Below are 95,827 nucleotides of genomic sequence, written 5' to 3'. Positions count from 1 at the left end.
GTCGATTATCTGATCGATTTGAAAGAAAAAGGTCTGTTTAACCTTACGATGACCAACTATTAGGTCAGCAAAACTCCGAGAAGAAGGACGTTGTTCATACTATAAAGCTACAAAAATATGATGAAATGAACAAATCTTGAACAATGAGTTTTGCAGAGGTCTCGAAAAAGAAGAATCTTTTTCCATTTGGATAAACAAGAAAAGTTTCGGACAAAGAGCAAAGGTTCAACCCTGCACTCTTGTCCTTGCCGAAGCGTGAGCTTACGCTTGTACAAGTGAAGCCTCACGCTTGTACAAGTAAAGGGCTACGTTTGTACAAGTAAAAAGCTACGCTTGTACAAGTGAGAGCCAACGCTTGTACAAGCGTAAATCGCTTATAATCAGCAACTGTTTTTAATTGAAGAGAAGAAGACTTTCAGTCATCCCCGTTGGCAACTTCCCCCTCTCCTGTTTTTACTTTCCTTCAGGTGTGGGATTACCTCTTCTAAGGTGCGGGATTACGTCTCGTAAAGTGTGGGGGCAGCCTCTCTAAAGCGTGGGGGTACGTCTCGTAAAGTGTGGGATTGTCCCCTCTAAAGTGTGGGCTTAGACTTACTCAGGTGTGGGCTTGCGCCTGCATACGTGTAAAAAGCCAAACCTCTTTGCATTACAAATAAGAAAGGATTTATCCGCCGGCTTTTCCGGATTGTTCCCTTTCAACGTAGAGAAAGAACGGAAAAACAGGAAGCGCATCATGGAATTTGCGTATAAAAAACACGGGAAACGGTTTTCAACACCCGCTTCCCGTGGAATATAGTTTATCAGACACTTCTCAATCAAAGAGCGCCTACTTCCTTCAAAGCCTCGTTTGTTTTGTGAACAGCGGCTGCGCTGGCAGCGAATTTTGCTTTCTCATCGGCAGTCAGTTCCAGCTCCACAATCTTCTCGATACCGTTCTTACCCAAGATAACGGGAACACCGATGCAGATGTCTGATTCGCCGTATTCTCCTTCCAGATATACAGAGCATGGAATCATCTTCTTTTGGTTGTGAATGATAGACTCAACCACGTAAGCGCCGGCCGCACCCGGAGCATACCATGCAGAGGTACCCAGCAATTTGGTCAGCGTTGCACCGCCCACCATAGTGGCGGCAACCACTTCGTTCAGTTTCTCTTCGCTCAGCAAAGTACTTACAGGCTGACCTTTGTAAGTAGCCAGACGAGCCAACGGAATCATGGTCGTGTCACCGTGACCGCCGATAACCATGCCTTCTACTTCGTTGGCATTGCAGCCCAAAGCCTGAGACAAGAAATACTTGAAACGAGAGCTGTCCAAAGCACCACCCATACCGATGATACGGTTCTTCGGCAAGCCCAGAGATTTCAATGACAAATAAGTCATCGTGTCCATCGGATTGGAAATAACCACAAATATAGCGTTCGGAGAATATTTCAGGATGCTTTGTGCAACCGACTTAACGATACCGGCATTTACTCCGATCAATTCTTCACGGGTCATACCCGGTTTACGAGGAATACCGGAAGTAATAACCACTACATCGGAACCGGCAGTCTTCTCATAATCGTTGGTACAGCCTACAACAGTGGTGTCGAAGCCCAGCAGTTGAGCAGTCTGCATCATATCCATTGCCTTACCCTCTGAAACGCCTTCTTTCACGTCCAGCATTACCACTTCGTCGACCACTTCATTAAAGGCCAACACATTAGCGCATGTAGCACCTACGTTACCTGCACCCACTACGGTTACTTTTGACATAATTTCTAAAGTTTTTGTTTATAAGTATGCTTTAATTTTAAAGATACCACAAAAGTACAACGACATTCCTGATTAAAGAAATTTTTCCGCAATAATTTTAGTTAAAAGCAATCTTATACGCACACCTTGCGCATGCACAATAAACATCAGAGTTATATTTTTCTTCTATGCCGCCCGGCATTGGATATCAAAACACAGAGCCTGCTGCAAAAGCGGCCGTAACCTCCCGCAACAAAAAAAGAGTCCGGTGCAATACTGAACTCTTTCTGAAATCAATTAATAAATTTATTGCCCAACCTTTTGAAGGAGTGAACAAAGGGCACATCCCCCATATATAATGGTTGAATTATTCAGCCTTAGCCTCTTCAGCCGCAGGAGTTTCGGCAACCGGTGCTGCCGCTTCTACTGCAGGCGCTGCTTCAGCAGCAGCTTTCTTTGAACGGCGGGTACGGGTAGCTTTCTTCGTTACCTTTTCCTTAGCCATATTCTCGTTATAGTCTACAAGCTCAATGAAGCACATTTCCGCATTGTCACCCAAACGGTTGCCAGTCTTGATTATACGCGTATAGCCACCCGGACGATCAGCAATCTTCACGGAAATCTCTTTGAACAATTCTGTTACAGCATACTTATCTTGCAAGTTGCTAAATACCACACGACGGGAGTTTGTCGTATCGTCTTTAGCTTTCGTAATCAAAGGCTCAACAAACTTCTTCAACGCCTTAGCCTTTGCAACAGTCGTAGTGATTCTTTTGTGCTTAATCAAAGAACACGCCATATTAGCCAACATCGCGTTTCTATGAGAGGCAGTACGACCCAAATGATTGAATTTCTTATTATGTCTCATTTTTTATTCTTTATCTAATTTATATTTAGAAATATCAGTTCCAAACGACAGATTCAGACTTTCCAGCAAATCATCAAGCTCGGTAAGCGATTTCTTTCCGAAATTTCTGAATTTCAGCAAATCGGTCTTGTTGAATTGCACCAAATCGCCCAAAGTCTCTACGTCGGCAGCCTTCAAACAATTGAGGGCACGAACGGAAAGATCCATATCGACAAGTTTGGTTTTCAACAACTGACGCATATGCAGAACCTCTTCATCAAATTCTTCGTTGCCATCGGCATCGTTGCTCTCCAATGTAATCTTCTCGTCAGAGAAAAGCATGAAATGATAAATCAAGATCTTTGCTGCCTCCTTCAAAGCATCTTTCGGATGAATGGAACCGTCGGTAGTAATCTCAAGTACCAGTTTCTCGTAGTCAGTCTTCTGCTCTACACGGAAGTTTTCCACCTGATACTTCACATTACGTATCGGAGTATAAATAGAATCGATAGGAATTACGTTCACATCGGTGCAATATTCGCGATTCTCGTCAGCAGGGACATAACCGCGACCTTTGTTTATCGTAATATCTATCTGCATAGTTGCTTTTGAATCTAAATGACAAATAACTAACTCAGGATTTAACACTTCAAATCCAGTCAAATACTTACCTATGTCACCTGCTTTAAATTCACTTGAATTCTCGATTGTAATACTTACCTTCTCGCTCTCGAATTCTTCAACTACTTGCTTGAATCTCACTTGTTTCAGATTCAAGATAATGTTAGTAACATCCTCTTTAACTCCCGGAACATTGGAGAACTCATGCTCCACACCTTCTATCTTGATAGTGGTGATAGCATAACCTTCCAATGAAGAAAGCAGGATGCGGCGCAGTGCATTACCAACGGTAATACCGAAACCCGGCTCCAAAGGACGGAACTCGAATTTTCCGAATTTGGAGTCCGCTTCTAACATTAATACTTTATCAGGTTTTTGAAATGCTAATATCGCCATGAAATTAATTATTATTTAGAATACAATTCTACGATCAAATGCTCTTTAATGTTTTCAGGAATGTCCGCTCTTTCAGGCACATGCAGTAACTTACCCACCTTAGAGTTATCATCCCATTCCAACCAAGGATATTTGCTGTGGTTAAAACCTGCCAAAGAATTTGCAATCACTTCCAAAGACTTGGATCTTTCGCGAACTCCAATTACCTGACCCGGTTTTACCGCATACGAAGGAATATTTACGACCTCACCGTCCACAGTAATATGTTTGTGGCCCACCAACTGACGAGCTGCTGCACGAGTAGGAGCAATACCCAAACGGAATACAATATTGTCAAGACGTCCCTCCAACAATTGAAGAAGGATCTCACCGGTAATACCCTTAGCAGTTTCTGCCTTCTCAAACAAGTTACGGAATTGTTTCTCCAAAACGCCGTAGGTGTATTTGGCCTTCTGTTTCTCACGAAGTTGTACACCGTATTCAGAAGTCTTTCTCTTTCTTGAATTTCCATGCTGTCCGGGAGGATAGTTCTTCTTTGACAATACCTTATCTGCTCCAAAGATACCTTCACCGAATTTACGGGCAATTCTTGATTTTGGTCCAGTATATCTAGCCATTTCTTTTAAATATTTAATTGTTTATTCATGAACTCAATTTGTTGCAGCCGCGATTGTAGAGAGAAAGTTTACAATCCAAAAACAAAATCAAGTGTCATACTTATTAAAGGTAAATCTTAAACTCTACGTCTTTTCGGAGGACGACAACCATTATGCGGCAACGGAGTTACGTCAATAATCTCTGTAACCTCAATACCAGCACCGTGAATAGTTCTAATAGCAGATTCACGCCCATTACCCGGACCTTTCACATATGCTTTTACCTTTCTCAAACCAAGATCGTATGCAATCTTAGCGCAATCTTGAGCAGCCATCTGTGCTGCATAAGGAGTGTTCTTCTTAGAACCTCTGAAACCCATTTTTCCGGCAGAAGACCAAGAAATGATTTGCCCTTCGCTATTTGCCAGAGACACAATAATGTTGTTAAAAGATGAATGAACGTGCAATTGTCCATTAGCATCTACCTTTACATTTCTCTTTTTTGCTGCAACTGTTTTTTTTGCCATATCAACAATTATTATTTAGTAGCTTTTTTCTTATTAGCAACGGTTTTCTTTCTACCTTTGCGAGTACGAGCATTGTTTTTCGTGCTCTGGCCTCTTACAGGAAGACCGATGCGGTGGCGAATACCACGATAACAACCGATATCCATTAAACGCTTAATGTTCAATTGAACTTCAGAACGAAGGTCTCCTTCTACTTTATACTCTGCTCCAATGATCTCACGAATCTTGGCAGCCTGATCATCCGTCCAGTCTTTTACTTTCAGGTCTCTGTCAACACCTGCTTTGTCCAGAATCTTTGCTGAACTACTACGACCTATACCATACACATAGGTCAACGCAATTTCACCCCTCTTGTTTTGAGGCAAATCGACACCAACTATTCTTATAGCCATATACTAAATTATTTTTCTTGCAAAAATAATAATATTATCCTTGACGTTGTTTATACTTAGGATTTTTCTTGTTAATAACATACAAACGGCCATTACGTCTAACAATCTTACACTCTGGCGTACGTTTCTTTAAGGATGCTCTTACTTTCATATCTTAATTTATTTATATCTAAATACAATTCTTCCTTTCGATAAATCGTAAGGAGACATTTCGACTCTTACTTTATCACCCGGCAAAATCTTGATGTAATGCATCCGCATCTTACCGGAAATATGTGCAGTAATCTCATGTCCGTTTTCTAATTCAACGCGAAACATAGCATTAGACAATGCTTCAACTATAACTCCATCTTGTTCTATTGCAGATTGCTTTGCCATATTAAATTCTTAAATTGCTTTATCTCCTAATACTTCTTCGATGAACTTGAATGATGACAAAATATCAGCTTCACCCGCCCCTACAGCTACTGTATGTTCAAAGTGAGCCGCACATTTACGATCTTTAGTTCTCACCGTCCAACCATCACCCTCCATCAAGATTTGTCGGCTACCCAAAGTAATCATGGGCTCTATAGCTATGCATAAACCTTTTTTCAACATTGTTCCATAGCCACGCTTTCCATAATTAGGAACTTGAGGATCTTCATGCATTTCTTTTCCAATCCCATGTCCTACAAATTCACGCACTACTCCATAAGAATTAGATTCACAATACTGCTGTATCGCATATCCGATATCACCTAAGCGCTTGCCTTGAACAGCATTCTGTATCCCTATGTATAATGCTTCTTTAGTAACCTTCAGTAACTTGCGTATTTCCTCATCAACTTCACCAACACAAAACGTATAGGCTGAATCACCACAGAATCCGTTCATGTAAGTACCGCAATCAATAGATACAATATCACCATCTTTCAGTACTACATCTCTCGGAACACCATGTACCACCTGCTCATTCACAGAGGTACAAATTGAAGCAGGAAAAGGATCACCATATTGGTTAGGAAAACCCTTAAAAGTAGGCACAGCACCATTATCTCTAATGAACTCTTCTGCTACTTTATCCAACTCCTTAGTTGTTATTCCCGGTCTTATAATCTTAGCTATCTCAGCCAACGTTTTTCCAACAAGCAGATTACTCTTGCGGAGTAACTCTATTTCATCTTCTGTCTTAAGAAATATCATTTCTCAAAAAGATTAATATGCAGCTACATTACCACTGCGCCCTTTAATACGCCCGGACTTCAACAAACCATCATAGTGTCTCATCAACAAATGGCTTTCAACTTGCTGAAGAGTATCAAGTACCACACCAACAAGGATTAACAAAGACGTACCGCCAAAGAATTGAGCGAACTCGGCCTTCACACCGAACACACCGGCAAACGCAGGCATAATAGCAACCAAAGCTAAGAAGAAAGAACCAGGCAGAGTGATACGAGACATAATAACGTCAATATACTCTGCTGTTTGCTTTCCAGGCTTGATACCCGGAATAAAACCGTTGTTTCTCTTCATGTCCTCAGCCATTTGAGTCGGATTAATTGTGATCGCAGTATAGAAATACGTAAATAGTATAATCAATACAGCAAAAATCAAATTATACCAAAAGCTTGTATGATCAGTCAATGCACGTACAAAACCACTCACATCATTAACATTTGAGAAGCCCACGAGTGTAATAGGAATAAACATGATAGCCTGAGCAAAGATAATAGGCATCACGTTAGCAGCATTCACTTTCAAAGGGATGTATTGTCTGGCACCACCATACTGTTTATTACCTACTATCTTCTTCGCATATTGAACAGGAATTTTTCTTGTTCCCTGCACTAAAAGAATAGCAAATGCAATAACGAACAGCAGAACGACAAGCTCAATCAGAAACATTACCAGACCACCTGTTTTATCTGTCATTCGAGAAACCAATTCCTGAAACAAAGACTGCGGCAAACGGGCAATGATACCGATCATAATAATGAGCGAAATACCATTACCGATTCCTTTATCAGTAATTCTCTCACCAAGCCACAAAATAAACATACTCCCTGCCGCCAAAATGATGGTAGAAGTAAACATAAACAGAGTCCAATCTAATGAAGCATTTAAGGAAGGACCAGCCTGCATTTTAAGATTGAGCAAATAAGAAGGAGCCTGAACCAAAAGGATAAGAATCGTCAAATAACGAGTGTATTGATTCATTTTTCTCCTACCACTCTCGCCCTCACGCTGCAGCTTTTGGAAATACGGAACCGCAATACCCAACAACTGAATAACAATAGAGGCAGAGATATATGGCATGATACCCAATGCAAAAATAGAGGCATTGGAGAATGCTCCACCAGAAAACATATTTAACAAGGCTAAAAGACCTTCACTTGTTTGTTGATGCAACTGTGCCAACATTGACGGATTAATACCCGGCAAAACGACATACGAACCAAAACGGTAAATTGCCACAAACAATATGGTAATGAGGATCCGTTGTCTCAGATCCTCAATTTTCCATATATTCTTTAATGTTTCAATAGCTTTTCTCATTGAATTAGAGTTTTACGACTTGTCCACCAGCAGCTTCGATGGCAGCAACAGCTGTTTTAGAAAACGCATGTGCTTGTACATCCAACTTAGCAGTCAAAGTTCCGTTACCTAATACTTTTACCAACTGGCTTGCAGAAATAAAACCAGCAGCGATGAAATCATTAACACCAACCGTCTGTAAGTTCTTTGCTTCAGCCAATTTCTGAACAGTATCCAAATTGATAGCTTTATATTCTACACGATTGATGTTCTTAAAGCCGAACTTTGGAACACGACGTTGAAGAGGCATCTGTCCACCTTCAAAACCGATTTTCTTAGAGTAGCCAGATCTTGATTTAGCCCCTTTATGACCTCTAGTAGAAGTCCCCCCCAAACCAGAACCGGGACCGCGCCCAATTCTTTTTCTTGTCTTAGTAGATCCTACTGCAGGTTTTAAATTACTTAAGTTCATATTGTAATCGTTTAATATTCAACAAATAATTACTTAACAATGGCAACCAAGTGTTTAACCTTATCTACCATTCCAAGGATCGAAGGAGTGCATTCGTGCTCAACCACACGATTTAACTTACGAAGTCCCAGCGCATCCAACGTTCTCTTTTGGTCAGCAGGAGCACCAATTCTACTTTTTACTTGTTTAATCTTTACAGTCGACATATTTTTCCTCCTTTATCCTCTAAATACTTTTTCCACACTAATTCCTCTGTTCTGAGCCACCATACGAGCATCACGCATTTCGCTTAAAGCCAAGATAGTAGCTTTCACCAAGTTATGCGGGTTTGAAGAACCTTTTGACTTAGCCAAAACATCTGTTACGCCTGCACTTTCCAATACTGCACGCATAGCGCCACCAGCAACCACACCTGTTCCGTGAGAAGCAGGTTTGATAAATACCTCAGCCCCGCCAAACTTTGCAGACTGTTCATGAGGAACTGTACCTTTCAGCACGGGTACTCTTGTCAAGTTCTTCTTCGCAGATTCAACACCTTTAGCAATAGCAGCAGTTACTTCACCCGCTTTACCAAGTCCCCAACCGATAATTCCTTCTTCATTTCCTACTACCACAATAGCAGAAAAACTAAAAGTTCTACCACCCTTGGTTACTTTGGTCACACGATTAATAGCAACCAATCTGTCTTTCAGTTCTATATCGTTTGTAATCTTAACTCTATTATTAAGTCCTGCCATAATGATTAAAATTTAAGTCCACCGTTACGGGCAGCATCAGCCACCTCTTTTACTCTCCCATGATACAAATATCCATTACGGTCGAAAACAACAGTACTAATACCTGCTTCTTGAGCTTTTTTAGCAATTAGTTCACCAACTTTAGCAGCTTGCTCTTTTTTCGGCATCTTTTCAGTCATGCCTAATGAAGAAGCGGCAGCCAAAGTCTTACCGGACAAATCGTCGATAATTTGGACATAAATCTGCTTATTGCTTCTAAACACACTCATACGCGGACATTCAGTAGTACCTGAAATTCTATTGCGTACTCTATATTTGATCTTAATTCGTCTTTCTATTTTTGTTGTCATAATGATATCTATCAAATTAAATGATTATTTAGCACCGGCTGATTTACCAGACTTTCTACGAATTTCTTCGCCAACAAACTTAATACCCTTACCCTTATATGGTTCAGGCTTACGGAAAGAACGTATCTTAGAACAAACTTGACCGAGCAACTGTTTATCGCAAGATTCCAATATGATAAGAGGATTCTTATTTCTTTCAGACTTAGTCTCAACTTTAATCTCAGGAGGTAACTGTATAAAAATACTGTGAGTATATCCTAAAGCCAGTTCTATAATATTACCTTGGTTGGAAACACGATAACCTACACCGACAAGTTCCAATTCTTTCTTATATCCTTCTGACACCCCAACAACCATGTTGTGTACCAATGAACGATATAGACCATGGAATGCATGCTTTTGCTTCGGATCATCCTGCATTGCGTTTTCATTCTCAGCCAAAACAACATTTCCTTCTTCAATGCTAACAGTTATAGCAGGATTTACATATTGGCTCATTTCACCTTTGGGACCTTTCACGGTAACCACATCATCTTTTAAGGTTACTGTTACTCCAGCGGGAATACTAATGGGTAATTTTCCTATTCTTGACATTGCTATTTCCTCCTATTAATATACATAACACAAAACTTCACCACCGATTTTCAGGTCAGCGGCTTCTTTGTTGGTCATTACACCTTTGGAAGTAGATATTATAGCAATACCCAAACCATTAATAACACGCGGCATATCTTTGTAACCGGTATAACGACGCAGACCCGGAGAAGAAATTCTTTCCAGCTTCTTGATTGCGTTAACCTTATTTACCGGATCATACTTCAAGGCTACTTTAATTGTACCTTGAGGACCATCTTCTACAAACTTATAATTAAGAATGTAGCCTTTTTCAAAAAGAATCTTCGTGATTTCTTTTTTCAAATTTGAAGCCGGAACTTCCACAACTCTGTGTTTCGCTTGAATAGCGTTCCGCAACCTCGTCAAATAATCTGCTATTGGATCAGTCATATAAAATAAATTAAATTAATCAGGACTACCCTGACAATATTTAAAAAAATTACCAGCTTGCTTTCTTTACACCAGGAATAAGACCGTTGGAAGCCATCTCGCGGAACTGAATTCTGGAGATACCAAATTGACGGATATATCCTTTAGGACGACCAGTCAACTTACAACGGTTATGCATACGAATCGGATTAGAATTCTTAGGCAAATCCTGCAATTTCTGTGCGGCCTCAAAAGCCTCTGCAGGGTCACCTGTTCTAATAATTTGCTTTAACGCAGCTCTCTTCTCGGCATATCTGGCTACTAATTTAGCACGTTTAACTTCGCGTGCTTTCATTGATTCCTTTGCCATATTATCAATCTTTTTTAGCGTTTTTAAACGGTAAACCGAATTCTTTCAACAAGGCATACCCTTCTTCATCTGTTTGCGCAGAGGTTACAAAGGTAATATTCATTCCGAGAATTCTGGTAATGCTATCGATATTTATTTCAGGAAAGATAATTTGTTCCTGAATACCAAGGGTATAGTTACCTTTACCATCGAACTTGCTTTCAATACCTTTGAAGTCACGTATACGAGGAAGAGCTACACGAACCAGCTTTTCAAGGAATTCGTACATTCTCTCGCGACGCAGAGTTACCATAACACCAATAGGCATTTTCTTACGCAACTTAAAGTTTGCAATATCCTTACGAGAAATGGTCGCTACGGCTTTTTGGCCAGTGATAGTAGTCATTTCGTTTATTGCTACTTCTATAATCTTCTTATCTGCGACAGCCATACCTAAACCTTGATTGATAACAATCTTCTTAAGTACGGGTATCTGCATTGAAGAAGAATACTGGAACTGTGATTTCAATGCAGGCACAATACGCTCTGCATATTCTTTCTTAAGGCTAGCAGTATTACTCATTACTTAATCTCCTCTCCTGATTTTTTAGAATAACGCACTAAAGTGCCATCAGCACTCACTTTTCTACCAACACGCGTTGCTTTACCTGTCTTGGAATCAACGGGGTTCAGGTTTGACAAATGGATAGAAGCTTCCTGCTTCACGATACCACCTTGCGGGTTCTTTGCATTCGGTTTTGTGCTTTTAGACACCATGTTGACACCTTCGACGATTGCACGGTTTTTATCAACAAGAACCTTCAATACACGACCAGTCTTACCCTTGTCTTCGCCGGAGTTTACATAAACTGTATCGCCTTTTTTAATATGTAATTTACTCATTACTCAAATCTTTTACAATATTAAAGTACTTCAGGAGCGAGTGACACAACTTTCATGTTAGTAGCACGAAGTTCACGAGCTACCGGACCGAAAATACGACTTCCTCTTATTTCACCTGCATTGTTCAACAACACGCAAGCATTATCATCAAAACGTATATAAGAACCGTCAGCACGACGGATTTCTTTCTTTGTACGTACGATCAAAGCTTTAGACACTGCACCTTTCTTAATATCACTTGAAGGGATAACGCTCTTTACAGAAACAACAATTACGTCCCCTACTGAGGCATAACGACGTCCTGTCCCCCCCAAAACGCGAATACAAAGAGCCTCTTTTGCCCCACTATTATCACATACTGTAAGTCTGGATTCTACTTGTATCATAATTACTTAGCTCTTTCAATTATTTCTACCAATCTCCATCTCTTAGTCTTGCTCAAAGGACGAGTTTCCATGATGTGTACAGTATCGCCGATATTGCACTCATTCTTTTCATCATGAGCATGGTACTTCTTCGTTTTACTAACGAACTTACCATATATAGGGTGTTTTTCCTTAAATTTTGCTGCCACAGTAATGGTTTTATCCATCTTGTTGCTCAGCACAACCCCTGTTCTTTCTTTTCTTAAATTTCTTGCTTCCATCAAGCTCATCATTTATTGTTAAGTTCTCTTTGGCGTAATTCGGTCTTCATACGCGCAATAGTCCTGCGTAATTGTTTGATTTGAGCAGGATTATCCAAAGGAGAAATAGAATGATTTAAAACCATCTGGTTATAATTAGCTACTTCTGCCTCTATTCTTTCTACCAAATCATTGGTAGACATCTCTTTAATTTCTGCAATTTTCATACTTCTTACGCATTTTGATTTTGAATATCATAATCACGTCTCACAACAAACTTAGTTGTGATAGGAAGCTTTTGTGCTGCTAAGCGCAAAGCTTCTTTTGCGATTTCATAAGATACTCCTTCAGCTTCAATAATAATTCTACCCGGTGTAACAGGTGCCACGAATCCCTCGGGGCTACCCTTTCCTTTACCCATACGCACATCAGCAGGCTTTCTTGTGATGGGTTTATCGGGGAATATACGAATCCAAATTTGTCCTTGACGTTGCATATATCTTGTCACTGCAATACGCGCAGCTTCAATTTGACGGCCTGTAATCCATTTTGTTTCCAAGGCCTTAATACCAAAAGATCCGAAAGCCAACTGGTTTCCTCTTTGGGCATTACCCTTTTGACGGCCTTTTTGTTGTCTTCTGAATTTTGTTTTTTTCGGTTGTAACATAATTCCTAAAAATCAAATTCGTTAGCGATTATTTTTCTTTCTTTTGAAGTTCTTTCCGCCATTGCTTCCGCTATTGCTTCCACGACCACTTTCTTTGCTTTGTGTAAAGTTTGGAGCCAATTCCTTCTTTCCATAAACTTCTCCTCTACAAATCCAAACTTTGATGCCGAGAAGGCCTACTTTAGTCAATGCTTCTGCATGACAATAGTCTATATCGGCTCTGAAAGTGTGCAACGGAGTTCTTCCTTCCTTATACATTTCAGAACGAGCCATTTCAGCCCCATTCAAACGTCCTGAAATCTGAATTTTAATCCCTTCCGCACCCATACGCATTGTATTAGCGATGGCCATTTTGATGGCGCGACGGTAGGCAATTTTACCTTCAACTTGGCGAGCAATGTTGTTAGCCACGATAACAGCGTCCAACTCAGGTCTTTTTACTTCGAAGATATTAATCTGGATATCCTTATCGGTGACCTTCTTCAACTCCTCTTTTAATTTATCAACTTCTTGGCCACCTTTGCCGATAATGATACCCGGACGTGCAGTACAAACGGTAATAGTCACGAGTTTCAGTGTACGTTCAATTACAATTCTTGACACGCTTGCCTTTGCAAGACGGGCGTTCAAGTATTTGCGAATCTTGCTATCTTCCAGCAGAGAATCGCCGTAATTCTTTCCACCATACCAATTGGAATCCCATCCTCTGATAATTCCTAAACGGTTGCTTATTGGATTAACTTTTTGTCCCATTTACCTTAATTTTGATCTTCGTTATTACTTTTAGAACCAACGAACAATGTTACATGATTTGAACGTTTACGAATTCTATAACCTCTTCCCTGCGGAGCCGGTCTCATTCTTTTGAGCGTAGCACCACCATCAACAAAAATTTTGGTTACGAACAATTCCCCACTTTCTGCCTTACGTTCGTTTTTCTGCTCCCAATTAGCAATTGCAGAGCGCAGCAATTTTTCCACTCTGGCAGAAGCTTCTTTAGAAGAGAACTTCAAAACGCCGAGCGCTCTGTTCACTTCCATCCCGCGAATCATGTCAGCCACGAGACGCATTTTACGGGGGGAAGTAGGAACATTTTGCAATTTCGCAAAATACATGGTCTTAAGGGCTTCTTTTCTTTTTTCAGCCGATATTTTTTTTCTTGCTCCCATTATATTATTACTTTATTATTTCAGATAAAAACCTGTTTTTACTTTTTCTTATTACCGGCATGTCCTCTGAAAGTACGAGTTGGAGCAAATTCTCCCAACTTGTGTCCTACCATATTCTCGGTAACATAAACAGGAATAAATTTATTTCCATTGTGAACTGCAACAGTATGCCCTACAAAATCAGGCGAAATCATTGAAGCTCTGGCCCAAGTCTTAACTACCACTTTCTTGCCCGATTCATTCATAGCAAGCACTTTCTTCTCAAGCTTAACGTTAATATACGGACCTTTTTTTAAAGAACGACTCATAATTTACTCTATTAATCAGATTACTTCTTTCTTCTCTCAATAATATACTTAGACGATTGTTTCTTCGGAGCTCTTGTCTTAAGACCCTTAGCATACAATCCCTTACGAGATCTCGGGTGTCCTCCTGAAGCACGTCCTTCACCACCACCCATCGGGTGATCAACCGGGTTCATTACGACACCACGGTTACGCGGACGACGTCCCAACCAGCGAGAACGTCCAGCTTTACCGGAGCTTTCCAACCCATGATCTGAGTTACCTACACTACCGATAGTAGCCTTACAAGTATTGAGGATCTGGCGAACCTCACCTGAAGGCAACTTGATAACGCAGTATTTACCTTCTCTTGAAGTCAATTGAGCAAAATTACCAGCCGAACGAACCAAGGCAGCGCCTTGACCCGGACGTAACTCGATATTGTGAATTACGGTACCAACCGGAATATTCTGAAGCGGAAGTGCATTCCCGATTTCCGGGGCTGCAGTTTCACCTGACATCAAAGTCGCACCAACTTGCAATCCATTGGGAGCAATAATATATCTTTTTTCTCCATCTGCATAAAACAAAAGAGCAATACGAGCCGAACGATTCGGATCGTATTCTATTGTTTTAACCACTGCAGGCACACCGTCTTTATTTCTCTTGAAATCTACGATACGAATAATCTTCTTACTACCGCCACCAAGATAGCGCATGGTCATTTTGCCTTGGTTGTTACGACCACCTGAAGATTTCTTACCAAATACAAGAGACTTTTCTGGTACTCGTGCAGTAATTTCTTCGAAAGTACCAATAATTTTATGTCTTTGCCCCGGTGTTGTGGGCTTAAATTTACGTACTGCCATTTCTATTAAATATTGCTATAAAAATCAATAGTATCTCCTTCTTTCAACGTAACGATGGCCTTCTTGAAGGCATTCGTACGTCCGTTGATAATACCTGCTCTTGTATACCTGCTTTTGTTTTTACCAGCATACTTCATTGTATTTACATCAACTACCGTAACGTTGTAAAGGGCTTCAACTTCGCTCTTAATTTCCAATTTATTAGCTTCAGGACGCACGATAAAGCCGAAACGGTTGTTCGCCTTATCAGTAATAGCAGTCATTTTCTCTGTCACTAACGGTTTAATAATAAATCCCATTATTTAAGCCTCCTTTTTACATTAAGATATTGTCAATAGCCGAGAGTGCGCTTTCAGCAAACACAACAACCCCAGCGTCCAATACTCTGTAAGTATTTAACCCTGAGATGGTCTGCACATTCGCTCCTTTCACGTTACGAGCCGACAAATATACGTTTTTATTTGCTTCCGGTAAAATCATAAGCAGCTTTTTATCGGAAACTTTAAGTTTTTTTGTCATTGCGATAAAATCTTTTGTCTTCGGAACCTCAAAAGAGAAGTCCTCTACAACAACAACCGCATTGTTTTGTGCCTTATATGCCAAAGCTGACTTACGAGCCAAATTTTTTACCTTTTTATTTAATTTGAAATAGTAATCTCTGGGTTTGGGACCAAAAACGCGTCCACCACCAACAAGCAGGGGGGAATTCATGTCACCACGACGTGCACCGCCGCCGCCTTTCTGACGACCGATTTTGCGAGTAGAGCCACTAACTTCGCTTCTCTCTTTTGACTTGTGTGTACCCTGACGCTGGTTAGCCATAAACTGTTTTACATCTAAGTAGATAGCGTGGTCGTTGGGCTCAATTCCGAAGATAGATTCATTTAACGTAATCTTTCTCCCAGTGTCTTCACCTTTAATGTTATATACGTTAACTTCCATTATTTCTCAATTATTACGATTGAACCTTTGCAACCAGGAACAGAACCTTTGACCAAAAGGAGGTTATGCTCCGCGATTACTTTTAATACTTGCAGATTTTGAACAGTCACTCTGTCGCCACCAAGTTGCCCCCCCATGCGCATGCCTTTGAATACTTTTGCAGGGTATGAACAGGCACCGATAGCTCCCGGCTTACGAGCGCGGTTATGCTGACCGTGAGTAGACTGGCCTACACCACCAAAGCCGTGGCGTTTTACTACACCCTGAAAACCTTTACCCTTAGAAGTGCCTACAACATCAACAAATATTGCGTCGTTGAACAATTCTACGGTAACTGTGTCACCCAGATTCAATTCTGTCTCAAACTCTTTGAACTCAGCCAAGTGTTTCTTGGGAGTTACTCCAGCTTTCTTGAAGTGCCCCATCAGAGGCTTTGTAGTGTGCTTCTCTTTCTTGTCTTGGAAGCCCAGCTGAACAGCTTCATAGCCATCCTTTTCTACTGTTTTCACCTGAGTAACAACACAAGGACCTGCTTCGATAACAGTGCATGGTACATTTTTACCCTCGGCACTGAAAACGGATGTCATTCCGATTTTTTTTCCTAATAATCCTGGCATTTCACTTAATTTTTAATACTTACACTTTGATTTCTACTTCCACACCGCTGGGCAATTCCAGCTTCATCAGAGCATCTACTGTTTTAGCTGTTGAGCTATAGATGTCGATCAATCTCTTATAAGAAGAGAGTTCGAATTGTTCACGTGACTTCTTGTTAACGAAAGTCGAACGGTTCACGGTAAAGATACGCTTGTGCGTAGGGAGAGGAATCGGACCGCTAACGATGGCACCTGTTGTCTTCACCGTTCTTACAATCTTTTCAGCAGACTTATCAACCAAGTTGTGGTCGTAAGATTTCAGTTTGATTCTAATTTTTTGACTCATTACTGTTTTTGTTATTAATAGTTTTATATAAAATAAGGTTCCGTAGACTAAGAGTCATTCGCTAGCCTACGGATTTCCTGTTATTTCAGACTAAATCAACACGTCCTTTTACTTCTTCCAATACTGCCTTGGCAATAGAGTTGGAAACTTGAGCGTGGTGAGCATATACCATTGAAGAAGTGGCACGACCCGAAGTGATGGTGCGCAAAGCTGTTACGTAACCGAACATTTCGGCCAGCGGAACCAATGCCTTCACAATGCGAGCACCAGAACGACTGGATTCCATTCCTTCTACCTGACCGCGACGCTTGTTCAAGTCACCGATGACGTCACCCATATTTTCTTCCGGAGTTACTACCTCCAGCTTCATGATGGGCTCCATCAATACCGGGCCTGCCTTAGCGCAAGCGTTCTTGTAGGCTTGGATGGCACAGATTTCGAAAGACAACTGGTCAGAGTCTACCGGGTGGAAGGAACCGTCGACCAAAGTCACCTTCAGTGAATCCAGAGGATAGCCTGCCAATACACCATTTTTCATGGCTGTAGTGAAGCCCTTCTGCACAGAGGGGATGAATTCCTTAGGTATGTTACCACCCTTCACTTCATCAACGAACTGCAAGCCACCTTCTTTGAAGTCTTCATCAACGGGGCCGATGTTCACGATGATATCGGCGAACTTACCGCGTCCGCCTGACTGCTTCTTGTAAACTTCGCGCAGGTTCACCATCTTGGTAATGGCTTCTTTGTAGTTAACCTGAGGTTTACCCTGATTACATTCAACCTTGAACTCACGCTTCAAACGGTCGATGATGATATCCAGGTGTAACTCACCCATACCAGAGATAACCGTCTGACCACTTTGTTCGTCGGTTCTAACTGTAAATGTCGGGTCTTCTTCTGCCAATTTAGCCAAACCGTTGGACAATTTATCCATATCTTTCTGCGTTTTAGGCTCAACGGCAATACCGATTACAGGTTCGGGGAAGTCCATAGATTCCAGAACGATCGGAGCTGTTTCGTCACACAGAGTATCACCTGTGCGAATATCCTTGAAACCTACACCAGCACCGATATCTCCAGCACCGATAAGTTCCACAGGATTCTGCTTGTTTGAGTGCATCTGGAACAGACGAGATACACGTTCTTTCTTTCCTGAACGAGAGTTGTAGATATAAGAACCAGCTTCTACCTTACCTGAGTACACACGGAAGAAAGTCAGACGCCCCACATACGGGTCGGTAGCGATCTTAAATGCCAAAGCGGCTGTTTTTTCATCATCATCCGGTCTGCGGTCTTCTTCCTGGCCGCTATCAGGATTTGTCCCCACGATATTCGGAGTATCCAGCGGAGAAGGCAGAAAGGCGCAAACGTAATTCAGCAGAGTCTGTACGCCCTTGTTCTTGAATGAAGAGCCACACAGCATGGGCACGATTGCCATCTGCACGGTAGCGTTGCGAAGAGCTCTCAGGATTTCTTCTTCGGTGATGGTAGAAGGATCATCGAAATACTTTTCCATCAAAGCGTCATCGAACTCTGCAACTTTCTCAAGCATCTTATCTCTCCACTCGTTGGCTTCGTCAACCAAGTTTGCGGGGATTTCTTCTACAGCGTAATCGGCGCCCATCGTTTCGTCATGCCACAAGATGGCTTTCATCTTAACGAGGTCTACTACACCCTTGAAGGTTTCTTCAGCGCCGATAGGCACAACGACCGGGCAAGGATTAGCACCCAGAACGTCCTTCATCTGGCGAACAACCTCGAAAAAGTCTGCGCCCGAACGGTCCATCTTGTTCACATAACCGATACGCGGAACGTTGTATTTGTCTGCCTGACGCCAAACGGTTTCAGACTGCGGCTCAACGCCACCTACCGCACAATACGCAGCTACGGCACCATCCAGCACGCGCAAAGAACGCTCTACTTCGGCCGTAAAGTCAACGTGTCCCGGAGTGTCAATCAAGTTAATCTTATATGTATTACCGTCATATTTCCAACGGGTAGTTGTAGCGGCCGAGGTAATTGTGATACCACGCTCCTGTTCCTGTTCCATCCAGTCCATCGTAGCTGCACCATCGTGCACCTCACCGATTTTGTGAGTCAGACCCGTATAGAAAAGAATACGTTCAGAGGTTGTCGTTTTACCGGCATCGATGTGAGCCATGATACCGATGTTACGAGTCAAATGTAAATCATGTTTTGCCATTCTTAAATTCTTTTACTTTAAGTTTTAAATTCTGATTGGTATCTCTTACAGTATTAGAATCTGAAATGTGCAAACGCACGGTTAGCTTCTGCCATTCTGTGCATATCTTCCTTACGCTTGTAGGCACCGCCTTGTTCGTTGAAAGCATCCATGATTTCGGCAGCCAATTTGTCGGCCATAGACTTACCGCCACGCTTGCGCGCGAAGATGATCAGGTTCTTCATGGAAATCGATTCCTTACGGTCGGGACGGATTTCGGTGGGAACTTGGAAAGTGGCACCACCCACACGGCGAGACTTCACTTCCACTTGCGGAGTTACATTATCCAGAGCTTTTTTCCAGATTTCAAGAGCTGATTTCTCTTCGTTCTGCATCTTGTTCTTCACGGTTTCCAGAGCTTCATAGAAGATTTCATAAGAGGTATTCTTCTTGCCATCATACATCAGGTGATTCACGAACTTGGAAACTTTCACATCATTAAACACGGGATCCGGCAGGATAACGCGTTTTTTGGGTTTTGCTTTTCTCATTGTCTGAAAGAATAATGTTTTTCGTTCTTGGTTGTTTACTTCTGTCTTCTTCAACTCTCCCTCCGGAGAATTTACTCAACCTTTAGCATATCCAATAAACTAAAACGTAAATAATTACTTTTGTTTTTTACTTTTCTGTTTTCAGTGCTCGGCCGCCAGATTATTTCTTCTTAGCGGGAGCTGCTTGACCCGGTTTCGGACGTTTTGCGCCATACTTGGAGCGTCTTTGCGTACGACCTGCCACACCGGCTGTATCTAAAGTTCCACGCACGATGTGATAACGTACACCCGGAAGGTCTTTCACACGACCGCCACGCACCAATACGATAGAGTGTTCTTGCAAGTTGTGCCCTTCACCCGGAATATAAGAGTTCACCTCTTTACCGTTAGTCAAACGTACACGAGCGACTTTACGCATAGCTGAATTCGGTTTTTTCGGAGTGGTAGTATACACTCTCACGCAAACGCCACGTCTTTGAGGACATGAATCCAAGGCTGGAGATTTACTTTTCTCCACCAGCACTTCGCGTCCTTTTCTTACTAATTGCTGAATTGTAGGCATTGTAATTGTTTTTAATTATATATTATTTTTGTTTATATTAATTCAAAACTATATACTTTTGGGCTGCAAAGATACGAATAAGTTTTGAATAATCAATGCACTACAAGTTTTTTTTGCTTTCAGGCCTCTCCCTTTATATTGGGAAGCGGAGGGTACGGTTGCTCATCAGGCATGCGAATCTGCCCAAAAGAGCGTTCGTATTTCCCTATATTCTCTTCCAGTGCACGCAGCAGGCGTTTGGCGTGTTCGGGGGCTAAAACGATGCGCGATTTCACTCCGGCTTTAGGCATTCCGGGCATCACACGTATAAAATCGAGGATAAATTCCGAGCTGGAGTGGGTAATAATAGCAAGATTGGCATAAGTACCTTGCGCTACTTCTTCGTTCAATTCTATTTGCAACTGACTGTTGTTGTCTTGATTTTCCATATTCAATATTTCTTTTTTTTAGAGATACACAAAGATAATTCTTTCTGCTCAACACACAAAAGACTTTGTTTGAAAAGACATTCCTTATAAGGATTAGTTGGCTTTGGCCGTTATCTTTAGAAACTTTACCTGAGTTCGGAATAAGAAGCAGGTCGATAACCTCACCCGGAGGCTTGTGTTTTAAAGTCAAATTCCATTGGATATCAGGTGTTTGTCGCCGTCTTGTCAGAGGCTTGTGTCTGACGGCTCAAACACTTATGTCTGTCACGTCAAACACAAGTGTCTGTCGGCTTGAACACTTGCCTCTGTCACGGCAAAGGCTTGCAGCTGTCAAAACAGGAGGAGGGCGGTCGGTCTGAAAGGCTCTCTTCTGCCTAATCCCGCTGTAAATCGGTGCATTCAAGAAACATCTTTCCGACAGGATGCAGCCCCTCATCTTTAGCAAAAGCAACCGCCTATACCGGAGGACTCAGACAAACTTTGTTCGAAGCCCTTGGATATCTATTCGCACACTGCGAATGCATATCCGCAACTCGTGTTTATATGTCCGCACTGCGCGAACAGAGTTGTTTCCGTGAAGAGAACAAGTTAACAGGCTGTATCCAACAGGCTCTATTCATTTATCTCACCGTTTTTCTACCAACAACAAAACTTATAGAGTGATAAACTTATCCACAACCAATACCATTGGGCGAAAAAAGAAAAAAGGAGAGATAACCCTTTCTTGAGTCACCTCTCCTTAATTAATAAACAGTTATTAATAACGTTAATTTTCTACAGCTTCATCTACAGCATAGTCAAGTACCGTTTTCTTGTTAGCAAGCATACGATCATACTCTTCTTTGGAGCCTACTATAATCTTTTCGAACTCACGCTGTCCTGTACCGGCAGGAATCAAATGGCCGCAGATCACATTTTCTTTCATACCTTCCAAGCGGTCTACCTTGCCATTGATAGCTGCTTCATTAAGCACTTTGGTCGTTTCTTGGAAAGAAGCAGCCGACATAAAGCTTGAAGTCTGCAAAGCGGCACGAGTAATACCCTGAAGAATCTGAGTGGAAGTTGCAGGCACGGCATCGCGCACTTCAACAGCTTTTAAGTCACGACGTTTCAGCATAGAGTTCTCATCACGCAGTTTACGGGCTGTAACAATCTGACCCGCTTGCAGATTCTGAGAATCTCCGGCATCTACTACCACTTTCTTGCCCCAGATACGATCGTTTTCTTCCATGAACTCCAGCTTATCAACTACTTGTTGTTCCAAGAAGCGAGTATCGCCCGGTTCATCGATTTCTACTTTACGCATCATCTGGCGAACAATGATTTCGAAATGCTTATCATTAATCTTCACACCCTGCAAACGATATACATCCTGAACCTCGTTCACAATGTATTCTTGTACAGCCGTGGGACCCTTAATTCCAAGAATATCAGCAGGAGTAATGGCGCCATCGGACAATGGAGTACCGGCACGTACATAGTCGTTCTCCTGTACCAGAATTTGCTTGGAGAGAGGGACAAGGTATTTCTTAACCTCACCGGACTTGGAAGTAATGACGATTTCGCGATTACCGCGCTTCACCTTACCCATCGCAACCTCACCGTCGATTTCTGAAACCACAGCTGGGTTGGACGGGTTACGTGCTTCAAACAACTCTGTAACACGAGGAAGACCACCCGTGATGTCACCCGCTTTACCTACAGCACGCGGTATTTTCACAATCACTTCACCGGCTTTCACCTTCTGTCCGTTTTCTACAACCACGTGTCCACCTACAGGCAAGTTGTAAGTGCGAATCAACTCACCATCCTCGGTCATAATGTGGGCAGTAGGAACTTTCGTTTTATCTTTAGATTCGATGATGATGATTTCGCGCAAACCTGTAGACTCATCAGATTCTATCTTATAGGTCACGTTTTCAACAACACCTTCAAACTCTATCTTACCGGTAGCTTCGGTAATAATGACCGCATTAAACGGATCCCAACGGGCAATAAGTTTACCTTTCTCTACGATTTCACCATCAGTGGCATACAATGTAGAGCCATAAGGCACATTGTGCGTAGAAAGTACGATACCCGTATTGACATCCACAAAACGGACTTCAGCCAAACGGCCCACTACCACCTTGGCAGGTTCGCCTGCTTCATCTATAATATCTACCGTACGAAGTTCTTCAAATTCCAGACGTGCGGGATTCTTAGCGACAATGCTGGCGTTTGCAGCAATATTGGCTGCCGTACCACCGGCGTGGAAAGTACGCAACGTCAACTGTGTACCCGGTTCACCGATAGACTGTGCGGCAATAACTCCGACAGCTTCTCCCTTTTGAACCATACGACTGGAAGCCAAATTCCGTCCGTAGCACTTGGCACAAACGCCCTTCTTGGATTCGCAAGTCAGTACCGAACGGATTTCAACGCTCTCAATCGGAGAATCCTCAATCTTCTGCGCAATGTCTTCAGTAATTTCCTCGCCACCGGCCACGATCAATTCTCCCGTAGTAGGATGGATGATATCATGTACAGACACACGACCAAGGATACGTTCAGAAAGGGTAGCAATCGTTTCATCGTTGTTTTTCAAAGCAGTACAAACCAATCCGCGAAGTGTGCCACAATCCTCTTCATTAATAATCACATCATGCGAAACATCGACCAAACGACGAGTCAAATATCCGGCATCGGCAGTCTTCAAGGCGGTATCGGCCAAACCCTTACGCGCACCGTGAGTAGATATAAAGTACTCCAACACCGACAATCCTTCTTTAAAGTTAGAAAGAATCGGGTTCTCAATAATCTGTCCACCCTCGGCACCTGCTTTCTGAGGTTTAGCCATCAAACCACGCATACCGGACAACTGGCGAATCTGTTCTTTAGAACCACGGGCACCGGAATCCAACATCATGTATACCGAGTTAAATCCTTGGTCATCGCTCGAAATGGTTTTCATCAGAATATTAGAAAGTTCGGAGTTCACATGAGTCCAAATATCAATTACCTGATTGTAGCGCTCGTTATTGGTAATGAAACCCATGTTATAGTTGTTTATCACCTGCTCCACTTCATCATAACCCTTCTGTACCAATGCTTCTTTCTCTTCAGGAATAATAATATCTCCCAAGTTGAACGACAGTCCTCCCTTGAAAGCCATGTAGTAACCGAGGTTCTTTATTCCGTCAAGGAAATCAGCCGCTTTGGCCACACCACACACTTTAATAACGTGACTAATGATGTCGCGAAGTGATTTCTTGGATATAATCGTATTGATATATCCGGCTTCCGCAGGTACAATCTCGTTGACAATCACACGTCCCACAGAGGTATCATGCATCATCTTATCCACGATGTTACCATTCTCGTCAACATCTTTTACAACGACACTGACCGGAGCATGGATATCACATTTCCCTTCATTATAAGCAACAAGTGCTTCCTCAGGACCATAGAAAGTCAAACCCTCACCTTTAGCCCCTTTACGCAACTTGGTGATGTAATACAAGCCTAACACCATATCCTGCGCAGGCACAGTAATAGGAGCACCATTGGCAGGATTCAATATATTATGCGATTGGAGCATCAGCATCTGCGCTTCCAATATAGCTTCATTACTCAAAGGCAAGTGAACAGCCATCTGGTCACCATCGAAGTCGGCGTTGAAGGCCGTACAAGCCAATGGGTGCAACTGAATAGCCTTGCCTTCGATCATCTTAGGTTGGAAAGCTTGAATACCTAAACGGTGCAGTGTCGGAGCACGGTTCAACAACACCGGATGCCCTTTCATCACATGTTCCAGAATATCCCAAATCACAGGCTCCTTACGATCCACGATTTTTTTGGCACTCTTCACAGTCTTCACGATGCCGCGTTCAATCAACTTGCGGATGACAAACGGTTTATAGAGTTCCGCAGCCATCAATTTAGGAATACCACATTCGCCCATCTTCAGCTCCGGACCTACGACAATTACCGAACGTGCGGAATAGTCGACACGTTTACCAAGCAAGTTCTGACGGAAACGTCCCTGCTTTCCTTTCAAACTGTCGGAAAGAGATTTCAACGGACGATTGGCATCGGTCTTCACCGCACTTGACTTGCGCGAGTTATCAAATAATGAATCAACCGCCTCCTGCAACATGCGCTTTTCATTACGCAAAATCACTTCAGGCGCTTTGATTTCAATCAATCTTTTCAAACGATTATTACGGATGATGACACGACGATAGAGGTCATTCAAGTCAGAAGTAGCAAAACGACCGCCATCCAACGGAACCAACGGACGCAGTTCGGGCGGGATAACCGGAACAATGCGTACAATCATCCATTCGGGCTTATTGCGTCCACGTGAAACACGGAAAGACTCAACCACCTGCAAACGCTTTAACGCTTCGGTCTTGCGCTGTTGCGAAGCATCACTTCCTGCACGATTACGCAATTCATAAGACAAAGAATCAAGATCAATGCGAGACAGCAAATCATAGATCGCTTCCGCACCCATCTTGGCTATGAACTTATTGGGGTCTGAATCTTCAAGGAACTGATTGTCTTTCGGCAACTTTTCCAGCAAATCCAGGTATTCACCTTCTTCGAGCAAATCATATTGAGCTACTTCGCCCGACAACACACCCGGCTGTACAACAACATAACGCTCATAGTAAATAATAGCATCCAATTTCTTAGTGGGTAAACCCAGCAAATAACCGATTTTATTGGGAAGTGAACGGAAGTACCAAATGTGAGCCACCGGAACAACAAGCTGAATGTGCCCCATGCGTTCACGACGAACTTTCTTTTCAGTCACTTCCACACCACAACGGTCGCAGACAATACCTTTATAACGAATACGCTTGTATTTACCGCAATGGCATTCATAATCCTTGATAGGACCAAAAATACGCTCGCAAAACAGACCGTCGCGTTCAGGCTTATACGTGCGATAGTTGATGGTTTCAGGCTTTAATACTTCACCACTCGAATTCTCAAGGATTTCCTCGGGAGAAGCCAAACCGATAGAGATTTTCGAGAAATTACTCTTTATCTTGTTATCTTTTCTAAAAGCCATACTTTTATATATAATTGATAATTGACTATTGATAATTAGAAATGAGTTCATAATTGGGAATGAAAAGCAATTTTCATCCCCAATTATCAATTATTCCAGATTGATGCTCAAGCCCAAACCTCTCAGCTCATGCAGCAACACATTCAGTGATTCCGGAATGCCCGGAGTAGGCATAGGCTCACCTTTCACAATCGCTTCATAAGCTTTAGAACGTCCAACGACGTCATCAGACTTAATTGTCAGGATTTCCTGCAGAATATGTGCGGCACCGAAAGCTTCGAGTGCCCAAACCTCCATTTCTCCGAAACGCTGACCACCGAACTGTGCCTTACCACCCAACGGTTGCTGTGTAATAAGAGAATACGGACCGATAGAACGTGCATGCATCTTATCTTCAACCATGTGACCAAGCTTCAACATATAAGTCACACCTACCGTAGCCTGCTGTTCAAAAGCTTCACCTGTACCACCATCGTACAATGTGGTCTTGCCATAACGAGGCAAACCGGCCTTGTCCGTCCATTCGTTCAAGTCATCCAAAGAAGCGCCATCGAAAATAGGAGTAGCAAATTTCACACCCAGATTCTTTCCTGCACGGCCAAGAACAGCCTCAAAGATCTGACCGATATTCATACGCGAAGGCACACCCAACGGATTCAATACGATATCTACCGGAGTACCATCTGCCAAGAACGGCATATCTTCCTGACGAACTACACGAGAAACAATACCCTTATTACCGTGACGTCCCGCCATCTTATCACCAACACCGATTTTGCGTTTCTTGGCAATATAGACCTTGGCCATTTGGATGATACCGGCAGGTAATTCATCACCGATAGTGATAGCAAACTTCTTACGTTTCAATTCAGCATCAAGTTCTTTGTATTTCTTGATGAAGTTCATCACCAAAGCACGGATCAGATCGTTGGTATGTTCATCTTTCGTCCAATTACTTAACTGGATAGCAGTAAAGTCCAAATCGCTGAAATCTGAAACGGTGAATCTGGCTCCTTTAGAGATAACATCAGCGCCCATATAATCTTTCACTCCCTCTGAAGTGAGATTATCCGTAAGCTTCAACAACTTGTTTATCAATATTTTCTTCAAGTCGCCAATCTTAGCTTCGAATTCATCATCAATCTTCGGCAGTAAGGCCTTATCTGCCAGCTTGGAACTACGGGTCTTGACCACGCGAGAGAACAAACGCTTGTCTATAACAACTCCCTTCAAAGAAGGAGAAGCCTTTAGAGAAGCATCTTTCACATCACCGGCTTTGTCACCAAAGATGGCACGAAGCAATTTTTCTTCAGGAGAAGGATCAGATTCTCCTTTAGGAGTAATCTTACCGATCAAGATATCACCCGGTTCAATACGAGCACCGATACGAACAATACCATTTTCATCAAGATCTTTGGTCGCTTCTTCACTTACATTAGGAATATCAGAAGTCAATTCTTCCATTCCACGTTTCGTTTCACGAACCTCCAAAGAGTACTCTTCCACGTGCACAGAAGTCAAAAGGTCTTCACGAACCACACGTTCGTTCAATACGATGGCATCCTCATAATTATAACCCTTCCACGGCATGTAAGCCACCAACAGGTTCTTACCCAAAGCCAATTCCCCATCTTCAGTAGAATAGCCTTCTGTCAGAATCTGTCCCGCTGCCACACGTTGTCCCTTCTCACAAATAGGACGAAGGTCAATCGTCATGTTTTGGTTGGTGCGACGCCATTTAGGAATGATATATTCTTTCAATGCAGGTTCAAAGCTTACAAACTCCTCTTCATCTGTACGATCATACAAAATACGAATTGTTGTAGCATCCACAAAGTCAACTACGCCATCGCCTTCGGCAGTGATCTGAGTACGAGAATCGCGGGCCAATTGACGCTCAATACCTGTACCTACAATCGGAGCTTCACTCTTCAACAAAGGAACAGCCTGACGCATCATGTTCGATCCCATCAAAGCACGGTTGGCATCATCATGTTCCAAGAAAGGAATCAGAGAGGCAGCGATAGAAGCAATCTGCTGAGGAGACACATCCATCAGTTCCACTTCCGAAGGAGGAACAACCGGATAATCGGCATCCTGACGCGACTTAACCCTATCACGGATAAACGTTCCATCATCATTCAAAGGCGCATTCCCTTGGGCGATAATCTTTGACTCTTCTTCTTCGGCTGTCAAATAAACCAAACCTTCGTCAGAAAGATCAACCTTACTATTTTCCACTTTACGGTAAGGCGTTTCAATGAACCCCAATTCGTTAATCTTAGCGAACACACACAGTGAAGAAATCAAACCGATATTCGGCCCCTCAGGAGTCTCGATAGGACAAAGGCGACCATAGTGCGTATAGTGCACGTCACGCACTTCAAAACCGGCACGTTCACGTGACAAACCTCCAGGGCCAAGGGCAGACATACGGCGTTTGTGAGTGATTTCAGCCAACGGGTTAGTCTGATCCATGAATTGCGACAAGGCATTCGTTCCGAAGAATGAATTAATTACGGAAGAAATCGTCTTAGCATTAATCAGGTCTATCGGAGTGAAAACCTCGTTGTCACGAACATTCATTCGTTCACGGATAGTACGCGACATACGTGCCAAACCAATGGCAAACTGATTGGACAATTGTTCGCCTACCGTACGTACACGACGATTGCTCAAGTGGTCAATATCATCCACATCAGCTTTCGAGTTAATCAACTCGATCAGATATTTGATGATTTCTATAATATCCTCCTTGGTCAATACGCGCACGTCCATATCAGTCGTAAGATCCAACTTCCTGTTGATACGATAACGACCTACATCACCCAAATCATATCTCTTTTCCGAGAAGAAAAGATTGTTAATTACTTCACGGGCACTTGCATCATCGGCAGGATCGGCATTACGCAGCTGACGATAGATGTATAACACCGCTTCTTTCTCCGAGTTACTCGGGTCTTTCTGCAGCGTATTATATATGATAGAGAAGTCTGACTGATTCGGTTCTTCCTTATGTACAAGAATGTTCTGAACGCCCGATTCCAATATAATATCGACATGTTCCGGTTCGATCACCGTTTCGCGGTCAATAACGACCTCGTTACGTTCAATAGAAACAACCTCACCGGTATCTTCGTCTACAAAATCCTCAATCCATGTTTTCAAAACACGAGCAGCCAACTTACGCCCCACAATTTTCTTGAGGTTTGTTTTGTTCACCTTTACATCCTCAGCCAAATTAAAGATCTCAAGAATATCCTTGTCATTCTCAAAGCCGATAGCTCTCAACAAAGTAGTGACTGGCAACTTCTTTTTACGATCAATGTATGCATACATGACGTTATTGATGTCGGTAGCAAACTCAATCCACGACCCTTTGAATGGGATAATACGTGCTGAATATAATTTGGTACCGTTGGCATGTACACTTTGCCCGAAGAACACACCGGGCGAACGGTGAAGCTGAGATACTACTACACGTTCCGCACCATTGATGACGAATGTCGCTTTATCCGTCATGTAAGGGATTGGACCTAAAAACACATCCTGAATAACCGTGTCAAAGTCCTCATGGTCGGGGTCGGTACAATATAACTTCAATTTCGCTTTCAAGGGTACACTATAAGTAAGCCCTCGCTCTATACATTCATCAATGGTATAACGCGGCGGATCAATATAGTAGTCCAAAAACTCAAGAACAAAATTGTTTCTTGTATCGGCAATAGGGAAGTTTTCAGCAAATACTTTATACAGTCCCTCGTTCTTACGTTTCTCAGGTGGGGTGTCTAGTTGTAGAAAGTCTTTGAATGACTTCAATTGTACTTCCAGGAAATCCGGATACTCAAGCGGATTCTTAGTCGAAGCAAAATTAACTCTTTGATTTACAGTAGTTGAAGACATCTGTTAATGGATTTGTAGAACTTAATTTTAAATATATACACAAAAAGGTTAAGAACCCTTTTCATGAAGGGTTCCTAACCGAAATACCTGATTTACAGGTCAATGTTATTTAAGTTCAACTTCAGCTCCAGCTTCTTCCAATGTTTTCTTCAATGATTCTGCTTCGTCTTTAGCCAAACCTTCTTTTACTACGCTGGGAGCGCCGTCTACCATATCTTTAGCTTCCTTCAAACCAAGACCGCAAGCTTCCTTAACGGCCTTAACTACCTGAAGTTTAGCTGCACCAGCGCTCTTCAATACTACATCGAAAGAAGTCTTTTCTTCTGCTGCGGCAGCACCACCGGCTGCAGGAGCAGCGGCAACAGCAACAGCTGCAGCAGCAGGTTCAATACCATATTCTTCTTTCAGGATTGTTGCAAGTTCATTAACTTCTTTTACTGTCAAGTTAACCAATTGTTCTGCAAAAGCTTTCAAATCTGCCATTTTTGTATGATTTTAATTGTTTAAATACTAAATAAATTGATATTAAATTGTTTCCGAATTTTACGCTTCGGGACGTTCTCCAAGAGTTTTGAGAACTCCGTGGAGGGTGTTTCCACCTGATTGCAGAGCAGAAATAACATTCTTGGCCGGTGATTGCAACAAAGCAACGATATCGGCAATAACCTCATTCTTACTCTTGATACTTACGAGAGCATCCAGCTGGTCAGCGCCAACATAGAAGCTTTCTTCCGCATATGCGGCTTTCAGTCCGGGAATACCATTCTTTGAGTTATCTTTCAGCAACTTAGCCGGAGCGTTAGCAACGTTGCAAAACATCACAGCTGTTGTACCTTTTAGAGAACCAAAAATCGGAGAATAGTCTTCTTCCAGGCTTTCCAATGCTTTGTGGAGCAATGTATTCTTAACCACCATCAATTTGATGTCAGCTTTGAAACACGCTCTTCTTAAAGCACTGGTTGCACCAGCATTCATCGCAGTGGTATCTACCAGGTAGAAGTGACCGTATTCTTTCACCGTAGCAGCAATCTGCTCAATAATCGTACTTTTATCTTCCTTTCTCATTATTACTCCGTTTTATTAGATTTCTTCTACTGTTTTCGGGTCAATCTTGATACCCGCACTCATCGTGCTAGAAAGATAAATACTCTTAATATATGTACCCTTGGCTGCAGTCGGTTTCAATTTATTCAACGTAGAGATGAATTCTTTCGCGTTATCACGAATTTGATCAGCACTAAATGAAACTTTACCAATAGAAGTATGAACGATACCGGTTTTATCAACTTTAAAGTCGATCTTTCCTTGTTTTACTTCTCTAACAGCTTTAGCAACATCCATAGTCACAGTGCCACTCTTGGGGTTAGGCATCAATCCACGAGGACCGAGCACACGACCAAGTGCACCAATCTTACCCATAATAGACGGCATAGTGATGATCACATCAATATCAGTCCATCCACCTTTGATCTTTTCAATATATTCATCAAGACCAACATAGTCAGCTCCGGCTTCTTTTGCAGCAGCTTCAGCATCCGGTGTACAAAGCACCAGAACGCGTACAACCTTACCTGTACCGTGAGGAAGTGAAACGACACCTCTCACCATTTGGTTGGCTTTACGCGGGTCAACGCCCAAACGTACGTCGATATCCAGAGAAGCGTCGAATTTAGTAAAGGAAATTTCCTTTACCAATGCAGCGGCTTCTTTGAGAGAGTATGCTTTCCCTGCTTCAATTTTTTCTGCAGCCAACTTTTGATTTTTTGTCAGTTTACCCATTCTAATTGAAGTTTATTAGTTATTAACCGGGAACTCCCCTTTTACAGCGATACCCATACTTCTAGCTGTACCGGCAACCATTTTCATGGCAGCCTCTACAGTGAAACAGTTTAAGTCAACCATTTTGTCCTGAGCAATCGTACGAACCTGTTCCCAAGTAATCTCGGCAACTTTCTTACGGTTAGGCTCAGCAGAACCACTCTTTTGCTTCGTCACTTCCAATAACTGGATAGCCACGGGAGGAGTCTTGATCACAAAATCAAAAGACTTATCTGCGTAGTAAGTGATAATCACAGGAAGAACTTTTCCTGCTTTGTCTTGGGTTCTGGCGTTGAATTGCTTGCAAAACTCCATGATATTGATACCCTTAGAACCCAAAGCAGGCCCTACGGGAGGTGATGGATTTGCCGCGCCTCCTTTAATCTGTAATTTGATTAGTCCAGCAACTTCTTTAGCCATTTTTTAATTGATTTATATATAAACATTAATGAAGAATACTACAGCGTAACACCTGCACTATTCTTTTTCAACTTGCATAAAGCCTAATTCGAGCGGGGTTTTCCGTCCGAATATCTTCACCATGACCTTCAGCTTCTTCTTCTCGGTGTTCACTTCTTCAATGATTCCACTGAATCCGCTAAACGGACCGTAATTCACTTTCACAGTCTCGCCGACTACATACGGGATATTCAGTTCTTCACCGGATTCCTGCAATTCATCGACCGTACCAAGTATACGATTCACTTCTGACTGTCTCAGAGGAACGGGCTTATTCGATCCACCTAAGAACCCTATTACATTAGGAGTATTTCTCAAGTGGTGAGCTACCTCACCCACCAGAGCAGCCTCCACCAAAACGTAACCAGGGAGATAGCTTCTCTCTTTCACAATTTTTTTGCCATTGCGAACCTGATATACTTTTTCGGTAGGAATCAATACCTGAGATACGTAATCACCAAGGTTGCTGTTTTTAATATCAGCTTCAAGGTATTCCTTTACCTTAGCTTCTTTTCCACTAATAGCACGCAAGACGTACCATTTCTTTTCAATCTCAGACATTTCTCCTTAACTTTAATGTGGATAAACAAATTCCATCAGATGTTGGAAACAGAAGTCCATCGCAAATACTACCACTGCAATTAGTAGGGAAGCATATAAAACAACTACTGCACTGCTAGTAAGTTCAGAATACGTAGGCCACGACACTTTATGAACAAGTTCGTCGTAAGTTTCTTTAAAATAAGCTACTATCTTCTTCATTTCAAAAATATTAGCACGGGAGGAGAGGCTCGAACTCCCGACACCCGGTTTTGGAGACCGGTGCTCTACCAACTGAGCTACTCCCGTTTGAACAGAATCAGTTCCCGACATACACCGGGAACTGATTAAGATATTTATTAGTCAAGAATTTCTGTAATCTGACCAGAACCTACCGTACGGCCACCTTCACGGATAGCGAAACGCAAACCTACGTTCAATGCTACCGGATAGATCAACTCTACGATAATTTCTACGTTATCACCAGGCATTACCATTTCAGTTCCTTCCGGAAGAGTAATTTCACCTGTACAGTCCATAGTACGCAGATAGAACTGAGGACGGTATTTGTTGTGGAACGGAGTGTGGCGACCACCTTCTTCTTTCTTCAAAACATAGATAGAAGCTTTGAATTTAGAGTGGGGTTTAATCTGGCCCGGCTTACAAAGAACCATACCACGTTTGATTTCGTTCTTGTCAATACCGCGGAGCAACAAACCTACGTTGTCACCGGCTTCACCTTGATCCAGCAATTTGCGGAACATTTCAACGCCTGTTACAACAGACTTCTTGTCCTCACCCAAACCGAGGATTTCAACTTCGTCACCTACATGGATAACACCGGCTTCGATACGACCGGTTGCCACAGTACCACGACCAGTGATTGAGAATACGTCTTCAACCGGCATCAAGAACGGTTTATCAACATCACGCGGAGGCAGAGGAATCCAAGTATCGCAAGCATCCATCAGCTCCATGATTTTTTCTTCCCACTTCTCAACACCATTCAATGCGCCAAGAGCAGAACCTTGGATAAACGGAGTATTGTCACCATCGAATTCGTAAGCAGAAAGCAGTTCGCGCATTTCCATTTCAACAAGTTCCAACATTTCGGCGTCATCCACCATGTCACACTTGTTCATGAACACTACCAGCCTAGGTACGTTTACCTGACGAGCCAACAGAATGTGTTCGCGAGTCTGAGGCATCGGACCGTCAGTAGCAGCAACCACGATGATAGCACCGTCCATCTGAGCAGCACCGGTTACCATGTTCTTCACGTAGTCGGCGTGACCCGGACAGTCCACGTGAGCATAGTGACGGTTAGCTGTTTGATACTCTACGTGAGAAGTATTGATAGTAATACCTCTTTCCTTCTCTTCAGGAGCGTTGTCGATAGAATCGAAAGAACGCAATTCTGAAAGACCTTTCTTTGCCAACACAGTAGTGATAGCGGCAGTCAACGTGGTTTTACCGTGGTCAACGTGACCAATAGTACCAATGTTTACGTGCGGTTTGGTACGTTCGAATTTCTCTTTAGCCATAGCTTTACTTGTTTATTTATTTGATTAATAATCAGCCTTTACATTTTTATGAGCTGTTACCGGGATTTGAACCCGGGACCTCTTCCTTACCAAGGAAGTGCTCTACCACTGAGCTATAACAGCGAGATATAGAGTTGTGGGCAAAGATGGATTCGAACCACCGAAGGCGTAAGCCAGCAGATTTACAGTCTGCCCCATTTGGCCACTCTGGTATTTGCCCCTCTGTTTTATTGTCAAAAAACTCTTTTCTTCTTCAAACTGTCCAACGAAAGCACTCGGATACTTGAGCCTCTTGTCGGATTCGAACCAACGACCCCGAGATTACAAATCACGTGCTCTGGCCAACTGAGCTAAAGAGGCAAACTTAAAAATGCAACCGTTGCGTATCATAGCGAGCGAAACGGCTGCAAATTTAGGCATTTATTTTTTACCCGCAAAATTTTAGCGGAAAATTATTTGGTTCGCTGTTTTTCCTTATACTTCACCAACTGTTTTTCCAAAGCCTCCAAGGAGAGATCCACCGCTTCTTCAAACGTATCACAAACCTTATTGGCATATAACTCCCCATTGGGAACCAACACCTTTACTCCGGCTTCTTTATTTTCAGCTGTTTCCGGTTTTACAACCTTTAATGACACCTCTACTTTCTTTATATCGTCGTAAAACTTCTCCAACTTGACAACCTTTTTTTGGATAAAGGCTTGCAGCTGCTCTGACGCATCAAAGTGAATCGATTGAATTCTTACTTCCATACTTACCTCCTTTTTACTTAGGCTCGGGGATGAGCCTGGTTATACACTTTTTTAAGTTCTTCAAAAGTGGTATGCGTATAAACTTCCGTTGTCGCCAAGCTTTCGTGCCCGAGAAGCTCCTTTATCGAATTTAAATCAGCACCATGATTCAACATGGCCGTCGCAAAGGTGTGCCTCAACACATGAGGACTTCTTTTCTTTACAGTCACCACTTTTGATAGATTCCGTTTTACTAATGCTGCCACGAAACCCGGATAAAGCCGTTGTCCGCCTTTTCTGACAAAAAAGGCGTCCGAACGTAGCGGAAATTTTTCATTTCTTTTGTTGACATATTCGCGCATAGAGGATTCCAATTCCTTAGCAAAAGGTATTAGGCGCTGTTTGTTTCTCTTTCCCGTCACTTTTATCAAAGCCGTAGAAAAATCCACATCGGCATCGTTCAACCCCACTAATTCCGAAAGACGCATACCGGTAGCATAAAACATTTCGATAATCATACGATCCCGGCACCCCTCAAAACTTTCCCCGAAATCAATATCATCCAACAAACGGTTGATCTCGTTTTCCTTCAGAAAGACCGGAAGCGGCTTCTTTTTTTTAGGCCCTACCACTTTCTGTAATGGGTCTACCGCCACCAATCCCTTCCGCAGGAGAAATCGATAATACGTTCTTATGGAGCTAAGTTTACGGTTAATAGTAGAAGCACACCGTTGTTCGTCCATCAGGAATGCAATCCAATCACGAACAAGTTCCGCATCTACTTTCTCAGGCGTTATGCTTCCAAGCTGTTCTTCACCAAATTTTTGCAATTCCAGAACATCCGCCTTATAGCGCTCTACCGTGCTTTCGGCATAGTTTCGCTCATGCAAAAGATAGTCAAGAAAAGAATCTGTCAACAACATTTCGCTACATATCTAAATCATGCAACGAATGTATAAAAAAGAATTCAATAATTCAAAGGAATTTACGAATTATTAATCTTCTACTTGCTGAAGTTTCTGAACGTAAACGGCACGCTCTTTATTAAGTCTCTTAGTCACAGAAGGTTTGTCAAACTGCTGTCTGCGTCTCAATTCCTTAACGATACCGGTCTTTTCGAATTTTCTTTTGAACTTCTTCAGCGATTTTTCAATGTTTTCGCCTTCTTTTACAGGTACTACAATCATTTTCTTTTGATTAAATGTTAATGGTTTAATATTTTACGATTAAATCGAGCGGCAAAATTACACATACTTTCTTTATTCACAAAACTTTCTGGAGAAAAACTATCAATCAGCCCCGAAGGAGTTCCCAAAGAGTGAGCAAAAAGCCGCATTACCAGAAGCAGAACAACCATAGACGAAGCGTGGTCGGACTATACACCAACCTCAAGCCAGCTATGAGCCAGCTCCGAGGTGCCAAGTAGTCCCAAAAGCCTCTAAAACAGGCATATAAATCTAATTATCAACATCTTACATCAAATATTTTTCTCGCGCGCGCGAGAGAAGAAAAGAAAAAGAGAAGAAAAAGAAGAAGATAAGAGAAGAACAGAATAAGAATAAGCCTCCAACATCCCCCATAGATTTTCTTTAAAGGAGGAGGAATCTCTCATCCAATTTAAATATCCCCTTTGTGTTTTCCCAATAGCAGACTTCCGTCAAAGCCACACTGCAACCGGACAAATGCCACACTCCGGCATCCCTCAGCCCACACGATATGCCCCGCAAAGTGTGGCAAAGGAAGCAACAAAGTGCGGCAAAGGGAACAACAAAGTGTGGTGTTAGGGGCAGCGACATAGAATGATAGAATTTGAAGAATAAAACTTCAGAAATATCAACACATTCATTTCCAAATAAAAACATAAAGGAGGATAAGGCAAAACCAAGAAGTCTTAAACAGAGAAAATAAAGCAGATATAGCTTTTTTTTCAAAGAAAGTAAGTAACTTTGGAGAAAGAATATAAAATCTAAAGAAAAATGAATCAAACAGTCAGTGAGAAAATAAATGCCCTGCGCGCCATGTTTCATCAAAAAAACATAGCGGCTTTCATCGTACCCAGCACCGACCCGCATCTCAGCGAATACGTAGCGCCACATTGGAAATCAAGGGAATGGATTTCCGGATTCACCGGATCGGCAGGTACCGTAGTCGTCACGCACGAAAAAGCAGGCCTATGGACGGACTCGCGTTATTTCTTGCAAGCCGACCGGCAATTGAAAAACAGCGGAATAGAACTATACAAGGAAATGCTACCTGAAACGCCTACTATCCCTGCCTTCCTGAGCGCAAACCTCAATCATGGAGATACCGTGGGAATTGACGGCGAGGTGTTCTCTGTGGAGGAAGTCAGACAACTTGAAAAGCTGTTGCTGAAAAACAATATTTTCGTAAAAAACATTTCCGACCCCATGAACAGTATATGGGCAGACCGTCCTGCCATGCCGGAAGAGCCGGGATTTGTATACCCCACCCAACATGCAGGAAAAACACCCCGAGAAAAACTGACCGCCATCCGGAAAGAGATGGAAAAGAATGGCGCCGACGCTCTGCTCGTTTCTTCGCTGGATGAAATAGCATGGACACTGAACATCCGTGGCAACGATGTGCACTGTAACCCGGTCGTGGTGAGCTACCTGATCATAGAAGCGCATAATGCCCACCTCTTTATACGGCCGCAGAAAGTGACGGAAGCTCTTTCCGCCCACCTCGAAGAAGCCGGAATATCTATCCACAACTATAACGAAATAATACCTTTCCTCAACCGTATCACTGCCGGAAGCGTGATGCTGAATCCCGCAAAGACAAACTATGCCGTTTACTCCGCCATACGCCCCCAATGCCACATCATCGAGGGAACATCGCCGATAACTCTTTTGAAAGCTATCCGCAACGAGCAGGAAATGGCCGGTATTCGGGCAGCCATGCAACGCGACGGAGTGGCTTTGGTGAAATTCCTGAAATGGCTGGAAGAAGCAGTACCCACCGAGCAAGAGACGGAAATCAGCATAGACAAGAAGTTGCATGAGTTTCGCGCCGCCCAACCGCTTTACATGGGAGAGAGTTTCGACACTATTGCCGGATACAGGCCACACGGAGCCATCGTACACTATGGAGCCACATCCGAGACCGATGTTCCACTAAAGCCGAAAGGCTTCTTGTTATTGGACTCCGGCGCGCAGTATCTGGACGGAACCACGGACATCACCCGCACCATCGCTTTGGGAGAGTTGACAGAAGAAGAAAAAACAGACTACACCTTGGTTCTGAAAGGACATATAAATTTAGCTATGGCCATTTTCCCCGAAGGCACACGTGGAGCACAATTAGATGTACTGGCCCGCATGCCGATGTGGCAACACCGCATGAATTTCCTTCATGGAACGGGACACGGAGTAGGGCATTTTCTCAATGTACACGAAGGCCCGCAAAGTATTCGCATGAACGAGAACCCGGTCAGTCTGCAAGCCGGAATGGTAACATCAAACGAACCGGGAATTTATAAAACCGGAAGTCACGGAGTGCGCATAGAGAACCTGACCCTTACCGTAGAGGCCGGTGAAGGCATGTATGGAAAATACTTGAAGTTCGAGACAATCACCCTCTGCCCCATCTGCAAGAAAAGCATCCGCAAAGAAATGCTGACAACAGAAGAAACCGAGTGGCTGAACGATTATCATCGGAAAGTGTACGACCGACTTTCGCCGGACCTGAACGAGGAAGAACAAGAATGGCTGAAAGAAGCCTGTGCCCCACTCACCGCTAATCATTAATCTACTAACGAACTAAAAAAATGGCAATCATAAAATCAGTAAGGGGCTTCACCCCCGAAATAGGAGAAAATTGCTTCTTGGCGGACAATGCAGCCATCATCGGCGATGTAAAAATGGGACGCGATTGCAGCATCTGGTTCAGCACCGTGTTGCGAGGAGATGTAAATTCCATTCGCATCGGTAATGGAGTAAATATTCAGGACGGAAGCGTACTTCACACATTGTACCAAAAGTCAACCATCGAAATAGGCGACCATGTGTCTGTGGGTCATAATGTCACCATACACGGAGCCACTATCAAGGATTATGCCTTGGTAGGGATGGGCTCTACCATACTCGACCATGCCATTGTCGGTGAAGGAGCCATTGTGGCAGCCGGCTCTCTGGTATTGAGCAACACCATTATTGAACCGGGCAGTATCTGGGGAGGAGTTCCCGCCAAATTTATCAAGAAAGTAGACCCTGCTCAAGCTAAGGAACTGAACGAGAAAATCGCCCATAACTACCTGATGTATTCCAATTGGTACAAAGAACAATAATGCATGCCCGCCGAGAAGGGCTTCCGGCTGACATATGCCCCTCACACCTCATTCAGGGTCTATTGAAGCCTCATGCGACATAAGACAAATCAGGCGAGAATTCCGTGGAATAAACACAGTATCCAATGATACATTCCGTAAATTCCGCACAATTCGCGCCTAAAGGAAGAACTTAAATTTATTTTAATGCATCCTCCGGAAAACCGTCAGAAGTTTTCTTCTAACCCAAAAGCAACTTAAAAGTTAATCATACTCATAATCTTATTCGTTGCCCCGGCATTATCTGTCACATATTTACCGGCGTTCGTCCCTGTCTCATGCAGAAACTTCTCGTCTGACAGCATACGGTCGAGCAGTCTCTTCAGCTCATCGTAATCCTTCACCGAAAAAGCCCCTCCCGACTCAATCAAATGGATGGCTTCCTGGAACTTCTGGTATTTAGGCCCGAAAATCACCGGGATGCCATAAACCGCAGCTTCCAACGTGTTGTGTATCCCCACGCCGAACCCTCCTCCGATATAGCTGATTTCGCCATAGCGGTAAATGGAGGAAAGCAGCCCGAAGCAATCTATAATCAAACAGTCGGCTTTACATACATTTTTCTCGTCCGCACGAGTATATCGCACGTAGGGACGTTTCAACTTACGGATAATCTCCACCAGATGATTCTCGTCGATGACATGCGGAGCAATAATCAGCTTCACCTCCGGATGTTCATTGAAGTATTCTATAAACAGGTCTTCGTCCGGCTGCCAGGAACTTCCTGCCACAAAAGTCATCGTGTTGTTCTTGAAAAGTTCCACCAAAGGTAATTCCTTGGCTTCCTCACGTATTTGCAGCACACGGTCGAACCTCGTATCGCCCACCACCGTAGCACGATTGATGCCGATCTTTGCCAAATAGCGTTTAGAGCGCTCGTTCTGTACAAACAAATGGTCGAAGTTGCGCAACACATGCCTGTACGTTCCACCATACCATTTGAAGAATATCTGCCCACGACGAAAGATGGAGGAAATGCTATATACCGGAATACGACGTTTATGCAATTCATCCAAATAGTTCTTCCAGAATTCATACTTGATAAAGAAAGCCATGCAAGGATTCACAATATCAAGAAACTTCTTTACATTTCGAGGTTTATCGAAAGGCAGATAGCAAACGACGTCGGCACCTCTGTAATTTTTACGGACTTCATAACCCGAGGGAGAGAAAAAGGTAAGCAGAATGCCATAATCCGGATATTTGGCACGAATCTGTTCAATCAGCGGTCGTCCTTGCTCAAATTCCCCCAAAGAAGCGGCATGAAACCAAATATAGCGTTTCTCCTTCTCCAATTGCTGGCGAAGCAGTTCATAAACCACCCAATGTCCTTTCATCATCTTCCGGGGCTTCCGGCTGAACGGAGCAACCAAATGCACCAAAAGATCGTAAACGACTATGGCAAAATTGTATAGCATACTACAATTCTTTCATTATTCATTTCAGAACACCGATGGCGCGCTGTATGCGCTCCAGCGTTTCTTCCTTTCCTATCAATTCGGTAATGTCGAACATGTGCGGACCTTTACACTCTCCCACCACTGCCAGACGAAAAGCATTCATCACATTGCCCAGGTGATAGCCACGTTCTGTAATCCAACCAATGACAATATCCTCCGAAGGCTTGGACGAGAAATCGGCAATACCCCTCAACACATCCATCAGCTCTGCCATGATGCGCGGCGTTTCTTCGGACCAGCGCTTCTTCACATCCTTTTCAGCATACTCCGTCGGGGCAATGAAGAAGAAGCGGGTTTGCTCCCATAATTCCTTTACAAAATTCACACGGCCTTTCACAAGAGAAACCACTTTGGCCAGAAACTCATCGCTATATTTGTCCGCATCAATGCCATTAGCCGTGAGCACCGGTTTAAACAAGCAGGCAATCTCTCCATCGGGTTTCATCATGATGTATTCATGGTTAAACCAGATACCTTTCTTATAATCAAACTTTGCACCCGACTTGCTGCAATGGCTCAAATCGAAGAGTTTCACCAATTCGTCCATCGTCATCAGTTCTTGGTCGTTGCCCGGGTTCCATCCCAGCAGAGCCAGGAAGTTGATAACCGCCTCAGGCAAATATCCCGATTCGCGATAACCCGAAGAGACATCCCCCGACTTGGGATCATGCCACTCCAACGGGAAAACCGGAAAGCCCAGACGATCACCGTCGCGTTTGCTTAATTTTCCATTACCTTCAGGTTTCAGCAACAAAGGCAAGTGAGCAAAGGCAGGCATGGTATCTTCCCAACCGAAAGCGCGGTAAAGCAACACATGCAGGGGAGCCGACGGCAGCCATTCTTCACCGCGAATCACATGAGACACCTCCATCAGATGGTCGTCCACGATATTCGCCAAATGGTACGTGGGCAATTCGTCGGCCGATTTATAGAGCACTTTATCGTCGAGGATAGATGAGTTAATCACCACTTCGCCGCGAATCAGGTCGTCGACATGTATATCCTCGTTCGGTTCAATCTTGAAACGTACCACATATTGTTCGCCGGCAACGATCAAGGCATCCGTTTCCTTTTTGGAAAGAGTCAGTGAGTTGCGCATCTGCATACGGGTAGAGGCATCATACTGAAAGTTGGCAATTTCGGCACGTTTGGCTTCCAACTCCTGTGGAGTATCAAAAGCGACATATGCCTTTCCTGCTTCCAATAAGACCTGCACATACTTCTTGTATATTTCCCGACGTTCCGACTGACGATACGGCCCATAATTCCCGCCGAAGCTCACTCCCTCGTCGAACGGAATGCCCAGCCACTTGAAAGACTCCAAGATATACTCTTCAGCCCCCGGTACAAAGCGGTTGGAGTCCGTATCCTCAATACGGAAAATCAAGTCACCGCCATGCTGGCGGGCAAAGAGATAATTATACAAAGCTGTACGCACACCACCAATATGCAACGCTCCCGTAGGACTCGGAGCAAAACGGACTCTGACCTTTCTTTCTGCCATAATCTACCTTAACTTATAAAGATTAACCTCTTATTTATCGGTTTCTTCGTATTTAAAAATGCTTTTTAGATGGCAAAATTAAGCCTTTTTTTTCACACTAATGTTTTTTTTCGTACTTTTCGCAAAAAATTCAGTTGTTATGAGTTATTTCAATCCCAAAAAGGAGTTTTCTTTAAAAGATTTGCTATATAAGGTGCTGATCTTCATCGGCACAGTAGGGGTTATTGTCTATTTCCTGCCGCGAGACGGTAAATTCAACTATCAATTTGACATCGACAAACCCTGGAAGTACGGACAACTCATGGCCACATTCGACTTTCCGATATACAAGGCCGACGAAGTGGTGAAGCGCGAACAAGACAGCATCTTATCTTCTTTTCAACCCTATTTCCAATCGGACAAAGAGGTTGAGAAGAAAGTCCTCGCCAAACTGAAAACAGACTACCAAAGCCACCTGCGCGAGTTGCTTCCTTCCACAGACTATGTCCGTTTTCTGGAAAGGACACTGTCCGAGATATACCGTGCCGGCATCGTCTCCACCGAAGAGTTGGACAAGCTGCATAAGGACAGCATTTCTTCCATCATGGTAATCAACGACAAGATGGCATCCCATCAACCCACCGAGAAAGTCTATTCGGTCAAAGACGCCTACCACTACATCCTCACCGCCGACAGTAGCCGATACCGCCCGGAGGTTCTGCGCCAATGTTCTCTGAACGAATACTTGTTCCCTAATCTGACTTACGACGAACAACGGACGGAAACCGCCCGGGAAGAGATACTCAATGACTATTCATGGGCCAACGGCATCGTATTGAGCGGCCAGAAAATCATCGACCGTGGAGAAATCGTCAACCAAGAGACATACAGCATTCTTGAAAGTCTCCGGAAAGAGTCCATCAAGCGCAGCGAGTCCATCGGGCAGAAACGCCTGATGCTGGTGGGACAGATTCTGTTCACCGGCATCTTCATGCTGTGTTTCATGCTCTATCTCGAATTATTCCGCAAAGACTATTACAAGCGCAAAGGCAGCCTTTCCCTGCTCTTTGCCTCAATCACGTTCTACTGCGTACTGACAGCCATCATGGTGTCCAACAACATCTTCAACGTCTACATCATCCCGTATGCCATGCTGCCTGTCATCATCCGTATCTTCCTCGATTCGCGCACGGCATTCACAGCCCAAGCCATCACCATACTGATATGCTCCATCTGCCTGCGCTATCCCCACGAGTTCATTCTCCTGCAACTCTCGGCCGGGCTGGTCGCCATCCTCAGCCTGAGGGAGCTTTCGCAACGCTCGCAACTGTTCCGCACCGCCATCCTCGTGATACTGACCTACGTTGCGGTGTATTTTGCTTTCGAGTTGATTACAGAGAATGATTTGTCTAAATTCAATGGAAGCATGTACACATATTTCATCATCAACGGAATTCTGCTGCTGTTTGCCTATCCCCTGCTTTTCCTTGTGGAGAAGACATTCGGTTTCACGTCCAATGTGACGTTGGTGGAACTCTCTAATATCAACAACAGCTTGTTGCGCCGCATGTCCGAAACCGTCCCCGGCACCTTCCAACACTCCATGCAAATGGCCAACCTGGCAGCCGAAGCGGCTAACCGCATCGGAGCCAAAAGCCAATTGGTGCGTACCGGGGCGTTGTATCACGACATCGGAAAGATGGAGAATCCGGTATTCTTCACCGAGAATCAGTCGGGCAACGTCAATCCGCACAAGAACCTCAGCTATGAGCAGAGCGCACAGACCATCATCAGCCACGTCACCGACGGACTGAAATTAGCGGAAAAGCACAACCTGCCCAAAGCCGTCAAAGACTTTATCACTACCCACCATGGCCGCGGGAAAACAAAATATTTCTACATCTCATGGAAGAACGAGCATCCGGGCGAAGAACCCGACGAGGAAGTGTTCACCTACCCCGGTCCTAACCCGTTCACCAAAGAGCAGGCCATACTTATGATGGCCGATTCTGTGGAAGCCGCCTCACGCAGCCTGCCCGAATATACAGAAGAGAGCATCGGCAATCTGGTAGAAAAAATCATAGACTCGCAGGTGGCAGAGGGCTTCTTCAAACAATGTCCCATCACCTTCAAGGACATCGACGTAGTGAAAACCGTGTTCAAGGAGAAGCTGAAAACGATATACCATACGCGCATCAGTTATCCCGAACTAAAAAAATAAGTACCATGGAAGTGAATAACAAAGAACAGAAAAGAGCCGGACAATTGCTGCAAAGCCTGCAAGTGAACCTGCATCAAATCAAGAGTTTCAGTTTCATGAAACGCAAGCAACAGAAGTTGTCGTCAAGCGGTGCACCGGCCAAAGGCCAATACGGGCCGGGCATACTGACGCTGCACCTGCAGGATGGAAAAGAAAAAACCGTCTGCCTGCCGCCTTTCCGCCACCCGTCGTCGGTGGTGCGCTTCCTTGTAGCCAACGGCATTGCATTCGACAACTACACGCCACGCCAACGCACGATAGGCGAGATTCCCACAACGACCTACCAGCGCACATCACTCTATATGTTCTGGTTCTTCGTTTTATTCCTGACGTTCCTCATACTGGGCTACTACTCCATCGGCCTCCATGCCTGGTGGGGCTTCCTCACCGCCTTTGCCTCCTTTGCCTTGAGCCTTTTCTTCATCTGCATGCTGATGACCCGCTTCTGCTACCTGACGCTGACCAATGAAGCACTCGTCATACACAGCATAGGCAGAACGATACGCTACCCGTACCGAAGCCTGCGAAAGGTGAACTTCGATTTTGCCCGCGAGCAGAATTTCACACACGTCATGGAATTGTTAGACAATCACTACCGCTACCGGCTGTTCTACATCGGAAGGGTGTCCAGAAAGAAGCTGAACGAGATTGCCGAACTGCTGCAACAGGCAGGAGTGGACGCCACTTGCAGCCTGAACGACCAAAAGAGATACTATCAGGATAAATATATCGCCCATTAGGCTACGAATCCATCTCTGCCAAAAGGCCGGCACAGGCATCTTCCAGAATATCGAGCACATACTCGAAGCCTTCGGCTCCGCCATAATAGGGGTCGGGCACGTGGTCGGCATGCGCAAACTTCGTGCAATACTCCGTCATGCGATGCAGTTTTTTCCACTCGGCAGTGGAGGGAGCACGTTCTTTCAAGTCATCCATATTGCGGTCGTCCATTCCTATGATCAGGTCAAAGTTATAGAAATCGTCCGTACACACAGGACGCGAGCGGTGAGCCAGGTTGTAACCCCGCCGTGCTGCATGGGCGCGCATCCTGCTGTCGGGCAATTCACCCCGGTGATAGGATGATATTCCTGCCGAATCGACCACGAACCGCTCTGCCCGATCTGCCTCTTCCAGCATCTTCCGCATCACTCCTTCGGCAGAAGGAGAACGGCAGATATTGCCTAAACAAACAAAAAGTATCTTCTTTTTATCTTCCATACATAAAACATCTACATACATAATGATTAGCAACGAAAAAGCTACCCAAACGTTTTTGTGTCATCGACGATTTCCGCCAATAGTTTGATTAAGGGCATACTCATGGGGGACTTTTTTTCTTCTTATAAAATCGTTACATGGGATCTACATCATAATAGACAATCAGCGACTTGAAACGGTCTTCGGCTACCATCTCCTTCTGCACCTGCACAAGCAGCTCGCGCACGCGTGCCATCGGAGCCGTTGCTTCGAGTTTCAGAACAATCTTACGGATAAACAGCATCTGCACACGTGCCACCGCCGGTTTGTCCGGACCCAGTACCCGACTGCCGAAAACGGTACGCAACTTGGCGGCCATTGTCTGCGCCATCAGGTCGAGCAACGTCTCATTCCGGTTTTTCAGATAGACATACACCAACCGATAGTAAGGCGGATAACGGAACATCTGACGCTCGGCCAGTTGTCCGCCCGCCATCGCCTCGTAATCATTGGCAATGACTTGCGGAATAATGGGATGATCCACACTTTTGGTCTGCAATATCACCTTCCCCCGTCCGCTTTTCCGTCCGGCACGTCCCGCCACCTGCGCCATCAGCTGGAACGCACGTTCGTAGGCACGGAAATCGGGATAATTCAGCATGGTGTCGGCATTAAGAATCCCAACCACACTGACACGGTCGAAATCAAGTCCCTTGGATACCATCTGCGTACCTATCAGGATATCCGTTTTTCCTTGCTCAAAATCGGAAATAATACGTTCGTATGCCGTACGCGTACGAGTAGTATCCAAATCCATCCGGGCTATCCGAGCTTCGGGGAAAAGTTCTTTGATGTCGTCTTCAATCTTTTCCGTGCCGAAACCTCGATTGCGCAAGTCAGTGCCTTCGCACGCCGGGCAGGCATGCGGAAGCTGGTAGGTATAGCCGCAATAATGACAAGTCAGGCGGTTCATCCCTTTGTGATAGGTCAGGCTCACATCGCAATTCTTGCATTTGGGCACCCATCCGCACGTATTACACTCTATCATGGGGGCAAAGCCACGGCGGTTCTGGAACAAGATGACCTGCTCTTTCCGTTCCAAAGCCTCACGTACGTATTGCAGCAGCAACGGCGAGAAAGGACCGTTCATCCTCTTCTTGCGATGGAGTTCTTTAATGTCCACAGGAATAATTTCAGGCAACTGTACCTCTTTATGCCTCTCTTTCAGTTCCACCAAACCATACTTGCCCGACAGGGCATTGTGCCAGGTCTCCACCGAAGGAGTAGCTGTGCCCAACAACGTTTTGGCTCCACACATGGATGCCAGCATGATGGCCGCATTACGGGCATGGTATCGGGGAGCAGGGTCTTGTTGCTTGTAGGTGTTTTCATGCTCCTCATCCACAATGACCAACCCCAAGTTGCGAAAAGGAAGGAATATGGAGGAGCGGACTCCCAGAATGATGTCGTAATCCTCTTCCGTCAATTGTTTTTGCCAGATTTCCACCCTCTCCGCATCCGGGAACTTGGAGTGATAGATACCCAGACGAGAGCCGAAGAAACGTTGCAAACGTTCCGTTATCTGAGTGGTAAGAGCTATCTCTGGCAAAAGGTACAGCACCTGCTTCCCCCGACGGATGGTTTCTTCTATCAGATGGATATAAATCTCGGTCTTGCCGCTTGCCGTCACTCCATACAACAGGCAGACATTCTTTGTCCGGAAATTCTCTTGTATATCATGAAGTGCCTGCTGCTGATGTCTGTTCAGCTCATTGACGGGAACAAGCGGCTTGGTTAGTGCCGTGTTCAGTCTGCCCACTTCTCGAGAATAAACTTCAAAAACGCCACGCTCCACCAGCGCTTTGAATACGCCCGGAGTGGCAGATGCACGTTGCAACAAATCTGTTTTGGAGACTTCTTTCACCTCACGCCCTCCCAAGCAACCGGACAGCTCGATGTATTTCATCAGCAGGTCAAGCTGTTTGGATGCCCGACGCTGCAACTCATCGAAAAAGAAATGCAGTCGACGCTCATTGCTTGCGGCAGCGGTGAGACGTACACAAAGCTCCGTCTTAGGTTTATAGGTACGGCGCAACTCTTCTTTCACAAAGATGGCTTCTTTCTCGAGCAACGCCTTCACTACAGAAAGGATATTTCTGATACCACCCTCCTTCTCCAATTTGGTGACGCTCTGTTCCGGTTCGGCCGAGAGCATATCCAGAATCTTCTGCTCCTTCTCCGGAAGGGGGGCTTCGGATTCGAAATCCGGATTATATTCTACAATCGTTTCGCTTTCCAGCTTCAGGCCGGAAGGCAAAGCCGCCTTATACACATCCCCCGGCGTACAAAGATAGTAATCGGCAATCCATTCCCAAAACGCAAATTGATCAGGAAGCAGTATCGGGTCGGCATCCAACAACGCCGACACTTCTTTTACTTCATAATCGGTAGGCGCACACCGGTGCACATTACGCACTATGCCCGTATAGTACTTCTTCCGGCCGAAAGGCACTACCACCCGGCATCCCGTCCGCACGTCATCCGCCCACTCTTCCGGCAAGGAATAAGTGAAGCAACCATGCAAAGGCAAGGGCAATATGACATCTACATATTTCTTCATTGCGAGGACAAAGATACGACAAAGCCAGAGAGAACAAAAAAAAAGACCGCCTCCTTTTTATTTAAAGGAGACAGCCTTGTTCTGTCGGCAAAATATTGGTCCGTTTACTGATACTTCACCTCTACCCCCATGGTTTCATGCCTCATTTCGCGTTCGCTGCGATAGAGTTTTCCTTTTCTCAGGTAATAGAATTCCTGATTACCGGCAAACTCGATGTTGGCATACTCCAAATTGTCATCTGATTTGCAGGCTTTCCACGTACTTTCATACGTCACCGAGTCAGAGAATGTGATGAGGGTTGTAGAGTCTTCGTGCAATTCAAAGCGTATTCCGGTCTCCGTATAAAATGTTCCGGCAAAAGGATGAGAATTATCCGTTGATTTAGAACCGGAGCCCATGTTGCCGCATGAATATAGTGCAGACAAACAAACAATCATCAATACTGTCCAAAAAGTAGCTTTCATATTCTTCATTCGTTTATTAAAAGAGAGAGAGTGCCCTCCACAGAGAACACCCTCTTTCCTTTTATTGATTGATTATCTTGATGATAGGCAAGATTTATTCACCCGGAGTTCCGGCATTCTTCTTAACTACTACTTCAAATGTCTTAGTGAAAGTCTTCCACTTGTAACCGAACTTAACAGGGATGTAAAGTTTGTAGTCCCAGTTAACCGGAGTACCACTGTAGTTGAAGTAAGTCAATTCTTCTTTCACCGGATCATAAGTAACTTTCGTATTAGAAGGCAGAGGACCATTTGTTACACCTTCTGTCGGAATCAAGTTACCGCCTACGAGCTTCAAGTTAGATTTAACTTCAGTAGTCATCCATTGACCTTCAACTGCCTCATAGAAGTTCCACAAAGCAACCTCCAACGGAGTACCAACTTTCTTCACGGTATAGAAATTACCGCTGGCGTCAGCATTCCAAGAGATATAAGTGAAGGCGTTCTTCACACTGATTGTACTACCTGTGATAGTAGCATCAGTAAAGTTATCCGTCTTACCTTCTTTCACCTTCAGCGGCTCGATAATAAACGCATCGTATGCCTTAATCAGAACAGTATGTGCTGCAGCATGCAGAGGACTGTCATAGCAAAGGTCGGCAACCATCTTGATAGGTACTAACTTACCTACGATAGCTTTGGCTGCTTCAGTCGGTTTGTCATTCACCAAGTCTGCGAACGGATCGTGAGCCGGATTCTTTTCTTCCAACTTGATATTGTAAGTCAATTCAGCCGGATTCAAGTTATTCGGTTTCGTATTGACAATGGTTGCAGCAAGTTCACTATTGATAAACAATTGTGTACCGTCAGCACTTACAGTAGCGTTCATTGCAACATACTTCGTTCCATTGAAATAGTCATACTTATAAGCAGCCGTAGCCAATTTTTCGGCATCGAAGATGAAGCGTACGCCATTCTTTTCGTAAGTGGGTGCACCTGCTACTCCTAAATGTCCGGGAGCAGTAGTCGGATAATCTACCGAATAGTAGAACTTCTTGCCGGCCACGTTCTTATTTGCATACCAGATAGCACCATCAGCACCGGTAGTCGGCTTCTTGCCAAGGTCATCCAAGTAACCGTTCAACAAGTCGGTATAGATGTTACAAGTCGGGTTGTTCGTTGTATTGGCACCCCAAGCCGGGTTAGACTCGGTAGTATTGTAAACAATCGGGTTCACGTTGAATACAGACCAATCAGTACCCTGCTTCCAGTAACGGCCATCATAACCCCACAAGTTGAATACCGGCTTATAGATAGTACGTGTCAAAGTAATAACCAAAGTAGGATATGCGCCTATCGGATCTTTCCAGTAGATAATCTTAGAGAAGTCCATCTTTTCCTGCTTGTTCCAGTTAGGATACTTCTTCACGATATCGGCATGAGTCAATGTCCAGATGATGTTATAAGAATCTACACCACTTTCAGAGTTAATCTTGATTACAGCAGTTCCTTCACCCTTACCGCTTGTTCCGTCGAAGCCGGGATCCGTGTAAACGGCGTGGAATTCTTGCTTCGTCATACCGCCATCCTTAGCCTGTGCATAAATCTTCTCGTTCATGTACTGAGTACCGATAACGCCGTCATAATTAGCGCACTTATAGATTTCATCGTTAAGAGCAATAGAGATAGGACGTACGCCTGTTTCTTTCACCCACTTAATCTTGAAGTAACGGATAGCAACCAATTTGTTGTTTACAGAGTCAACCAATTCGGCACGGATAATCGGTTCGCGGCCTACAGAAGTAGCATTAGGATCAGTGATGGTATAAACTCCTGAAGTCAGGATACCGTTTGCCGGAGAATCGATTTTAGCAAACTTCTGCTGGTCGGTTTCATTGGTATTTCCTTCAGGACCACCCAATGTGATATACGGTGCAGCAGCTTTGTAGAAACGATAAGTCAAACCATAAGCCTTGTAGTTCTTCAATTCTGCGTGGCCAGCGTGGTTCTTCAAAGTATCAACCACACATACAGTCACCAATTTCTTCAGGTCAAGAGGCTTGTTGTATTGCCATTTGTAATCCACTCTTGCGTTAGCCAAAGATTTGTATACGTCTACAGAGTCGCTGTAGTGAACGTAGAACGGATTCGGCTGTTCTGTAAGGTCAGTCTGTTCTTCATCGGCAAACATGTTAACGGTTACGGGCTTGCTGAAGTCGGTTCTGCTATTGGCGATATAAGGAACTTTGATTGCTTCGTGCAGACGAACGTATTCAGAGTTCACATATACTTTTTTGCCTGCTGCTTTTTCTTCCGCAGTCAAGTTAGCTTCCGCAATAGGAGTCTTCAAAGAAACCATGTGGAATGTTTCCTTGTTTCCAGTGCCAAACGGAGTGGCAGCGATAGAACCTACAACTGTTTTCTTAAACTTCACAGTCATCACGTTCTTGTCGATAGAATACTCTACGGGCTTAACCGGATTGTTTTCAGTAACAGCCGTAGCCTTGGTCACGATGTTTTCAGATTTGATGCAATCGAAAGAAGGCAACTCAACATCTTGCGTACGAACACCAACGTTGGGGCTTACATGGAAATAAGCTTCGTTGCGGTCAGTAGAAATGTAGAGAGGAGTTGCTCCACCTACGGCTACGTGGTCCAGTACGGGACGGACTCCGTGAGGAAGAGTGTGATCCGGAAGAGCCTGATATCTCTGCGGAGTGTACTGCAACGTAGTCAGCGTGATAGCGGCAATACCGTTGATGTGTGAAGTAGGAATTACAGCCAACGTAGACAGACGATGTCCGAGCACACTCATCAATTTAGCAGTAAGGGCATCTACTTTAGCAGCCAAATCAGCCGTCTTAACATACTTGCCCTCCATTTCGGTCTTCAAAGCGGCAATCTCTTGAGAAAGTTTTTCCAAAGTAGCCAACTTGTCGATTTGTTCCTGCAAAGCTTTGTCCGCTTTTTCGTAAGCGCCTTTCAAAGCAGCCAATTCTGCGGCCGTAACTCCACCTGTACTTGCCGTAGCAGCCTCCAAAGCCTTTTTAGCATCGGCTTTAGCAGCCTCGGCAGCAGTTTTGGCGGCTGTAGCTTCACTCTTTGCTTCAGTTAGTGAAGCCGTTAAAGTAGCCACCTGTGCTTTTAATTGTTCTAGCGAAGCTTTTTTGTCCATCTGTTCCTGCAAGTTCTTGATGTCATCGTCATAGTCTTTGCAAGATGTGAACACACCTGTAGAAGCCGTCATTAAGGCTCCAAACAAGATTACACTTAGATACTTCTTGTTCATAATAGAATAAATTTAATTTATAAAAAAAACAAAAACAGTCAACAAAATCACTATCGGGGTTCGCTAACCCTCATTTTCTTAATATACAATCAAACACCGCCACTTCGCAGATAACGGAATAAATTATGCCGCAAACATAAGTGTTTTTCCATAAACAAACAAATAAAAAAGCTGTTTTTTTATAACTAAATTAAAAGATTGCATCAAAAAGTATATTTTTATAAATAAAAGGGCGTGCAATTGGCTATAGGAAAGCGTTTGCAGCCATTTTCCCATAGCGCAAAAAGAACTCTTTGAGAAGCAAAAGGTTAGTAGAGGAGTCAACGAGGCTTATAGCTTTACTGAAACCGAAAGCAGGCCTTTCAGAAGAGGTTGACGGAGCAATATTTTTTTCAAGTTCAAATTAATGAAGAATTTGCCATTAAATACCTAACCTAATATGATGCAGGTTTGAGAAGATTATAAAAAAGACGAGGGCATGCCTGCCACACCCTCGTCCAACCGGACATCCCTTTGACAGCCGCTTTAAAAGATATAAGCGGCGGATATCTGCCACGTCTTTGTTTTGGCGTTCTTGCCCAAAACTTTTTCCCATATCGCGCCTGCGGCATCGCCGACAGAGAAGGTATTGCCCATCGGAATCTGATAGTTGACGCCTACCTGCAAATGTTTCAGGATTTTGACGCCCACCCCCACATTCAGGCCTACCTGCGTCTTTTTGGTGTCGACCGCCCCGTCGGTATTCACACCACTTCCTAAAGCCTTCAGGTCTATGTCCTTAAAATTGAAGAAGAAATCGGGACCGGCCGCAATATATATGCCCAGCAAACTGCCCAAACCGATTGTGTACTTCAGGTTGACGGGAATCTCGATGCCCTGCTGCCTTTCATCAATCGAGCCGGAAAAGGTGCCCGCCGAAACATCGTACTTATTTCCTCTTTGCGAATACATCAAAGCTCCATCAATGCCTAATCCTATAATAGGAATGGTGAGCTCTGCCATCGGCCCGATAAAGAAACCGGTGGAATGTTCCTTATTTCCGGCATATCCGCCTTTCCAATCAATCTCCGAAAGATTTACACCACCTTTGACGCCCCACTTCAATTGGGCATGAGCAGGCATGGACACAAGCATGCAACATACAACTATCAAGAAGAAACAAAGACTTTTTTTCATAATCAATCTAATTTAATTTACGAGACAAATATATACAAAAAACTTTCAAACAGAGAAAAAAGACACGTTTTTTTTATTTATACTGTCCTTCCATAAACCTCGGAAACAGAGAAGAAGTATGGCTCAAATGACATCGGTCTTTCATATAATCGGCTTTATGGGGAATAAGCCGGAAAACATGCCCTACATGCAAAAAAAGCGAAGCGAAAAGAACAACGAATCGTAAAATACATTACATTTGCATCGCAATGCAAGGAAAGATGCCAGAGTGATCGAATGGACCGGACTCGAAATCCGGCGAACGGCTTATGCTGTTCCGTGGGTTTGAATCCCACTCTTTCCGCTCCTTTCTAAAGAAATGCGTCAGCCGGTCCCTATGATAGAAGTCAGAAGAACAAAGGTCACAGAAGCAGAAGTCCTGATGGACATCTTCGAGCAAGCCAAACGCATCATGCGGAATAGCGGAAACATGCGGCAATGGACAGGCAACTATCCTTCCAAAGAGATAGTCTTAGCTGACATTGAAAAGGGAAACAGCTACGTGTGCATCGACGAAGCCGGAGAGATTATCGGAACTTTTGCCTTTATCCAAGGCAACGACCCCACTTATACACATATTTACGAAGGCCAATGGGCGGATGACATTTCGCCTTATGGAGTGATTCATCGACTGGCAAGCACAGAAACCGGCAAAGGCGTGGCACACGCCTGCCTGCAGTGGTGCTACAAGCAAATCCCCAACCTGCGCGCCGACACTCATCGGGACAATCATATCTTGCAGCACATCCTGAAGAAACATGGTTTCCAATATTGCGGCATCATCTTTCTGGCCAATGGAGACGAAAGATTGGCCTTTCAAAAAACAGCAAACCGCCTTTTCAACTCTTCCACCCCCATTCCCGTGAAATAATCTTCCACGAAGTTCCAACGTTGTTCGTCCGTCAGTCCGTTTGTCCCGAAGAAGAAGGTGAACAATTCAATCTGCTCCTGAAAAATCTGTTCGTTGGCATCCAAGATGAAATTGCGATATTCCTCGCCGGATGCAAGCCGGTTCAATCTGTCGGAATCATTAAAACGTATAAAGACACAAGGAGTACCGCCACCTTCGACACTGAACGAGAGACAGTCGAGCATGGAAAGCAGATTGAGAAGCATATTCAAGTCAGAGAATGGAGTGCAATAGAACAGCAGACGGTCGCCCTTATTGCCCACTATGCGCTGAGCACATAGTTTCTGATAACGGGATAAAAGCAGATCGAATCCCCTTGTCACAGTAAAAGAAAGTTCATTGGAATCTTTCTTCTTCGCACTGCTGATATAGCTCACACTGCGTCCCTCTTCCGTGCGGCTCTCCAATAGCGAACCGATGAAACGCTTGGCGGAACGCACATCCATATCATGTCCGGCAAAGACAGCACGCAACTCTTCTTCATCAAACTTGCCTTTCGACTTAATCAGAGCCATCTTCATCATGGATGTCAAATCCCTGAACAAAGCTTCCATACGCCGACCGATGACAACCGCATCTTCCTTCAACAGCACTTCATGCTTGCCCACCGACACAGCACGTGCGCCCTCCAACAAGGTTCCGTTGTTGAGTTTCTGCTTGAATTCCTTATATCCCAACTCGGGAAAACGTGCTTCCCAAATCTCCTCCAAGCGTGCTTTATAAACTCCTTCTCCGCCTTCGACAGCAGTCATATAAGCACCGAACTCACGAACAAAGGCATCGCCTGTTTTGTCCTGCACATAGCCCTCGGTCAAGAGGTTCTTGGGCGAGACTTCCAAAAGGGGGGTACCATAACGCAGCTCCATATCTTCTTCCAACCACAACAAAGCCGTCTTAATGAGTTGCCCTAACTCTGCCTCATACTCCAGCTTGTTTTTCATACGCGGCAATTTCACCACAAACTCGAAGTCCGAAAGAGACACCAGCATCTCGCGCTTTTCTCCCTTCATCCGATGCACCTCCATCAGTTTCCGCAAGATGAGCGCCAACTGTTCGTGAGCGATGCTATCGGTCTGATGCAGACGCTTCATGTAATAGAAATCGCGCTCGTGATAATCTGTGGCAGAGACACCTTGAATATTCGCATCGCGTGCCGCGCGGCCTATTTCCTGAATATAATCGACAAACGTACCGGATGGAGCCACATGATAGATGCGGTCGATGTCGCTGATATCCACCCCCATGCCGAATGCTTTGGTGGCAACAATCAGCTTCTTGCTCCCTTCTTTGAACTCCTGCACGATGGCGGCTTTCTGTTCCTTATCCTTTTTGCCGTAATAAGAAGCCACAAGATGCCGGTCGGCAGGTTTCACCCACGTTTTCAGGCGCATGTCTATCCCACCGGCAAAAGGATAATAGAGCAAGGTCTTATGGGTATCCAGAAAGCTGTCTATACGGGCAGAAACCACACGTTGCTTGGCTTTATCGTACGTCTCGCCCTCTTCTATCTGCATCTGCCGGATATCAAAACCGATGTTTTTCCGCCTCACCGTACCGACATGCAGCACACATGGTTCCATTTGCAAAGAGCGGATGGTATCGAACACCATGTCATTGCCTCCTTTCGGATTCCACACGGCCGTAGCCGTAAGTGCAAACAATGGGAAGTCATACCCCAAACTCTGCTTCAAGGTTTTCAGATAACGACCCAAGAACCAATAATCCACCCGGAATTCTTTTCCCCACGTAGTTACCGTATGCGCTTCATCAATTACCACCAGACCGATGCGACGTTCACCGACAAAGTGCCTGATATCGTAAGAAAGGAGCAATTCCGGTGAAAGATAGAACAAATCAATCTCTCCTTCGCGTACCCGACGGTAGACTTCGGCTTTCTGTTCAGGAGAAAGGTCGGAAGAGGCATACGCCACACGGGTATAGCCCAAATCCACCAGATTCTCTGTCTGGTCTACAATCAAAGCTTTCAAGGGAGATATTACAATAGTCAGCAGCTTATACTTTCTTCCCAGATAAATGGCAGGAAGTTGAAATAACAACGATTTACCCGAACCGGTAGGAGCCGTCAGCAAGATATTGTCTACTTGCGGTTCTGCCCGTTGAGCCTTTTCTGCTTCAAGGACAACACTCTCGATCAACTGCCCTTGAGAGATGCAGAATTTGCCTTTTCCCTTGAATAAATCATTATAGATTTCAAGTTCGCGAAATTGCTTGTAACCGTAGATTTCTGTCATCAGTTCACCAATTTCCGCTCTATATGTTTCGGGCAGACACCTCTCTTTCAATTCCGGTAACCGGCGTATTGTTCCTTCCGGGATATTTATCATAATGAATGAATGGGGATTAAATAAAAAAAGCAGTTCTTTAACCATAACATAACAGTCGTAGAACTACCTTTCCTTTGTTTTTTTCAGAACTTCACCGCCTGCAGGCAGTAAGCCTGTCATTTCAAGGCTTATCAATATTCTTCCTCGTTGAAAAAGAAGTCTTCTTTACTTGGATAATCAGGCCAAATATCTTCTATACTTTCATAGATTTCGCCCTCATCCTCCATTTCCTGCAAATTCTCAATTACTTCAAGCGGAGCACCTGAACGCATGGCATAGTCTATCAATTCGTCCTTGGTTGCCGGCCAAGGAGCATCTTCCAATTTGGATGCTAATTCCAATGTCCAATACATGGTTTCTAAGTCTTAAGCGGTGAATATAAATCCTACTTCTAATTTTCGGCAAAAGTATAATAAAATCTTTCACTTGCAACGATTATTCCAAAATATTTCTTCTTTTTTCTCATCTTGATTCATCTTGCGAGACAAAACGAACAAATAATCAGACAAACGATTTACATAAGCCATTAGTTCCGAAGAGATTTCAACCTGTTCGGCCAAAGCCAGAATCCGGCGTTCGGCACGACGGCACACAGTACGACAAACATGGCACACCGCACTCCCCCGGCTTCCTCCGGGAAGGATAAAAGCCGACAAAGATGGAAGCAGATTGTCCAAACGGTCAATCTCACGTTCCATAACCTCCACATCTTCCCAATGAACGACACTGGCCGTTTTAAGTTCGGTTTGCTCACGATCGGTAGCCAAATGAGAGCCTACGGCAAAAAGCTTGTCCTGCACTTGCAGCATGAACATCCTATCTTGCTTATCCGAGAGGAATGTAGCAAGAACTCCCAGATTGGAATTCAATTCATCCACCGTTCCATACGCTTCGAGCCGGATATGCGTTTTAGGCACGCGAGTTCCGCCTACAAGGGAAGTAGTCCCTTTATCTCCGGTTTTGGTATAAATAAAACTCTTTTTCATAAAAAATAGATTTTTAGCAAGAAGCGTAAGCCACACGGACGATAAGTCATGGAGAAGTCTGTGCAACCTGCCTCTGATAATAATTAAAAATTGACAATATAGTCTTGCTTTATCTTTGTCTTGTCAAAGAAAACGATGCCCAAATCATAAAGGTCGAAAGTGACGCCCACCCGTTCATCTTCTTGGATCTGCTTCCAGAGGACACGCATCTGCGGGGTGTATCGAATGCCTTCAATCACAAAAAGAGATTTCTCCGTTGCACAGGAGGCGCAAATGCCGAATGCTTCTTCCATGAGTTCTGCACGACGATAATCGTGTAAATAAAGAAAATCGACAGCAACGCCGGCCTCCAGAAAAAGCTCGGACAGCGAGGAAGCGGAGAGATAGTCCGCACCTTCTTTTCCGGCCTTCAGATAGAGCGAAGAGGCAGAAAGCGTTCCAAAGTCTACAAGCGTGTCGGGCCGGGCGTAATTCACCAACCGGAACAGCAGCCGTTTCACCTTTCTCGACTCATATTCCCAACATACGCCTTTCTCCGGCGCCAGTTTTTCTTCTTCCTCCGCTAAATCCTTATACTTATAATAAGGTGCCTTCTCATAAATGACCTGCGTGATCAGATCAAAAGCAAAAGGAGAATGCACCCCGTAGCCGCAACGATGACGAAACCGCCGCAACCAGATGAAAGGACGCTTCAAGGCAAGTGTGACCGACCCCATGACCCGTGGATTAGAAGAATGTGACTTTAAGGGATTCTCCTGCTCTCAAATCCAATGCAAAGGAGTCGTCCTTGAAATCAAGTTCCGCTCCATTCTTCGACACCTTTGCAAGACTTACTCCCGCAGGCATCTTCACGATGAACCTGCCCGGAGCAAGAGCCGTAATGGCGGCTTTCGTTGCACGGCCATCCTTCCAGTCGAGGTCGACGGCAGCACCACCGCGCACTCGCATGCCACGGAAGCTCCCGGCATCCCAGCCATCGGGCAAAGCGGGCAATAGATTGATGAAACCCTCATGGCTCTGCAAAAGCATCTCACCGATTCCGGCAGCACCACCAAAGTTCCCATCTATTTGGAAAGGCTGGTGCGAGCAGAAGAGATTGGGGAAAGTGCCACTGCCATGCCGTCCTGTCTTGGCGTTTACTGCCGGTTGCAACAGGCTCTTGAAAAGCTTCCACGCACGGTTGCCATCGCCCAGACGAGCCCAGAAGTTAATCTTCCACGCACGGCTCCATCCCGTACCTCCATCGCCACGGCGATTCAATGTGACACGGCATGCATCGGCCAGCTTGGGTGACCTGGCCGGAGAGATGAGGTTTCCGGGATGCAGACCGTATAGATGGGAAACGTGTCGATGATGTACCTCAGCTTCCCTATAATCTTCCAGCCACTCTTGCAGGTATCCGTCCTTGCTGATAATCATAGGCGGAAACTCTTTCAGGTCGGCTTCCAGCTTCTTCACGTAGTCCGCATCACGGTTCAGCGTAAGGGCAGCAACAATAACGTTATAGTAGAGCTCTGTCAGCAGTTGCACGTCCATTGTAGGCCCCATGCAGATGCTGACGGGCGTCAGACTGTCTCCGGGCATGTAGAAGCTATTCTCGGGCGAAGAGGTGGGAGCGGTGACCAGCCATCCGTTCCCCGGCTCACGCACCATCGTGGAACGGAAGAAGTCGGCAGCGCCTTTCTGAATCGGATAAATGCGTTGCAAGTATTCCTTATCCTGCGTATAAAGATAGTGTTCCCACAGATGGGCGCAAAGCCATGCCCCTCCGGTGTTGGTTGCCCCCCAAGACGGATGCTCGCCGGGAGCTGTATAGTTCCAGACGTTTGTCATCATGTGGAGTACCCAGCCTTCGGCCTTGTCTCCGTAGAAAGTGACGGCTGTCTTTTTACCCGAAGGCAAGAGACGCTCCACCAAAGTGGTGAGCGGGCCATAGAGTTCGGAAAGACCTGCCTGCTCCAACGGCCAGTGATTCATCTGGATATTGATGTTGGTATGATAGTCGCCGTTCCATGGAGTCTGCAACGTGTTTGCCCAAAGCCCTTGCAAGTTGGGGGGCAGGCTGCCGGGACGGGTACTGCCGATGAGCAGATAGCGTCCGTAGTTATAATACAAAGCGGCCAGTCCGGGAGATTCTTTCTGCTCAAAACGGAGGATACGCTCATTGGTGGGAAGCGCATCGTCTTCCGTGGCGGGCAAGGTAAGCGAAACACGGTCGTAAAGCGAGCGATGAGCCGTTTCTTTTTTCATCGTCCGTTCCAGTTTCGCGTTCAGTTTGGAGAATGAAGAGCCGGAAGGCGCTACTCCATCCAGCAGCCTGTCGCAGACCGAGGCATAGCGTTCTCCGGGAAAGTCGGTACCTGCCGCTTCATAAGAGGTGGTTGCCGAAATCACCAGCCAAGCCTCCTGCCCGTTCTTCAAAGCTATTCCCCGTTCGGGGTCGATTGCCTGTTCGCCTCCTTTCGAGACAAGCCGCATGGCAACACGGAATTTCATTCCATCCTTGCCGGGCAGACCGCTGTCGAGCATCCCATTCATCAGGAGCGTATTCCCTTCGATGGTGACAGCGGCACGTTCCGGACGACTCAAACGGGCGGAGAAATTCAAAGCCTCTTTACGTCCAGCCGTCAGGTGTATCAGCATGACATCCTTGTCGCGAGAAATAAAATATTCGCGCCGATAAGCTACATCGTTCAGCGTAAAAGCTGTATAAGCCAAGGCATCACGCAGATTCAGCCCCCGGCGATAGTCCACCGGACGGACATCGGATTGTGCCGTAACGGCAACTTTCCCTTCCGCCTTGGCGTTCAGCAAAGGGTAATCGAACTCCAAGTCGAGGTTAGCCAATATCTGGTAAGTTCCATATCTTTTGTCCGCCTCTCCTTTCTTGGGAACAAAGCTGCTGTACATCAGTTCCTGCGCCTCGCGATTTTTCCCCTCGAACAACAACCGGCGAATGGCAGGCAGGCTCTTTGCCGCATCGGGGTTGCCGTAGTCGGCCTCCGAACCGTTCCAAAGGGAAATCTCGTTCAACACAATACGCTCGCGCCGCACCCCGCCGTCCGGCATCATGCCGAGCCTGCCGTTGCCCAGCGGAAGCGTTTCTTCCCAAATGGAAGCGGGAGCCGTGTAGTAGAGCATATGGTTGTAACTATCGGTCGGAACCGATGAGAACACATACAAAGGATACGAACAGCAGAAAGCCACTGTAACCAATGAGGAGAGAAGAAGTTTTTTCATAACAGATTCTTTTTACTACATATTTTTAAAGGATATACAAACGTACTGTTTTTTTCTGATACCGCCGCACATCTGCTTTACAAATCACAGATAGTCACTTCCACACTTCACCGCCTGTAAGCTCACACTTCATCGTCCGTAAGCCCACACTTTACCGCTCATAAGCCCACACCTTAGCCTCGCTCCGCCCTCATGTTACGGCGCATAAGGTGTGCTGCTTTTCCGTCTCCTCCATCTCCATGAAGTGCACCCCAAAAGTATTATGTCCAACTTTTGGGGTGCATTTCAGAATGAGCCCGGTACAATACCGAGCTCACTACTATAGAGATTTAAATAATTAGCGTTTATTTAACGTCCAACTTTCCGGGGGACACTTCAGTCTTCTTACTTTTTAGCCCACCATAGCGGAGTGAACACATCGTCAAGTCCTCCAAGCAATTGCACGGCCTGTTTGTAACCTTCGGGACTGCTGTTTTCCAAACCCGACGGGAATTTCAAGCGTTGCGGGAAGAACTTCGTCGTCTGCTTCATGTAGTTGGAGGCATTGAGACTGGGCATCGTACGAATGGCCTGTTCTACAGCCGGAGTCTCAAAGAAAGGCAAACCCAATCTGCGCTGATCGTTCCATGCTTCCAAGGGTAACCATGGCATTTGTGCAATGTATTTCTGCGTGATAATCTTTGTCAGATGGTCGTTCAATGCCTTGCCATACAGCGTTTCCGAAGCCACAGGATAGGTAAAGGTATAGGTCGATTCTGCTTTGGTATATCCATTCACCATCTTCATGGTTTTGGTCGCTGCCGGTTCGGCCACGTGTTCCCATTTTACGGAAGTTCCTACATTATTATAGTCCTCCGATGCCAAATAAGCGTCGGCAAAGCCACCCACACCATGATATGCGAAGCTCTCGCGTACACCCTGCTCATAAGCAGCCTTGGCGCCCATAGGAACGCTCCAGCCTTTCAGAGCCGCTTCGGCCAGCAGGAAGTAAGACTCCCAAGAGGCAAAGAAGATACGGGAATTTTCACTCTTACGATATTTCAAGACCAAATGCGGGATAGCCCAAGGCCAATAATACATCTTGTTCAATGAGCCTTTATCGCCCCACTCACCGCAAGCGGCAGTATTCCACGTAAACGTGGCATCCAATTCCACCAATCCGTCAGCATCGTCTTTATCCTTCAGCAGTTTACGTTTCACTACTTTGTGGTTCGAGTTCCATGAAGGATACTTACAATAGTTGGCATCATCAAAATTGCCGGGAATAGAGAAGAGTTTATAAGCACGCGGATCAATTACCTTATGCAAGCCATCGAACCAAAATCCCTTAGCCGGATCGTTCGTTGTCAAAGCATAATGGTTGGTGTACTGCACACCCATGTAATCGGCCGGCTTGATACGAGCCAGCAAATCATTCTTACCGGCAAGCTGTTCGTCTGATGTGATACCTCCCAGACCGACGAGCAGGTTATTCATCGTGGCCGAAAGTGGGAAGTAGTCCCATTCGCGCGTCATGACACCTGTCAGATCATCCCATCCCGGTTGTTCCTTAACCGTGAAGTTATCACCACTCTCGGAGATGTAAGCACCTTTAGCCGCATCCTCAAATTCAGCTTTGGCTTTGGCGGCATCTACTTCGGAAAGGCGCATTGCCAAGCGCATACGCATGGAGTTGGCATACTTCACCCACTTGCCGAAGTCGAATTTATAAGCGCGGTCGCACTCTTTTTCCTTGTCATCGGCTTTTACATCAGTCTTAATCTTACTTGCAGCATCTTTCAGTTCATCCAGCATAAAGTAATAGACTTCTTTGCAAGAATTAAACTTCGGGTTTTTTCCTGCGAAAGCCTCAATGGGCATGGCTCCGAAGCTGTCGGTAAACTCGCTCATCAGATATACCCGCCAGATACGGGCCACTTCTTTCATATTGGGTATCACTTGGGCTTCGTGTGAATTCAGTTCACCTTTCATCTTTTCTTCGGCCAAGTTGATAGCAAGTACAATAGGCGACATCCAACTTGCATAGTGTGAATAATAATTGCTAATCCAGTCGTCGTTGTATTCGCCAACCGGAAGACCTCCGTTTGTATTCGGGTCGACTTGGCGTGCCGCCGTCTGCCAGTTCAGCACAAAGCAACGCTCCGCCACTTCTGGATTCTGCTGAGTTCCGGTAATAGACTTATTGATGGCATACTCAATACGAACCTGTTCGATATTAGCTGCTGTTGGGTTGGTGTTTACTTCTTCAAAGTCGGAACATGAGGCCAACGCAAACAGTCCGACGGGAAGCGCATATAATGGATATTTATAGTTTTTCATATTCGCAAATGTATTTAGTTTAGAATCCGAAAGTAACATTAAACAGATAAGTGCGTGAAGTAGGCGAGCTACCATACTCAAATCCTGTGGCATTGGTGCTTGTAGCATAGATAGATTCGGGGTCTATACCGTTCATGTGGCTCTTCAACATCCATACGTTGTTGCAAGAAACGCCCAATTTTAATTGTGTGAAAGGAGTTCTCTTTAATTGTTGCTTGCTGAAAGTATAAGACAATCCTAAATTACGCAAACGGATATTGGTAGCGCTATAAATATTGATTTCGCCCACACCGAGGTTTCCTCCTGCCACAGCATTCCAATATTGTTGTGTAGAGATTTCAGTGGTGTTTTTCTCATATTCTCCCTTTTCGTTTACGAATACACCATCCACCACCATTTGGGGACGCTCGCCGTTGACCACGGTCTTGTTGGACGTACCTGCCGCCTGCATCGTTTGGTGAGTACCCGAGAAGATATCGCCACCGAAACGAGAATCGATCAGGAAGTTCAACGACCATCCCTTATAATTAAAGGTGGAACTGATACCTAATAAAGCGTCCGGTTGCTGATCTCCAATTTTTTGTTTCTCGGTGGTTGCCGTAGGCAATCCGTTTTGAGTGATCAGCTTACCGTAGTAAGGCGATTTCTCATCAGTGACACGCTTCAGCACGGTTCCCCAGATTTCTCCGTAGTTGCCTCCGGCAGTGGCATATACCTGCAAGTTGTCGTAACCACCCAAGGGATAAAGAGTGACTTCCTCATCGGCTGTCTTATAGAGTTCGATGATACGGTTTTTATTGGCAGAGAAGTTCACCATCAAATCCCAGCTGAAACCGTTCTTCAACTCTATCGGACGAGCGTTTACCATCAACTCAAAGCCCTTGTTCTCGATATTTCCGGCATTCACCTTACGTTTTTCATAACCGGAAAGGTTATCCATCGGCAAATTAATCAACTGGCGGGTAGCATTCGATTTATACCATGAGAAATCGAATCCCAAACGATTGTTGAAGAAACGTATCTCTGCTCCGAATTCCCACGACTTGATTAACTCCGAGCGTACATTGCTGTTATACAAAACCTTATCCTGAGATACAGTCGTTGTATTATCTGGTGCCTGACCGATGGAGTAAGTATTGTAAAGCTGATAAGGTTCAAGAGAGTTACCCACTTCTGCATACGAACCTCTCAGTTTTGCATAGGTAAACCATTCGGGCAACGGCTTGTCCATTTTCTCAAGCATTTCCGAGATTACCCATGATGCGGATATTGAAGGATAGAAGAACGAACGATTCTCTTTCGACAAGGTAGAAGACCAATCGTTACGGAATGTTCCGTCTATAAACAAGAAACCATTGTAGTTGATTTGAGCTGTACCATAAAGAGAGTTGATTTTCTTACGGCTGAATTCTTCGCCTACACTAACCGACTTCGTTGCATTATTTACTGTGAACAAATCGGGCACTTTCAGTTCACCCGGGCTTGTTGAAATGGCGCGATGGTGGCGCATCATCAAGTTACCTCCGAACGTAGCGCTTCCACCCCACTTCCCGAACAGATTATCCTTGCGGGCACTAAGCAGGAAACTGTAATTGTTCTCATAGAAACGTTCCTGTTTGATAGAGTAAGTGTTTTTCAATGAACTTCCTGAATATGTCTTGTTCTCATACTCTGTGAAGTACATGTCCGAACCGGCTCTCAACTCGGCGTCCAGCCATGAGGTGAAGCGATATTTCAACGAGCCGCTCAACAAGAAACGATCGCGTACATCACGGTTCAGCTTGTGCGTTTCCATCCAATAAGGATTGATTTGCTGGCTACTGCCGTACCACAACATTTTGTTGTCCGAACGCGTGCCTGCCGAGAAATCGCGAATATCCATCGAGCGAGGTAACAAATACATGGCCAAGAAGTTATTGGAATTGTTCTTACCGCTGATGGGACGATTTTGAGCCTCGGCATTGATGTACTGTATCTTGGTATCAAACGTCCAGCGATCATCTTTTCCGAAAGTAGATGTGGCACGTGCCGTCAAGCCGGTACGTTTCAGTTTGGAACTCGGAATCTTGCTACTGTCATCCATACGGGTGAGCGACGTATAGATTGACGTCTTGTTATATTGCTGTGTAAACGAGAACGTCTCCGTCAGATTGATACCGGTATTAAAATAGTTGCCCACGTTGTCGAACGAACTCATACGCACCTTCTGATCGTTCCAGTTTGTGTACTCCTGTCCTTCGATTTTCGGTCCCCAACTGGAGCCGGCGTCTTTGTCGAACGTACCGTTAGAACCTTGCCCGAATGAATTCTGCATCTTGGGCGACATGAAAATGGTTTCGGCCGATACGGTTCCCGAAATCGTGACACCCAATCCTTCGGTCTTGCGTCCGGACTTGGTAGTGATAAGGATAACGCCGTTACCCGCACGCGAACCATAAAGAGCGGCAGCCGAAGCACCTTTCAGCACCGACATGGAAGCAATGTCATCGGAACTGATGTCCGAAATACCGTTACCCATATCCGCCGAAGGATTCCAAAAGTCATTATTCGCCGCTCCGGTGAAGTTCTCCATCGGAATACCGTCTACCACGATAAGTGGCTGGTTAAGGCCTGTCAATGAATTGTTTCCGCGCAATTGGATTTTAGAAGAACTGCCGGGGCCATTTCCCGAACGTATGATCTGCAAACCGGATACTTTTCCCGAAAGGGCGTTGGCCACATTGGTTTCGCGGGCCTGCAAAATATCAGTACCTTTCACCTCCTGCATGGAGTAGCCCAACGCTTTCTTTTCACGCTTGATGCCCAAAGCAGTCACCACCACTTCACCCAGTTGTTGCGAATCTTCTTTCAGTTGCAAACTCAAGCGTTGTTCGCCATTGTATTTCACGCTAAGAGTGGCATAACCGATGTATGACACTTCGATGACATCGCCCACCTTAACACCCGAAAGCGTAAATTCTCCGTTCACATTGGTGATGACTCCGTTCTGCGTACCTTTTACAATAACCGTTGCACCGGCGACCGGACCGAGCTCATCACTCACAAGTCCTTTCACCGTACGTGTTTGCTGAACAACCAGCGCTTCATTCGCATCAGCATAACTGATTGAAGGACAAAGAATTACCCCCCCCATTAAGCAAAACAAGGAAATGGAGAGCACTTTAGATAATCTCTCTTTAACCATAGTAAAATTAGATTAGTTTAACATAAAATCACGGATGCAAACATACGACAATCTTCGGAGTTAACAAATATCCGATACGTTTCATGTTGTATCTGTAACAAACATTCGCAATCGTAAAGGAGTCTTTTTCTTCCTATATATACGCGGAAACGAACAACAAGTTGCAGAGAGGCAGACTCTTTCAGATAGTGTTTCTATGCAGGAGGAAATAAGAACAAATCCCGATACTTGCCCGGAGCCACTTTCATGATTTCACAAAACACGCGGGTAAAATGGAAACGGTTGGAGAAGCCCGTCTTGGCGGCTATCTCCTCGATACTCATTCCGGTATGAGTGATGAGCATACAAGCATAATCTATCCTTTTCTTCTTGACAAACTTCTGTAAAGTGACTCCCGTCTCATTCTTGAACAGACGAGAAAAGGAGTTAGTGGCCATGCAAGCCCTACTCGCCAGTAGTTCGTTGGACAGATTCTCTTCGCAATGGTCTTCAATATAACTGATGGCTTGCGCAATGCGGACATCGCCGGTGTTTGGCTTCCATTGGCTTCCCTCAACGCCCAAAAGTATCTCACAGATAAGTGCCTGAACGTTCAAAAAAGCCCCTATACCGAACGTGGATATTTGCCCACTGCTCAGGAGATAGCGTTGCATATGGTCGATTTTCGCTTCCAGACTTTCCGTCAGGTCGATAGGAAAGACACCCGTCAGCGCATTATCATACGGAAATCCTAACGAGAAATGAACGAACAAATGCCCGATGGCCCCATTTGCCAGCAACTGTTCCCGCTCACTTTCCGCCAAGGCGCCGAGGTTTCCTCCACATAGGCAATTCCCCCGACGGGGAATGCTATTCCCTTCTATGCGCGAGCTGTAATCCGTATTTGGAGCGATGAGATAGACTTTATTCGTTTCCATGCGATAGGTCGTGCCCCGATATTCGATGACACCGCCAACTCCGGTATTGCGGTAAATCCGCCAGAAAGGAAACGAAAGCGTACTGTATTCCCAATTCTTCAACCACCAATACCTGCAACAATGTATCTTGATGGAAACACGGGGAAAATACTGCACCGTAGTAGACGGATCACCGGTAAATAATGTCTGCATAGGCCATAGCTATTAAAGTAACCATCTGCAAACATAGTAAAAAAGATTAAACCTGCAAGAAAAGGCCACATGAAAAATACACCACACACTTCCAATTCCCGAAGTCTTGCAGGAGGAAGAAAAATATTTACTTCAAAGAGAAGTAACCGTCCTGTCACAACCGGTTATATAGATGGCCCCGGCTGGAAGTATAGATGCAGCACGGTGGAGATATATTTCCAGCACGATAGAGATATATCTCTACCTAAGCCTGCCTACAGGTATCTCTTGCAGGGGATACCTCCGGACAAGCATACGGTATTAATTCTCAACAAGGAAAAGATAATGAAACAAACCACCGAAACAAATACTTTTCTCCGACCGAAGTACGTTAGTTTACTTTCACAACCGCCGCTCCTTGTTTCAGTCCATCGGCCGCAGCCGTCAGTCGTATGCTTCCGGACTGTCCGATTAAAAGCAACAATAGTTTCTTCATCACGAATAGACGTTATTAGAGTTTCACACGCTGTGCTTTTCCGTTGTATTTCACCACTGCACCTTTCGCCTTCAAATCAAAGGCTTGCACTTTATCTTTGCCCACTTTCACCACATTGAAGATACGTTCTTCCAACATACCGGAATATTCGCCCGTGCGATCGCCGATGGTCAAAGTTCCCTCTGCATCGTTGTAAACAAACGGGATGGCAGCATATTTTCCTTTCTCATAGTTATAATTCACCCCTTCGTCTTCGTAGAGGGTAAATGCCCCGTCTTGCCCTGCATAAACAAAGAGCGTGATTTCCTCTGCCTGCTTCTCGTCGCTATATTGCATGTCGGGACCAAAGGGGATGATGGCTCCTGCACGTACATAGAGCGGTATGCGCTCATAAGGGGCAGCCACTGTCAGCTTCCGGCCACCTTCCACGTAGGTTCCGGTGTAGAAGTCATACCATCCGCAACCGGCGGGGAAATACATCTCACGCATGCGTGCACCGTATTCATAAACCGGAGCAACCATCAGTGCCGGTCCGAACATGAACTGGTCGCCTACATCGTTGACGCTTGCATCTGCCGTGAAGTCCATCACCAACGGGCGCATGATGGTATAATCGTTGAAATGGGTCATGCCTGCCAATGAATAGATATACGGCATCATGTTATAGCGCAGTTTGGTATAATAAACGATGGAATTATAGCATGGATGCCCTTCGGGAGCAATGTTCCATACTTCGCGAAACGGGTACTGCCCATGCGCACGGAACAAAGGACAGAAAGCACCGAACTGATACCAACGGGCATTCAATTCTCTCCACTCTTTATAGTCCGCATTCTCGCGTCCCGTCCGGTTGAGTTCCTGCTGGCCTGCCACGTAACGATTCTCTACGCAGAATCCACCGATATCCATCGTCCAGTAAGGAATTCCACTGACGGCAAAGTTCAGTCCGGCAGATATTTGCGCCTTCATGTCTTCCCAACGGGTGGCAATGTCACCGCTCCAAGTGGCGGTGGAGTAGCGTTGCAGCCCGGCAAAGCCCGAACGAGTCAGCAGAAAGACACGCTTGTCCGGCTCGATGCCGCGTTGGCCGTCATAGATAGCTTCGGCATTCATCAAGGCATACGTGTTGAAGAACTTGGCCGAAGGACCCAGAGCCGTAGGGCCGGAAAGGTCTTTACGATACTGAATATCCGTGCAGTCGCGCACATTCGGTTCGCTGGCATCCATCCACCATGCATCGATTCCGAGAGGATAGTAATGGTCTTGTATCTGTTTCCAGAAGAGCTTACGCGCATCGGCATCGTAAGCATCGTAGAAAGAACCCAGATAACCCGGACCTACCCAGTCTCTGATACTGTCTTTTACGGCCTGCCGATACATCCAACCTTTCTCGTCGAATTCCTTATAATGCTCGGTCGTCACATAGAACTTGGGCCACACGGAAATCATTACACGGCCGTTCATGGAATGGATAGAGTGCACCATCCCCTTGGGGTCGGGAAAACGTTCAGGGTCGAATTCATGGCTTCCCCACGCATCCTGCTTCCAGTGCAACCAGTCGATGACGATGTTGTCGATGGGAATCCGACGTTTGCGGAATTCCTTCAAGGTAGAGAGCACCTCCTCCTTCGTGTTGTACTTTTCACGACTCTGCCAATAACCCATTGCCCACTTCGGCATAATCGGGCTCTTGCCGGTCAGTGTACGATAGCCGCTGACCACCTCGTCCATATTGTCGCCATATACGAAGTAATAGTTTATCTCGTTCTGCATTTCGCCCCACCAGGAGAGTTTGTTCTGCTCTTCATCGGCCACCGGGCTGAGCACTCTCAATCCGCAGTAAGAGACTTGCCCGTCGGGTTTCCACTCAATCTTTAAAGGAACACGCTTGCCTGCTTCCAGATTCACCGCAAACTTATAGCTGTTGGGATTCCAGGCCGTGCGCCAACGTTCGGGCACTGCCAACTCATTATTGATATATACTTTGGTATAGCCGGCATAATAGAGGATGAAGCGGAACAAGCCGGTTTCCGATGGTTCTATCTCGCCTTCATACGTCACGCCCGCTCCCATAAACGGGAATCCGTCCGGCAGGTTTATCACTTTCTTCAAACGGGCGGCACGATCCAGATGCTCGAAATAGAGAGAATCCTCACGGCGTACGATGGTCTCCACGCGCCTATCGGCCGGAACGTATGTACCCGTCAAGGCACCTTCCTTGCCATCCTTGTCATACAGCTTGAATACACCGCCCAACTGCGAGTATTCGCGCGGGTCGCCGAAACGACAAAGGGAATAACTATCCCAAAGCACACCGTAATTCTTATTGGAAACAATAAACGGAACGGAAACTTTGGTGTTGTATTGAAACAGCTCCTCATTTTTCCCCTTGTAGTTGAACTCATCCGCCTGATGCTGCCCCAGGCCATAGTAGGCCTCATCGTTGCCCGCCGATCGGAACACTTGCCGAACGGTATATCCTTTGGTACCTTCCACTTCGATCGGGGCAAAGGTTCTTCCGTTGCTGTCTTCCGCCAGAATCAGGTTTCCGGCAGCATCGGTAAAACGCACTTCGCCGGTTTTCTTTGAAACGATGGCACATAATTCGGAGGTCTTCACACAGACTTCATCCGCCTGCTCCTCCACCTTAAACGCTGTTTTATGCTGCCGGGGAATCAGTATGAGACTTGGTTCCTTCGAGAACTCTTTCTCCGGAGTGGCCGATACGCGGATGAGCTTCTCGCCCATCACCTCCAACCTTACCTTACGCACATCCGCAGGCCGTTGTCGGCTTACTTCTATAATCACGCCGTTTTCCGTCTTTTGAAGTCCGCTTCCGGCACATGCGGCAAGCATCCATGCGGCAAGCAAATAAACTGAAGTGTTTTTCAAATTCATACGTTACTGTTCTTTAAAGTGATTTTTCTTCCGGTGCAAAGATAAGAAGCCTCTTCCGGAACACACCTCCCGGATGTTGAGACAAAAGGTATCTTTTGATGCCTTTAAAGATAAAATGTTTCCGGAATGGGTATCTGTTGTTATTTGACCCGATATTAAGAAAAGAAGTGAACGAGATGCCGTCCGAAAGATGATGAGACCTGCCTGAAAACATTCGCCGCCAACGGGAGAAAACTCTATCTTAGCGCTTGCGATGTATATCTTGCGCCTTGCGATATATATCTTAGCGCCTGCGATATACATCGCAAGCGCTAAGATAGAACTCCCCTCCTAATCTCTTCCTGTTTCAGACAAGGCAAAGAGAGGTTTTATCCGCTGATGAAAACTCTTTCTTGTACGGATGAAACCCATATCCGGAACCTTATATCGAATTCCGGTTATTTACCCTCTCTCTCCTGATAGACAGAGGGCAAAACGCCGAACTCGTCCCTGAAGTACTTGCTGAAATATTTAGGATTATTAAAGCCGAGCTGATAGGCAATCTCCGATACATTCCGCTGACTTTCACGAAGCAGTTGCGCTGCTCTCTTCAGACGGATGATGCGAATGAACTCGATAGGTGTCTTGCCCGTGATCTGCGAAAGCTTTTTATAAAGATGCACCCTGCTCATCCCCAGTTCACGGCTCAACTCTTCGACAGACAAGTCGCTGCGGCCGATGTTGGCTTCCACATACTTGATGGCATCCGCCACCAACTGTTCGTCCAACGAGGTGATAACTATCCGGCTCGGTTCAGGTTCAATCCGTAAACGCTGTCTGCGCTTACCGTACAAGTCAATCAGTTTACGCATGCGCAGTATCAGTACCTCCACATTGAAAGGTTTCGTCACATAATCGTCCGCCCCGATAGTCAGGCTTTCCACTTTATCTTCTACCGCTTGCTTGGCAGTGAGCAATATGACCGGAATATTCTCGGTGCGCTTGTCGGTTTTCACCCAACGGCACAGTTCGTTGCCATCCATTTCGGGCATCATCACGTCACTTACAATGATATCCGGCTGCAAATCCGGTATCAGCTGCCATGCCTCCCTTCCGTTCGAAGCGGTCTGTATGCGGAAATAGAGGCTCAGACTATCCTTCATGAAGGCCACCAAGTCATCGCTGTCATCCACAACCAGCACCAATGGCTGTTCTTTGTCTCCGCCATCGGTCGTATCGTCCATATCATCGGACAATACTTCGTTTTCTTCGTCCAAGACTTGCTCTATTTCCGACTCAACAAAGACTTTCTCCGCCTCTTTCTTTCTGCCGGATTTAGAAACAGCCCCTTCCCGACCGACCTGCTTGATAGGAATGGTCACAAGAAATACGCTTCCGGCACCCACATTATCCAATACCTGCACCGTACCTTCATGCAGTGTCACAAAATCGTGCACCAGGCTCAAGCCTATACCACTGCCCGTAGACTGAAGATTCGGATTAGGATGATCGACCTGATAGAAGCGCTCGAAGATGTGCTCTTTATCTTCATCCTTTATTCCGGTTCCCGTATCCGATACTTTCAACAGTAATTTATCCGGTTCACCCTTCAACACTTCCATCGAAACATCCACCCGGCCTCCTTCGGGCGTGAACTTGAAGGCATTGGAAAGCAGGTTCATCACCACCTTGCCCATTTTATCTTCATCAAACAACATGTTCAAAGACTCCACAGCCGAATAAAAGGTCAGATGTATATTCTTCTTCTCAGAAAGCATCAGGAAAGATGCGCAAATATGCCTTACGAAAGCCACTATATCCCCTTCGGCAGAAGTGAGATGCAGCCCCGCCACTTCACTCTTGCGAAAATCGAGCAATTGGTTCACGAGATTCAACAGCCGAAGCGCATTGCGATGCATCAACGTCAAGCGTCCCAATTGTTTGTCGTCCGACACCTCTTTCATCATGCTTTCCAGCGGAGATATTATCAGTGTAAGCGGTGTGCGCAATTCATGACTGACGTTCGTAAAGAAACGAAACTTCATCTGGTTCACCTCTTCCATCTTCCGGGCATCCTGTTCCATCTGTCTGATTTTAAACTTGTTCCGTTCCTTGCGTTCTACGGCACGGATAGAAAGATAGATAATTCCCGCCAACAGCAACACATAGAATATATATGCCCACGTGGTCTGCCAGAAGGGGGGAAGAATCACAATCTTCAGCACGGCCTCTTCCGTCCCTGCAAAACCATCGCTGTTGACAGCCTTTACCCTCAGCACGTAAGCACCGGGAGCCAGATTGGTATAGGTGGCCCGCCGCATGTCCGAAGCAGAGGTCATCCAGTCGTTATCAAAGCCTTCCAGCTTATAAATGTAGCGGGTCTTCTCGGGCAACACATAATTGTCTGATGCAAATACAACCGTAAAGACATTCTGCCGGTAATCGAGCGTCAACTCGCCTATATGATTGAGAGATTTATCCAGCACAACACGTCCACCATACTCTCGCCCCACTTCCACCTCTTCATTGAACAGACGGAAATCAGTAAATATCACTTTGGGCTGTGTGCGATTGTATTTTATGACATCAGGATTAAAAATATTGATGCCATACAGTCCTCCCATCACAATCTCACCCGAATCCGAACGTTCGATGGAACGCAGGTTGAACTCACTGCCTTGCAAACCATCCTTATCGTTATACACATGAAAGTGAAAAGCATATTCTTGCGAACGTTTGTCCTGCAATACGACCATGTTGACCACTCCGTCGGCAGTAGTGACCCACATGTTACGGTGCTTGTCTTCCACAATACCGGAGATGAAACGACCGGAAATCTCTTGTGGAAGAGAGATAACCTGCAAACCGTCATTGACGGGATCGTAAAGATTCAACCCGTCGCGCGTGGCAATCCAAATCAGTCCGCGACTGTCCTCATACACCTGATTGACACTCTGATTGGAGAAGCGTGCATTTCCCGACTTCGTCCCCACATAATTAGTTGCCCGTCCGGTATTCAAGTCGAGGATGGAAATGCCCGAAGAAGCCGTTCCTATGATCAGGCGATTGTTACGCCCCATGCAGATGGAAGCAATGTAGTCCGAAATAAGACCGCAAGTTGCCACATTATAATTAGTAAAGACTCCGGTTTTAGGATTCAGTCGCTGTACTCCCCCACTTAGTGTACCTATCCAGATATTTCCTTCCTCGTCCTCGGCCAAAGACCATACATTGTTGTTCGATAAAGAATTGGGATTGCCCGGTTGATGGCGATAGTGAACGAAGCGATGACCGTCATAACAATCCAATCCTCCCCAGAAAGTACCAATCCACAACCTGCCGTCTTTTGCCTTCAACAGACTGACTACCACGTTTGCGGTAAGCGAGTTCTCTCCCCGGCGAAGAAACGTATTCTTCTCTCCGCTCTGCGGATTCCAATGCACCAACCCTCCATCGTTCGTTCCAAGCCACAAAGTGCCATCTCTGCCGTCTTCTATGGCATTGACGTCGCCCAACGGACTTAAAGCAAATTTATAGATACTTTCGTCATAGTAGGCCACACCTTTTTTATAGGTACCCACCCACATGATGCCGGCGGCATCTTCATATAGTTCCATAATCGTATTGTGGGGCAGCCCACGTTCATTATCCGGATGGCTTATCAGCGATGTGATTTTCCCCGTTTTCTTGTCCAGAACGTCTATCCCCTCCTGATCTTTTCCCAGCCAGATATGCCCTTTACGGTCTTGAGTAATGCTCCTTATCATGTTGTGCGAAAGGTTGCTTATCCGGTCGCTACGGTTCTTTTTCCATTCCTTGCTTTTCAGATTATAGACCCATAGGCCCGGAGCACCATATATCCAAAGGTCTTCATCTCTGTCCACGAATAAAGAGAACGTCTCTACATATTCCTCTCCCACCATCTCAGTGATGTCGGTCAGCGTCCACTTCAGCGCCATGCGCCGGCTATCTATACAAACAATGCGTCCGTTACTATAAGCCAGCAAGATACCCTCTTTGCTATCTATCATGCCGGTGATGTTACCTTGCGGTAATCCTCTGGTTGTAAAAAGAAGCCCTTCGGCTTTTTTTTCACCGGCACGATAACGGTAGCATCCCACTCCGGGCACATAGAACCAAAGAGTTTTCTCCTTGTCCACCATTACCTCCTGCGGGACTCCGTTTATACCGATATTCCACATATAGCCACGCATATCGTTCTCAAAGGTCTCCGCCACAGGGTCAAAAAAGGTATAATTCGTTTCGCCTATCCGCATCCAAAGCCTGCCTTCACTGTCTTCCACGATGTTTTCCACAAAATTGTCGGGAATGGAAGTTGTCCGGCTATCGTCATGGCGGAACGTCCGGAATCGATAACCGTCATAGCGCGCCAACCCGGAAGCCGTACCGAACCACAGAAAGCCTTGCGAGTCTTTGCAAATGGAGTTGATCTGATTATTGGGGAGACCGTCTTTCACTTCCAGGCATTTGAACATGTAGTTTTGCGCCGCGGCAGAGAGACAAACCATGCAGATGCCCCAAAGGAACAAATATAATCGTTTCATTTCACAATAATTATAGAAAGATTGCTTGCAAATGAAACAAAAAGATAGGAGAAAACAAAGGATAGTGAACGAAATGTGCCTAAATTGAGACAGCCGACTGCCACGTGTCTTCTCACCGCGAGGAGATACCCGTTTTAAGCCGGTTTAAAGGGAGCCATTGGCTTTCGACAAAACTTACCGATTATCACTTTAGTATCTGCATTCAGCAGCCTTAATCACGATTTTATTTTATTGAGAATCAATACCAAGTACTTATCAAGAAATACCTCTTATAAGAGATACCAGTAGGCTGGTTTTGGTGGAGACATATCTCCACCGTGCTGCACCTATACTTCCAGCCGGGGACATCCATATAGCGAGTAAGGTTGAGGAGAAGAGCACTCTAAGAAGTAAATGTTTTTCTTTTCCTGAAAGGTTTCGAGATTGGAAGTGCGTGGTGTACCTTTCATATAATCGGCTTTAGGAGGAATAAATCAGACGGAGAGAAGTTTTAGCAGACACGAATAAAAGGAAAAACTTTTTTTTCAATTTCTTAATTGGTTTTTTAGCTATCTTTGCCGCAAAAATCAGGCAGTCATTCCGCACCATTGCAAATGACACATACTCAGAAACAAAAATTAAACAAAACATCAATGACAAAGAACAAATCCCTGATTATTGTTGGAACTATATTAGTGCTGCTGTTGATCGGTGTCACCGTATTGCTGATTTCCGAGAAGAAAACCAACTATGAGTTGACGCAGGAGTTTCAATTGGAAAAAGAAGACTTGGAGAACCAATACACCGACTTCGCCAAGCAGTATGACGAACTGAAGCTGAGTGTTTCCAACGACTCCCTTTCTGTTCTTTTGGAGCAGGAGCAGCTCAAGACCCAACGCCTCCTGGAAGAGTTGCGCACGGTAAAAAGCAGCAACGCCTCCGAAATCAGACGCCTGAAAAAAGAATTGGCTTCCCTACGCAAAGTCATGATTGGCTACATCAACCAGATAGACTCCTTGAATCGGCTTACAGCCCAACAAAAAGAGATCATAGCCGATGTTACCCAGAAATACAATGCGGCTTCGCGACAGATCAGCAACTTGTCAGAAGAGAAAAAGAATCTCACCAAGACCGTGACCCTTGCCGCCCAACTGGATGCCACCAACATATCCGTACAAGCCACCAATAAACGCGGTAAGGTGGCCAAGAAAGTTAAAGATGTCGTGAAACTAAAAATAAACTTCAGCATCGTAAAGAACATTACCGCCGAAACCGGAGAACGCACCCTCTACATCCGCATCACCAAACCGGACAACGACGTGCTGACCAAAAGTGCATCCAATACCTTCCCATACGAGAATCGCAACTTGACCTATTCTATCAAAAAGTACATAGAATACAACGGAGAAGAACAGGCCGTCACCGTTTATTGGGATGTGGAAGAGTATCTCTATGCCGGCACCTATCGGGTAGATATTTTCGCAGACGGCACCCTCATCGGTTCACAATCATTCGCATTGGAGTAATTCGGGACTTACTCCGTATCAGGCTCGTATCAAGTCCGTATTTACTTCGTCTTTATAGGTACTTAAGGGCGGGACAAGCGGTTCCTTTTGCTAAACATCCTGTCAGGCGGATATTTCCTGAATGCACCGGTTTACAGCGGTCAGGCAGAAGAGAACCTTTTACGCCGCCCCGCCCTCCTCCCCCTGTTTTGACAGCTGCAAGCCTTTGTCGTGACAGAGGCAAGTGTTCAAGCCGACAGACACTTGTGTTTGACGTGACAGACACAAGTGTTTGAGCCGTCAGACACAAGCGTCTGACAAGATGGCGACAAACACCTGATAACCAACACACTTCGACTTTAAAGCACAAGCCGCTGGGTGAAGTCATCGACCTGCTTCTTATCCCCGAGCTCAAGTATAGATATGGAGCAAATACGGACCTGATACGGTTTTGATATGCAACGAATATATGCCTGACATGAGAAGCATACTGCCGCACATGTAGCCGACAAATGATAAAACTGGTTAATTTATTTTGCAGTATCATTAAAAGCCAATATTTTTGCACCGTTGTTTATGCAATTATTGTTTCCTGAAGAAATAGAATTTTATCATCATCGCAATGTATAATCCCAATGAAAAAGTCATTATGTTTCATCTGGTTAATATGCCTGACCATTCCAGCATTCTCACAGAGAACTCTCAGCTTGGATAGTTGCCGTGCTTTAGCCATTTCCAATAACAAAGAATTACAGATAAGCCGCGAGAAAGTCAAGGCAGCCCACTATCAAAAAAAGGCCGCATTCACCAACTATCTTCCCGAAATCTCGGCAACAGGCAGCTACATACGCAGCCAAAAAGAACTGTCCATACTAAATGACACACAAAAAGGCGCATTGTCCGGCATAGGCACTACCTTGAGCGGACCACTGGGACAAGCCATACAAGCCATAGCGCAAGCCAACCCCCAATTGGGCGGTTTGTTAGGACAGCTCGGCCAGGGCATGGAGGGCACACTCAACCATGTTGGCAGCTCAATCGTAGAAGCTTTTCGTACAGACACCCGCAACATGTATGCAGGCGCACTCACCCTCACCCAACCACTCTATATGGGAGGAAAGATACGTGCATATAATAAAATCACCCGATATGCCGAGGAGCTGGCGCAACAGCAACATAACACCGGCATGCAAGAAGTGATCCTAAGCACCGATCAGGCTTACTGGCAAGTCGTGTCGCTTGCCCACAAAAAGAAACTGGCCGAAGGATACCTGGAATTATTGCAGAAGCTGGATAGCGATGTCGATAAGATGATCGCCCAAGGAGTTGCCACCAAAGCAGACGGACTTTCGGTAAAAGTCAAGGTGAACGAGGCAGAAATGACACTGACTAAAGTGACCGACGGCTTGAGCCTTTCTAAAATGCTACTGTGTCAGTTGTGCGGTCTCGACCTCAACACCCCCGTCATATTGGAAGACGAACAGAAGGAAGACCTGGCCCCCGGTTTCGTGCCCGCCAAGGTTATTGATATCGACAACGTATATGCCAACCGTCCCGAAGTGCGCAGTCTGGAACTTGCCACTCGAATTTATCAGCAAAAAGTAAATGTGACCCGTGCCGAACATCTGCCATCCATGGCTTTGATGGGAGGATACATGGTATCTAATCCCTCTTTCTTCAACGGTTTTGAAAAGAAATTCAAAGGCATGTGGAATGTAGGCGTGATGGTTTCCGTCCCCATCTGGCATTGGGGGGAGGGCCTGTACAAAGTAAAAGCAGCCAAATCCGAAGCACGGATTGCCCGATACCGATTGGACGAAGCCAAAGAGAAAATAGAGTTGCAAGTCAACCAATCTGCTTTCAAGGTAGATGAAGCAGCCAAAAAGCTGGCTATGGCCGAGAAAAACCTTGAGAAAGCCAACGAAAACCTGCGGTATGCCAACCTCGGCTTCGAAGAAGGTGTGATTCCTGCAAGCAACGTACTTGAGGCTCATACAGCCTGGCTGTCGGCCCAATCGGATAAGATAGACGCGCAAATAGACGTGAAGCTTACGGAAGTCTACCTGAAGAAGGCTATGGGACAACTTGCCGTATTGCACCCCTGAAAAAACGGGATTACAGGATGTGCCATAGGCCAAACAAAAACGGCAACAGAGCTTCGGATTGCTTTTTCCGGAGAATTGAAAAGGAATTAAATGCTAAAATAAAAAGATGGATACAAAATCGCAAAACAGTAACATGCTGCTGGCTTTCCTCACGCTGATAGGAATTATAGCCGTAGTAGCTCTCGTTGGTTTCTTTATGCTACGCAAAGGGCCGGAAATCGTACAAGGACAAGCAGAAGTAACGGAGTATCGCGTATCGAGCAAGGTTCCGGGACGTATCTTGGAATTCCGCGTCAAAGAAGGACAAAGCGTACAAGCCGGCGACACGCTGGCTATCCTGGAAGCTCCGGACGTACAAGCCAAATTGGAGCAAGCACGTGCCGCCGAAGCTGCCGCGCAAGCTCAGAACGAAAAAGCTTTGAAAGGTGCCCGGCAGGAACAGATACAAGCCGCCTACGAGATATGGCAAAAAGCCCGTGCCGGACTTGCCATTGCCGAGAAATCGCACAAACGGGTGAAAAACCTGCACGAACAAGGTGTGATGACAGCCCAGAAGCTGGATGAAGCGACAGCCCAACTCGACGCCGCCAAAGCCACCGAAAAAGCCGCCAAGGCACAATACGACATGGCCAAGAACGGTGCGGAACGCGAAGACAAAGCTGCCGCCGCCGCCTTGGTGGAGCGTGCCAAAGGAGCCGTGGCCGAAGTAGAGTCGTATATCAGAGAGACTTATTTGATAGCACAGACAGCCGGCGAGGTTTCAGAAATCTTCCCAAAAGTAGGCGAACTCGTAGGTACAGGTGCTCCCATCATGAATATTGCCGTGATGAACAACATGTGGGTAACATTCAATGTACGCGAAGATTTGTTGGCGGGCTTGAATATGGATGCGGAATTCGAGGCCTTTATTCCCGCCCTCGACAAAAACATCCGTCTGAAAGTATATTATATGAAAGACCTCGGCACCTATGCTGCCTGGAAAGCCACCAAGACCACCGGACAGTTCGACCTGAAAACGTTCGAAGTGAAGGCCTCTCCGATGGAGAAGATAGAAGGACTGCGCCCGGGAATGTCTGTAATATGGAAGAAATGAGTTTCTTCTCCTATATAACCCGTATGGTCAAATTGTAACGGCACGATGGTAAACAGTAAATCCAAATATATTTCCCTCCTCGACGTGATGAAGCGCGAATGCCGCCGCCTCGTTTCCCGTCCGCTATATCTGTTCTGCATGGTGATAGCGCCGCTGTTCTGCTACCTGTTTTTTACCACGTTGCTGGACTCCGGATTACCCACGAACATGCCTGTGGGTGTGGTAGACCAAGACATGAGCAGCACTTCCCGCCGACTGACACGCAACCTCGACGCTTTCGGACAAACTGCCGTCGTGGCTCATTACCCCGGTATCAGAGAAGCCCGTACCGCCATGCAACGGGGAGAGATTTACGGTTTCTACTACATCCCCCAAGGAACTTCTTCCGAGGTGCAGGCACAGCGACAGCCTAAGCTATCTTTCTACACCAACAACACCTTGCTCGTGGCGGGCTCGCTGCTGTTCAAGGACATGAAGATGATGAGCGAACTGGCATCGGGAGCCGCAGCCCGCAGCACACTGTATGCCAAAGGAGCCACCGAAGACCAAGCCATGGGCTTCCTGCAACCCATTGTCATCGATACACATCCACTCAACAACCCGTGGCTGAACTACTCCGTATACCTGTGCAACACCTTTGCACCGGGCGTATTGATGCTGCTTATATTTATGGTGACCGTCTATTCCATCGGAATAGAAATAAAAGACCGTACTGCCCGCGAATGGCTGTCTATGGGCAATGATTCCATCTGGATATCCCTTGCCGGGAAATTGCTTCCGCATACAGCCGTATTCTTCCTGATGGGTATGCTATACAATGCCTACCTGTATGGTTTCCTGCACTTTCCCTGTAACAGCGGCATTTTCCCCATGCTTTTGGCCACCCTCTGCCTGATACTGGCATCGCAAAGCATGGGAATATTGATGATAGGCACCTTGCCTACCTTGCGTTTAGGCCTCAGCTTCGCCTCTTTGTGGGGAGTGCTTTCTTTCTCCATGTGCGGACTGTCATTCCCTGCCATGGGCATGCACCCCACGCTGCAGGCATTGGCCAATCTCTTCCCCTTACGCCATTACTTCCTGATTTATGTGGATCAGGCCCTGAACGGCTATCCCATGATTTATTCGTGGACCAACTATGTGGCATTGCTGATTTTCATGACACTTCCGTTCCTCATCTCGCGCAGGTTGAAAGATGCGCTGGTTTACTATAAATACATTCCCTGATGAAAGAGCTGACATTCAAACAAAAAGTGACACAAGGCATCCATGATTTGTTCTATATATGGAGGCAAGAATTCCGCACGACCTTCCGCGACCAGGGCGTGCTCATCTTTTTTGTGCTTGTCCCGTTGGTCTATCCGCTGATATATGCTTTCATCTATACCAACGAGACTGTTCGGGAAGTGCCTGCCGTGGTGGTAGACAATTCACGCTCTTCGTTGAGCCGAGAATATCTGCGGAAAGTGGATGCCTCTCCCGAAGTGAGCATCGTGGCTTATTGTGCCGACATGGAAGAGGCCAAGCTGATGCTGAAAGAACGAAAAGCATATGGCATCATCCACATGCCTTCCACCTTCAGCGATGACATCGTAAGCGGCAAGCAGACGCAAGTCGGCCTTTTCTGCGACATGAGCGGACTGCTTTACTACAAATCGTTACTGATGGCCAACACCAACGTGTCATTGGCTATGAATGCCGATATTAAAATAGAGCGTACAAGTAATACCACCAACCGTCAGGATGAAATTACCACTTACCCGATGGAATACGAAGACGTGGCTCTTTACAACCCGACCAACGGCTTTGCCGCTTTTCTGATTCCGGCCGTATTGATATTAATCATACAACAAACGCTACTACTGGGTATAGGCCTTTCTGTGGGCACGGCACGGGAGAAGAACCGCTTTAAGGATCTGGTGCCCATCAACCGACACTACAACGGTACACTGCGCATCGTCATGGGAAAAGGGCTGAGCTACTTCATGGTTTATTCTTTGGTGGCCGTGTATGTACTATGTGTGGTTCCACATCTATTCAGCCTCAACCAGATTGCCCTTCCCGGTGTGCTGATTCTGTTTACCTTGCCCTATCTGGCCGCCTGCATTTTCTTTTCTATGACGGCTTCCATAGCCATCCGCAATCGCGAAACCTGTATGCTGCTGTTTGTATTCACTTCCGTACCCCTGCTGTTTCTTTCAGGCATATCGTGGCCGGGAACTGCTATGCCTGCTTTTTGGAGATATTTCTCATATATCTTTCCTTCCACATTCGGCATCAATGGATATGTACGCATCAACAGCATGGGGGCCACGCTCAACGAAGTGGCATTCGAGTATCAGGCACTGTGGCTGCAAACGGGCTTCTATTTCATCACCACCTGCGCGGTGTATCGCCGGCAGATACTGAAAAGCAGGAAGCACATGATCGAGGAATACAAACGGCATAAACTACAAAAAGCGGCAAAGCCGTCGGCAGACATTGACCGTTAGAATCCGCTTATCTTGAACCCGGCTCAGTGAGAAGAGCACTTCCTTCAACACCGTTCAACAAAGCATTGCAGATGGGATAAAGCACCTCCGCATAGCGCATAAAACCCAAATCGGTGAAGTGAATGCCATCTACCGTTGCTTCTCCGTCGTGTCCGATGATGTCACGCGAAGAGAGGAAATAGATATGTCGCTCACCACGCTGTTTCAGGGAGCGGAAGAAAGCGCCCAATGCCTCATTCTTCGCTTTTATCTCGTTTGCTATTTTCGTGTCGAGGGCAGAATGGGTGAAAATCGGGTCTTCCACAAAAAGTATCGGCGTATCGGGATGCCTGCTGCGAATGATGGAATAAAATCTGTCTGCACGTTCCTGTATCTGAATCACAGAGGCATTGGGCACAAAGTCGAGAACGAACAGCGAAGCGTCTACACCCGTCAATACGTCGGCTATCTCCCAATCGAGCAAGGCATTGCCGCTGAAACCCAGATTGATGCACTCGCGGTTGAGCCGACGCTCCAGAATATTGGTATGCGCCATGCCGGGACGCGAGGCGCAACCTCCCTGCAAGATGCTGGTGCCATAAAATGCTATCGGCTTTTCGCGCTTGGGCAAGTCGACCGCCGGACAGCCTATCATCGACAGCGAATCTACGCCGATGGCAAGCGAGGTAATGCCGTCGTACAAAGGCAGAAACAGAAGGTATTCGCGCTCTTCGGGCGTCATATTCCCGACAATGACCGCCTCGGTGAACTTGCCCGCAGGACGTCCGCTGCCGGCAAACATCCACCGCCCGTCTTGCAGGCAATAGAGGTCGAGTCCGCAGATGCCGGTAGGCGTCATGTGGTTCATCCGGAAATTGTTCCGCGTCTCCCAACGGGCGGCAATGCAAGTGGAGTTGGAACGAAAACGCACGGCAAGTCCCGCACTGTTGCGGCCCAACTCCCACAGCGGTTTGCGGGAAACGGACTGCAAAGAATCGGGCAAGCGCTCGTAGCGCGTAAGGGTAGACTCCGTGGCTTTGCCCAGCAGCGGAAAGGCAGAAGCATCATGATAGACAATCTGGGCATTGGCGGCGACAGTCAGCAACAAGCCCAACAAAAAAACTTTAGTTCTCATACTATTATATATTAAGAATTCGTCCTGAAATTCAGCAATCCCCCCCTCGGGAAAGCATCTTATACTTCGACCGTTGCCGTACTGTAAGTTCGACTGAGGTCTTACTGTAAGTTCGACTGAGGCCGTACTGTAAGTTCGACTGTTGTCGTACTGTAACTTCGGCTGAAGTCGTACTGTAACTTCGACTGAGGTCGTACTGTAACTTCGACCAAAGTCGTACTGCAAGTTCGACCGAAGCCGTACTTACACCCCTTCCGAAGAGCCGGCAAAAGCCGGGATGAACTCCATGTTCAGCCTCGACTCTCAGACCGGTAAGTATCACGAAGACAAAGATACGCAGTTCCTTCGAGAAATAAAAGCAAGCAGGCCTTTCACATCAATTAACCCCCTCACGTTTGCACTCTTACGATACATCCGTACCTTTGGAGAAAATATCATTATAATCATTATGAAACATCTACATTTAATCTTGGCAGGTCTGCTGATAGGTATCAGTTGCAGCCTGCACGCCCGAAACCGGGTAATCGAACGGCCGCCGTTCCTTGTCAGAAACACCACTTCCATCGAAGTAAGCAAAGTCATTGTCAGCGACACGGCCACCGTGCTACACATCTATGCCAAGTATCGTCCTAAAAACTGGATACAGATTGCCCCGGAGAGTTATTTGCAAGACAATAACGGAGAGAGGTATCCGCTGCGCTCGGGCATCGGCATCACACCCGGCAAGAATTTCTGGATGCCCGAATCGGGCGAAGCGGAATTCCAACTCGTATTTCCTCCTCTGCCCGACAACGCCACCTCCGTCGACTTCACCGAAGGCGAGAAAGTGGAAAACGGCTTCAGCATCTGGGGCATTCAGCTGAAAGGCAACAAACTGCCGAAACAGGTTCTTCCTCCAGACGCAACGGTGCACAAGGCCGACGCAAAAGCCGAGTTGCCCCAACCGACCCTTCAGTACGGAAAAGCCACGTTGACAGGAAAATGGCTCGACTTCCGTCCCGGCATGAAGAGCTCTTTCAAAGTAGTAGTGTGGGAAAATTGGAAAGGAGATATATCGGCAATAACGCTGGATATCAACCCCGACGGAAGTTTCAGTAAAGAAGTGACGCTGCTCGGAACAACTCCTTGCAGCATCTATACAGACCAGGGAAGCGAAATCTACTTCTTCATGGAACCGGGCAAGACGACGGAGGTGTACCTCAACCTGCGCGAGTTGACCCGCCGCAGCTCCAAATTTCACAACCAAGAGAAGCCTTACGGAGAGCCGGCATACATCAACGGCCCGTTGCAACTCGTGGCACAGGAACTGAACCGTTATCAGTCCGGTGAAAGCATGATGACGAGATTATATCAAAGCAGTGCCGTCTTCGCAGACAAAGACATTGATGCTGCAAAGGAATATATCCTCAAAGTGTCCGACGAAGCACAGTCTGACATCGACAAGTTGCCTTGCAGCGCCTCCACCCGCCAACTGCTCTCCATCAACAATCGATTGGAGACATACAGCATGCTTGTTTCCGTGCCCAACCTGCTGACATCATCCGCCCTGCACGCCAACCGCATCAAAGAGAAAGACGCCCAAGACTTTTATCAGCAACTGCAACAAAAAATTCCCGCCGAGTATATACCTTATTCCGACCTCGCGCTGCTGAATGTATCCCAATCCGTTCTTTCAAGCCAATACCATAATGCGGCAATCAGATACATCCATAAACGTAACGAACTGGCCAAAGCGTGGGGGACAGACAAGGGCATCTTCTTCGACATAGCCCGCAACGTCTCTTTCTATTGGAATATCAAAGATTTCACTCCGCTCACCGATGCGCAAAAAGACACCCTTGCCACGATGCCCGACGCCTACCGCGAAATGCTGACTGCCGCCAATGACGAACTGCTTGCCCAAATAGAAGCCAACAAAGAAAAGACGGGCTATGTCATCAACCAAGTGGATGAGAACGTCGGCAATGAAGACTTGTTTGCCTCCATCATCGGCAGATATAAAGGAAAAGTGCTGCTGGTGGACTTCTGGGCCACTTGGTGCGGACCGTGCCGTATGGCCAACAAAGCCATAGCCCCCATGAAAGAGGAACTGAAAGCCGAAGACATCGTATATCTGTATGTCACCGGCGAAACCTCTCCGCTGAATACTTGGAAAAACATGATTCCGGACATACACGGCGAACACTTCCGCGTAACCGAAGACCAATGGAAATTCCTGCGGGAACAACATGAAGTGAAAGGAGTGCCGACTTACCTCATCATAGACCGTGAAGGAAGCGTCAAGTTCAGATCCACAGGCTTCCCCGGAGTGGAAAAAATGAAGGAAGAGTTGCTGAAAGCAGTAAAGCAAGAGGAAGGGAAAAAGGGGTAAGACGATGAACTCCGCCAACCGCTGCACTATGGAAAACTGACTTCCAACTCAGCGTAAATAGCTATCGTTATGTACAAAAATAAGTGGGACGGTTGCAACCGACAGATGGAGAAGGTTGCACAACCGTCCCACTTATTTCCGTAGACAGAGCGACTTGTTTTCGCAGACTTCGGAGATAGTTCTGTGAAGACTCGAAATTGAACACGAAGACAGACAGATGCCAACAATACTGTTTTTTTTGATATTTTGAATAATTAACCATCTGTCTATTGTTTTATTACGAACTATTCGTAGATTTGCATTGAATTCATTAAAACATTTATCCATGGAAAAATTAACGATACAAGAAGAAGAAGTGATGCTGTACATCTGGGAGCTGGACAGTTGCTTCGTAAAAGACATTGTTGCCCAATATCCGCAACCGGCACCTCCCTACACCACCGTGGCCTCCATCGTGAAGAATCTGGAACGGAAGCAGTACGTCCGCCCCACCCGTGTAGGAAACACCTACCGATACACGCCCCTGATTCGCGAAAGCGAGTACAAACGTACGTTCATGAGCAGCTTCGTGCGCAACTATTTTGAAAACTCTTATAAAGAAATGGTATCTTTCTTTGCCAAAGAGCAGAAGATTTCGGCCAACGACCTGAAAGATATCATCACTATGATAGAAAAAGGGAAAGAATAACCGTAACACAACGATATACATGTTAGCCTATTTTCTGAAAGTAAACGTAGCGATAGCAATCTTCTATGCTTTCTATCGGCTGTTCTTCTACAAAGATACGTTCTTCGGTTGGCGTAGGGCGACACTGCTCTGTTTCTTCGTCATCTCCGCCGCCGTACCTTTGTTGAACATACAAGCGTGGATAACCGCGCAAGAGCCGATGGCAGCAATGGCAGACCTCTATGCCAACGTCATTCTGCCGGAATTTACAATAGGCGCCCAACCCGTTGCAACAGGCCGAAGCATCCATGCCACCGATTACGTCGGCATCCTATACGGAGGAATAGCGACGCTGCTGGCGATGCGCATCGTCATACAGATAATAGGCATCAGCCGCTTGGCCTGCCAATGCCACAGAGCAAGAATAGGCAACGCGAACGTCTTCGTGCTACGCAAGGCAGGAAGCCCATTCTCTTTCTTCCACTGGATTTTCATCCACCCCTCTTCGCATACCGAAGAAGAACTCAACGAGATACTGACCCACGAACAGACGCACGCACGGCAATGGCACTCCATCGACGTCGTCATCGGCGAACTGGCATGCGCACTTTGCTGGTTCAACCCCTTTGTCTGGCTTATGAAACGTGAAGTGCGCACCAATCTGGAATACATGGCCGATGCCCGGGTACTGGAGAACGGCTATGACTCCAAGGCTTATCAGTATCACTTGTTAGGTTTGTCTCATCAAAAGGCTGCAGCAACCATCTATAATAATTTCAATGTTTTACCCCTAAAGAAACGTATCAAGATGATGAACAAGAAAAGAACGAAAGAAATCGGAAGGACCAAATACCTGATGTTCCTTCCCTTGACAGCCTTACTTATGATTGTGAGCAATATCGAAACCGTGGCACGCACCACCGGACGGATTACCGCAGAAATCATGGAGGCCGTAGACATACGAACGGAGCAACCCGCAACGGATATTCGGATGCAGGAAAACTCCTCCGTGCTGAAAGTTGAACAGGAAGACCCCGACAACCGGGTTTTTGAAGTCGTAGACCACATGCCGGAATATCCCGGCGGCGGTATGTCCGGACTGATGAGCTATCTGAGCAAGAATCTCAAATATCCGGTAAAAGCACAGGAAGCCAATATTCAAGGCAGGGTTGTCGTGGGATTTATCGTAGAAAAGGACGGCAGTATCGCCCATACCAGAATTATCCGCGGTGTCGCCCCCTCTTTGGATGCGGAGGCACTGCGTGTAATCGGCGGCATGCCTAAGTGGAAGCCCGGCAGGCAGGGGACAAAAGTCGTACGGGTGAAGTACACCGTCCCGGTTACATTCTCATTAGGTTACGGCAAGAATACGAAAGAATACGCACCGGTCAACGGATCTGTGGAAGAAGTTGCAGTAACGGGATATGCTCCCGTAAAAGGAACGGCGAAAGCAGAAGGAACTGTTTTCGAAGTGGTAGAACAGATGCCGGAATTTCCCGGCGGCCTGCCTGCACTGATGCGGTTCTTAAGCGAGAACATCAAATATCCCGTATTGGCACAGAAAGCCGGAACTCAAGGAAAAGTCACCATAAGATTTATCGTAGACACAGAAGGGAATATCACCAATCCGGAGGTGGTGCAGGGAGTAGACCCGCTGTTAGATGCCGAAGCAATCCGGGTAATCTCCGGCATGCCCAAGTGGAAACCCGGCAAGCAAAGAGGGGAAGTTGTGAATGTGCGATACGCACTGCCCGTCACATTCCGCCTGCAAAAACCGGAGAAGGATACTCCTGATAAATAAGATTTGAACACAAAGACACGGAGGCACAGAGATTATCGCCTGTTTTCGCTATCTCTGCACCTCCGTGTCCCGGTATCCAATCCTACGTCATTTATGCACCTCTACAATCTGCGTCGGTGCCATCTCCACGTTCCGTTTGTCCACCTGACGGACAACAGCCGCGGCCAGTTGCAGGAAAGCACGCCCGGTTACTGAATTTTCATCCAAAGCCACCGGAGTACCTTTATCGCCGTTTTCGCAAATGCTCTGTACAATAGGAATCTGACCCAGCAAGGGTACATCAAGCTCTTCCGCCAGTTGCTTGCAGCCCTCTTTGCCGAAGATATAATACTTATTCTCCGGCAACTCGGCAGGCGTAAACCATGCCATATTTTCCACCAAACCCAAAATAGGAACATTCACCTTGTCGTTGGTGTACATATCCACTCCCTTACGGGCATCGGCAAGAGCCACCTGCTGCGGTGTGCTCACGATGACAGTTCCTGTAATGGCAAGCGTCTGGAGCAGGGTCAGATGAATATCGCTGGTGCCCGGAGGAGTGTCGAGGATGAAATAATCCAATTCACCCCAAGCGGCATCGCCCACCAACTGCTTCAAGGCATTGCTCGCCATGCCGCCACGCCACAAGGTAGCTTGGTCGGGCCTTACAAAGAAACCGATGGAAAGCAATTTCAAACCATACTTTTCAACCGGAACAATCAAATCGCGCCCGCCGATGTTTTCGGAATAAGGCTTGGCATCTTCCACCTGAAACATCTTAGGAATGGAAGGACCGAAAATATCGGCATCCAGCAAGCCCACTTTATAACCCATCTTCGCCAAAGCAACGGCAAGATTGGCTGCCACCGTGGATTTCCCGACACCTCCTTTACCGGAGGACACGGCTATCACGTTCTTCACCTCTGGAAGCAACTTGCCCACCTCCGGACGTGCCGCCTGACGACTTTCCGTTGTAATGGTAACTTCCACTTCGGGAGATACATACGTATGTATGGCCGTCTCGGCAGCCTTTACCATCGACTTCATGAACGGGTCTGTGGGCTTCTCGAACGTCAATGAGAAGCTGACCGTCATTCCGTCGATACGCAAATTATCGGCCACCATGTCCGCCTCGACCAGATTCTTTCCGGTGCCGGGATAACGCACCGTTGCCAATGCGTCCAATATAAGTTTAGGATATAGTTTCATCATTAATAAGTTTTTATTTAGAGGTTTGCAGTCCGCTACGCTTACTGCGGTTGTAACTGCGGTATTCATCCAATTCAATCTCCACTTCGGGTTCCTTCAACTCGCCTGTTTGCGGCAAACGGAACTTGATATACTTGATAGTTAAACCACGATCGAGCCATTGTTGTTCATAATAGGTTCTGATACTTAGTATCTCGTCGGCCATACCCGCATGATACAAGTCATCGGTCATCACATCGACGGGCAGGCCGTTGCGTTCTATCATGTACTTGGTATAGGTAAACATAAAGTTACTGTCCGTCTTGAGATGCACCAGCCCGTCGTCTTTCAGGAACTTGCGGTAACGCTCCATAAAAAACGTAGAGGTCAGCCTCTTGGTGGCTTTCTTCATCTGCGGATCGGAAAAAGTAAGCCAGATTTCACTGACTTCGCCCGGTGCAAAGAAACGGTCGATAATCTCAATGTTCGTTCGCAGGAAAGCAACATTCTTCATGCCTGCCTGCAATGCTTCCGTAGCTCCCGACCACATGCGCGCACCTTTTATGTCGACCCCGATGAAATTCTTCTCCGGAAACAGCTTTCCCAACCCCACGGTGTACTCGCCACGTCCGCATCCCAATTCCAAAACAATGGGACGGTCATTCCCGAAGAATGACTCGCCCCACTTACCTTTTAAATCAAACGGGATATCGGAAACTGCCGAATACGGATATTCAAACACATGCGGATAATTTGCCATATCGGCAAACTTCGCCAATTTACCTTTCCCCATGCTCTTATTCCACAATAGTCACCCAGCCGTGTGTATCGGGTTCGTCGCCATACTGAATGGCACGCAGTTTATTATACAATTTCGTACACACAGGTCCCGGCTTTCCGTCTTTGGAAATGACGTACGACTTGCCGTTTTCCACATCGTCAATACGTTCGATAGGACTGATGACGGCAGCCGTGCCGCAAGCACCCGCCTCCTCAAACGTCAGCAGCTCTTCTTCCGGAATGGGGCGGCGTTCTACCTTCATGCCCAAATCTTCGGCCAATTGCATCAAGCTCTTGTTCGTGATGGACGGAAGGATGGACGTTGATTTCGGAGTGATGTATGTATTGTTTTTGATGCCGAAGAAATTGGCTGCGCCGCACTCGTCGATGTACTTCTTTTCTTTGGCATCCAGATAGAACTCGCAGGCATAGCCCAAATCGTGCGCTTTTTTGTTGGCACGCAGACTGGCCGCATAGTTGCCTCCCACTTTATATGTACCGGTTCCAAGAGGTGCGGCACGGTCGAACTCACGGATAATGACATACGGATTGGTTGAGAATCCACCTTTAAAGTAAGGGCCTACCGGCGTTACGAATATCACAAACAGATATTCATTGGCAGGGCGCACGCCCACCTGTGCACCGGTGCCAATCAGCAACGGACGGATATATAAAGAAGCACCCGATTCATAAGGCGGAATAAAACGCTCGTTCAGTCTTACCACCTTCAAGACAGCTTCCTTGAAACGCTCCGTAGGAAGCTCCGGCATAAGAATCCCCCGACAAGTAGACTGCAACCGGGCCGCATTCTCTTCCAGACGGAAGATACGCACTTTGCCGTCTTTACCCCTGAAAGCCTTCAAGCCTTCGAAAGCTTCCTGACCGTAATGCAGGCAAGTAGCTGCCATGTGCATGGGAATGGTTTCTTCACTGCAAGTTTCCAGTTCGCCCCACTGTTCGTTACGATAATAAATTCTCACATTGTAATCTGTCTTCATATATCCGAACGGCAGATTAGCCCAATCCAGTTCTTTCATATCTCAAAGTATTAGTTACGTCAATACGTATATTTTGCAACAAATGTAGTTTTTATTCTTCAGAATCCCGCTTCTCCGACAGTAATTTTTCAATTTCCCGGTCGGCTTTCGTCAGTTTATCACTGCAAAATGCGATGATCTCATTGGCCTCTTTTATCTTTTCGGCCAGTTCGTCAATTTCCAGCTCGTTATTGTCTATACGGCTGACAATGTCCTCCAAGCGTGCCAAGGCTTGGGCATAGGTCTCTTTTTTCTTTGTAGCCATCGTATTATTGTTTTTTATATTCACACAGTATTTCTTATTTTCTTGGACGCCTTTATAACAGACAGCAATTCGCCCTGATAGATGCGAGTCACAACTTCATCTCCTTCTTGCACTTGCTTGAAGTCTTTCACCACCTTTCCATCTTTTAGCGTAATGCTGTAACCACGCGCCAACAAACGTTCCGGCGAAGCATCCTTTAAACGTTGTTGCAACAGCTCCAGACGATGACGTTCGCCCGACAAACGTCCTCGAAGCGACGACATGAGGTCTTTGCGCAAAGTAAGCAGAGAGAGACGTCCGAACGAAAGGGTACGGTAAACGGCAGTAGGAATCCGATTTTTGCAAGCGATTATTTTACGCCGTTCCTGCCCCAGCAGGCTTCTAACTCCTTCCTGCAAGCGAACGGCGAGCATCTCCAATTCATCGGCGGCATCGTTCATACAGTCTATCAAAAATTCGGCGGCGGCAGTGGGAGTCTTCACACGGGTGTGGGCCACGGAATCGATTACCGTATCATCCCGTTCATGCCCTATGCCGGTAATGATGGGCAGAGGAAACTGCGCACAAGCTGCGGCAAGCAGGTAGGTATCAAAACCGGAAAGGTCGGACGTTGCACCTCCGCCACGGATAATGACAACCACATCGAACTCTGCCAAACGCGCATTTATTTTATCAAGAGCCGACAATACGGAATCTTCCACACGGTCGCCCTGCATCAAGGCCGGAAACAGTTCGGTATAAAAGAAAAAGTTTCGAGGATTATGCTCCAGTTGATGGCAGAAGTCGCCGTAACCTGCTGCCGTAGACGAAGATATGACGGCAATACGCTGCGGAAGTCGCGGCATCTCCAATTCCTTATTCAGGGTCAGCACGCCTTCTTCTTCCAGTTGATTCAAGATTTCTCTACGGCGACGCTCCATATCTCCCAATGTATAGGCAGGATCGATGTCCTGCACGGTAAGAGTATATCCATACAATTCATGAAAACTGACCGTAACCAGTACCAGTACCTTGATGCCGGAAACGAACTCCTGCCCCGTAGTCTCCTCGAAATAGGGCTTCAGCAAACGAAAGACATTCGACCAGATTGTTCCCCTCGCTTTGGCTATCAGATTATTGCCACGAGGGTCTTTTTGTATAAACTCCAGATAGCAATGCCCCGTACTGTTGGTGCGTACATCGCTCAACTCTGCCTGCACCCAATATTCATCGGGCAGGCATTGTTCTATGCTGCTACGTACCAGCGCATTCAGGTCGAAGAGAGAGACGAAGCCTCTCCCTCCTGTCCCCTTCTCCGTAGGGAGGGGAGGATAGTTACTCAGGTTCATCTTTTCGGTTTTAATAAAGGCATACTCACTCTTTATACTAAAAATCAGGAAGAAAATCTATTTTCCACCCTTTCTACGAGATAGGGGCTCAGGAAGAGAAGCTGCCTCCCACATATCCGGCACTCCATATCCATAAATATTATCAGGAAAATCGGCACGATCGCCAACGCTGCGCACCAATTCAATCACCTCTTTTGCCGTCAGTTCCGGACGAGCCTGCCATAAGCAGGCAACCATGCCACACATAATCGGTGAGGAGAAAGATGTTCCGTTGGCCTTTCCCTGATTGCCGTCCGTACGTATCACCTCAGCCCCAAGCCCAAGAGCCACGACATCCGGCTTCACACGGTTGTCGGCCGTATTGCCGACAGAAGAGAACGGAGCTAAAACAGCCCCTCTGTCTACCGCACCTACCGTCAACACATTCTCGGCATCGCCGGGAGGAGTAATCTTTTTCCAAGAGCCCATACCGGAATTTCCGGCACTGCACACCAATATCATTCCTTTATCGGCAATGCGCGATGCCTGACGGGACATCAGAGTAGAACATCCGTCCAAATCACGATACGTATAATCCTTGGATTTATCGTCAAAAGAATAGTAGCCCAGCGAGGTATTAACCATATCCACACCCACGCTGTCGGCAAACTCGATAGCGGCTGCCCAATAATCCTGTTCCACCAGATGTTCGGAATATTCGTCTTCGCTGCGCAACAGCCAGAAAGAGGCTTCCGGAGCTGTGCCGGTCATTATATCAGGGCGGTTCATGCCGATGCACGAAAGCACCATCAGACCGTGGCCGCTCTCCGCAAAGATATCAGCCTCAGGATTTACAAAATCTTTCGTACCCAAGATACGGATATTCTGCATGGTGGCAATCTTGTCGGCATTATGAAAACCGGCGTCAATGACGGCAATCGTCATCCCTTGCCCTTTGAAGCCCGCTTCGTGCAGTTTATCACCATTGCTCAACCGTATCTGCTGAATGGCGAGTCCATAAATACTGTCAGGGTGTAGCGTCGGACAGTTTAACAAAGAATCGCGCTTCGTGCCCATAAACGGGCCATCTCCTTCGGGCGCCGTCCATACCTTCTCTGTCCGGCTGACAAAAGGCAATGCGGCGACACGTTCCATCAACGCCGAATCGTTGCAGGACACAGTGACAAAGTTATCCCACTTACCGGTCACAACGATATTCACCCCCTGACGACGAATCTCATCTATATACTTGCGACACACGGGCAAGTCCGTAGAATCTATCGGCAAGTTCTGCTTCCGGCGACGCGCAATCGCCTTTTCAGAAAGAAAAGCCTCCGGACGTTTCAATGAATACGCCGTGGCGGCCTTGTCTTTCAGACTGACGCGATATTTCAACGTATCTTGTTGAGCCGATGCTCCCGTAACGACCAGAATGAAGGTCAAAAGAAAAAAAAGTTTCCTCATATATTTTATGTTTCATTATTATGTTTAGCAATATACATCCCGATACCCCGTTGGGAGGCAATAAACGAACCGCCGACTACCCGATTGCCGATATAAAATACGGCGGACTGCCCCGGAGCGATGGCAGAGGCTTCCGATAAGAAATGAACCAGCAAACGCCCGTCTTCCAGACGCTTCACCGTACAAGGAATAGGTTTGCTGCGGTAGCGGATGCGCACGGTGAGTTCCTTAGTGCCAAAGAATTCGTTTTCATCCGTCAGGTTATCCTGCTCGGTAAGCATGTATTCTGTCTTTAATTGTTCGGCATCTCCCAGCATGACCGTATTTTTCTGCGGATTTATCTTCAGGACATAAGCCGGCTTGCCCAAGGCTATTTCCAACCCTTTACGCTGCCCGATGGTGTAATATGGGAAGCCTTTATGCTCTCCCAGCTTCACTCCTTCCGAGTCGACGAACCACCCCGGCCCTACCTCACGGTCTATCTCCGGAGAATGTTCGCGCAGGAAATCCCGATAGTCTCCCTTGACGAAACATACTTCCATGCTTTCACCCTCTTCTGCCTTGAGCGTATATCCCCTGTCGCGAAGATATTCGCGCACCTGCACTTTGGTATAAGTGCCCAACGGAAAGATGCATCGCTTCAAGACATCCTGCCCCAACCGCCAAAGGAAATAAGACTGGTCTTTCTTATCGTCGTCTCCTACAAGTATATAGACCTTCCCGTTACGTTCTTCCAAACGGGTATAATGCCCGGTGGAGACGTATGCGCATCCCAGCCTGTCCGCCCACTCCGTCAGGATGCGGAATTTAAACAACGGGTTGCACATTACGCAAGGATTGGGAGTACGCCCCCTACGATATTCGTCGATAAAATTCTGCACGATTACGCCGCGAAAAGCCTCACGTTCGTCTGCCACATGGTGTTCGATACCCATGCTGCGGGCAAGCCTGCGGGCTTCGACCGGTTCGTCTCCCCATACCCACATGGTAAGGCCCACAATCTCGCAGCCTTGCTCTTTCAACATCAGGCAGGTGGCAGTACTATCTATGCCCCCACTCATGCCAACCAATACTCTTTTGCCGGATTTGCCCATCACTTCGAATATAGCCAAATTATCGTAATCATTATTTCTCTGCCTTATTCTGCTTTTATTAAAAAGATACTTGTATTAGCCTTCCATTGCCACTGTTTACGCCGAATACACTTCAGAGCATGGCAACAGAACCGGTGTCCAAGTTCGGCATTGAACATTTTCTATCTGCAAAAGTACGTGATTTTAAGCAGAAAAACAGAAAAGATAAACCTTTTTAGCATGCCTTTGCCATAGAAATCACAATGCACCCGACGACTTTGTTTGAATCAGAGGAATCAAACGACAAAGTAAGCACAGGAAGCTACATGGTTCCGATAGGATGTTTGAAACAATAAATAACCGAGAGAGCACGATTTATAATTAACATTTACCGCACCACATCCATTTTTCGCAGAAAATCCGGAGGCTGGCCGCCCCCCTGCCAGAACACCTTCCGGCGAGGGGGTATCTAAGTATACGACTTAGATACCCTCGATATAAGACAGAACTCGGCACTCCATCTGAGGCACGAATTGCAAAGCAAACGAGAGTTCTCGCTGAACATTGCGATGAA

Annotated in this window: 85 protein-coding genes and 5 tRNA genes; 14 read left to right on the top strand and 76 right to left on the bottom strand. The window is 46.0% G+C overall.

Annotated features, from left to right (window positions below; all coding sequences use genetic code 11):
• Positions 1–815: 815 nt before the first annotated feature.
• The 51 genes from mdh to rpsU all read right to left on the bottom strand — a co-directional run bounded on the left by mdh (position 816) and on the right by rpsU (position 35,895).
• Entirely contained in the window at positions 816–1,757 is a 942-nt protein-coding gene (gene mdh, locus EV202_RS05135; RefSeq protein WP_131925861.1) for a malate dehydrogenase, read from the bottom strand.
• 346 nt (positions 1,758–2,103) lie between these two features.
• The gene (gene rplQ, locus EV202_RS05130; RefSeq protein WP_125238066.1) at positions 2,104–2,604 is read right to left on the bottom strand and encodes a 50S ribosomal protein L17; all 501 of its coding nucleotides are present in this window, start codon (positions 2,602–2,604) and stop codon (positions 2,104–2,106) included.
• 3 nt (positions 2,605–2,607) lie between these two features.
• The gene (locus tag EV202_RS05125; protein ID WP_106069068.1) at positions 2,608–3,600 is read right to left on the bottom strand and encodes a DNA-directed RNA polymerase subunit alpha; all 993 of its coding nucleotides are present in this window, start codon (positions 3,598–3,600) and stop codon (positions 2,608–2,610) included.
• Positions 3,601–3,611: 11 nt separating this feature from the next.
• On the bottom strand, positions 3,612–4,217 hold the full coding sequence (gene rpsD, locus EV202_RS05120) for a 30S ribosomal protein S4 (RefSeq protein WP_106069069.1): 606 nt from the start codon (positions 4,215–4,217) through the stop codon (positions 3,612–3,614).
• A gap of 116 nt (positions 4,218–4,333) precedes the next feature.
• Positions 4,334–4,723 carry a 30S ribosomal protein S11 gene (gene rpsK, locus EV202_RS05115; protein ID WP_002558049.1) on the bottom strand — a complete coding sequence of 130 codons (390 nt, stop codon included), beginning with the start codon at positions 4,721–4,723 and terminating at the stop codon, positions 4,334–4,336.
• Positions 4,724–4,734: 11 nt separating this feature from the next.
• The gene (gene rpsM / locus EV202_RS05110; protein ID WP_106069071.1) at positions 4,735–5,115 is read right to left on the bottom strand and encodes a 30S ribosomal protein S13; all 381 of its coding nucleotides are present in this window, start codon (positions 5,113–5,115) and stop codon (positions 4,735–4,737) included.
• Between the two features lie 34 nt (positions 5,116–5,149).
• Positions 5,150–5,266 carry a type B 50S ribosomal protein L36 gene (ykgO, locus tag EV202_RS05105; protein WP_002558051.1) on the bottom strand — a complete coding sequence of 39 codons (117 nt, stop codon included), beginning with the start codon at positions 5,264–5,266 and terminating at the stop codon, positions 5,150–5,152.
• A gap of 8 nt (positions 5,267–5,274) precedes the next feature.
• A complete protein-coding gene (infA, locus tag EV202_RS05100) occupies positions 5,275–5,493 on the bottom strand; it encodes a translation initiation factor IF-1 (RefSeq protein WP_002558052.1) in 219 nt (72 codons plus the stop codon).
• Between the two features lie 9 nt (positions 5,494–5,502).
• On the bottom strand, positions 5,503–6,300 hold the full coding sequence (map, locus tag EV202_RS05095; protein WP_131925859.1) for a type I methionyl aminopeptidase: 798 nt from the start codon (positions 6,298–6,300) through the stop codon (positions 5,503–5,505).
• A 12-nt stretch (positions 6,301–6,312) separates the two neighbouring features.
• Positions 6,313–7,656, bottom strand: coding sequence for a preprotein translocase subunit SecY (secY, locus tag EV202_RS05090; protein ID WP_106069073.1), 1,344 nt, complete (start codon positions 7,654–7,656; stop codon positions 6,313–6,315).
• 4 nt (positions 7,657–7,660) lie between these two features.
• Positions 7,661–8,107 carry a 50S ribosomal protein L15 gene (rplO, locus tag EV202_RS05085; RefSeq protein WP_106069074.1) on the bottom strand — a complete coding sequence of 149 codons (447 nt, stop codon included), beginning with the start codon at positions 8,105–8,107 and terminating at the stop codon, positions 7,661–7,663.
• A 29-nt stretch (positions 8,108–8,136) separates the two neighbouring features.
• The gene (rpmD, locus tag EV202_RS05080; protein ID WP_106069075.1) at positions 8,137–8,313 is read right to left on the bottom strand and encodes a 50S ribosomal protein L30; all 177 of its coding nucleotides are present in this window, start codon (positions 8,311–8,313) and stop codon (positions 8,137–8,139) included.
• A 12-nt stretch (positions 8,314–8,325) separates the two neighbouring features.
• On the bottom strand, positions 8,326–8,844 hold the full coding sequence (rpsE, locus tag EV202_RS05075; RefSeq protein ID WP_125238069.1) for a 30S ribosomal protein S5: 519 nt from the start codon (positions 8,842–8,844) through the stop codon (positions 8,326–8,328).
• Between the two features lie 5 nt (positions 8,845–8,849).
• On the bottom strand, positions 8,850–9,194 hold the full coding sequence (gene rplR, locus EV202_RS05070; protein WP_131925857.1) for a 50S ribosomal protein L18: 345 nt from the start codon (positions 9,192–9,194) through the stop codon (positions 8,850–8,852).
• 24 nt (positions 9,195–9,218) lie between these two features.
• The gene (gene rplF, locus EV202_RS05065) at positions 9,219–9,788 is read right to left on the bottom strand and encodes a 50S ribosomal protein L6 (RefSeq protein WP_106069078.1); all 570 of its coding nucleotides are present in this window, start codon (positions 9,786–9,788) and stop codon (positions 9,219–9,221) included.
• A 15-nt stretch (positions 9,789–9,803) separates the two neighbouring features.
• Positions 9,804–10,199, bottom strand: a complete 396-nt coding sequence (gene rpsH / locus EV202_RS05060; RefSeq protein WP_106040850.1) for a 30S ribosomal protein S8 — start codon at positions 10,197–10,199, stop codon at positions 9,804–9,806.
• Positions 10,200–10,248: 49 nt separating this feature from the next.
• Positions 10,249–10,548, bottom strand: coding sequence for a 30S ribosomal protein S14 (rpsN, locus tag EV202_RS05055; RefSeq protein WP_106069079.1), 300 nt, complete (start codon positions 10,546–10,548; stop codon positions 10,249–10,251).
• Between the two features lie 4 nt (positions 10,549–10,552).
• Positions 10,553–11,110 (bottom strand): 50S ribosomal protein L5, encoded by a 558-nt coding sequence (rplE, locus tag EV202_RS05050; protein WP_106069080.1) that lies wholly within the window; start codon positions 11,108–11,110, stop codon positions 10,553–10,555.
• A complete protein-coding gene (gene rplX, locus EV202_RS05045) occupies positions 11,110–11,430 on the bottom strand; it encodes a 50S ribosomal protein L24 (protein ID WP_131925855.1) in 321 nt (106 codons plus the stop codon). Before rplX ends, rplE begins: the two co-directional genes overlap by 1 nt.
• Positions 11,431–11,450: 20 nt before the next feature.
• Positions 11,451–11,816: a 50S ribosomal protein L14 gene (gene rplN, locus EV202_RS05040; RefSeq protein ID WP_005825700.1), complete on the bottom strand. Its 366-nt coding sequence runs from the start codon at positions 11,814–11,816 to the stop codon at positions 11,451–11,453.
• 2 nt (positions 11,817–11,818) lie between these two features.
• Positions 11,819–12,088, bottom strand: a complete 270-nt coding sequence (rpsQ, locus tag EV202_RS05035) for a 30S ribosomal protein S17 (protein WP_005825701.1) — start codon at positions 12,086–12,088, stop codon at positions 11,819–11,821.
• Positions 12,085–12,282, bottom strand: coding sequence for a 50S ribosomal protein L29 (rpmC, locus tag EV202_RS05030; RefSeq protein WP_106069082.1), 198 nt, complete (start codon positions 12,280–12,282; stop codon positions 12,085–12,087). The genes rpsQ and rpmC overlap by 4 nt, the downstream gene beginning before the upstream one ends.
• Before the next feature lie 5 nt (positions 12,283–12,287).
• Positions 12,288–12,722 carry a 50S ribosomal protein L16 gene (gene rplP / locus EV202_RS05025; RefSeq protein WP_005656538.1) on the bottom strand — a complete coding sequence of 145 codons (435 nt, stop codon included), beginning with the start codon at positions 12,720–12,722 and terminating at the stop codon, positions 12,288–12,290.
• Between the two features lie 21 nt (positions 12,723–12,743).
• Positions 12,744–13,475: a 30S ribosomal protein S3 gene (rpsC, locus tag EV202_RS05020; RefSeq protein ID WP_106040856.1), complete on the bottom strand. Its 732-nt coding sequence runs from the start codon at positions 13,473–13,475 to the stop codon at positions 12,744–12,746.
• 5 nt (positions 13,476–13,480) lie between these two features.
• Positions 13,481–13,891, bottom strand: coding sequence for a 50S ribosomal protein L22 (gene rplV / locus EV202_RS05015; protein ID WP_106069084.1), 411 nt, complete (start codon positions 13,889–13,891; stop codon positions 13,481–13,483).
• A gap of 38 nt (positions 13,892–13,929) precedes the next feature.
• Complete coding sequence (gene rpsS / locus EV202_RS05010; RefSeq protein WP_002558070.1) at positions 13,930–14,199, bottom strand: 30S ribosomal protein S19; 270 nt, start codon at positions 14,197–14,199, stop codon at positions 13,930–13,932.
• A gap of 20 nt (positions 14,200–14,219) precedes the next feature.
• Positions 14,220–15,044 (bottom strand): 50S ribosomal protein L2, encoded by an 825-nt coding sequence (gene rplB, locus EV202_RS05005; protein ID WP_131925853.1) that lies wholly within the window; start codon positions 15,042–15,044, stop codon positions 14,220–14,222.
• Positions 15,045–15,049: 5 nt separating this feature from the next.
• A complete protein-coding gene (gene rplW / locus EV202_RS05000) occupies positions 15,050–15,343 on the bottom strand; it encodes a 50S ribosomal protein L23 (protein ID WP_125238072.1) in 294 nt (97 codons plus the stop codon).
• Between the two features lie 16 nt (positions 15,344–15,359).
• Positions 15,360–15,986 carry a 50S ribosomal protein L4 gene (gene rplD, locus EV202_RS04995; RefSeq protein WP_131925851.1) on the bottom strand — a complete coding sequence of 209 codons (627 nt, stop codon included), beginning with the start codon at positions 15,984–15,986 and terminating at the stop codon, positions 15,360–15,362.
• The gene (rplC, locus tag EV202_RS04990; RefSeq protein WP_106069088.1) at positions 15,986–16,603 is read right to left on the bottom strand and encodes a 50S ribosomal protein L3; all 618 of its coding nucleotides are present in this window, start codon (positions 16,601–16,603) and stop codon (positions 15,986–15,988) included. Before rplC ends, rplD begins: the two co-directional genes overlap by 1 nt.
• A gap of 19 nt (positions 16,604–16,622) precedes the next feature.
• Positions 16,623–16,928, bottom strand: coding sequence for a 30S ribosomal protein S10 (gene rpsJ / locus EV202_RS04985; RefSeq protein ID WP_004291244.1), 306 nt, complete (start codon positions 16,926–16,928; stop codon positions 16,623–16,625).
• 85 nt (positions 16,929–17,013) lie between these two features.
• A complete protein-coding gene (fusA, locus tag EV202_RS04980) occupies positions 17,014–19,131 on the bottom strand; it encodes an elongation factor G (protein ID WP_106069089.1) in 2,118 nt (705 codons plus the stop codon).
• Positions 19,132–19,184: 53 nt separating this feature from the next.
• Positions 19,185–19,661 (bottom strand): 30S ribosomal protein S7, encoded by a 477-nt coding sequence (gene rpsG, locus EV202_RS04975; RefSeq protein WP_106070487.1) that lies wholly within the window; start codon positions 19,659–19,661, stop codon positions 19,185–19,187.
• Between the two features lie 160 nt (positions 19,662–19,821).
• Positions 19,822–20,223 (bottom strand): 30S ribosomal protein S12, encoded by a 402-nt coding sequence (gene rpsL / locus EV202_RS04970; protein WP_005825712.1) that lies wholly within the window; start codon positions 20,221–20,223, stop codon positions 19,822–19,824.
• A gap of 119 nt (positions 20,224–20,342) precedes the next feature.
• A complete protein-coding gene (locus tag EV202_RS04965) occupies positions 20,343–20,651 on the bottom strand; it encodes a DUF3467 domain-containing protein (RefSeq protein ID WP_106069090.1) in 309 nt (102 codons plus the stop codon).
• Between the two features lie 766 nt (positions 20,652–21,417).
• Complete coding sequence (rpoC, locus tag EV202_RS04960) at positions 21,418–25,713, bottom strand: DNA-directed RNA polymerase subunit beta' (protein WP_131925849.1); 4,296 nt, start codon at positions 25,711–25,713, stop codon at positions 21,418–21,420.
• 90 nt (positions 25,714–25,803) lie between these two features.
• On the bottom strand, positions 25,804–29,616 hold the full coding sequence (gene rpoB / locus EV202_RS04955) for a DNA-directed RNA polymerase subunit beta (RefSeq protein ID WP_131925847.1): 3,813 nt from the start codon (positions 29,614–29,616) through the stop codon (positions 25,804–25,806).
• Positions 29,617–29,721: 105 nt separating this feature from the next.
• Positions 29,722–30,099 (bottom strand): 50S ribosomal protein L7/L12, encoded by a 378-nt coding sequence (rplL, locus tag EV202_RS04950; RefSeq protein WP_106040867.1) that lies wholly within the window; start codon positions 30,097–30,099, stop codon positions 29,722–29,724.
• A 60-nt stretch (positions 30,100–30,159) separates the two neighbouring features.
• Complete coding sequence (rplJ, locus tag EV202_RS04945; protein WP_131925845.1) at positions 30,160–30,681, bottom strand: 50S ribosomal protein L10; 522 nt, start codon at positions 30,679–30,681, stop codon at positions 30,160–30,162.
• Positions 30,682–30,696: 15 nt separating this feature from the next.
• Positions 30,697–31,395 carry a 50S ribosomal protein L1 gene (gene rplA / locus EV202_RS04940; RefSeq protein ID WP_106069094.1) on the bottom strand — a complete coding sequence of 233 codons (699 nt, stop codon included), beginning with the start codon at positions 31,393–31,395 and terminating at the stop codon, positions 30,697–30,699.
• Positions 31,396–31,410: 15 nt separating this feature from the next.
• A complete protein-coding gene (gene rplK / locus EV202_RS04935) occupies positions 31,411–31,854 on the bottom strand; it encodes a 50S ribosomal protein L11 (protein ID WP_106040870.1) in 444 nt (147 codons plus the stop codon).
• 57 nt (positions 31,855–31,911) lie between these two features.
• Positions 31,912–32,454 (bottom strand): transcription termination/antitermination protein NusG, encoded by a 543-nt coding sequence (nusG, locus tag EV202_RS04930; protein ID WP_131925843.1) that lies wholly within the window; start codon positions 32,452–32,454, stop codon positions 31,912–31,914.
• A 12-nt stretch (positions 32,455–32,466) separates the two neighbouring features.
• On the bottom strand, positions 32,467–32,655 hold the full coding sequence (gene secE, locus EV202_RS15450) for a preprotein translocase subunit SecE (RefSeq protein ID WP_106069096.1): 189 nt from the start codon (positions 32,653–32,655) through the stop codon (positions 32,467–32,469).
• Between the two features lie 14 nt (positions 32,656–32,669).
• A tRNA-Trp gene (locus tag EV202_RS04920) sits at positions 32,670–32,742 on the bottom strand.
• A gap of 50 nt (positions 32,743–32,792) precedes the next feature.
• The gene (tuf, locus tag EV202_RS04915) at positions 32,793–33,977 is read right to left on the bottom strand and encodes an elongation factor Tu (protein ID WP_131925841.1); all 1,185 of its coding nucleotides are present in this window, start codon (positions 33,975–33,977) and stop codon (positions 32,793–32,795) included.
• A 51-nt stretch (positions 33,978–34,028) separates the two neighbouring features.
• Positions 34,029–34,100, bottom strand: a tRNA-Thr gene (locus EV202_RS04910).
• A gap of 14 nt (positions 34,101–34,114) precedes the next feature.
• Positions 34,115–34,197, bottom strand: a tRNA-Tyr gene (locus EV202_RS04905).
• Positions 34,198–34,263: 66 nt separating this feature from the next.
• Positions 34,264–34,337 (bottom strand) — tRNA-Thr (locus EV202_RS04900).
• 92 nt (positions 34,338–34,429) lie between these two features.
• Positions 34,430–34,729 carry a ribosome hibernation-promoting factor, HPF/YfiA family gene (hpf, locus tag EV202_RS04895; RefSeq protein WP_106069098.1) on the bottom strand — a complete coding sequence of 100 codons (300 nt, stop codon included), beginning with the start codon at positions 34,727–34,729 and terminating at the stop codon, positions 34,430–34,432.
• A gap of 17 nt (positions 34,730–34,746) precedes the next feature.
• Positions 34,747–35,631 carry a tyrosine-type recombinase/integrase gene (locus EV202_RS04890; protein ID WP_131925839.1) on the bottom strand — a complete coding sequence of 295 codons (885 nt, stop codon included), beginning with the start codon at positions 35,629–35,631 and terminating at the stop codon, positions 34,747–34,749.
• Positions 35,632–35,703: 72 nt separating this feature from the next.
• A complete protein-coding gene (gene rpsU / locus EV202_RS04885) occupies positions 35,704–35,895 on the bottom strand; it encodes a 30S ribosomal protein S21 (RefSeq protein ID WP_106069100.1) in 192 nt (63 codons plus the stop codon).
• Positions 35,896–36,684: 789 nt separating this feature from the next.
• Here rpsU and EV202_RS04880 point away from each other — a divergent pair.
• The gene (locus EV202_RS04880; protein ID WP_131925837.1) at positions 36,685–38,478 is read left to right on the top strand and encodes an aminopeptidase P family protein; all 1,794 of its coding nucleotides are present in this window, start codon (positions 36,685–36,687) and stop codon (positions 38,476–38,478) included.
• Positions 38,479–38,498: 20 nt separating this feature from the next.
• The gene (locus EV202_RS04875; RefSeq protein ID WP_106069102.1) at positions 38,499–39,017 is read left to right on the top strand and encodes a gamma carbonic anhydrase family protein; all 519 of its coding nucleotides are present in this window, start codon (positions 38,499–38,501) and stop codon (positions 39,015–39,017) included.
• A gap of 236 nt (positions 39,018–39,253) precedes the next feature.
• On the opposite strand, the gene EV202_RS04870 is transcribed toward EV202_RS04875, so the two are convergent.
• Both EV202_RS04870 and gltX read right to left on the bottom strand, forming a co-directional pair.
• Positions 39,254–40,474, bottom strand: coding sequence for a 3-deoxy-D-manno-octulosonic acid transferase (locus EV202_RS04870; protein ID WP_131925835.1), 1,221 nt, complete (start codon positions 40,472–40,474; stop codon positions 39,254–39,256).
• Between the two features lie 19 nt (positions 40,475–40,493).
• Complete coding sequence (gene gltX, locus EV202_RS04865; RefSeq protein ID WP_131925833.1) at positions 40,494–42,020, bottom strand: glutamate--tRNA ligase; 1,527 nt, start codon at positions 42,018–42,020, stop codon at positions 40,494–40,496.
• A 139-nt stretch (positions 42,021–42,159) separates the two neighbouring features.
• Between gltX and EV202_RS04860 the strand changes: the two genes are divergently transcribed.
• On the top strand, positions 42,160–44,220 hold the full coding sequence (locus tag EV202_RS04860) for an HD family phosphohydrolase (RefSeq protein ID WP_131925831.1): 2,061 nt from the start codon (positions 42,160–42,162) through the stop codon (positions 44,218–44,220).
• Between the two features lie 5 nt (positions 44,221–44,225).
• Positions 44,226–44,999, top strand: coding sequence for a hypothetical protein (locus EV202_RS04855; protein WP_131925829.1), 774 nt, complete (start codon positions 44,226–44,228; stop codon positions 44,997–44,999).
• Position 45,000: 1 nt separating this feature from the next.
• On the opposite strand, the gene EV202_RS04850 is transcribed toward EV202_RS04855, so the two are convergent.
• The 5 genes from EV202_RS04850 to EV202_RS04830 all read right to left on the bottom strand — a co-directional run bounded on the left by EV202_RS04850 (position 45,001) and on the right by EV202_RS04830 (position 52,984).
• Positions 45,001–45,477, bottom strand: coding sequence for a low molecular weight protein-tyrosine-phosphatase (locus EV202_RS04850; protein ID WP_106069107.1), 477 nt, complete (start codon positions 45,475–45,477; stop codon positions 45,001–45,003).
• Between the two features lie 133 nt (positions 45,478–45,610).
• Positions 45,611–48,076, bottom strand: a complete 2,466-nt coding sequence (gene priA / locus EV202_RS04845; RefSeq protein ID WP_131925827.1) for a replication restart helicase PriA — start codon at positions 48,074–48,076, stop codon at positions 45,611–45,613.
• Between the two features lie 104 nt (positions 48,077–48,180).
• Entirely contained in the window at positions 48,181–48,549 is a 369-nt protein-coding gene (locus EV202_RS04840; protein ID WP_234878243.1) for a hypothetical protein, read from the bottom strand.
• An 85-nt stretch (positions 48,550–48,634) separates the two neighbouring features.
• Positions 48,635–51,808 carry a hypothetical protein gene (locus tag EV202_RS04835; RefSeq protein ID WP_131925826.1) on the bottom strand — a complete coding sequence of 1,058 codons (3,174 nt, stop codon included), beginning with the start codon at positions 51,806–51,808 and terminating at the stop codon, positions 48,635–48,637.
• A gap of 525 nt (positions 51,809–52,333) precedes the next feature.
• Complete coding sequence (locus tag EV202_RS04830; RefSeq protein WP_106069110.1) at positions 52,334–52,984, bottom strand: porin family protein; 651 nt, start codon at positions 52,982–52,984, stop codon at positions 52,334–52,336.
• Positions 52,985–53,238: 254 nt separating this feature from the next.
• On the opposite strand from EV202_RS04830, the gene EV202_RS15025 reads away from it, so the two are divergent.
• A tRNA-Ser gene (locus EV202_RS15025) sits at positions 53,239–53,327 on the top strand.
• 33 nt (positions 53,328–53,360) lie between these two features.
• Positions 53,361–53,894 carry a GNAT family N-acetyltransferase gene (locus tag EV202_RS04825; protein ID WP_106069111.1) on the top strand — a complete coding sequence of 178 codons (534 nt, stop codon included), beginning with the start codon at positions 53,361–53,363 and terminating at the stop codon, positions 53,892–53,894.
• On the opposite strand, the gene EV202_RS04820 is transcribed toward EV202_RS04825, so the two are convergent.
• The 10 genes from EV202_RS04820 to EV202_RS04775 all read right to left on the bottom strand — a co-directional run bounded on the left by EV202_RS04820 (position 53,840) and on the right by EV202_RS04775 (position 75,033).
• Positions 53,840–56,278, bottom strand: a complete 2,439-nt coding sequence (locus tag EV202_RS04820) for a DEAD/DEAH box helicase (protein ID WP_165899396.1) — start codon at positions 56,276–56,278, stop codon at positions 53,840–53,842. The genes EV202_RS04825 and EV202_RS04820 overlap by 55 nt on opposite strands.
• 131 nt (positions 56,279–56,409) lie before the next feature.
• Complete coding sequence (locus tag EV202_RS04815; protein ID WP_002558131.1) at positions 56,410–56,631, bottom strand: DUF2795 domain-containing protein; 222 nt, start codon at positions 56,629–56,631, stop codon at positions 56,410–56,412.
• Positions 56,632–56,700: 69 nt separating this feature from the next.
• Positions 56,701–57,264 (bottom strand): cob(I)yrinic acid a,c-diamide adenosyltransferase, encoded by a 564-nt coding sequence (locus EV202_RS04810; protein WP_106069112.1) that lies wholly within the window; start codon positions 57,262–57,264, stop codon positions 56,701–56,703.
• An 83-nt stretch (positions 57,265–57,347) separates the two neighbouring features.
• Positions 57,348–57,980, bottom strand: coding sequence for a hypothetical protein (locus EV202_RS04805; protein ID WP_106069113.1), 633 nt, complete (start codon positions 57,978–57,980; stop codon positions 57,348–57,350).
• A gap of 10 nt (positions 57,981–57,990) precedes the next feature.
• A complete protein-coding gene (locus EV202_RS04800) occupies positions 57,991–60,405 on the bottom strand; it encodes a glycoside hydrolase family 95 protein (RefSeq protein WP_394364509.1) in 2,415 nt (804 codons plus the stop codon).
• 483 nt (positions 60,406–60,888) lie between these two features.
• The gene (locus EV202_RS04795) at positions 60,889–62,823 is read right to left on the bottom strand and encodes a SusD/RagB family nutrient-binding outer membrane lipoprotein (RefSeq protein ID WP_131925822.1); all 1,935 of its coding nucleotides are present in this window, start codon (positions 62,821–62,823) and stop codon (positions 60,889–60,891) included.
• Between the two features lie 19 nt (positions 62,824–62,842).
• Positions 62,843–66,007, bottom strand: a complete 3,165-nt coding sequence (locus EV202_RS04790; RefSeq protein WP_131925820.1) for a SusC/RagA family TonB-linked outer membrane protein — start codon at positions 66,005–66,007, stop codon at positions 62,843–62,845.
• Positions 66,008–66,201: 194 nt separating this feature from the next.
• The gene (locus EV202_RS04785; RefSeq protein WP_131925818.1) at positions 66,202–67,116 is read right to left on the bottom strand and encodes a helix-turn-helix domain-containing protein; all 915 of its coding nucleotides are present in this window, start codon (positions 67,114–67,116) and stop codon (positions 66,202–66,204) included.
• A gap of 490 nt (positions 67,117–67,606) precedes the next feature.
• Complete coding sequence (locus EV202_RS04780) at positions 67,607–70,489, bottom strand: TIM-barrel domain-containing protein (protein WP_131925816.1); 2,883 nt, start codon at positions 70,487–70,489, stop codon at positions 67,607–67,609.
• Between the two features lie 437 nt (positions 70,490–70,926).
• On the bottom strand, positions 70,927–75,033 hold the full coding sequence (locus tag EV202_RS04775) for a hybrid sensor histidine kinase/response regulator transcription factor (protein ID WP_131925814.1): 4,107 nt from the start codon (positions 75,031–75,033) through the stop codon (positions 70,927–70,929).
• 632 nt (positions 75,034–75,665) lie between these two features.
• Between EV202_RS04775 and EV202_RS04770 the strand changes: the two genes are divergently transcribed.
• The 5 genes from EV202_RS04770 (at position 75,666) to EV202_RS04750 (ending at position 82,207) form a co-directional block, all read left to right on the top strand.
• The gene (locus EV202_RS04770; protein ID WP_131925812.1) at positions 75,666–76,538 is read left to right on the top strand and encodes a GumC domain-containing protein; all 873 of its coding nucleotides are present in this window, start codon (positions 75,666–75,668) and stop codon (positions 76,536–76,538) included.
• Between the two features lie 614 nt (positions 76,539–77,152).
• Positions 77,153–78,622 carry a TolC family protein gene (locus EV202_RS04765; RefSeq protein ID WP_131925810.1) on the top strand — a complete coding sequence of 490 codons (1,470 nt, stop codon included), beginning with the start codon at positions 77,153–77,155 and terminating at the stop codon, positions 78,620–78,622.
• Positions 78,623–78,728: 106 nt separating this feature from the next.
• On the top strand, positions 78,729–79,715 hold the full coding sequence (locus tag EV202_RS04760) for an HlyD family secretion protein (RefSeq protein WP_106069952.1): 987 nt from the start codon (positions 78,729–78,731) through the stop codon (positions 79,713–79,715).
• A gap of 45 nt (positions 79,716–79,760) precedes the next feature.
• Positions 79,761–80,942 carry an ABC transporter permease gene (locus tag EV202_RS04755; protein WP_131925806.1) on the top strand — a complete coding sequence of 394 codons (1,182 nt, stop codon included), beginning with the start codon at positions 79,761–79,763 and terminating at the stop codon, positions 80,940–80,942.
• Positions 80,942–82,207 carry an ABC transporter permease gene (locus EV202_RS04750; protein ID WP_106069950.1) on the top strand — a complete coding sequence of 422 codons (1,266 nt, stop codon included), beginning with the start codon at positions 80,942–80,944 and terminating at the stop codon, positions 82,205–82,207. Before EV202_RS04755 ends, EV202_RS04750 begins: the two co-directional genes overlap by 1 nt.
• Before the next feature lie 7 nt (positions 82,208–82,214).
• Here EV202_RS04750 and EV202_RS04745 read toward each other — a convergent pair whose 3' ends face one another.
• On the bottom strand, positions 82,215–83,321 hold the full coding sequence (locus EV202_RS04745; RefSeq protein ID WP_131925804.1) for an SGNH/GDSL hydrolase family protein: 1,107 nt from the start codon (positions 83,319–83,321) through the stop codon (positions 82,215–82,217).
• A 448-nt stretch (positions 83,322–83,769) separates the two neighbouring features.
• Here EV202_RS04745 and EV202_RS04740 point away from each other — a divergent pair, with 448 nt between their 5' ends.
• The 3 genes from EV202_RS04740 to EV202_RS04730 all read left to right on the top strand — a co-directional run bounded on the left by EV202_RS04740 (position 83,770) and on the right by EV202_RS04730 (position 88,160).
• Complete coding sequence (locus EV202_RS04740; protein ID WP_131925802.1) at positions 83,770–85,692, top strand: TlpA family protein disulfide reductase; 1,923 nt, start codon at positions 83,770–83,772, stop codon at positions 85,690–85,692.
• A 325-nt stretch (positions 85,693–86,017) separates the two neighbouring features.
• Positions 86,018–86,380 carry a BlaI/MecI/CopY family transcriptional regulator gene (locus EV202_RS04735; protein ID WP_106040906.1) on the top strand — a complete coding sequence of 121 codons (363 nt, stop codon included), beginning with the start codon at positions 86,018–86,020 and terminating at the stop codon, positions 86,378–86,380.
• Between the two features lie 19 nt (positions 86,381–86,399).
• Entirely contained in the window at positions 86,400–88,160 is a 1,761-nt protein-coding gene (locus EV202_RS04730) for a M56 family metallopeptidase (protein ID WP_131925800.1), read from the top strand.
• 87 nt (positions 88,161–88,247) lie between these two features.
• Here the strand turns inward: EV202_RS04730 and EV202_RS04725 are convergent, their stop codons facing one another.
• The 7 genes from EV202_RS04725 to mnmA are packed head-to-tail and all read right to left on the bottom strand — an operon-like array spanning position 88,248 to position 95,274.
• Positions 88,248–89,348, bottom strand: a complete 1,101-nt coding sequence (locus EV202_RS04725; RefSeq protein WP_131925871.1) for an Mrp/NBP35 family ATP-binding protein — start codon at positions 89,346–89,348, stop codon at positions 88,248–88,250.
• A gap of 13 nt (positions 89,349–89,361) precedes the next feature.
• On the bottom strand, positions 89,362–90,120 hold the full coding sequence (gene trmB / locus EV202_RS04720; protein WP_131925798.1) for a tRNA (guanosine(46)-N7)-methyltransferase TrmB: 759 nt from the start codon (positions 90,118–90,120) through the stop codon (positions 89,362–89,364).
• 4 nt (positions 90,121–90,124) lie between these two features.
• Positions 90,125–91,144: a branched-chain amino acid aminotransferase gene (locus tag EV202_RS04715; RefSeq protein WP_106069946.1), complete on the bottom strand. Its 1,020-nt coding sequence runs from the start codon at positions 91,142–91,144 to the stop codon at positions 90,125–90,127.
• A 52-nt stretch (positions 91,145–91,196) separates the two neighbouring features.
• On the bottom strand, positions 91,197–91,409 hold the full coding sequence (gene xseB, locus EV202_RS04710; protein ID WP_106069945.1) for an exodeoxyribonuclease VII small subunit: 213 nt from the start codon (positions 91,407–91,409) through the stop codon (positions 91,197–91,199).
• A gap of 20 nt (positions 91,410–91,429) precedes the next feature.
• On the bottom strand, positions 91,430–92,737 hold the full coding sequence (gene xseA / locus EV202_RS04705; RefSeq protein ID WP_131925796.1) for an exodeoxyribonuclease VII large subunit: 1,308 nt from the start codon (positions 92,735–92,737) through the stop codon (positions 91,430–91,432).
• 57 nt (positions 92,738–92,794) lie between these two features.
• Entirely contained in the window at positions 92,795–94,180 is a 1,386-nt protein-coding gene (locus EV202_RS04700; RefSeq protein WP_131925794.1) for a S8 family peptidase, read from the bottom strand.
• A gap of 5 nt (positions 94,181–94,185) precedes the next feature.
• The gene (gene mnmA / locus EV202_RS04695; RefSeq protein ID WP_106069942.1) at positions 94,186–95,274 is read right to left on the bottom strand and encodes a tRNA 2-thiouridine(34) synthase MnmA; all 1,089 of its coding nucleotides are present in this window, start codon (positions 95,272–95,274) and stop codon (positions 94,186–94,188) included.
• Positions 95,275–95,827 lie beyond the last annotated feature (553 nt).

The sequence above is a fragment of the Prevotella heparinolytica genome, assembly GCF_004342845.1.
Classification (GTDB): Bacteria; Bacteroidota; Bacteroidia; order Bacteroidales; family Bacteroidaceae; genus Bacteroides; species Bacteroides heparinolyticus.
This window is presented reverse-complemented; position numbering and strand designations above follow the sequence as displayed.

What these genes read in the sequence shown, in the direction of transcription:
- rplP (WP_005656538.1), bottom strand. Translation starts at nt 12,722, where the DNA reads ATGTTACAACCGAAAAAAACAAAATTCAGAAGACAACAAAAAGGCCGT.
- xseB (WP_106069945.1), bottom strand. Translation starts at nt 91,409, where the DNA reads ATGGCTACAAAGAAAAAAGAGACCTATGCCCAAGCCTTGGCACGCTTG.
- rplC (WP_106069088.1), bottom strand. Translation starts at nt 16,603, where the DNA reads ATGCCAGGATTATTAGGAAAAAAAATCGGAATGACATCCGTTTTCAGT.
- EV202_RS04730 (WP_131925800.1), top strand. Translation starts at nt 86,400, where the DNA reads ATGTTAGCCTATTTTCTGAAAGTAAACGTAGCGATAGCAATCTTCTAT.
- rplR (WP_131925857.1), bottom strand. Translation starts at nt 9,194, where the DNA reads ATGACAACAAAAATAGAAAGACGAATTAAGATCAAATATAGAGTACGC.
- rplJ (WP_131925845.1), bottom strand. Translation starts at nt 30,681, where the DNA reads ATGAGAAAGGAAGATAAAAGTACGATTATTGAGCAGATTGCTGCTACG.
- EV202_RS04755 (WP_131925806.1), top strand. Translation starts at nt 79,761, where the DNA reads ATGGTAAACAGTAAATCCAAATATATTTCCCTCCTCGACGTGATGAAG.
- EV202_RS05125 (WP_106069068.1), bottom strand. Translation starts at nt 3,600, where the DNA reads ATGGCGATATTAGCATTTCAAAAACCTGATAAAGTATTAATGTTAGAA.
- rpsM (WP_106069071.1), bottom strand. Translation starts at nt 5,115, where the DNA reads ATGGCTATAAGAATAGTTGGTGTCGATTTGCCTCAAAACAAGAGGGGT.
- EV202_RS04825 (WP_106069111.1), top strand. Translation starts at nt 53,361, where the DNA reads ATGATAGAAGTCAGAAGAACAAAGGTCACAGAAGCAGAAGTCCTGATG.
- EV202_RS04890 (WP_131925839.1), bottom strand. Translation starts at nt 35,631, where the DNA reads ATGTTGTTGACAGATTCTTTTCTTGACTATCTTTTGCATGAGCGAAAC.
- EV202_RS04750 (WP_106069950.1), top strand. Translation starts at nt 80,942, where the DNA reads ATGAAAGAGCTGACATTCAAACAAAAAGTGACACAAGGCATCCATGAT.
- rpmD (WP_106069075.1), bottom strand. Translation starts at nt 8,313, where the DNA reads ATGTCGACTGTAAAGATTAAACAAGTAAAAAGTAGAATTGGTGCTCCT.
- ykgO (WP_002558051.1), bottom strand. Translation starts at nt 5,266, where the DNA reads ATGAAAGTAAGAGCATCCTTAAAGAAACGTACGCCAGAGTGTAAGATT.
- nusG (WP_131925843.1), bottom strand. Translation starts at nt 32,454, where the DNA reads ATGTCTGAGATTGAAAAGAAATGGTACGTCTTGCGTGCTATTAGTGGA.
- EV202_RS04795 (WP_131925822.1), bottom strand. Translation starts at nt 62,823, where the DNA reads ATGAAAAACTATAAATATCCATTATATGCGCTTCCCGTCGGACTGTTT.
- EV202_RS04855 (WP_131925829.1), top strand. Translation starts at nt 44,226, where the DNA reads ATGGAAGTGAATAACAAAGAACAGAAAAGAGCCGGACAATTGCTGCAA.
- rpoB (WP_131925847.1), bottom strand. Translation starts at nt 29,616, where the DNA reads ATGTCTTCAACTACTGTAAATCAAAGAGTTAATTTTGCTTCGACTAAG.
- map (WP_131925859.1), bottom strand. Translation starts at nt 6,300, where the DNA reads ATGATATTTCTTAAGACAGAAGATGAAATAGAGTTACTCCGCAAGAGT.
- EV202_RS04800 (WP_394364509.1), bottom strand. Translation starts at nt 60,405, where the DNA reads ATGCTCTACTACACGGCTCCCGCTTCCATTTGGGAAGAAACGCTTCCG.
- tuf (WP_131925841.1), bottom strand. Translation starts at nt 33,977, where the DNA reads ATGGCTAAAGAGAAATTCGAACGTACCAAACCGCACGTAAACATTGGT.
- EV202_RS04770 (WP_131925812.1), top strand. Translation starts at nt 75,666, where the DNA reads ATGACAAAGAACAAATCCCTGATTATTGTTGGAACTATATTAGTGCTG.
- rplN (WP_005825700.1), bottom strand. Translation starts at nt 11,816, where the DNA reads ATGATACAAGTAGAATCCAGACTTACAGTATGTGATAATAGTGGGGCA.
- hpf (WP_106069098.1), bottom strand. Translation starts at nt 34,729, where the DNA reads ATGGAAGTAAGAATTCAATCGATTCACTTTGATGCGTCAGAGCAGCTG.
- rpsS (WP_002558070.1), bottom strand. Translation starts at nt 14,199, where the DNA reads ATGAGTCGTTCTTTAAAAAAAGGTCCGTATATTAACGTTAAGCTTGAG.
- EV202_RS04740 (WP_131925802.1), top strand. Translation starts at nt 83,770, where the DNA reads ATGAAACATCTACATTTAATCTTGGCAGGTCTGCTGATAGGTATCAGT.
- rpsG (WP_106070487.1), bottom strand. Translation starts at nt 19,661, where the DNA reads ATGAGAAAAGCAAAACCCAAAAAACGCGTTATCCTGCCGGATCCCGTG.
- EV202_RS04850 (WP_106069107.1), bottom strand. Translation starts at nt 45,477, where the DNA reads ATGGAAGATAAAAAGAAGATACTTTTTGTTTGTTTAGGCAATATCTGC.
- trmB (WP_131925798.1), bottom strand. Translation starts at nt 90,120, where the DNA reads ATGGGGAAAGGTAAATTGGCGAAGTTTGCCGATATGGCAAATTATCCG.
- EV202_RS04805 (WP_106069113.1), bottom strand. Translation starts at nt 57,980, where the DNA reads ATGGGGTCGGTCACACTTGCCTTGAAGCGTCCTTTCATCTGGTTGCGG.
- EV202_RS04810 (WP_106069112.1), bottom strand. Translation starts at nt 57,264, where the DNA reads ATGAAAAAGAGTTTTATTTATACCAAAACCGGAGATAAAGGGACTACT.
- EV202_RS04700 (WP_131925794.1), bottom strand. Translation starts at nt 94,180, where the DNA reads ATGAGGAAACTTTTTTTTCTTTTGACCTTCATTCTGGTCGTTACGGGA.
- EV202_RS04830 (WP_106069110.1), bottom strand. Translation starts at nt 52,984, where the DNA reads ATGAAAAAAAGTCTTTGTTTCTTCTTGATAGTTGTATGTTGCATGCTT.
- EV202_RS04735 (WP_106040906.1), top strand. Translation starts at nt 86,018, where the DNA reads ATGGAAAAATTAACGATACAAGAAGAAGAAGTGATGCTGTACATCTGG.
- rplL (WP_106040867.1), bottom strand. Translation starts at nt 30,099, where the DNA reads ATGGCAGATTTGAAAGCTTTTGCAGAACAATTGGTTAACTTGACAGTA.
- EV202_RS04835 (WP_131925826.1), bottom strand. Translation starts at nt 51,808, where the DNA reads ATGAACAAGAAGTATCTAAGTGTAATCTTGTTTGGAGCCTTAATGACG.
- xseA (WP_131925796.1), bottom strand. Translation starts at nt 92,737, where the DNA reads ATGAACCTGAGTAACTATCCTCCCCTCCCTACGGAGAAGGGGACAGGA.
- EV202_RS04715 (WP_106069946.1), bottom strand. Translation starts at nt 91,144, where the DNA reads ATGAAAGAACTGGATTGGGCTAATCTGCCGTTCGGATATATGAAGACA.
- mnmA (WP_106069942.1), bottom strand. Translation starts at nt 95,274, where the DNA reads ATGGGCAAATCCGGCAAAAGAGTATTGGTTGGCATGAGTGGGGGCATA.
- rpsU (WP_106069100.1), bottom strand. Translation starts at nt 35,895, where the DNA reads ATGATTGTAGTACCTGTAAAAGAAGGCGAAAACATTGAAAAATCGCTG.
- EV202_RS04860 (WP_131925831.1), top strand. Translation starts at nt 42,160, where the DNA reads ATGAGTTATTTCAATCCCAAAAAGGAGTTTTCTTTAAAAGATTTGCTA.
- EV202_RS04875 (WP_106069102.1), top strand. Translation starts at nt 38,499, where the DNA reads ATGGCAATCATAAAATCAGTAAGGGGCTTCACCCCCGAAATAGGAGAA.
- rplW (WP_125238072.1), bottom strand. Translation starts at nt 15,343, where the DNA reads ATGGGATTTATTATTAAACCGTTAGTGACAGAGAAAATGACTGCTATT.
- rplA (WP_106069094.1), bottom strand. Translation starts at nt 31,395, where the DNA reads ATGGGTAAACTGACAAAAAATCAAAAGTTGGCTGCAGAAAAAATTGAA.
- rplD (WP_131925851.1), bottom strand. Translation starts at nt 15,986, where the DNA reads ATGGAAGTTAACGTATATAACATTAAAGGTGAAGACACTGGGAGAAAG.
- rplO (WP_106069074.1), bottom strand. Translation starts at nt 8,107, where the DNA reads ATGAACTTAAGTAATTTAAAACCTGCAGTAGGATCTACTAAGACAAGA.
- rpsK (WP_002558049.1), bottom strand. Translation starts at nt 4,723, where the DNA reads ATGGCAAAAAAAACAGTTGCAGCAAAAAAGAGAAATGTAAAGGTAGAT.
- rplK (WP_106040870.1), bottom strand. Translation starts at nt 31,854, where the DNA reads ATGGCTAAAGAAGTTGCTGGACTAATCAAATTACAGATTAAAGGAGGC.
- rplX (WP_131925855.1), bottom strand. Translation starts at nt 11,430, where the DNA reads ATGAGTAAATTACATATTAAAAAAGGCGATACAGTTTATGTAAACTCC.
- EV202_RS04815 (WP_002558131.1), bottom strand. Translation starts at nt 56,631, where the DNA reads ATGTATTGGACATTGGAATTAGCATCCAAATTGGAAGATGCTCCTTGG.
- infA (WP_002558052.1), bottom strand. Translation starts at nt 5,493, where the DNA reads ATGGCAAAGCAATCTGCAATAGAACAAGATGGAGTTATAGTTGAAGCA.
- rpsQ (WP_005825701.1), bottom strand. Translation starts at nt 12,088, where the DNA reads ATGATGAGCTTGATGGAAGCAAGAAATTTAAGAAAAGAAAGAACAGGG.
- rpsH (WP_106040850.1), bottom strand. Translation starts at nt 10,199, where the DNA reads ATGACTGATCCAATAGCAGATTATTTGACGAGGTTGCGGAACGCTATT.
- rpsL (WP_005825712.1), bottom strand. Translation starts at nt 20,223, where the DNA reads ATGCCTACAATTCAGCAATTAGTAAGAAAAGGACGCGAAGTGCTGGTG.
- fusA (WP_106069089.1), bottom strand. Translation starts at nt 19,131, where the DNA reads ATGGCAAAACATGATTTACATTTGACTCGTAACATCGGTATCATGGCT.
- EV202_RS04820 (WP_165899396.1), bottom strand. Translation starts at nt 56,278, where the DNA reads ATGATAAATATCCCGGAAGGAACAATACGCCGGTTACCGGAATTGAAA.
- EV202_RS04745 (WP_131925804.1), bottom strand. Translation starts at nt 83,321, where the DNA reads ATGAGAACTAAAGTTTTTTTGTTGGGCTTGTTGCTGACTGTCGCCGCC.
- EV202_RS04785 (WP_131925818.1), bottom strand. Translation starts at nt 67,116, where the DNA reads ATGCAGACATTATTTACCGGTGATCCGTCTACTACGGTGCAGTATTTT.
- EV202_RS04790 (WP_131925820.1), bottom strand. Translation starts at nt 66,007, where the DNA reads ATGGTTAAAGAGAGATTATCTAAAGTGCTCTCCATTTCCTTGTTTTGC.
- rpsD (WP_106069069.1), bottom strand. Translation starts at nt 4,217, where the DNA reads ATGGCTAGATATACTGGACCAAAATCAAGAATTGCCCGTAAATTCGGT.
- rplV (WP_106069084.1), bottom strand. Translation starts at nt 13,891, where the DNA reads ATGGGAGCAAGAAAAAAAATATCGGCTGAAAAAAGAAAAGAAGCCCTT.
- rplF (WP_106069078.1), bottom strand. Translation starts at nt 9,788, where the DNA reads ATGTCAAGAATAGGAAAATTACCCATTAGTATTCCCGCTGGAGTAACA.
- rpmC (WP_106069082.1), bottom strand. Translation starts at nt 12,282, where the DNA reads ATGAAAATTGCAGAAATTAAAGAGATGTCTACCAATGATTTGGTAGAA.
- EV202_RS04725 (WP_131925871.1), bottom strand. Translation starts at nt 89,348, where the DNA reads ATGAAACTATATCCTAAACTTATATTGGACGCATTGGCAACGGTGCGT.
- EV202_RS04880 (WP_131925837.1), top strand. Translation starts at nt 36,685, where the DNA reads ATGAATCAAACAGTCAGTGAGAAAATAAATGCCCTGCGCGCCATGTTT.
- rplQ (WP_125238066.1), bottom strand. Translation starts at nt 2,604, where the DNA reads ATGAGACATAATAAGAAATTCAATCATTTGGGTCGTACTGCCTCTCAT.
- rpoC (WP_131925849.1), bottom strand. Translation starts at nt 25,713, where the DNA reads ATGGCTTTTAGAAAAGATAACAAGATAAAGAGTAATTTCTCGAAAATC.
- EV202_RS04840 (WP_234878243.1), bottom strand. Translation starts at nt 48,549, where the DNA reads ATGAAGAATATGAAAGCTACTTTTTGGACAGTATTGATGATTGTTTGT.
- rpsC (WP_106040856.1), bottom strand. Translation starts at nt 13,475, where the DNA reads ATGGGACAAAAAGTTAATCCAATAAGCAACCGTTTAGGAATTATCAGA.
- rplB (WP_131925853.1), bottom strand. Translation starts at nt 15,044, where the DNA reads ATGGCAGTACGTAAATTTAAGCCCACAACACCGGGGCAAAGACATAAA.
- secE (WP_106069096.1), bottom strand. Translation starts at nt 32,655, where the DNA reads ATGAAGAAGATAGTAGCTTATTTTAAAGAAACTTACGACGAACTTGTT.
- secY (WP_106069073.1), bottom strand. Translation starts at nt 7,656, where the DNA reads ATGAGAAAAGCTATTGAAACATTAAAGAATATATGGAAAATTGAGGAT.
- rpsN (WP_106069079.1), bottom strand. Translation starts at nt 10,548, where the DNA reads ATGGCAAAGGAATCAATGAAAGCACGCGAAGTTAAACGTGCTAAATTA.
- EV202_RS04760 (WP_106069952.1), top strand. Translation starts at nt 78,729, where the DNA reads ATGGATACAAAATCGCAAAACAGTAACATGCTGCTGGCTTTCCTCACG.
- EV202_RS04765 (WP_131925810.1), top strand. Translation starts at nt 77,153, where the DNA reads ATGAAAAAGTCATTATGTTTCATCTGGTTAATATGCCTGACCATTCCA.
- gltX (WP_131925833.1), bottom strand. Translation starts at nt 42,020, where the DNA reads ATGGCAGAAAGAAAGGTCAGAGTCCGTTTTGCTCCGAGTCCTACGGGA.
- rpsE (WP_125238069.1), bottom strand. Translation starts at nt 8,844, where the DNA reads ATGGCAGGACTTAATAATAGAGTTAAGATTACAAACGATATAGAACTG.
- priA (WP_131925827.1), bottom strand. Translation starts at nt 48,076, where the DNA reads ATGAAGAAATATGTAGATGTCATATTGCCCTTGCCTTTGCATGGTTGC.
- rplE (WP_106069080.1), bottom strand. Translation starts at nt 11,110, where the DNA reads ATGAGTAATACTGCTAGCCTTAAGAAAGAATATGCAGAGCGTATTGTG.
- mdh (WP_131925861.1), bottom strand. Translation starts at nt 1,757, where the DNA reads ATGTCAAAAGTAACCGTAGTGGGTGCAGGTAACGTAGGTGCTACATGC.
- rpsJ (WP_004291244.1), bottom strand. Translation starts at nt 16,928, where the DNA reads ATGAGTCAAAAAATTAGAATCAAACTGAAATCTTACGACCACAACTTG.
- EV202_RS04965 (WP_106069090.1), bottom strand. Translation starts at nt 20,651, where the DNA reads ATGGAAAATCAAGACAACAACAGTCAGTTGCAAATAGAATTGAACGAA.
- EV202_RS04775 (WP_131925814.1), bottom strand. Translation starts at nt 75,033, where the DNA reads ATGAAACGATTATATTTGTTCCTTTGGGGCATCTGCATGGTTTGTCTC.
- EV202_RS04780 (WP_131925816.1), bottom strand. Translation starts at nt 70,489, where the DNA reads ATGAATTTGAAAAACACTTCAGTTTATTTGCTTGCCGCATGGATGCTT.
- EV202_RS04870 (WP_131925835.1), bottom strand. Translation starts at nt 40,474, where the DNA reads ATGCTATACAATTTTGCCATAGTCGTTTACGATCTTTTGGTGCATTTG.